This window comes from Olivibacter sp. SDN3 (assembly GCF_014334135.1).
Taxonomy (GTDB): domain Bacteria; phylum Bacteroidota; class Bacteroidia; order Sphingobacteriales; family Sphingobacteriaceae; genus Olivibacter.
Genome location: NZ_CP060497.1, coordinates 5,363,446 through 5,478,788, shown reverse-complemented (window position 1 = coordinate 5,478,788; position 115,343 = coordinate 5,363,446). Strand labels below are relative to the sequence as shown.

The window sequence follows — 115,343 nt, the reverse complement described above, 5'->3', positions numbered from 1 at the left end:
CCTTTAAAGACTTATGCAGACATCAGATGTAGTAACTATTTGGACCGAAGCAATCAACATTCCCACTTATTCTATTGGAAAACCGGAGAAAAATCCAATGTTTCTTGAAAAGAGAGTGTACCAGGGGAGTAGCGGGGTAGTTTACCCACATCCGGTAGTGGAAAAGATTTTTGATGAGAAAGAAGATAAGTCGTACCAGGCGGTATTTATCGAAAACAGTTTTCTCAAAGTCATGATTTTACCCGAGTTAGGAGGTAGGGTACAGATGGCTTATGATAAAGTCAAAAAAAGACATTTTGTGTATTATAATCAGGTCATAAAACCCGCTTTGGTGGGCTTGACGGGCCCGTGGATATCGGGAGGTATCGAATTTAACTGGCCGCAACACCATCGTCCAAGTACCTACCTTCCGGTAGAATATCATATAGAAGAACGAGCTGATGGTGCGAAGACCGTATGGATAAATGAAGTGGAGATTATGTTCCGAACGAAAGGAATGACGGGTTTTACCTTATATCCCGGCAAAGCTTATTTGGAAATAGCCGCACGTCTTTCTAACAGGACTTTGTTCCCACAAACTTTTCTATGGTGGGCGAACCCTGCGGTTAAGGTAAACGACCACTACCAGTCGATTTTTCCGCCCGACGTACATGCCGTATTCGATCATGGTAAGCGCGACGTCTCTTCCTTCCCGATCGCCAAGGGTACTTATTATAAAATGGATTATTCTCCAGGAACGGATATCTCCCGCTATAAAAATATTCCCGTACCTACCTCCTTTATGGCGGTGGGATCGCAGTATGATTTTATGGGAGGCTACGAGCATGATACCGAGGCGGGCATGTTACATGTAGCCAATCATCATACCGTACCGGGGAAAAAGCAATGGACATGGGGAAACGGTGATTTCGGACAGGCTTGGGACCGTAATTTAACCGATGAAGATGGACCCTATATTGAATTGATGACCGGGGCATATACCGATAATCAACCGGACTTCTCTTGGCTGCAACCTAATGAGAATAAATCTTTCGTGCAATATTTTATGCCCTACAGTAAAATCGGGGTGGTGAAAAATGCAAATAAAGATGTAGCCATTCATTTGGATCTGAACGGTAAACGGCTTACCATAGGAGTTTATGTTACGGGTATTTTTGAAAATGCAACGATTGAATTGAAGAAAGGCGAAGTATCTTGTTATAAGAAACAGTTGGTATTGTCTCCAGCATCGGTTTTCTTGCATGAAATAACGAACATCGATGATACGCAAGTGCATGAGTATGTGCTGTCGGTATGGGATCAGGAAGGACGTTTATTGATTGATTATCAATCCGAAGTATCTCAGGAAAAAGAGCTTCCAGCACCCGCTACATCTGCACCGGCTCCGCATGAGATAGCCAGTACAGAGGAACTTTACCTACATGGTCTGCATTTAGAGCAATACCGCCACGCTACCTTTGATCCCACGGTGTATTATGAAGAAGCCTTAAAAAGGGACAATGGCGATATTCGGAATAATAATGCATTGGGTCTATGGTGGTTAAGAAGAGGAGTTTTTGGTCAAGCAGAAACCTATTTCAGAAAGGCCTTGGAACGCCTGATTATGCGTAATACAAACCCTTATGATAGTGAGGTATTGTATAATTTGGGACTTACGCTGAAATTAAAAGGGACTATAAATGAAGCGTACGAATATTTTTACAAGGCGGTTTGGAGTGCCGCCTGGAAAGACAGTGCTTATCTAATGTTGGCAAGGATCGACATACAACGTGGGCACTACGCTTTGGGACTGGAGCATATCGAAGCGTCCCTACTGCGTAACACACAGAGCGGACAAGCTTTACATGTAAAGCTAATCCTCCTCCGAAAATTGGGAAAGTATCAAGAAGGTTTGTTACTGGCGGAAGAAATATTGCATGACGATGCTTTTAACTATGGTGTTCACTTTGAGCAATACCTCATAAAACTCGAACTAGCCGATCAGCTAGGAGCGGATGATAACAAAAGTCACTTACTCGCCTTGATTCAACATAAAATAGCTACTGGTATTGAATACGCTTTGGACTATGTGCAGGCAGGGTGTTATCAGGAAGCTGCGGCTTTGCTGAACCTTTTAAAGGATAAAGGCGATGAAAATATTACACCCTTGCTTTATTATCATTTAGGATATATTGCTGACTTAGCCGGTGAGCCGGAACTGGCGGACAACTATTTTAGTATAGCGAACAGCTGCTCATCGGATTATTGTTTTCCTAACCGGATAGAAGATATGTTGGCTTTGCAGAAAGCGGTGCAGCTCCGCACTTCGGATGCGAAAGCTCATTATTATTTGGGGAATTATTGGTATGATAAAAGAGTACATCAGCAGGCGATTACTGCATGGGAGAAATCGGTATCCTTAGACCCTGCTTTCCCTACCGTTAAACGCAATCTGGCTTTGGCCTACTATAATCAGCAAAAGGATTTTACCAAAGCGATGCAGACATTGGAAGAGGCCTTTCTCTTGGATAAAACGGATGCACGGGTGCTCATGGAGTTGGATCAGTTATATAAGCTTCAGCAGGTAACTCCCGAAAAAAGGTTCGAGCTACTCGATCAGCATCAGCATCTAGTGATAGAACGCGATGATCTTTATCTCGAAAGAATTACTCTGCTGAATCTCCAAGGTAGGTTCGCAGAGGCTTTTGAGTTATTGGCCAGACGAAAGTTCCATCCCTGGGAAGGAGGGGAAGGGAAGGTGACCAGTCAATATCTATTGGCTGGGCAGGAACTGGCTAAGCAGGCCTTATCACAGGCGGATCATTTGACGGCATTACATCTGCTTCATACCTTGGAAAGCTATCCGCACCATTTGGGAGAAGGGAAACTGCCGAATGCGCCAGAGAATGATGTACATTATCTATTAGGCCTCACTTACGAACGATTAGGGAATAACGGTAAGGCCAAACATTATTTTGAGCGAGCTACCCAAGGCGAAACCGAACCTGTACAGGCAATTTTTTATAATGATCCGCAACCAGATAAAATCTTCTATCAAGGTTTGGCTTGGTTAAAGCTCGGTGAACCCGTACATGCCAAGCAAATTTTTCAAAAGTTAAACGATTTTGGTTCCGCTCATATGGATGACATCATCAATATTGATTATATGGCAGTATCTTTGCCGGATCTGTTGGTTTTCGATCAAGATCTGTCCTGGAAAAATCGGATTCATTGCCATTATATGGTCGGATTGGCAGCATTGGGTTTAGGCAGATATGAAGAGGCTACGGATCGGTTGAAAGAGGTGTTGGCATTTAATAATAGTCACTTAGGCGCTTTTGTACACCTCCGGATGGTTCCTTTTTTGCATTCACTTGAAATCCGGTTATGAGTAAGGTCAAGCAATATCTCCTGTCGAACAAAAACGGTATGCGGGTGGGCATCAGTAATTTGGGAGCTGTCATCACCTGCATTAGTGTTGCCGATAGGAACGGCTCTTTTTCTAATGTCGTGTTGTCTTATCCGGATCTCGATAGTTATGGCAATGATAAGCATTATATCGGTGCCACTCTTGGAAGATATGCTAATCGCATAAAAAACGGGCTGTTCAGTCTTTATGATCAGCAGATTCAGGTGACTGTGAACGAATCGAAGGGGCATCATCACTTACACGGTGGCTTTTCGGGCTTTAGTAACAAAATATGGACAACAGCAGCCCATAGCAACCAAAATATTGTCTTACATTATGTTAGTCCGTCAGAAGAGGAAGGCTTTCCTGGAGAGCTTTCAGTTAACATTAGCTATACATTAAAGGATGATGACACATTATGGATTACCTACCAAGCTACCACTAATGCGGCTACCATAGTCAATCTCTCTAATCATAGTTATTTTAACCTAGCTGCCCGTGGCACAATTGACGACCACTTTTTACAGATTCATGCTGCCCAGTATACACCTACAGATGATCATTTCATTCCTACCGGAGAAATTGCTTCGGTAGAAGGTACCTTATTTGATTTAAGAAGAACAACATTGATGAAGGAAGTTATGAAAGAAATGGTTACCGCCAATTATGCTTTTGGACCACAAAGGGAATTACGTTTGATGGCCACTGTAAAGGAGCAAACGAGTGGGCGGCAACTGGAAGTGTGCGGAACACAACCAGGAATGCAAGTGTATTTCGGTAACTTTTTGGATGATGCATTTAAGCCTTTCCAAGGCATATGCTTGGAACCACAGCATTATCCAGACGCTCCCAATCATTCGGCTTTTCCTTCAACGGTATTAAACCCGAGCGAACTATATGAACAACAGATTAGTTACCGTTTTACCAATTTTTAGTGAGGCGACCATTTTTTCATTAATTTGGCTTCTTTAGGATAGATAAAGGCGCCTTGAAAATTGAATAACCAATAGAACCTGCATGAGCTACTGTTTAAAAAGGGTATGGATACAGAGGGCTCATGCAAGCTTCATTGCCCTTTAATTAAACAAATTATTCGAATGAAAATAATAAAGCACATATGAAATTTTACCAACCTAGTATGAAGAAAACTTTCTTTCTATTATTCACCGTCGTTTTCGGGTATATGTCACTGTATGCGCAGCAGCAACAATTGGAACTGAAAACAGAACAGCAGATCGTGCTGGAAACCCAACACCAGGCATTGGTATTGCAAGTGGAAGAGAATAAGGATTTTAATATGGCTTATCTCGGACCAAAGCTCCAGGACAAGCAGGAGTATCAATTGTTACAGGGTATGTACCAACAAACAGGAGATTATACGGGTATGTATGCGGCTGCTTACACCGGATCCGGAGCACGCAACCTGTTGGAACCCGCCATCAGTGTGATCCATACCGATGGCAATCAATCTTTGGATTTAAAATATGTACGGCACGAACTGCAACAAATAGACCAAAATATTACCGAACTGAAAGTCGATTTAAGAGATGCGGTATATCCCTTCGAGGTAAGGTTGTATTATCGTGTTTACGCGGCAGAAGATGTTATGGAGCAATGGGCGGTTATCCAACATCAGGAGAAAGGCCCTGTTGAGTTAACCAAGTATGCTTCTGCTAATCTCAGTTTGAAGGCGGATGATTTCTGGTTAAGACATTATCATGGCGATTGGATTACGGAGATGCAACCGGAAGAAACGAAGCTCACACATGGTATAAAGACGATCGACAGTAAACTGGGTGCCCGAACAAATCTGTTTCAACCCTCGGCCTTCATGCTTTCTTTTGGGCACCCGTCCAAAGAGAACGAGGGCACCGTTTTGTTTGGTGGGTTGGAGTGGAGCGGTAATTTTAAAATCGATTTTGAGCTCGATCCGCAAGACAATTTACGCATACTGGCAGGGATGAATAATTATGCCAGCACCTATGTGCTGAAAGCCCAAGAAGATTTTATTACGCCAAAGTTCTTGTATACGCTCTCTAATGAAGGTATGGGGAAAGCTAGTAGAAATTTACATAACTGGGCCAGAAATTATAAATTGTTAGACGGCAAGGGCGAGCGGTTGACACTGCTGAACAATTGGGAGGCCACGTACTTTGATTTTAACGAGAACAAATTGTTTGCACTATTAAAAGATACCAAGAAGTTGGGCGTTGATCTTTTTCTATTGGATGATGGTTGGTTTGGTAATAAGTATCCGCGCAATGCTGATACCTCAGCTTTAGGCGATTGGGAAGAAAATAAAGAAAAGCTGCCTAATGGATTGATCTCTTTGGTAAAGGAAGCGTCGAATAACGAAGTAAAATTTGGTATTTGGGTGGAACCCGAAATGGTTAGCCCTAAGAGCGAATTGTACGAAAAGCATCCGGATTGGGTAGTGAAGCAAGCAGAACGTCCTGAATACTATTTCAGAAACCAGTTGGTACTGGATTTATCGAATCCGGAAGTACAGAATTTCGTGTTCAAGACTCTCGACGATCTTTTTGTGAAGAACCCAGGTCTGGCTTATGTGAAATGGGATTGTAATGCCGTGATCTACAATGCGCATTCTCCTTATTTAAAAGAACAGGGTAATTTCTATGTCGATTATGTGCGTGGCTTATATAAGGTGTTGGAAAGATTCCGTGAAAAATATCCCAAAGTACCCATGATGCTTTGCTCCGGTGGAGGCGGAAGGGTGGATTATGGCTCGCTCGAATATTTCACCGAATACTGGCCGAGCGACAATACCGATCCGCTTGAACGGATATTTATGCAATACGAGTACTCTTACTTCTATCCGGCTATTGCCAGCTCCAACCATGTGACCGATTGGGGAAAGCAGTCCATGAAATTTAAAGTAGATGTGGCGATGATGGGTAAACTTGGCTTCGACATTGTAGTAAGTGAGTTGCCCGAAGAAGAATTAGCGTTTTGCCAGGAAGCGATAAAAAACTATAATGAGCTGAAACCTACCATCTGGCAGGGCGACCAGTATCGATTGGCTGATCCAAGATCGCAGGATTACGCCTCTATTTGCTATGTAAACGAAGAGAGAAGCGAAGGTGTGATGTTCAATTATCAGGTAAATTACCGACAGAATAAAGGGTCTATAGTACCGATTAAATTGCAGGGTCTAGATCCGCAAAAACAATATCGCTTAGAAGAGATCAATTTATATAAGCAATCTCAATCACCCATTAATAGCCAAGAGCTGTATTCCGGTGAATTCTTAATGAAAGTTGGCTTTAATCCGCAACTCGATAATAATCGAACCAGCGTTGTGCTGAAAATATCAGAAAGTCGATAGTCTTTCGACTGTAATAAATAGAAGTCCCATGAAGTAATGAACAATTTCTCATTACTTCATGGGACTAGCCTTTTATTTACATATAATTTCATAGAATAATCCATCTTTTCATAATTTTAATCCATTTTTTCCCTTTGGATTGTCCGTTACCTTTGCTCCGTACCAATAATAACGTGTAAATAAACTTAAAAGATTACATAACCTTTAAACCCTAAATTTAATGATGAATTCTTGTTCTGTTAAACTAATGAAGGCACTGTTCATTGTCTTCATCAGTCATTTGTTTTTGATAACAGACGTCTTTGCACAGGAAACGATAACCGTTACGGGGACGGTTCGGGATAGTGCCGGTGTTGCTATTCCCGGAGTTTCCATCCGCGTGAAAGACGCGGCGAATCTCGGAACTACAACTAATGAACAGGGAAGATACGTAATTGACGTTGCTGAAAATGCCATTTTTCAGATTTCTTATGTGGGTTATGTCTCTAGAGAGATCTTTGTAAATGGCGCTGCCACACTAAATATCACTTTACAAACGGAGGAAGGAAGTTTGGAGGAGGTGGTGGTGGTGGGGTTTGGTGTACAACGGAAAATCTCCAGTATTGGCGCGCAGTCTACGGTAAGACCTACTGAATTAAAAACACCCGTGCGTAATCTCACAACAGTTTTAGCAGGAAGAATGTCGGGGATCGTGGGCGTACAACGCAGTGGGGAGCCTGGTTATGATAATGCCAATTTATGGATCCGGGGCCGCTCCAGTTTGGGGTCCAGTAATCCCTTGGTACTGGTAGATGGGGTAGAACGCCCGATGGATGACGTTGATCCCGAAGATATCGAAAGTTTTTCCATCCTGAAAGATGCTTCCGCTACTGCGGTATACGGCGTGAGAGGTGCTAACGGCGTTATACTTATCAATACTAGAAAAGGAAAAGTGCAGGCTACCAGTATCACCGTAGGATACAATGAAGGATTAACACAACTAACAAAGATTCCGGAATTAGTAAATGCACCACAATTCATGCGATTAGCAAACGAAGCGAACACAACACGTGGCCGAAACCCAATTTATAGTGAAGATGCTATTTATCAAACTGAGAATAGATCAGACCCTGATTTGTATCCTGACGTTAATTGGAACGATGAGCTGTTCGATAATTCTGGTAGAAACAGACGGCTGAATTTAAATATGACCGGAGGGAGTGATCGTGCACAATTTTACGTTTCTGGGGCTTATTATAGCGAAGTCGGTTTACTCAAGCGGGATGATATGCAGAAGTTTGATTCAAAGATAGGAGTTGATCGATATAACTTTACCAGCAATTTATCTTTAAAAGCAACAGGTACCACAACGGTTGATTTAGGGGTGCAAGGTTTTATTTTGGACGGAACTTATCCCGGTTATGGAACAAATGAAATCTATTCAAAATCTATGGACACCCCGCCCAATCTTTTTCCACTGGTATACTCAAATGGCTATTTTGGGGATTTACGCGGGGGAAATGGTTATCTGATGTTAACGCAATCGGGTTACAATACCCGTACAAGAAGTCGCGTAAACTCTAACATACGTGCTACACAGGATTTTGGTTTTCTTACGCCGGGCTTAACGGCTTACGCCATGTTTGCTTTTGACTATTACAATCAAAACGCAGCCCTACGTCGGCGAACACCGGATACTTTTTATGCTTCTGGACGCGATGAGGACGGAAATCTTATATTCGAGCAGACAAGGGTAGGAAATCCTTACCTGGGTTTTGAAAGAGGAGAGCAGGAAAACAATCGCCGCTTTTACACGGAAGCGGCTGTGAATTATGTACGATCATTTGAGAAACATAATGTAACCGGAATGATTTTGTTTAATCAGAGCGATTACATAAACAGTCAAGCAGGTGATCTAATTGGTTCGCTGCCGTATCGCTATCGCGGCATTGCTGGACGTGCGACTTATGACTACGCCAACAGGTACCTCTTAGAATTGAATTTTGGGTTTAATGGATCCGAGAACTTTTTGCCCTCCAAACGTTATGGTTTCTTTCCCTCAGTAGGCCTTGGGTGGGTGTTCTCTGAGGAGCCTTTTTTTGAATCTTTAAAAAATGCGATACCGCTTGGAAAGATAAGGTTCTCTAGAGGGGTGGTTGGAAACGCAGATATTGGAGGTAGACGTTTCGCTTATATTGGCACCGTAGGAGATACGGATGGTTATCATTTTGGTGATCAATATAACAACGAGTACTGGGGACGTGATATTGAAGAATATGCGGTTGACGTCACTTGGGAGAAGGCACTAAAAACCAATGTGGGCATTGATCTAAACACATTAGGTGGTGCCTTGAATTTACAGTTTGACGTCTTTCATGAACGAAGAGAAGGTTCTTTCCTAAGGCGTGCAGCAATACCGGCTTACGTTGGTTTGCGTAATAATCCTTATGGTAATCTTGGAAAGACAGAAAATAAAGGTGTTGACGCGTCGCTTACCTATAACGGTCAGCTTTCAAGAGATTTTACATTGAACGTGCAAGGTACCGTTACGTTTAATCGTAATGAAGTAATCGATGATGACCTACCACCTTGGAACTATCCTTGGCGGGAGCGAAAAGGTCAGCGGATCGACCAACGGTTCGGGTATATTGCCGAAGGATTGTTTCAGTCGCAGGACGAAATTGATAGCCACGCGATGCAAATTGGTAATACCATGCCTGGCGATATTAAATACTTAGATTTAAACGGTGATGGCGTAATCGATGCTAATGATCAGGCGCCCATTGGATACGGGCAGATTCCAGAATTGGTATACGGTTTACGCATTGGATTTAATTACAAGAACTTCTCTATGGCTGCTTTTTTTCAGGGAGCAGGAAACGTAGATATCATGACCTCCGGCCAGGGCTTTACCCCTTTTACACAAGGTGTGTCCAGCGGAAACCTTTTGACCGCGATCGAAGACAGATGGACGGAAGAAAATCCCTTGCCTAACCCGCTATATCCTCGATTAACTTTCGGAGATGAAAATATGAATTATAGGGCAAGCTCTTGGTGGGTACAGGATATGAGTTATGTAAGGCTGAAAACCTTGGATATTGGCTATACTATTGATAACAGTTTTATTAACCGAATAGGATTAAAAAAAGCAACCATATTTATGCAAGGATTTAACCTGTTGACCTTTAGTAAATTCGATTTGTGGGATGTGGAAATTGAAAGCGGAAACGGTATATCATATCCACAGGTAAAAACATATAATTTAGGAATTCAAGCAAACTTTTAATAGAAGTAGAGATGAGACTTTTTAATAAAAAAATATATAGCCTGGGAGCAATGATGCTATGCTTGATTTTTACTGCTTGCCAGAAGGATTTTTTTGATCAGATACCTGACGATAGAATTACAATTGAAGATGTTTTTAACAGACGTGACGAGTCGGAAAGGTACCTTGCAAATATATACGCCCATATAAGGCAGGAAGGAAACCAGGCAAGTGGCAGCCCTTGGATCGGAGCTGCTGACGAAGGCGATATGACCTATAATTGGGATGGTCACGCATCGCATTTTATGAACATTGGTATGTGGGATGCTAATTCGAATTTAGCCGAGTTCTGGTCGGGTTATTATCGCGGCATTCGCTCGGCTTCTTATTTCATCGAGCATATAGGCCAGAATGAAGAGATACTACGGTTGCCTAACGGCCAACAGTTGATTAACCAGTACATAGCCGAAGCACGCTTTTTAAGAGCATGGTTCTATTTCTGTGTTTTGAGGCAATATGGACCAATGGTGATTGTTCGTGAAATCATCCCGCCCGATCTGCCCATGGACGAATTGCAGCTGGAAAGAAGTCCTTATGACGATTGTGTTGCTTATATCGCGCAGGAACTTGATGAAGCAGCGGGTGTATTGCCATTAAGACATGCCAATGCGAGTGCTGATATGGGAAGAGCGACCAGCGCAATGTGTTTAGCCGCAAAGGCTAGGTTGTTATTATATGCTGCCAGCCCTTTGAATAACGGTAACACCGACTATGCCAATTTCGCAAATCAAGATGGTACGGTGCTTTATAACCAATCATATGATATTGAAAAGTGGAGATTAGCCGCAGATGCGGCGAAAGCGGTGATTGATTTAAATGCTTTTTCTCTTTATAAAGAGTATAATGAAGACGGTTCTTTAAACCCGTTGCTGTCGTATCAGAATGCTTTTATAGAACCCTTTAATGTGGAACAGATCTTTATGCGCCCAAATTGGGACTATGGCTCCTGGGATGTTGCTAATACACCTCGGTTTGCGGGAGGATGGTCTGCAATGGGCGCTACGCAGCATCAGGTAGATGCTTATTTTATGGCCAACGGAAAAACAATTGATGAGGAGGGGTCTGGCTATATTGAGACAGGGTTTTCTGAAGAAAACGATCAATATACACGCTCGGGAACTTACAATATGTTTGTTAACAGGGAGCCACGATTTTATGCTTCAATCGTTTATAGTGGTTCATTGTGGATTAATAAAGAAGAAGGGGATAGGGTAATTGAAATGCACCGTTACGGTAATAATGGAATGGAAGGACAGTACAATTACTCTAAGACCGGCTATATCGTGCGTAAGTTTGTGCATCCGAATGCCAATCCACGAATAGGTAGGGAAATAAGAAGGCCTTATGTGATGATTCGTTTGGGAGAAATATACCTTAATTATGCAGAGGCATTAAATGAATATGATCCTGGAAACCCCGATATTTTGAGGTATCTGAACTTGATTAGGGAGCGTGCTGGTATTCCTGGTATTGAACCCGGATTGGGACAAGAAGAAATGCGTGAAAAAATCAGACGGGAACGACGGGTGGAACTGGCTTTTGAAACGCTACGTTACTTTGATACGAGACGGTGGAAAGTCTCGATGGAAACCGATAGGGGGCCTTTTTATGGCTTAAATGTTGAGGCAGGGAATAGCTTAACAGATACGGAGTTTTATCAACGTACCGTATTTGAAAATAGAGTCTTTCATCCCAACTACTATTTGTTTCCTATACCGCAAAGCGAGATTGATAGGGGGCGCTTGATTGTGCAGAATCCGGGCTGGTAATATCCTGGTATAGCATTGCCGATAAAAGAATGGAGCAATTCATAAGATTATCCATCCTTTTATCATATTAGTCCATTTTCAAAGGAGGATAGTAGGCCTAAATTTACCTCCATTATTAAAGACCTAATTGAACGCTAAATATTTAACCAAACGCTAAGCTATGAGGCCGAAAATTATTTATATCCTTGTGTTTTTTTTATTGGTTGTTGAGTTGCTTGGGATGCAACCGTTATGGGCACAGCAGCCATTACAGTTAAAAGGCAGGGTAACCGATAGTAGCACGGGAGAAACCATTCCGGGGGTAAGTATTACCGAAAAAGGCACCTCCAACGGTACCAGTACAGATGAAAATGGCACGTTTAACCTGTCCGTAACCGCTGGAGCGAGCATTATTTTTACTGCAGTAGGTTATGATAGCCGGGAATTTACACCAACTGAAGAGTTGGTTAATATCAGCCTATCGTCGGCATCCAACCAGCTGGATGAAATCGTTATTGTGGGTGCTAGTATTAAAAAGGGTGATCTCACGGGAGCAGTGACGAGTATTGATAGCAGGAAACTCTCGGAATTACCAGTTACAGGGGTCAACCAGGCTATGGAAGGCCGACTGCCCGGTGTGCTTATCCAAAGTAATCCGCGTCCTGGTGGCAATGCCAGCATCCGGGTGCGTGGAAATAATTCTATCCAATATGGCGGTAATCCGATCTACGTCGTAGATGGGTTGATTATAGAAGATGCCATTAATACCATCAACCCCGATGATATTTCCAGTATTGACGTACTAAGAGATGCGTCTGCAACGGCCTTGTACGGTTCGCGGGGTGCAAATGGGGTGATTGTGATCACGACCAAAAAGGGGCAAGGTGAAGGGCAGGTAAACTATAACGGCTGGTATGGTGTACAGGAATTCAGCAGAATGGTTCCTTATATGGGTGCGCAGGATATTTTCAACCTCCGTTTGGACGCTTTTGCGAATCAGTACATGGATAACAATCCAGATGCCGATCGCGAGGCCTACATCGATCAATTATTGTCTGATGATTCTGAAGCTTTTGCCGATTACGAATTCGAAACCTATCGTTCGCGGCATAGCTACAATTGGCTGGACGAAATCACCCGAACCGGAAATCAACAAAACCATAGCCTGAACTTTTCTAAAGGAAGTGAAACAGGGTCGGTTTATTTGGGGTTAAACTTTACTGACCAAGTGGGTTTAGTGAAAAACTCCAGCTATAAACGCTATGGCGGACAGGTAAACATCGATCAAGATATTAAACCGTGGCTCAAGGTAGGTACAAGCACGTCTGTGACGAGAACGGAAGAAGAACTTCTATCTGATGGCGTTTTTAATATTGCTGCCAATGCCAATCCTTTATTAGCCATTAATGATGAAATGAATTATCTGCGTTGGGCCAATGTGGAGTCGACCGATCTTTACAACCCTTTAAGGAGTTTACGCATTGACGGCAAAAACTTTTTAAACCGGGTAATGACAACTAACTATATTAGCTTGCAACCCATTGAAGGCTTGACTGTTCGCTCTAATTTATCGGTCGATCTCCGAAATCAACAAACTTATTGGTATACGCCCAAAGATATTGGCGAATCCCTGCGGAATTCTACTGAAGGGACTGCGAATCACCGTAAAGATGAGACCCTATATTGGCAATGGGATAATACGGTTACCTACGATAAAACCATCAATGAGAAGCACAATTTATCGAGTTTGCTTAGCATGAGTGCGTCAAAACAAAATTATAATTACAACCAGATAAATGCTTTAGGTTTCGCTACCGACGATTTTTCCTACAAATATTTAAGTGGTGCTTTTTTACGCGATCGTTTTGAGTTAGGTTCTGATTTTACCACTTACTCCTTATTAAGTTATATCGGTCGGGTTAACTATAATTACGCTAGCAAATATTATGCGACTTTAACGGCGAGGTATGATGGCTCATCACGATTTGGCCCGAATAATAAATGGGGTTTGTTCCCTTCGTTGGCTTTAGCTTGGAATATTGCGGAAGAGGCTTTCTTCAACAAAGGAATAGTGAATCTCCTGAAAGTACGCGCCGGATATGGTATTGCCGGTAACCAGAACATTCCCGACTTTGCTTTCCGCTCTCTATACCGACCGGTATACTCCAATAATTCCGTGACCTACGTATCCGACGGGCGCCTAGGTAATGAAGACTTAAGATGGGAAAAACAGAAGCAACTGAATATAGGCTTGGACGCCGCCATATTAAACGACCGTTTTTCATTTAGCTTTGATTATTTTCACATCAATAACGATGATTTGCTGATGCAGCGTACTTTATCTCTTACCTCTGGTTTTTCAAATACTATAGCCAATGTAGGAGCCTTACAGAATAAGGGACTGGAATTTGTAGCCAATGCAGCTATTTTGACAGAAGGAGATCTGAAATGGAATTTCAGTGCGAATATCTCTTCTTATAAAAACAGGATAACGAAGCTATACGGTGATGTGACCGCCATTTATAATCAGGGCGGCTTTACTGGTGTGGAAATCCAGAGGGAAGGCAATCTTTTCCTGGGCGAGTCGATAAACAATATATTCGTGTATCAATTCGATAAGATTGCGCAGGTGGAAGATATGGAGCGTGTAGATGGAATGGATCTAGGGGGAAGAACGGTCAGACCGGGAGATATCCTTCCACTAGACCGTGATGGTAATGGCGTGGTTGATGAAAATGATCGCTTTGTTGTAGGTAATAAAGACCCTAAATTTTACGGTGGTTTTTCTACGGATCTCACCTATAAAGGTTTGAGTGTGAACGCCGTATTCAGTTATAATTATGGTGCGAAAGCCCTGAGCTACCTTTATGAAGGATTGATGGGAGGAAGCGGTATGTATGCCTCCCATGACGATATGAATAATCGATGGACACCCGAGAATACCAACACCAATATTCCCAGAGCTTTTTTTGGCGGCGGACGTTACGGCGCCGGTGATACGGATTGGAGCGTGCAGGATGCTTCCTTTCTACGGTTGAATGCACTGACACTTTCTTATACCTTTAATTCATCACTTACGCAACGATACAAACTCAATAATCTGCGGGTCTATACCACCGCAAGTAATTTGTTTACCATAACCAAATATAAAGGCTATGATCCAACCGGTGGAGACGACTATCCGATGGCGCGGATGTTCGTTTTTGGATTAAACCTCGGATTTTAGTTCCTCACGCTTATAGAATATTAAAGAACGAAAAAATGAAAACATTCATCAAATATAATCTCTTGTTGTTGACGCTGATCGTTTCTTCGTGCAGCAACTTTTTAGAACAGGAGCCACAAACGGCTCTCACGGAAGAACAGGTTTTCAGTGAACTGGATAATATTGAACCATTGGTGTTAGGCCTTTATACAAGTTGGCGGAATACGAGGAAGGATAGAGGAGGCTTTGTTTTTTTATTGGGTACAGATGAAGCTCAGCAAGGTGCCTATCAGGTATTGACAGACGCCAGTCAGGCCGGCCTGGACCGTTATAACGGCTTCCTATCGCCAAGCAATAATGCCTTAGCTGAGCAATGGGATAGTCGGTGGCCGGTAATTGCCGCTGCAGCTAGAGTGATCTCCTCCTTGCAGTTTAACGAGCAGGACCCTGAACGGAAAAATTTTCTGCTTGGAGAAGCAAGTTTTATAAGGGCGGCGCTAACCTTTGAGATGGTGCAATATTGGGGCGATGTGCCAATTATTGATGTGGATCGATTTGATGAGCTGGGTACAGCTAGACAACCTCAGGAGGCCGTTTATGCCTACATCATTCAGGATCTGGAAAACGCAATAGCTTATTTGCCCATATCCCAAAATGATAAACGCCGGGCAACCAAAGGGGTGGCAGAGGCGCTACTTGGAAAAGTGTATCTCTATGCGCCAGAAGAGACTGGTGTAAGAAGCTATGAGAAGGCTTTGGAACATTTTGAAGCCGTGGTCAACAGTGGTACGTACAGTTTAGTGGCTGATTATGCTGAACTGTGGGATCCGGCACATTCTAATACCAGTGAATCGCTTTACGAATTTCAATTCAGTAATGTGGTGCCCGATAACAATCAATGCCAGTGGCAGATGGGGTCGAGAGCAGTGGCTTTAGTAGATCAATATGCCTATTTTGGTGGATATGATCTACTTGTGCCTACGTCTTATGCTTATCAAGATAACAGTGAGGGCGGTATTTGGGAAGAAGGAGATTTGCGGAAAGAAGAAAGTATCCGCTATGACTTCACTTATCGGGGAGTACCCACGCCTTTGCAACCTGGTTGGGGAGGCGATGAGTTGGACCCTCACGTGAAAAAGTATGAAGACCCACGAACAGACGGTACGCTCAGTTTCTGGAATTCGGGAAAAAATATATTTTACCTACGCTATGCGGATGTCTTGCTATGTTACGCCGAAGTGTTAAATGAACTCGGACAAACAGCGGAGGCGGTCAAGATCGTTAATACTACAGTACGGCAAAGAGCATGGGGCGGTACCTTGCCGGCGAGCGCGCAGTGGAATGCAGGAATGTCTCAGGCCGAGTTTCGAACAAATATCTTGGATGAACGGATGCGTGAACTATGCTTTGAAGGTTGGCGGCGTATGGACCTGAACAGAACTACTACATTGACGAGCTACGTACCGGCGCGCAACCGTTGGGCGCAGCAATCAAATACTATTCAATCATACCATCGATATTATCCTATTCCTTTACAAGAAATTAGACAAAATGAAGATATCAGCGAAGACGATCAAAATCCCGGCTATGCGAATCAATAAACATATTTTCTTATTCTTCTTTTATCAACTTTGCTGACGATCAATAACGATGCACAGATGATACTTCTTGCAAGCCCGTTGCAAGCTTCTTGTTACGTTCTTACAAGAAGCTTGCTACAACCTTGCTATAATCTTACAAGGACGACACAACAAACTTCCTGTGATCTTGCTGTACAAGAACAGGTTAAGCACTGCCTGAATACAAAAAAATGAATTGTATAATTCTAATATAACTTGACCAGCTATCAGCGTCTTTCTCTCCTGTAAGTTTGGGAGTCAGATGATTCAAACGTTTAATCCAAATGAATGCTTAAAAGCCTTCCGGATAATTCTCATTTTCCTATAAAATTACTATTTTTCCCGGAATGAGTTTTGGAATAGAAGAAGGAGCTTTGGAAGCTTATAAAGAAGCAGCCCTTGGGTTGGTTAAACGGGTGGTGGGAGAAAAATCCACCCATTTTGATATACAGATTATTGATTCAGACGCAGGAAATGATGTCTTTGAGCTGGAAAGTACTGATGGTAAAATTGTTTTGCGCGGAAACACGCCTATAGCCGTCGCGTCTTCACTGAATTGGTACCTTAAATATTATTGTAATTGCCAGATTTCCTGGAATGGTAGCAATATGGAGCTGCCGGAAGTGCTCCCCCTGGTAGAAAATCGTTTGAGAAAGCCTACTGCCTTTGCCTGTAGGGCTTATTTGAATTACTGTACTTTTAGTTACAGTATGCCTTGGTGGGATTGGGATCGCTGGGAACAGGAAATAGATTGGATGGCCATGCACGGCATCAATTTACCGTTGGCTATTACGGGGCAGGAAGCCGTTTGGATGGCGACCTTGCGGGAATTTAAACTATCGGACGATGAGATCCGCAATTTTCTGGCAAATCCCGCCTTTATGGCCTGGCAATGGATGGGTAACCTGGAGGGCTGGGGCGGCCCGCTATCACAACATTGGATAGATAGCCATCTGGAATTAGGCAAACGGATTTTGAAGCGTCAGCGGGAACTGGGGATGAAGCCTATCCTTCAGGGATTCAGTGGTCACGTCCCGGTGAAATTACTTGAAAAATTTCCGCAGGCACATATCGAAGAACGTTTGTGGCTGTTTAATTTTAAAACGGCTTTATTGGACCCCTTAGACCCGCTCTTCGAGCGCTTTGCCAAGGTGTTCTATGAAAAGCAATGGGCGCTTTTCGGCACAGACCACTTATATGCAACGGATCCTTTCCATGAAAGCTCACCAACGGGTAAAGGTGCTGAATACCTCGAACAAGCAGGTGAGGCAATTTATCAAGCGATGCAAAAGGTCGATCCTAAAGCGGTAATGGCAATACAAACCTGGACGCTACGTGAAGGTTTACTCCGCAGAATCCCGAAAGACCGGACCTTGATGTTGTCGATCACTGGTACAAACTGGAAAAAGCACCAAAGCTACTGGGAGAGACCATGGGTTGTTGGCGCCTTGCATAATTTTGGTGGTCGAACCTATATGGGTGGCGATCTGGAACATTTTGCGCAGCATGCGCTCACGCTTTTAAATAGGGAAGATACCGGTAATATTCAAGGGATTGGGGTGTTTCCGGAGGGTATAGCCCATAATCCGATTGTATATGAGCTGCTGACGGAAGTTTGTTGGCACCAACAGCCAATCGCGCTTACAACATGGATACCACAATACGTCCGTGCGCGTTACGGGCGGTTAACAGATCATGTCGCACATGCCTGGGAGATACTCGCCCATACCGTTTACCACCAGAAAAAGGTGAAAATTATTTCGATGGAGAGTCCTATCTGTGCAAGACCTGCTCTCGATATTGTAAGGGTATCATTAAATGGCGATATGATACGTGATTATGATATTCCGGCCCTATGGGATGCGTGGCATTTTCTACTGTTAGATGCCCCCGAACTGGGTGTTAGAGACGGCTATCAATATGATGTGGTGGATCTTGCCCGCCAGTGCCTGGCGGATTTAAGCCTTTTTCTGCACAAAGAGCTTTCGGAGGCTTATAAGCAGCAGAACAAACATCAGCTGATGATCCTGTGTGATCTTTTTTTGGATTTGATGAACGACGTGGATGAGCTTTTGGCCACTCGAGAGGAGTTCCTGCTGGGAAAATGGCTCGCAGATGCCCGTAAATGTGCAGCATCGGAGACAGAGGGTGATCAATATGAAGAGGCCGCGCGAAGATTGATCACTGTTTGGGGTACAACCGCCCCGAATGCCCTGCTTTTTGATTATGCGCATAAGCAGTGGTCCGGTTTATTGAAAGGCTTTTATAAAAAGCGCTGGCAGCAATTTTTTGACTACCTGCAACAACAACCAACAGAGGAAAATAAACGTTATCGCGAAAAGCGTCTGAATAAATCCTACGATCGCCCGAGTAATAGCGCAAATGATTTTTTTGCCCAACTTGCCGCATGGGAAGAAAGTTGGGTCTATGAGAAAAATTCTTATCCCGATGAGCCGACAGGAGACCCCCTGCTTATTGCACAACGACTTTATACCAAATGGCTGCCGGTGAAGAAGAGCAAGATGAGTATTCCGTTAGATAACCAATCCTCGGACAAAGTGCTTATAACCGTAAACAGGGAAGAAACAGTCTTTAAACTCTTGGAAGAGCTTCCAGAGAAAGTAGCAGAAACGAAAGCAAATGAATAACCACAATTGAAATATCGGTCATTGGAAAAGAATTAATCTAATAATTTTTTAAAACTATTATTTTTAGTATTATTGCTAATAATAATAGTTTTTATGTCAGATAGGATTAAGGAAAAACTGGAAATTTTAGCAGATGCTGCGAAATACGATGTCAGTTGTTCTTCCAGCGGGAGCAATCGTAAGAATAAAGCTAGAGGTCTGGGTGATACGGGGGCGGGAATCTGCCATACTTATACGGAAGACGGTCGCTGTGTTTCTCTGTTAAAAATACTATTGACCAATTTTTGTATTTACGATTGTGCGTATTGTGTCACGCGAAAAAGTAATGATATCAAACGGGCGGCATTTACGGTGCAGGAGGTAGTCGATCTCACCATTAACTTTTATCGTAGAAATTATATCGAGGGATTGTTTTTGAGCAGTGGTATTTTCAAAAGCGCCGATTATACCATGGAACGTTTGGTGCTGGTGGCAAAGAAATTACGTATGGAGTGTAACTTCAATGGCTATATTCACCTCAAGACCATTCCCGGTGCGAATGATGAGCTGCTATATGAAGCGGGCCTTTATGCCGATCGCCTCAGCGTTAATATTGAGATACCCACCGAATCGGGCTTGAAATTATTGGCACCAGATAAAAACAGACGGGATATGTTGCAACCGATGGGTTACCTCAAGCAGAAAATCGTTCAATTAAAGGAAGAAAAGAAAACATTGAAAAAGGTGCCACTTTTTACGCCTGCGGGCCAAAGCACACAGATGATCATCGGCGCCAGCGGTGAAACGGACGCCCAGATTATCCATACCGCACAGCATTTATATCGGAAGTTCTACTTAAAACGTGTCTATTACTCCGGCTATGTACCGATAAGTAATGACAACCGCTTGCCGGCTATAGGTGCTGCTGTGCCCCTCGTTAGGGAGAATAGGCTTTACCAAACGGATTGGCTGCTGCGCTTTTATGGTTTTGAAGCAGGAGAAATTGTGAATGAGCGCTATCCTTTGTTGGACTTGGATGTTGATCCGAAGCTGGGGTGGGCCTTAAGAAACTTAGCGGTCTTCCCAATAGATGTTAACCGCGCAGACCTGCACTTAATTTTACGCATACCCGGCATTGGCGTAGCCTCGGCCCATAAGATTATAGCCGCCCGTAAATTTACGGCACTGAATATGGAGCAGCTTCGGGAAATGGGGATAGCCGTCAATCGGGCAAAGTATTTTATTGTCTGTAAGGGGTTTAAACAGTTAAACAGTGATCGGTCTGAAGAGGTGATCAAGCAGTATATTATGCAATCTTCGCATAGCAAATACCAAAAGATACATAATAAGCAATTAATATTGTTCTCATGAGTGTATGGGTATATGATGGGTCCTGGAAGGGCTTGCTGACGCTGGTTTTTGAAGCATTCGAGTATAAAAAAAGGGTAGATGCGGTCTACAAAGAAGGTGTTGCTGTGCAGGTGGATCTTTTTGGTGATGTGCATACCGTGATCACCAATGGTGATAAAGCGCAACGGATGTGGACAGCGTTGGCAAAAAGAATTCCGTCCCGCGCTTTGGGAGATCTCTATCGTACTTACCTGTCTGAAATTCCACAAATTGAAGTAGATTTATGCTCCGCTGTAAATTATTATTTTGATGAGGTCGATCAGCCTTATCTGGCTTATGGGCGGAAAGATGTGTTGACGATTAGGCAAACGGCAAAAATGGTGGATAGAGAAAGGCACCGCATGAAGGCTTTTGTTCGTTTCAAGCGCCAACAGGGTAATTTGTACTTTGCGGTCGTAGAGCCCGATTTCAATGTGCTACCTCTCCTTCAAAAGCATTTTTCAGACCGTTATGCCGATCAGCAATGGTGTATTTACGACCTCAAGCGGGGATATGGTATCTTTTACAATTTAAAAGAGGTGCAGGAAATAACTATTGCCTTTTCAGACGAATACCGGCAAAATCAGGTGACTTTGGAACATGAGGAGGAGGCGCTGTACGAAGAACTCTGGCAGCGGTATTTTAAACATGTGAACGTCAAGGAAAGAAAAAACATGAAACTGCATGTGCAGCATGTGCCTAAACGCTATTGGAAATATCTGACAGAAAAAAGGCCAACCTGATGATTTTCAGTAGGCTGGCCGTTTGTCATGATTTACCTTAAGCCACTATTATTCTTCAGCTATCTCATAAGCAATACTTTGTGTAGATACTTTACCATAACGGTCCGTGGCTTTTACTTCTATCTGATGACTGCCAATGCTTAATTTGGCAGGAATCGGCGCTCGCCATAAATGGGTGCACTCCTCTGGATTCGATGGACGCCGACCGGATAGTAGCTTTTCGGTATGATCGTATTTATGTAAGATGGCTAAAAAATTGGGATCAGCCCCGCGGACGTAGTGCATCGCTTTCCACTCGCCACCATCTACCCGATATAAGACTTCGTCGCCCTCAGCGCCCATAAAGAAGTTGGCATAAATGCCTGCAGAGGTGTTTTTGTTAGCGGGTATGACTTTTGGAGCAAAAAGTTCCATTTGGTAATCTGCCGGTTTACCGGCAACCTTATAATCTATCGCATATTGATTTCCTTTGAAGTTTATATAAGCATAACCTTTCGGTGTGCCATCGCGCATGGTAGAACTGGGAACGCCTTGCGCATTGAACTCGCCCGAATACCAGTCGCCCGATGTTGTGCCGGCGTTGTATTCATGATGCGGTTTTTCCTGTTGCCAGCCATCTTCTTTTGCATAAAAATTTTGACGCTGTAAATGGGTATGTGCGGATAGGGATAGGGTATGAGGGTAATCTTTTAATAGTTCAAATAGTCGTTGCCGATCGGCATTCCGGAAAGCATCTTCGTTTTCGTGCAATAAGGGAATGTGAAAAGCCAACACAATAAGCTGGTCTTTACCGACATATTTTAAGTCATTTTCAATGAATTGCAATTGGTCCTCCCGAAAACCGCCCCAATAACCTTTTCCGTCCCTCGGGTCGGGGTATAAGATATCGTCCAACACAATAAAGTGAACTTTTCCATAATTGAAGGCGTAGTTGGCCGGGCCAAAATTGGCTTCATATGTTTCATCGGCCAGCGAATCCGTCTCGGCATCATAATTCATGTCATGATTGCCCATAAGGTTATACCAAGGTAGGCCTACTTTTTTAACTGCTTGTATATAGGGGCTGTGCAGGCTGAGATCATCGCCCACTAAATCTCCCAGGCTTAAACCGAAAGACACGTCATCAATACGCTCGATATCCTCAATAATCCCTTTGGAGAAATAATCGATTTCTGCCTCATTATAGGCTTGAGGATCTCCGAAGATTAAAGCTTTAAAACTATCGTTTTCGTCTTGCGGTAAAAGCGCAAAGTTTACTTCGGTAGGCATCGGACCAGTGGGAGCAACTCCTTTGTATTTAAAGTGCGCTGGGGAACCCTGGGGCTTATGGATATAATGATTTTTTGGCAAATTGTTTTCATCAAGGGGCGACTGATAACCTCTCGGCTTGATTACAAAAATTACCTGGTCTTCACGTTGCGGTAATTCGTAGTAACCTTTATTATCGGTTTGCACAACCTCTTGACCATTGCTGACCGATACACCGGATATGCCAATTTCTTTGCGGTCTTTTTTATTGTTGCCATTGGTGTCATGGTAAACAAATCCTTTAATTACGTCCTGTCCGTAGCTTAAAGTGGCTAGAAATAAAGTCACGGAACATAGGAAGCTGATTTTTTTCATCTAATCAATCGATTTTAATGTAAGTCGTATATTGAATGCAAAAGCAATAATAGCGTCATGATGTTGTTTAGGTGTTAAGTCAACTTTATGAAAAGGTTAAATGCTGAAGTATTCATCAGATACCTTGCCTTATCCTCTAGCTAACCGTCTCCTATTGCCTATATCATTCGATTTTTATAAGGTAGGATTTATAACACAATAGGCGGAATGGGAGTAAAGCTCAGGTAAAGTATAGATAAGGTATAGCCGAAGCATAAGTGAAGAACAGTCGTAAGAAAAGCGGATTTTAACGGACTTCAAGGGAGTTGAACGGACTTTAACGGACTTTTTATGAATGGATAGGGAAATAATAAGGAGTCAGTAACGTAGAAAAGAGCAATTTATAAGTTGCTGAAAAGGAACACGAATCTAATGTTTATACTGTAAAAATAAAAGGAATCTTCCAAATAAACATTTTAAAAAGCATAAGGATAAGGACTTAGGCTGTTTTTGGATTATTGCTCATTTCTATTATATTGCAGTGATCTTGAATTTAACTCCAATAAATGAATATTTTCTGGAAATACTTTAAAGAACAAAAGTGGTGGGTAACTATAGCTTTGTCGCTGGCAGCAACGGCACAGCTGCTGAATTTGGTGGATCCTATTATTTTTGGAAAAATTATTGACAACTATGCTTATAATCCTGATAACCTTTCCCAAGATGAACGGTTACGAGGGGTGCTGTATTGGCTGGGAATAGCGATTGGTGTTGCGGTAGCTGCTAGGGTAGCCAAAGCTTTTCAAGAGTTTTTTACGCGATTGGCAGTGCAAAAATTTGGTATGCAGATTTTTAATGATGGCCTGAAACAAACCTTGCGCCTTTCTTTTCAGGAGTTTGAAGAACGGCACAGTGGAGAAACCTTATCCATTTTGCAAAAAGTTAAAACGGATACGGAGAAATTTACCAACTCATTTGTCAATATTCTGTTTACTTCAGTGGTGGGGATTGGTTTTCTCATCTGGTATTCTATTACGAAGAATTGGCTATTGTTTCCGGTTTTTGTAATAGGTATTCTGTTCTTGGGGTCTTTAACCGGACTGTTAAGCAAACGGATTAAAACAGTACAGCGCTCCATTAATAGGGAAACCAATAAAATGGCCGGTGTGATTACCGAATCTTTACGTAATATAGAACTCGTAAAAAGCTTGGGTCTTACTTTTCCTGAAATCCGTAGGTTGCGTGTCCAGACACAGAAAATTTACGATCTGGAGATGATAAAAACGAAACGGGTGCGTATGCTGTCTTTCCTTCAAGGTAATGCACTTAATTTATTAAAACAGTCTATTTTATTTATTTTACTTTGGTTGATTTTTCGTGATATATTAAGTACTGGAGAGCTAATTACCATGCAATTTATTTCAACGGCTATCTTCGGTCCGCTGCAAGACTTAGGAAATATCATACTTCATTATAGAGAAGTAGAAGCATCCATACATAACTTTGATCAACTGATGCGTCAGCCTATTGAACGCAGACCCGACGAACCAAAAGAAATAGGTGATTTACAGCGTATATCTTTCAGTAATGTGGTTTTTAAGCGTAAAACAGCAAATACAAATGCCATCGATGATATTTCCTTTGAAGCGAAAGCAGGAGAAACGATAGCCTTCGTTGGCCCGTCGGGGTCCGGAAAATCTACTTTAGTGAAATTGCTGGTTGGATTGTATCGACCGGTTTCAGGCTCCATTTTCTTTAATGCAAATGCGTCCAATGAAATAAGATACAACGTACTACGTAGACAGATCGGTTTTGTAACGCAAGACACGCAGTTGTTTGCCGGTACTATTAAGGATAATCTTTTATTCGTAAAAGGAGATGCCTCCGATGAGGAAATAATGAATGCCCTACATATGGCCTCGTGTGATCATTTACTGGCACGGTCAGAAAAGGGGGTACATACTATTTTGGGAGAAAGTGGAATGAAATTATCCGGGGGTGAGAAACAGCGTATTTCAATAGCCCGAGCGTTGTTGAGAAATCCTAGATTGCTTATTTTCGACGAAGCGACTTCAGCTTTGGATTCTCTGACAGAGGACGATATTACCAATACGATCCGTGATGTTTCGATGAATAAAGATCGTATTACTGTTTTGATCGCACACAGGCTTTCAACAATTATGCATGCGGATGTGATTTACGTGCTGGAGAGGGGGAAAATTTCTGAAGCTGGCTCACATGATGAATTATTAGATCAAAAAGGACTGTATTATGCTATGTGGCGCCAACAGGTGGGTGAACGGCGATACTGATTTTTGCGTTCTTTTAATATTATACACTTATTGACAAATGACCAGAAAACCAAATGATGTTCTATCTTAAATTACTTGCTGTAACAGGCATATGTTGTTTCTTTACCTGTGAATATTTATTCGCACAATCCGCCTCTGTAGGTGAAAAAAGCCTTATAGCGCCCCAAGCCGAATTGAAGCTTATTGACGATCATTTTGCCTTTACTGAAGGACCGAGCGTGGATAAAAGGGGCAATGTCTATTTTACCGATCAACCGAATAACCGCATTTGGAAGTACGATACGTATGGTAAGTTGTCTTTATTTATGGATAATGCTGGCCGGGCAAACGGCATGTTTTTCGATAAAAAAGGCCAGCTCATTGTATGTGCAGATGAGCAAAACCAATTGTGGCGTATTAAAAAAGACAGATCTGTTGATACCTTGGTACTGCATTATCAGGATACTTTATTGAATGGACCCAATGACGTATGGGTGTCACCGAGAGATTTTATTTATTTTACCGATCCGTATTACCAACGCGATTATTGGACTCGTGAGCAACAGAATTTGCTAGTACGGGCGCTTTACTTATATACGCCTGAAGGAAAAGTAATCCGTTTGGACGGTGATTTTAAACAACCAAATGGCATCATTGGATCGGCAGACGGTAAACTACTGTATGTAGCCGATATTGGCGATAATAAAACGTATCGGTATTCCATTCAGCAAGATGGGAGCCTAACGGACAAAGCCCTTTTTGTAAATCAGGGTTCAGATGGTATGACCATCGACGAGCATGGAAATGTCTATCTGACGGGAGATGGTGTTACGGTATATGACAGGTGGGGAAAAAAGATAAACCATATACCGGTCCCGGCGAAATGGACCGCTAATGTTTGTTTCGGTGGAAAAAAAAGAGACCAGTTATTTATCACGGCAAGTGAAAGCGTTTATACGTTGAAAATGGCAGTAAAGGGCGTACAGTAGCTTTTTTAAATGCAATTTTCACCGTTACTTCCATAGCGTCTACTGCAATTTAATAGTATGTCTTGGAAAAATATTTTTTTTCTTGAAATGTTTTCCGCCTTAGATCGTCTACCTTATTAAGCGATGAAAAATGATAATGTATCTGATGGTAGAGGAAAGGCAAAGTAAAATATCCAGCTCCATAAAAGCTTATGGAAAAGCTTTGCTCAGCTTTATCCGTAAACGGGTAAAAAATGATCAGGATGCAGAGGATGTATTACAAGATGTTTGGTATCAGTTCAGCGCGGTAGTTAATTCGGAACCAATTGATCAGATCGGAGCTTGGCTGTATCGTGTTGCCCGTAATCGGATTATTGATACACAGCGTAAAAGGAAAGAGGAACCTTGGACTGCTCATGATAGCGATGAAGATACTGTACTGCATCTGAGTGATGTTTTACTCGCAAATCCGGCGACGCCGGAAACGGAGTATCTCAAAGAGATGATCTGGAATTGTCTGTATGCGGCTCTGGAAGAACTCCCACCGGAACAAAAGAAAGCTTTTGTTTGGCATGAACTCGAAGGAACTCCTTTTTCGGAAATTGCCGAAACTACGGGCATACCGATGGGAACTTGGGTGCTTAGAAAGCGCTATGCTGTACTTCATCTGAGAAAAAGGTTGCAGCATTTATATAAAGAATTTGTTAACGATTGAATTATTTTATGAAAGGCATGTTTAATAGTAGATGGAAGTTTGTCCTTATCCCGGTACTGGTTGTCGCCATACTGGCCTTGGTAGGATATGTGGTGATGTGGCTTTGGAACCATACGATAACCGAAATTTTCACTGTACAGAAAATTTCTTTTTGGCAAGCATTGGGTTTATTTATTTTATGCAAAATCCTCTTTGGTTTCGGTGGTAGAAAAGGGGGAGGGGGCTGGAAGAGGGCAGCTATGAGACGAAAATTTGCTAAGCTAAGTGATGAGGAGAAAGAAAGATTTAAAGCTTCGTTTAAGTCAAGTGTGTGTCAATGGGAGCGTGATTGGTATGAAGATGGACCTAATCGTTCGAGGGAAGACGAAAATGATGGTCAAGTGAATAAAGAATAGTATTTATGGCTTTGAATTTGATTGATGAAAACGAGAATTACAGTGCCGCAGACACGCTTTTTAACTCAATAAAAAACGAATAAAAAATACACAGATGAAACAGGTATCAGTTTTTAAAACAAGTGTTGACGCCCAGGAACATGTGCAAAAGGTTGCGGGTTTATTTCATTCTATTAAACTCATCACGCATTGGAACTTCGATTTGGATGATTGTGATCGAATCTTGCGGATCGTTTCGGGAAATGTGCCCCCACAAACAATAGAAAATTTATTGAGAACGGAAGGTATTTACTGTGAACATTTAGGGAGCATGGACTTATAAACTAATGGATAAAAGTTTTTTTGTTATGTTTGGCTTATGACAATGCATAAACTTTTAGAACCATTTCAAACACCATTTTCAAGCGTACCTTTTGAAGAGGTGAAACAGGAAGATTTTAAACCCGCCATTTTACAGGGAATAGTCAATGCAAAGAACGAGATTGAAGGCTTAGTGAACAATGTAGATACACCTACCTTTGAAAATACCATGGTAACGTTGGAGCGTGTGGGTAAACCCCTACATGTCGTGGCCGAGATGTTCTTTAATTTGAATAGTGCAGAAACAACAGATTATTTGCAGAACTTGGCGCAGGAGCTTTCCCCGCTATTGGCTGAATATGGGAATGATATAACCCTGAATGAAGCGCTCTTTGAGAAGGTGAAATATGTGGTTGATCATACCGATAAAAGCGAACTTTCTGACGAAGAGGTGCGTCTGTTAGAGAAAACTTATAAAAGTTTTACCAGAAACGGTGCGCTTTTAGCTGCGGAAGAAAAGGAAAAACTTCGGGGGATAGATAAGGAATTGGCATCCCTAAAAGCGAGGTTTTCGCAAAATGTGCTGCAAGAAACCAATACCTATCATTTGCAGATTACAAACGAAGAGGATTTGGCCGGTATACCGGCCTCTATAAAAATAAATGCTGCTGAAGAAGCCAAACGGAGGAACTTGGAGGGTTGGGTGTTTACCTTACAATTTCCGAGTTTTATGCCTTTTATGAAGTATGCAGCAAAACGAGAACTTAGAAAACAGTTACAATTGGCTGTCGGTCAACGAGGCTTTAAAGACAACGAATATAACAACGAGCCGATCGTACGGCGGATAGTGCAACTTCGGGCAGAGAGAGCTAATTTACTGGGCTTTAAGAACCATGCTGCCTTTGTTTTGCAGGAACGTATGGCTTCTTCTCCCGATGAAGTCTTATCTTTTTTAAATGAACTGAAAGCAAAAGCATTTCCTTTTGCGATAAAGGAGATTGAACAATTGAAATCTCGGGCTAAGGCAGATGGCGTCGAGGTGATGATGCCTTACGACCATGCCTATTATGCTGAAAAATTGAAGGAGGCTAAATACAACTTTTCTGAGGAAGCTTTACGGCCTTATTTCCCGTTGGCGCAAGTTACCCAGGCAGCTTTTGAAGCCGCAAATAAGTTGTATGGACTCACTTTTGTGGAACGACGTGATATTCAAAAATATCATCCGGAGGTAATCGTATACGAAGTACTCGAGGATAATAAACATAAGGCCTTACTCTATGCCGACTGGCATCCAAGGGAAGGAAAAAGAGCCGGAGCTTGGATGACTTCCTATCGGGGGCAATGGAAGGAAAATGGTTTAGATAACCGCCCGCACATCTCCATCGTGTGTAATTTCTCACGCCCAACGGGCGAAGTGCCATCGTTACTTACCTTTAACGAAGTGACAACACTTTTTCATGAATTTGGACATGCCCTGCATGGTATCATGGCCGATACGGTATTCGAAAGTTTGTCCGGCACCAGTGTATACTGGGATTTCGTCGAATTACCGTCGCAGTTTATGGAAAACTATTGTTATGAAAAGGAGTTCTTACAGACCTTTGCTAAACACTATCAAACAGGCGAAATATTGCCCGATGGAGAAATCGATAAAATCGTAGCCTCCGCGAACTTTATGGAAGGTTACCAAACAATCCGACAATTGAGCTTCGGCCTCCTGGATATGGCGTTCCATACCGGTCTGCTAAAAACGGATCAATCGATCGAAGCCTTTGAAAAGGAAACGTTAAAGGATACGCAATTGTATCCTCCGCTGGAAGACACCGCACAGAGCCCTTCTTTCTCACATATCTTCCCCGGTGGTTATTCGTCAGGCTACTATTCTTATAAATGGGCTGAAGTATTGGATGCGGATGCATTTGCCTATTTTAAGGAGACTGGTATCTTCAATAAGGATACCGCGCAGAAGTTTAAAACCTTATTGAGTAAAGGGGGTACGGAAGATCCAATGGCACTATATGTTGACTTCCGTGGACGGAAACCAGACGTGCAGGCTTTACTAAATCGAGCCGGGTTATCTTCTTGATCATTCCTTTACTATGCGAACGTTCCTCATCCTGTTAGGATTTATCCTTCACGCGAGCTTCGCGATTGCGCAAGAGGAATTGCCCGTAGGGCGGGCTTTTCAGTTGGCCTTGACTAAAGGAAGTAGAACGTTAGGTGGTCTGCCCGGCCCTAATTATTGGCAGAACGGGACGAGGTACGACCTGAAAGTGGCCTTTAATCCAAAAAACCGTTTACTAAACGGGCAGGTAGAGATAAAATATAGAAATAACAGCCCAGATACCTTGCAGCAGATTAGGTTTAAGCTCTATCCAAACCTATATAAAGCTGGTGTAGCCAGTAAGTCGAAAATTGCCAAAAAAGATCTTGGGCAGGGACTCGTGTTTGAACGTTTTAAGATAAATGGCAAAGAAAGGACTTTAGACAGTTTGCAGATCGACGGTACGAATATGATCGTTAATGTACCGTCACTGTTACCTGGTAAGGAGATGACTTTCATGGTGAACTATCACTATTTTCTCAACGAAGGATCGCATATACGAACGGGGCGAATAGATGACGGATCGTTCTTTATAGCGTATTTCTTCCCGAGGATAGCGGTATATGATGACATCGACGGGTGGAATAAGTACCCCTACACGGGGGAAGAGGAATTCTATAATGACTTCAGCGATTTTAATGTGGAGATTAGCGTTCCGAGGCATTATGCGGTTTGGGCAACCGGTGATTTAAAGAACGCCGGAAAGGTATTTGACAAGGCTATTATTGAACGGTTAGAACTGGCGGAACATCAAGATGGCGTTGTTACCATCATAACGGAACAACTGAAGGCTGCAGGGCGAGGGGTAAAAGATCGCGCATTTAACACCTTTAAATTTGAAGCAAAGAATGTAGTGGATTTTGCTTTTGCCTTAAGCGATCATTATGTTTGGAAGGCTGCTAGTGTAGTAGTGGATTCCCTATCGGGAAGGAGAACGCGTGTAGATGCCGTATTTAACTCTCAGCACCGAGATTATTATGAAGTCATAGATTTTGCCCTGAAAAGCGTTAAAGAAATGAGCCATAGCTTTCCAAAATGGCCATTTCCGTATAGCCATATGACAGTCTTCGACGGTTTGGATCAAATGGAATATCCGATGATGGCAAACGATAACCCTACCAAAACCAGGCAAGATGCCATTACACTAACGAGCCATGAAATTTTTCACACCATGTTTCCCTTTTATATGGGAACGAATGAAACCAAATATGCCTGGATGGATGAGGGTTGGGCAACATTTGGCGAATGGAAACTTACCTCCAAAATAGATCATACTTTGGTAGATGATTATGGTATACAGTCAACGGCAACCAATTCCGGTAAAAAGAATGATTCGCCCATAATGACCCCAACTTTTGATTTAACAGGTATCGCTACATTTACTAATTCTTATCCCAAGCCAGCGCTGGGGTATCTTTTTGTAGAAGAATATCTTGGGGAAGAGTTGTTTTTGAAAGCGCTTCATCATTATATACATAATTGGAACGGTAAACATCCGCAACCCTTAGATTTTTTTCATAGTATGAACGAAGGTAGCGGAAAAAATCTCAATTGGTTTTGGAAACGGTGGTTTTACGAAGACGGGGTAACTGATATGGCGATTACGGGGGTAGATAAGGTTGATAACGGTTATCATATAAACGTGCTGAATAAAAGCAGTAAACCATTACCAGTTCATTTGACTATATATTTCGAAGACGGTGCTATTGAAACAAGTAAACACACGATAGGTATCTGGGAAAGTGGAAATAATCATGCCACCGTACACTTCTTAACAGGCAAAAAAATCAAAAAGGTAGTGCTGGGAGGAACTTACATACCCGATAAATATCAAAAAGATAATACCTTTATATTAAATTAATTCTACTTCTTCGTGATGTGTCACTAAATAATTAATTATAATGTTAATTAATGTTAAAATTTTTTCTAGTTTCTTTGTAACTAATGATTTAGTTGTATTTTAGGAGCGTATATCCTAATTATTATGAAGAAACTATTCCTAATCCTGACTTTTTTAAATGGCTGCTTTTTACTTTCGTTTGGTCAGGATGACTACACCGTTAAGGGTTCTGTTGTAGATACTTCGGCTAATATTAAGTTGCATAATACTTCAGTTAGTATCTTAACAGCACAAGACTCTATGCTGTATAAATATACCAGAGCGGATAATAACGGGAATTTTTTATTCGATGGGCTTGAGAAAGGTGATTATATTCTACTAGTCACTTATCCAAAATATGCTGATTATGTAGAGCAATTCTCGCTAGACTCTGTAAAAGAAATCAACTTTGGGTCGATGAATATGATTCTTAAATCTCAACTATTAGAAGAAGTTATCATTACCGGTAGGCAAGCAATAACGATTAAGGGAGATACCACAGAGTACGACGCGGCTAGTTTTACGTTGCAGCCAAATGCTAAAGTAGAAGACCTATTGAAGCAGTTGCCCGGTATTCAGGTGGATCAAGATGGGAAAATTACCGCGCAGGGGCAAACTGTAAATAAAGTGTTGGTGGATGGCGAAGAATTTTTTGGTGATGATCCTACTTTGGTAACTAAAAACCTACGCGGCGATATGGTGGATAAAGTGCAGCTGTATGATAAACAGAATGACCAAGCCGCGTTTACCGGTGTAGATGATGGTGAGAAGGAGAAAACCATCAATATTCAGCTAAAAGAGGATAGTAAAAAAGGCTATTTCGGAAAAGTTGACGCAGGAGCTGGAACCAACGATTTCTATCAAGGGCAGGCAATGTTCAATAAATTCAAAGGAAAAGAGAAGTTTTCAGCCTACGGTACTTTAGGGAATACGGGCAAGGTGGGTTTAGGTTGGCAAGATGCGGATCGCTACGCCAATTCAGGAGGAATGGAAATGAATGAAGATGGCGATATGATGTTTTATTCGAGCGGGGGGGATGACTTTGAGTCTTTTAACGGGCAGTACAACGGACAGGGTATCCCTTCTGCTTATAATGGTGGTCTGCATTATGATAACAAATGGGATGAGGATAAGCACGGTATCAATGCCAATTATAAATTGGGATCGCTGGGAGTGGAAGGCACTAGAAATTCGATAGCACAACATAATTTGCCCAGTGGGACTCAAAATAGACGATCGGACCAATATTTTGATAATCATATTTTCAGACAAAAATTGGACGTCAGGTATGATTGGAAGATAGATTCCACAACAAACTTAAGAATCACAATAGATGGTACGTTAAGAAATAGCAGCACCGACGATGAATTTTCATCAACTACTACAAATGGTAATGATATGCTGTTGAATGAAAGTGTTCGAAAACTCACAAACGAAGGTAATGACCGGATTTTCAATGCCAACGTTTTACTGACGAAACGCCTAAAGAAACCAGGGCGTACGATCTCACTTAATTTGAGGCAGTCAATCAACGAGAGTAAAACAGAAGGCTTCTTAAACGCCGAAAATAGTTTTTACGACGGGGTGGGCGGCTTAGATAGTATACAGCAGGTCAATCAATATAAAGATAACGATATTGTTAATAATGCTTTCCAATCTAATCTGACCTATTCAGAACCCATCTTCAAAGATTTTAAGGTGGTGTTTAATTATGGGCTCAGCGTAAATAATGGTTCAGCCAACCGACAATCTTTCAACCAATCGGCCACGGGAGAGTATAACTTATTAGACAGCTTGTTTAGCAATAATTATCAGCTAAATCAACTTTCGAATCAAGTTGGAGCGGTTTTTAACTATAAAAAGAATAAGAATAACCTGACATTCGGAACTAAAATAAGTGACGTAAGATTTAAACAACTGGACTTATATAATAACGAGACCTTCACACGGAACTTTATGAACCTGAACCCGCAGGTTACCTATCAATACCGATTTTCTCAGCAGAAGACGCTGCGTTTTAACTATTTCGGAAACAATACGCAGCCAAGTATCGATCAGATTCAGCCAATTAGAATCAACAATGACCCCCTTAATATTTTTGAGGGAAACCCGGATTTAAGACCTTCATTTACCAATAGATTTAACCTGAACTATTATTCTTATAAGGTGTTAACCGATCAATATATCAGTTTCTATGGCGGATACTCCTTCACAACTAATCCAATTGTTAATAATACATTTACCGATGCAACCGGCAAAACTGTTTACCGATCGGCAAATCTGCGCGACAGGAATACAATGAATTTTAATGGTGGTATATACGGTGGACAAAAAATAAAGAAGTGGGATCTGCGTGTTGGTGGAGATTTATCGACCAATGGCAATGTTTTCTATAATCTGACAAATGATAGCCTGAACATGACCAAATCATATAGTTATTCAGCTAGGATATCTATTTCGCAGTACAAACAAAAAAAATATGATTTTGGTATTAGTGGCGGACCTACCTATAATACGAGCGTAGCATCGCTTCAGCCGGAACTGAATAATAATGGGTGGGGGTTTAATGGTGATGCCTCATTTAATATTTACCTTCCGGGAAAAATTCAGTTAGGCGCCGACGGTAACTATATGTTTACGCAAGCGACGCAATCATTTGATGAACACTTTGAACGGCTTATTGTAAACGCCCGTGTAACAAAACGCTTCCTGAAGGAAGAAAACCTGATGTTTACAGTTTCGGCTAACGATTTGTTAAATCAGAACGTTGGCTTCAACAGAAGTGCTTTCAATAATTCTATTACACAGGACAGCTATACAACTATCAGAAGATTTTTTATGTTTTCTGTAATATGGGAATTCAATAAGATGGGTGGAGCAGGTACCCAATAATAATCATATAATGAAAAGTAATCGATCAATAGGAATAATTGTCTTACTACTATTAGTAAGTAACGCTCTGTTCGGTCAGCATGTTCGTTTCGTGAACAGTGGAACAATCGAGTTTGAGAAGCGAGTGAATATGTATGCCAAACTTGCCAAACGTTTCAGTAAAAGTAATTCGAACTTTATGGAGCAGGCTTTGGACCAGTATAAGAAAACGCAACCGCAATTTAAAGTAGTGAAAACATCATTGGCTTTTTCAAAAGATGCGTCTTTATATAAGCCCGTCGACGAAGGGTCCGGTTCTTCTGGAGGTTTTTTTGGTGATGACCCTACGGTAGATATGAAGAAGATTATATTTACTGATTTTGCAAATGATAGAAGCATCAGTGAAAAAAATATTTATGAGGAAACCTTTCTTGTAGAAGATAGTGTTAGAAATATTCATTGGAAAATAACGAGTGAAACGCGGGAAATAGCAGGTTATGATTGTAGACGAGCTAACGCCTTGGTAATGGACTCCATTTATGTAGTAGCGTTTTATACCGACCAGATTCCTGTCTCTGGTGGTCCTGAATCTTTTACGGGCTTGCCGGGAATGATTTTAGGTTTAGCATTGCCTCATGATAACACCACATGGTTCGCCACCAAAGTGAATGATGTGCCGGTGCAGCAAGCAGCATTGACACCTCCTAAAAAGGGTAAAAAGGTTAATAACGAAGGATTATTGAGCGCTTTAAAATCCGGTATGAAAAATTGGGGAGACTACGCTCAGGAAATTTTTAAGGCAATGATGCTTTAACTTAAGCTAATGCTATCTGTTAATTGGTTTATTAGGCTTATCTTATTTAAGGTTATTAAAAAAAAGCGTCAAATGCTTAAAATGAAGGGCATTTTTAATCGCTTTATAAATTTGTTTACTTAATTTAGGTATCAAGATTGTTTTGACGATTAGTAGTGACGTTTGCACACTTCATTTACTAGTGAAAATTTGTTGAATATGCCTTCCGTTGATTGGTTTATAGTAGTCGAGATTATATATATTATTGTTGTGATCGTTGTATGTCTACGAATTATATATGAAACTCGCTCAAGTACCAAAACCTTAGCTTATTTATTATTTGCAATTTTTGTTCCGGTTATAGGAATCATTTTCTATTTCTCTGTAGGAATTAATTATCGTAACCGTATTATGTATAGTAAAAAGCTTATTCGAGATCAGCGCTTACAAGAACGATTACAGAAAGAGATTTATAAGTCATCATACGATGCACTGCAAGTGATGGGAGAGGACGGTATAGCTTATAAGGGACTTACTCGGATGATACTACGGGATATGATGAGCCCGTTAACAGCTAATAATAAAGTGAAGCTGTTGATCAATGGAGAACAAACATTTAAAGAAATACTGCGTGCAATAGAAGAAGCACAATATCATATACACCTGGAATACTATACTTTTGAGGATGATATAATAGGAAATGCACTGAAAGATGCTTTAATCGGAAAAGCAAAAAAAGGCGTAGAAGTCCGTTTTATTTACGATCATTTTGGGAGTAGATCCATGGAGAAGCGTATGGTAAAGGAGCTTCAAGATGCAGGTGTGGAGGTTTATCCTTTTCACAAAATCACTTTTCTATTACTTGCCAATAGGCTAAACTATCGTAACCACCGTAAAATTATAGTAATTGATGGGTACATCTCATTTGTTGGGGGAATTAATGTGGCCGATAGGTATATCAACAAGCAGGATAGCCAGGGTATCTATTGGAGAGATACACATATAAAAATTACAGGACCAGGCTCACTCTATTTACAATATATTTTTCTATGCGATTGGAACTTTTGTAGTCCGGTGAAACTGGAACTTGAGCGAAGATTTTTCCCTGATACAGCAGATGCGCACGAAGGAAGTTTAGTTCAAATAGTGTCCAGCGGGCCCGATTCAATATCACCGTCCATTCTCTATAGCTTATTGAAAGCTATTGACTCTGCCCGAGAAGAGATAATAATCACCACACCTTATTTTATCCCAGGTGAAAGTTTAATGGATGCACTAATTATTGCTTCTACGAGTGGCGTTAATGTGAAGTTATTGGTCCCTTATATTTCTGACTCGAGAGTGGTGAATGCCGCTGCACATTCTTATTATAACGATTTGCTTAAAGCCGGTGTACGGATTTTTCGCTATAAAAAGGGGTTTATACATGCCAAGACTATGGTGTGTGATAATAAGTTATCCATGGTAGGAACCGCCAATATGGATCAACGGAGTTTTGACTTAAATTTTGAAGTTATGGCATTAATATTAGATCGGGAGGTAGCTAGTCAGCTTCGTGAAGCTTTTCATATAGACTTGAAAGAAGCTGAAGAAATTAATCCCCTGCAATGGGCAAATCGGGCTAAATGGAGAAAGTTGTTGGAAAAATCAGCAAGGATGATTTCGCCTTTGTTGTAAGTGACCGACGTCGGTCTTCTGCGATGAAACGGAAAGATTAACAATAATTTCATGATTAGTTCATTTGATTAGTGTATTATAGCGCATATAAAGAACTTGTTAAGAAGTAATTAGCTATGAGAATTAAACATAATTTCAGCTTGCTGCATTTTGTAGTATGGATGTTTATTTTCTTACTACTGAAAATTAAAAATGTATTGTTAGCGCCGTTTACGTTTAAGGGGTTGAAGCATTAATACGCTTCATTTTTCTTTGGATTTCACCGATGAATCGAGCGGGAGTGTTGTGCCTGATTTCTTGTTCATTTTCATTTGTAATACGTCTACCAATAGTGAAAAGGCCATGGAAAAGTATATGTATCCTTTAGGAATGTGAAGACCTAAACCTTCCCCAACCAATGAAAAACCTATCAAAAGGAGAAACGATAACGCTAACATCTTAAACGAGGGGTGTCTATTCACAAAATTGCTGATAGTTTCTGCAGCAAACAACATTAATATTACGGTTACGATTACAGCTACATACATTATCCATATTTCCTGAACCAAACCGATGGCGGTGATAATAGAGTCGATAGAAAAAACCAGATCCATAATTAAAATCTGTACAATAACCTGAGAGAAGGTATTGGCTTTGATATCCTTTTCATCTGCTATGGTTTCACCCTCTACTTTATGGTATATTTCGCTTGTACTTTTATAAAGTAGGAAAAGACCACCTAATAAAAGTACAATGTCTTTTCCCGAAAAATCATGACCCATGACCGTAAACAGCGTACTGTCTAAGCGCATGATGACGGCGATTATTGCCAATAAACCCAATCTTAAAACACCAGCTAGAATTAAACCATATTGCCGGGCTTTCTTCTGCTGATGAGGCGGTAACTTGCCAGCTAATATGGAAATAAAAATAACGTTATCAATACCTAAAACAGCCTCTAAGGCAATTAAACTTAAGAGGGGTATAATTAGCTGTACATCCATTACTAAAAAAATACGAAACGCGTCATTTGTTTCACTCGTTATTAAACCAAAAAAAATACAATTGGTTTTATTTTGACATACAGTTTTTTTTGTTTATTCGTCTGCTCTTCCTAGAATACGGATTTCGCGTTGCGGATATGGTAAACTGATACCATGATCATCCAAGGCTTCTTTTATTTTTTGAAAATTTGTGTGATAGACAGGCCAAAAGTTTTTATTGTTAATCCAGGCGGTGACCGTTAAAGTAACTACCTGATCGCCGATAGCACTAACGTTAGCAGCAGGAGCAGGGTTTGGAAGGACAAGTTCATCACTTTTCAACACGTCAGTTACGACCTTTCTCGCCGTTTCAATGTCTGTGTCATAACGTATCGCTAATTTGTACTCCGCAAGCCTTGTAGGATTATCCGAAACGTTATTGATAACCGCGTTGGCCAAGGGACCGTTAGGAGCATAAATAGTCGTGCCATTTCCTGCTCTCAGCGTGGTATAAAGAAGGTCTATTTTTAATACGGTACCCGAAACATCATTGCTGGATGATATGAAGTGGCCGACTTTAAAAGGTCTAAACAGTAAAATGAGTACGCCACCAGCAAAATTGGAAAGGCTTCCCTGTAAAGCTAGACCTACAGCCAAACTCGCGGCACCAAGCATGGTTACGAAGGAAGTGGTTTGGATACCCAACGTTGAAGCGACGCTTAGAAACAACAGGATGTATAAAACTACCCGGATGATGCTGGCTAGAAACTCAGCCAAAGATTGATCGATCTTTCCTTTTGAGAAGCGTTTATGAACGAACCTGTTGAGTATTTTAATTAACCATATGCCGATAATTAAGGTGGCAATGGCCAGGAAGATCGATGGTAAACGGAGAATAAATGAGTCGATGAGCTGATCTAAATTTCTTTCTATTTTTTCCATTTGATAAGGTGCTGGTAGTTTATATAAACGTATAGATGAAGCTTATATTTCTGATGGGATAAAATAACTTTTTGTTTAGTTTGTTGTTGTTTTACCTTACATTATACGGTAAGACTAAAGCTTGCCTCAAAGACATGCCCCGGTGCCAGTGAAATCATTCCTTCTTTTTTATCGATGGGCACTTTATTACGCTGATTATCAGCATACCCCAGCCATGGCTCAACGCAGACAAATGGTGCGCCAGGTTTTGCCCAGACGCCGAGCGAGTTAAAATCAGAAAATGCGATCTCTATACGTTTTGTGTGGTTTTTGCTTCCTATACTAATCTTTTTGCTTTCAATAGTTTTAAAAACGAGTGCGTCGTTATCAAAAAGTCGTTGATGGAGCCATAATTTACCCCCGTCTAAGTGTAAGTCCGAGGTTTCACCGGTAAAATGCCCTGCAGAAGATAAATGGTGCGTGATTAGGGTTTCTGAATTTTCGAAAGACAAGAAATAATCTTGGTACTCTTCATTAGAGAAAAAGGGAATGTTGAATGCGGGGTGCCCACCAACGGAAAACCAAATGTCTTTTTTGTCAAGATTAATTATCTTGTACATACACCGTAGCCGAGTATGCTCCAAATGGTAAATGATTTGGTATTCAAATAAGTATGGATATTGCTGTAGCGTGTCTTCGTTATAGCGTAAAGAAAAGACTGCGTGGCTTCCGGAAGATTCTAAAACAACGAAATCGGCGTGTCTGGCGAATCCGTGCCGTGGCAATGAGTAAAATCTTCCATCTATCAGTAATTCGTTGTCGATAACCCCTCCCACAATAGGAAATAGATTGGGTGCATGCCACGGCCAGATAGACTCGTCACCCTGCCATATATATTCCAATTCCGTATCTATGTGATGTAGTGAGTAAAGTTCGGCACCTCTTTTTTTAATGCCTATCTTTAATAGATCGTTTTTAAGCTCAATCATTATTTGGTCATTTGAATGGGGTATTAAAAAAGCTACTCCTCTTAATAACAGTAAACTTAGTTAAAATTGCATGGATATACAATCCCATAATGTTTGAAGTAATATTCTACCCGGATTTAGTGTATGGCTTTTGGATAATCGAACCAGACTAATGTTCCAATACCTCGACTTACTTCCTGCCAACTTTCTATATCAAAGGTTATCAAGGCTATCGCACATGTTGGAAAATCAACATCAAATTTATCTGTAACATACTGAGTAAAGTGCGTGATCCCTGGATTGTGTCCGAATCCAGCAACGCAATCGTAACGATCATTGATGCCGTTAATTACGTGTAACCAAGTCGAGGTATCGGCTTCGTATAAATCGCTCTCCTGAATGAAAGCTTTTTGATCTTTTGCTAATATATCGGCAAATGTAAGAGCTGTTGATAACGCCCTTTGCGCTGGGCTGGTTATAACCAGTTCTGGAGTCTGAACCTGTGCTGCCAGTCTCTTTGCCATTATAGGAGCGTCTCTGATACCGCGTTTATTGAGTGGTCTTTCAAAATCAGGTAAGTTGAGGCTCCAATCAGACTTAGCGTGTCGGATGAGATAGAGCGATTTAGCCATTATTTAGTTTTTGTTGTATTTTCCTAATAATTTGTTCCGGTTTGATCAGTTCAATACAGGGTGTTTCTCCACATAGACAAGGTTTATTTCCGTAAACAGAGCTTGGCCTTGAGGGATGATCTATTTGAATGCAATCTTCCTGTAATTGACCGAAGCCTAGAAAACCTGCATAAGGATGGGTAGGGCCCCATATGGATATAACGGGGATGCCCATGAGTGACGCCAAATGCATACCAGAGGAATCCATACTCACCATTAAATCGATGTTTGCTATCAAATTTAACTCTTCTGATAAGTTAATATTCCCTATAACATTAATTACGTGATCGTATTTCTTTTCCCATCCCTGCGCAATTAGTTTTTCCTCTTCACCTCCCCCAAAAATGAAGATGTTAACCGGAAGCCCATTCAATGTGTTTATCACTTGTTCCATTAAATGTAATGGGTACATTTTATAGGTGTGCTGGGCAAATGGTGCGATGCCGACTTTGAAGTGTGTGGTATCGTTAAAATAAGTGGAAAGCTGCTGTGGAATAGATTTCTTTTTTCTCTTGAGCGACTGTTCTAAAACAAAAGACTGATAGTGAAGTGCACGAAATACATCTAGATATCTGTCAATGGTCGATTTTAGCGGTCGTAGCACTTTGTTCTCTTTCCTTGTCAGTGCTTTTTTCTCTTTTCTCCCTTTGTCAATCCTTTTGATGGGTACCGAAAGAAAACGGAAAAAAAAACACAGCACACGGCTTCTTAAATTATTGTGAAGATCGGCAACGGCATCTACTTTATATGCTTTTAGTTCTAAAAAAAGCCTGTACAATCCCATCAAACCTTTATGCTTACCTTTGGGATCAATAGGATGAAAAATCAGGTTGGAAATATCCGTAAAAAAAGGTTTAAATAAGGCTCTGCTTACAACGATGAGTTGTGTGTCTGGGTATTGTTTAACGAATTGTTCTAGCACCGGGGCTGTCATGGCTACATCCCCCATAGCCGAAAAACGGAAAACAATTATGCGTTGTTTATTAACCTTTTTGTTGGAATGCATATAATACTGGATTCAAAGCCGGATCATTGTACATCTTCATCTGTTTATACGCTTTCATGTATTTTTTTCCAGCATTTATATCTGCTAGTAACTGATCGATGCTTTTGGAAAGATCTCTTTGTTGCTCCAGTAGAATCGTCAGCTTTTCCTGACATGTATGGCGGTGTGTCGCACTTGCATCTGATCGATTTACTTCCTGTTGCATGTGAAAAATCTTTAAAGCTAATATGGATAAACGATCAATTGCCCAGGCCGGACTTTCAGTATTAATAGTAGCATCGGGTAGCGGACTAATGTGTTTAAATTTATCGAGATAGTAACTGTCAATGAATTCTACGGTATCTGTTCTATCTTGATTGGACTGGTCTATTCTGCGTTTCCAGCGAAGTCCTTCTACTGGATCTATAGTCGGATCTCTGATCTCATCTTCCATGTGCCACTGTACGGTATCGATCCAACATTTTAGATATAAAAGATGTTCCAGCGTATGTGTCTCGTAGGGATTAGTAATAGCTTGATCGATCTGGTCGTGTATATGGTAATCTTCGATAGCTTTGTTGAAAATTATGTTAGCTTGTTGTGAAATCATCTTCAAATATAATTATTTTACAGTTGTTTCTTTTGTTTAAAAAAAGCTTCTACTGTTTGTAAATCAAAGCAATTGAGACAATGCCGAGCGTCTAGCCCACCTTTCCTTCCTACCAATATACCATAATGCATGTCATGGAAGCCCTCGATGCGATGAGCATCCGGATTAATAGATAAGACAACCTCTTTACTGAGGGCATATTGATGCCAACGCCAATCGAGATCTAAACGAAGAGGATTGGCATTGATTTCTATTACAACCTTATTTGCCGCACAGGCGTCAATAACTTTTTTGAAATCAACAGGATACCCTTTTCTGCTTAATAATAATCTTCCCGTGGGGTGGCCCAAGATGGTGGTGTATGGATTTTCGATAGCTTTTATAAGACGCGCGGTTGCCCGCTCTTCATCCATTTTTAAATTGGAATGGATAGACGCGATAATAAAATCAAATCCTGCTAAAAGCTCCTCCGGATAATCTAAAGTGCCGTCGCTTAAGATATCTGATTCTATACCTTTAAATATTTTGAATGGAGCAAATTTTTGATTCAAGCGATCAATCTCTTGCCATTGCATACGTACCTCTTCTTCTTTCAATCCGTTAGCATAGACAGCTGAACGGGAATGGTCGCTGATTCCCAAGTATTGTAACTTTAGCTCATTTATGCAGTATGAAGCCATTTCTTCCAATGTATGGACACCGTCGCTCCATGTGCTGTGATTGTGTAAGCTTCCTTTGATATCTCGAAAGTCCAAAAGGTTTGGCAGTCGCCGCTGTTTCGCTTTCGCTATCTCATCTGAGCCTTCGCGGAGCTCTGCTTCAATATAATCCAGATTAGCCGACTGGTAAATTGCCTCTTCGCTGCTAAGTACAGGGATGGGGGTTTGAAGTGCCTCTTCTAGTTGCGCTACGTGAGACTCGCTACCTGTGCTCAGTAACAAACCATAGTAGAAATTATCGACTTTACTGTAGATGAATTTTATAGGTAAGCCTGTTTCGTGGACAAGGTGTAGATGTTTTTCTCGCCTTTCAAATATGCTGATATTACCCAGTTTTTCAATGGCTGTCTGTAATTCATCAACTAAAGCGGTAGTTATAATATCTAGCGTGCTGAGCACCTCTACTTTTCTTCTAAAGGCTCCCGTAAAACTCAATTTGGTAGTAGAGGGTAAATATTCTTTTAACTGTTCTAACAAAGGAAGAGCAATCTTTTCTACTTGAGCGTATAGGAAGAGACCTTCGTTTGCCATGCTGAATTCAATTGCTTTTTTTATTTCTTCCTGTGTTTTAAGTCCAAATCCTTTTGCCTCTATCAAGCGGTTCTCATTACAGGCATAATACAGCTCTCCTAAAGTTTCAATTTCGAGTGTATGCCAGATGATGGCTATCTTTTTCGGTCCTATGCCTTTAATGGTTAACATTTCTAAAATGCCTTCAGGTGTTTTAGTCAGGAGGTTGTCAAGTTCTTGGATATTGCCCGTATTGATTAATTCCCACACTTTTGCGGCTGTTCCTTTACCAATTCCCGGCACTTCACTTAATTCTTTTTCTGATTTGCTGGTAACGCTGAATGGTAGTTTATTCAACTTAAAAGCAGCACCAGCGGTAGCTTTTATTTTAAATAAATTTCCCCCATGTAACTCCATGAGCTGCGACAACAGCTTGAATTTACTTGCTATAACCTTGTTTTCCATTAAAGAAATTTCTATTTGAATGTTTACGAGTAACGTTAGTTCTATATACAGCTAACAAACTTAGATAAAATGCTCAGCATTTACGAATACCGACTATGTATAAAAAAAGCAGGATGTCTAGTTAGAAGCTAAACACCCTGCTTTTCGGTTAAATACTTTTTATTGAATAGTTATGACGTAGGGAAGTCTTGCTTGGATACCACTCTGTTCTACGATACCTTTGGCCTGCTGATAGATAACATATCCTTCTCCTAACTCCTGTTTAGCGAACCATGTTTTCATTTTATCGCTGGAGGAGCCCATCAATGATTCAAAAGGATCTTTCATTGCTGGATAACTGACTAGCTTATATTCTTCTAAGTCGGCTTTCTTCGCGGCTGATTTAATTGCGTCGTTTATCGTTCCTAAACGGTCTACTAACCCTATTTTCTGTGCTTGTGCACCTGTCCATACCCTTCCTTGACCTATACTATCTACTTTTGCCAGTGCAATTTTTCTTCCTTCGGCTACCTTTTTTGTAAAAGTGTCATAAATTCTATTCACATCTTGTTGAATCAGACTTTCTTCGTTTGGCGTTAATGGGCGGTTTACATTCATTAAACTTGCATATTCGCCTGTTTTTACCTCATCAAAGGTAATCCCTAATTTGTTATTAAGGAAATGTTGCATGTTTGGTATAACACCGAAAACGCCAATGGAACCAGTGATCGTGTTGGGTTGTGCAAAAATGGAATCTGCGGCACACGATATGTAATATCCTCCGGAAGCGGCTAAATCACCCATCGATACAACGATAGGTTTTACTTCTTTTGCAAGCGCTACCTCTCGCCAGATGACATCAGATGCTAGGGCGCTGCCTCCAGGCGAATTTACTCGGAATACTATGGCTTTTACTTTATTATCCTCTCTCGCCGTGCGTAATGCTCTTGAAATTCGCTCGGAACCTATTTGCTCATCAGACCCCTCTCCAGAGATGATTTCCCCGACAGCATAGATAACAGCTATTCTATTCTGGGTGTTTTTGGACGTTGTCTCTTTTGGTGTATAGTCTTCGATATTAACCGCCTTGATTCTACTGTCTTTCTTTATACCTAGTCGATTTTTCAGTTCTCCTAAAAGCTCATCTTTATATTTTAGTTCATCGACCAATTTACACTGAAGCGCTAAATCTGCATTTCTCCCCAGATACCGGTTGGCGATTGCACGTAAAGTGTCTACAGGGAGACTACGTGATTTCGACAAGTTACTGAGATAATAATCGTACGAAGAATTTAAATAAGAAGACACCTGCTCTTTATTGGCTGGGCTCATTTTATCTAAAATAAACGGTTCAACAGCGCTTTTATAAGTACCTACTTTTATGATTTGAGCTTCAATGCCTAACTTATCTAACGTACCTTTTAGGAACATTGTCTGAGCCGAAAAACCTCGAAAATCAACGGAACCTTCGGGATTTAAATAAACTTTATCAGCGGTAGAGGCGAGGTAATAGCCTTTCTGCGAGTATCCTTCGCTATAAGCAAGGATAAATTTTTTAGACTCCTTAAAATCTAATAAGACTTCCCTGATTTCTTGGAGAGTAGCGAGACTGGCTCCCACACCGCCGATATCAAGCACAATACCTTTTATCCGATCATCCTCTTTGGCACGTTCGATCCTAGTCAGTATCTCATCTAAACCAATTGTTTTAGTAGAGCTAAAGGAAGGAATGTTAATTTTTCCAAGAGGATTTTTATCGGTGCGTTCTTTTATGGCGTAATTCAAACTTATACGCATAATGGAATTATCACTTATTTGAACGGCCTTGTCTGAACTGGCGGCACTAATGATAGCTCCAATAATAACAATACTCAGGAACGTAAAAATTACGATGGAGAGAAAAACACCCACCATAGAGGCAAAAACAAATTTAAAAAACTGCTTCATATATGTTTAAAATATACTATCTATACGAAGATAAGACAAGTGAAGCTTTTTTTTGTTACATCTTTTTTATAAAAACTCGTTTGGCGATCTTTTTTAGCTGTTTTGCTCTTTAAGCTCGAGGATGCCTACGCTTAAACTTGTTTTTAGAAGTAACTTTATATAAGTTTGTTGATGCATGAGACTTATCTGATTTTAGGAACCAACTTGGGGGATAGAGTAATTCAATTGAAAAAAGCAATTGAATTGATTACAAAGCGAATAGGGGAAGTTTGCCGACAATCGACTATTTACGAAACAAAGCCGTGGGGAGTGCTTGAGCAGCCGAACTTTCTTAACCAGGTCTTAAAGGTTAAAACACTCCTTTCGCCAGACGATCTCTTGAAAGAAGCACTAGCTGTTGAGCAAATGCTTGGAAGAGTGAGAAATGTAAAGTGGGGCGCTCGGCTGATTGACATAGATATTTTATTCTATGATGACCGCGTTATAAATACCTCGCAGTTACAAATACCTCATCCTTTATTGCACAAACGGTCATTTGTCTTATTTCCGCTAGCTGAAATTGCGTCCAGTTTTATACACCCGGTTTTTCAAGTTAGCATTAGCCAATTAATTGAAAGCTTGTCAGATAATCTATCTGTTCAAAAATATACAGAGCATATTTAAACCGCGCTCAGGAAGGTAATCTGCTGTGTTGTATTAGCGATAAAATAATATATACAATGATTATTAGGGGAATAGCTGTTAATTGCAAAAAGGCCAATAAACATACACTTACAATCAATAATATATACCTATAACCGTTAGCTCGGAAGTTTAAGTTGTTGAACTTAAGTGATATGAGTGGAATTTCGGCAATTAGCAGGAAACTCAACGTTAGAATAAGAATTAGTAAAATTACTGGATTCTGTACATACGCGCTGACTATTGGGTTGCTGCTCATAGCGATATGCGGTAGCGAAAGTATAAACAAAGCACAAGCAGGAGTGGGTAGACCTATAAAAGTTGTGGTTTGTCTTTGATCAAGATTGAACTTAGCCAAGCGTAAAGCTGAGAAAATTGCGAGCAGAAAAGCCGTATATTTAATCCAGGAATCGTCATATTCAATAGCTGGGGCTGATTGCAGCATTTGAAAGACAATAATTGCAGGTAGTAAACCAAAGCTTACCATATCCGCAAGAGAGTCCAGCTCTTTACCCATTGGAGAAGAAACGTTGAGTATACGGGCGGCCATCCCATCCATAAAATCAAAAAAAGCAGCAACAAGTATGGCATAACCTGCATCAATCAGTTGCCCATTGAACGCTAAAACAATACCAACACAGCCGCTAAAGAGATTTAAACAAGTTATAATATTGGGTATATGCTTTTTCATCTATTGCTTATTTCTTTGAAGGACAAAACCCCCTGTTTATAGTTAAAGCAGGAGGTTTTGTCTGATTTTGCCTAATAAAAAAAACTGACTTATTTTATTGGAAACACCAATAAAAAGTCAATTAACTATTCATACTAATCAAAAATTCTTCATTTGATCGGGTGCCACGTAGCTGAGCCAATAAAAATTCCATGGCCTCAGTAGAGTTCATGTCTGCCAAATGATTCCGCAATACCCATATCCTTTGCAAGGTTTCCTTATCGTTCAATAGATCATCGCGTCGGGTACTGGATGCAGTAATGTCAATTGCCGGGAATATACGTTTGTTTGATAATTTGCGATCAAGTTGTAATTCCATGTTACCTGTTCCTTTGAACTCTTCAAATATCACTTCATCCATTTTGGATCCGGTATCCGTCAATGCAGTAGCTAAGATCGTTAAAGAACCACCATGTTCGATGTTACGGGCGGCACCGAAAAAACGTTTGGGTTTATGCAATGCATTAGCATCTACACCACCAGATAGTATTTTTCCCGAGGCTGGAGCAACAGTGTTGTAAGCCCGGGCCAATCTCGTTATGGAGTCTAATAGAATAACGACATCATGGCCGCATTCTACCATACGTTTTGCTTTTTCAAGTACAATATTTGCAATTTTAACATGGCGTTCAGCTGGTTCATCGAATGTAGAAGAAACTACTTCCGCACGCACGCTCCTCGCCATATCGGTGACTTCCTCAGGTCGTTCATCAATAAGTAAAATAATGAGATAAACTTCAGGGTGATTCTTCGCTATGGCATTTGCTACTTCCTTTAGTAAAACGGTTTTACCTGTTTTAGGTTGCGCGACAATTAAACCGCGTTGACCTTTACCAATAGGTGTGAAAAGATCCATAATCCGTGTAGAATTATTGCCAGCATCAGTATATAGTTTCAGACGCTCGGTTGGAAACAACGGTGTAAGGTAGTCAAACGGTACCCTGTCTCTAACTTCCGCAGGGACCTGACCATTAATGGCTTCGACGCGAACCAATGGAAAATACTTTTCTCCTTCTTTCGGTGGACGGATACTTCCCCGCACTGTGTCGCCCGTTTTTAATCCAAAGAGTTTAATCTGCGATTGTGAAACATATATATCGTCAGGAGAGGTTAAGTAATTGTAATCAGAAGAACGCAAAAAGCCATAGCCATCAGGCATAATTTCTAATACACCTTCATTTACGATAACGTTATCAAAATCAAGATTTGAAGCAGGGGGTAAAGGCGCTTGATTGTCGTTTTTAGCTGCGGATGCAGAACCTCCATTGGTAGCTGGACGACGCTCAACTCGCAGAGGCCTGTCTTGTGCCGGCGCTTTATCCGTTGGTATTGCCTCTTCTTTTGCCTGGCCACCTAAAGCATTTTCAGTTTTCTTTCTAATCTCAACAGGCTCTGTTTGTTTTGTTCCGGTTCTCACACGTTTACGGTGCTTTTGCTCATTGTTTTCCTCTTTCGCAGATTGCGCAGACTCTTCAGGTTTAGCCGGTCTATCGTTTTCAGTTGCAATTATCTTGTTGATTAATTCTTGCTTTCTCAACTTATCGGCATCTACAATGCCGATTAACTTTGCAATTTCACGTAGCTCGGAGACGAGCTTAGCGTTCAATTCATTAATATTCATCAAATGTCTTTATATGTAATAAGGATTTTTTATGCTTTTTTACAGAAATCTATCCACTGAAAGCTTTTGCTGAAAAGCTTATTTAACGCTTAAGGAATTTAATTGATGCTCCCCTTAAGGGCTAGGACAAATTTTGAGATTCCGCTGCAATTGTATGCATAAGAATCGATATTTCAAAAAAAAACTGAAAAAAAAGTTAAAAAGGTCTAATTATTACTGTTGTTATAAAATTTAAAATGGAGTAATCCCATCTAGGTTTATAAACAATAGTGTACAGAAATGGTTTTTAGAAAATACGCTATAGCTAAGTTTAGTAGGTCTTAGCATGAACCTGAATTGCATATACAGGCAAATTTAGCTATGTTTGCCATATTTTTTTAATTGACCGTTATTAAAAAAACTCCCTGATATGACTCGTAAGGAACTGATTAATCAAATAAAGCAAAAACGTTCTTTCTTATGTGTTGGCTTAGATACAGATCTCCAAAAGATACCAACATTTCTTTTGGATCATGAGGATCCTGTTTACGAGTTTAACAGACAAATAGTTGAAGCGACAGCCGACCTGTGTGTTGCTTTTAAACCCAATATAGCTTTTTACGAAAGTATGGGGATCGCCGGCTGGAAAAGTTTATACAAAACAAGGCAAATTATACCTGCCAATTGTTTAAGCATCGCAGATGCTAAACGTGGCGATATAGGGAATACTTCGGATATGTATGCTAAAGCCTTTCTTTCCGAGCAAGAGGATGCTTTGGGCTTTGACGCGATTACTATAGCCCCCTATATGGGCGAAGACTCTGTAACGCCTTTTTTGAAGTATTCCGGTAAATGGGCTGTTGTGTTGGCGCTAACTTCAAATAAAGGTAGTTTGGATTTTCAATTTTTTAAAGATAACCATGAAACCCGTTTGTTCGAACGAGTTATCGAAAAGGTGAACGAATGGGGAACAATAGATAATTTGATGTATGTTGTGGGAGCTACGAGAGGAGAAGCTTTTAAAGATATACGTAAGCAGGCACCTGATCATTTTTTGTTAGTACCGGGGGTTGGTGCGCAAGGAGGTAGCTTGCAGGAAGTGTGCGCGTATGGAATGAATCGAGACTGTGGTTTGTTGGTCAACGCCACTAGATCGATTATATATGCCGGTAATGGGGAGAATTTTGCGGATAAAGCTCGGGAGCAGGCGTTGTTATTGCAGGAAGAAATGGAATTGGAGTTGATGAAGGCAGGTATTATCGATTAAGAATGGGTTAAACTCGGTAGGTAAAAAATGACGGAGGTCATTTATTTACAATTAAATTATTAATGCAGTATAAAACAGGCACAAATTGCTCGAATAATTGCGCTTCAAATTGTAACTTTGCAATTTGAGAGGAGATTTTTCTGCCATTGCGTTTGACTATTGCCAACGCAGAAATTTGATAAGAAATGAGTACCAAAGACGATAATATATTAAAGGAGTTAGCTGTAGAGGAGTATAAGTACGGTTTTACGACAGATATTGAGATGGAAATCGCTAAGAAAGGTCTGTCGGAAGATACGGTACGTTTTATCTCCAATAAAAAAGCAGAACCTGAATGGCTCTTAGCCTGGAGGTTAAAGGCATTGAAACATTTTGAAAAAATGGCTGTTCCCGAATGGCAAAACTTCAATCACCCAAAGGTTGATTTTCAGGACATATCTTATTACGCAGCACCTAAGGAGAAACCGAAGGTTAGCAGCATGGAAGAGGTCGATCCTGAATTGTTGGAAACTTTTGCGAAATTGGGAATTCCATTGGATGAACAAAAGGTGTTGGCTGGAGTAGTTGCTGTAGATGCCGTGTTTGATAGCGTTTCCGTTAAAACTACTTTTAGGGAAAAGTTGAAAGAATACGGTGTTATTTTCTGCTCTTTCGGGGAGGCCGTAAAAGAACATCCTGATCTGGTAAAACAGTATTTGGGAACTGTAGTTCCTCAAACAGATAATCTTTACGCTGCGCTCAATGCAGCAGTATTCTCTGACGGTTCTTTTGTTTATATACCAAAAGGTGTGAACTGTCCAATGGAATTATCTACCTATTTCCGAATTAACGCGCAGAATACCGGGCAATTTGAAAGAACGCTGATTATTGCAGATGAAGGGAGTTATGTGAGTTATTTAGAAGGTTGTACTGCTCCTATGAGAGACGAAAATCAATTGCATGCGGCGGTAGTTGAACTTATAGCTTTGGAAAGTGCTGAGATTAAATACAGTACCGTACAAAATTGGTATCCTGGCGACAAAGAGGGAAAAGGAGGGATTTATAATTTTGTGACAAAACGGGGTATATGTAAAGGAGATAACAGTAAGATTTCATGGACACAGGTTGAAACAGGATCATCAATTACCTGGAAATATCCTAGTGTTATATTGAAAGGCGATAATTCTGTTGGAGAATTTTATTCTGTTGCTCTTACCCGTAACCATCAGATAGCCGATACAGGGAGTAAGATGTTCCATATCGGGAAAAATACGAAAAGTAAGATAGTTTCTAAGGGAATTTCTGCAGGTTTTAGCCAGAATAGTTATAGAGGATTGGTTCAAATTGGCAAGGGTGCAGAAAAGGCGAGAAACTTTACGCAGTGCGATTCGCTTTTAATTGGAGACCAATGCGGAGCACATACCTTTCCTTATATTGAAGCCAAGAATAAAACAGCTAAGTTGGAACACGAAGCTACTACTTCAAAAATAGGCGAAGATCAGATTTTTTATCTGAATCAACGAGGTATAGATCCCGAAAAAGCTGTAGGGCTTATCGTGAATGGGTATGCAAAAGAGGTATTGAATCAACTACCTATGGAATTTGCTGTAGAGGCCCAAAAGTTATTGGCTATCTCGCTGGAAGGCAGTGTAGGATAATAGAAAAGGCGACATAGCGCTTGAATAAGAACAATTGATAAATTAAACATCACAAATCTAATAGATTTGAATTATAGACATATGTTAAATATTAGAAACCTACAGGCATCTGTAGATGATAAACAAATTTTAAAGGGATTAAACTTAGAAGTTAAAGCAGGAGAGGTGCATGCTATTATGGGACCAAACGGGTCGGGTAAAAGTACATTGGCTTCTGTTCTGGCAGGTAGAGACTCATACGAAGTTACCGGCGGAGAAGTGACCTTGGAAGGGAAGGATCTATTGGATCTTGCACCAGAGGATCGAGCACGTGAGGGTTTGTTTCTTGCCTTTCAATATCCCATAGAAATACCTGGTGTATCGAATATAAACTTTTTAAAAACTGCTGTTAACGAAATCCGAGCTTACCACGGGCTACCCCCAATGGAGGCAAAAACGTTTTTGAAGCGGGTGAAGGAGAAACAAAAGTTGGTTGAATTTGATGCTAAACTAGCAAATCGATCTTTGAATGAAGGCTTTTCTGGAGGTGAGAAGAAACGTAATGAAATTTTTCAATTAGCAATGCTCGAACCTAAGTTGGCTATTTTGGATGAAACGGATTCAGGATTGGATATTGATGCTTTGCGGATAGTGGCTAATGGTGTAAACCATCTTCGTAGTAAGGATAATGCATTTGTAGTGATAACACACTATCAACGTTTATTGGAATATATAGTGCCAGATTTTGTGCATGTATTATATAAAGGACGTATTGTAAAATCTGGTACAAAAGAATTGGCTTTGGAATTGGAGGAAAAAGGATATGATTGGTTGAAGGAAAGTGTAGATGCTGAAGAAAGCGCAACTTTATAAGCTTTCTTCAGTACAACTCCGTATTTCTTAATCCATTTTTGACTATTATAACAAATGATAACACAAGTTTCGAGTTCATTATATCATCAATTAATAACTGTTTTTGAAGAAGGCTTTACTTCAAAGGGAGAGCCTGATTCATTAGCTGAGACGCGTAGGAATGCTTTTGCTCGTTTTAAGAAAACAGGGTTCCCTTCTTCTAAAATGGAAGACTGGAAATATACTAATCTTCAATCAGTACTTAACCAAAATTACCTACTACACAAAACGATATCACAGAAGAGACGGTAGATTTGGAAAAGGCTATTGTGCATGGGTTAGCTGCATATAAATTGGTGTTGGTAAATGGACGTTTCCGTGCAGACCTGTCTGACGTTATCCAAGAGGAGAATATATTTGTTGATGCCATAGAGCATGTAACCGATCACCCTTCCTTTCTGTCGCATTTTGCGAAATATGCAGATAATGCAGATAATCCGTTGGTTGCGTTGAACACCGCCTTATGTAATAGTGGTATATTTATATATGCGAAAAAAAACGCAGTATTGAATAGAAGCATTCAAGTTATCCACGTTTCCTCAACAAGCGACCCGTTGTTTAATCAAACACGTAATCTGTTCCTTTTAGAACGTGGGGCAAAACTGGAAATCGTTGAATCGTTCGTCACTGAGGGAGCAGGAGTAACATTGAACAATAATGTTAGTGAAATTGTGTTGAAAGAAAATGCACAGTTACAGCATTATTATATTCAAACTGCAAAGAAATCATCACAGTACCTCAATCATACCGAAATATATCAGGAAAAACACAGTTTATATAACAATTATAACTGTACATTCCCCGGACCATCTTTCGTGAGAAATAATATCAATGTTCGGTTAGACGATTCCTCGGTAGAAAGCCATTTATATGGTGTTACTTTAACCGCTGATGATCAGTTTGTTGACAATCATACTGTTGTGGATCATCGGAAACCCCATTGCGAAAGCTACGAATGGTACAAAAATATCACACAAGATACATCCACTGCTGTATTTAACGGTAAAATATTTGTTCGGGAAGACGCACAAAAAACTAATGCTTTCCAACAAAATAATAATATGCTGATAGGTGAAAAGTCAGCAATTTATAGCAAGCCACAGTTAGAAATCTTTGCAGACGATGTGAAATGTAGCCATGGATGCACCATGGGACAGTTTGATGACGACGCATTGTTTTATTTGCGCGCGAGAGGGATTGGTGAAGAGAAGGCGCGTGTTTTGTTGGTTCATGCGTTTGCTTTCGATGTCACGGAGAAATTTAACAGCGAGCCCGTACGAAAATATGTGGAGCATTTGATTGAACAAGGGTTGCTGGTTGACTAAAATCAATCAAGTAAAACCCTACAAGATTAACTAACATAGTATTTTGACACATTACGATATTCATAGTATAAGGACTGATTTTCCGATTTTGACCAGTATGGTCAACGGAAAACCATTGGTGTATCTAGATAATGGCGCAACTACGCAAAAACCGCAATTAGTTATAGATGCCATTGCAGATTACTATACAAAAAAAAATAGTAATATCCATCGTGGTGTTCATCATCTAAGTCAATTAGCTACTGACGCTTATGAAGTGACCCGCAAAAAACTCAAAACTTTTATAAATGCTCCCCATGAGTACGAGATAATCATGACGAGTGGCACAACTCATGGGATTAATCTTGTGGCGTCCTGTTATGGCCGAAAATTTATAAATGAAGGAGATGAGGTCATTATCTCCGCAATGGAGCATCATAGTAATATTGTCCCTTGGCAAATGTTATGTGAAGAGCGTAAGGCAAAACTTCGTATCATTCCGATTAACGACGCAGGCGAGCTGGATATGGAGGTGTATCGTTCTTTGTTAAACGAAAAGGTTAAAATAGTGGCTGTTACCTATGTCTCAAACACGTTGGGAACTATTAACCCGGTAAAAGAGATTATTGATCTGGCACATAATATCGGAGCTCCAGTGTTGATTGACGGAGCGCAGGCAATACAACACTTCTCAGTTGATGTACAGGCTCTGGATGTGGACTTTTTTGTGTTTTCGGGACATAAAATGTATGGACCCACGGGTGTCGGAGTGCTCTATGGAAAAGAGAAGTGGTTAAATCAAATGCCTCCATATCAGGGTGGTGGTGATATGATTAAGGAGGTTAAATTTGAAAAGACAACCTACAATGAGTTGCCATTTAAATTTGAGGCTGGAACACCAAATATTGAAGCGGGTATTTGCTTGGCTCAAGCGGTAGATTACATCGAGACTATTGGACTGCAAAATATAGCATTATATGAGACAGAGCTGCTTCATTATGCAACAGACGTTTTAGAGGATATTGAAAATATTCGGATAGTTGGTACAGCAAAGGAGAAATCCAGTGTAATCTCTTTTTTAGTTAATGGAACGCATCCATACGATGTTGGAGTGATTTTAGATAAACTGGGCGTTGCCGTGAGGACAGGGCATCATTGTACACAGCCTTTAATGGATCGTTTTGGTATTCCAGGTACCGTTAGAGCCTCTATCGCTATGTATAATACCAAAGAAGAAATAGACGTTTTGGCATCTGCAGTTAGGAAAGCTGTAAGTATGTTGGTATAATTGTGGAGATTTTGATGACTGTTGAGATGACTATTAACGAAATACAAGACGAACTTATTGAAGATTTCTCCTTTTTCGAGGATTGGATGGCAAAATATGAGTATATCATTCAATTAGGGAAGGAACTACCTTTGATAGATAATACCTATAAAACAGACGATTTATTGATCAAAGGATGCCAATCTCGGGTATGGTTAAAAGCAGACTACGTAGATGATAAGGTGATATTTACAGCAGATAGCGACGCAATTATCACTAAAGGACTGGTTAGCTTAATGGTTAAAGTTCTGTCGGAACAAAAGGCGGAAGATATCGTGCGTGCAGATTTATACTTCATTGATGAAATTGGACTTAAGGAACATTTATCGCCTACAAGAGCAAATGGTTTAGTCGCTATGGTAAAGCAGATGAAGCTCTACGCGATGGCTTTGAGTGCTAAGTAATAAACGGTGGACACCTCCCTGTTAGGATAATCACATAATATTTGAAATAAAATATTGTGAATTGTAAAATTTTATTTGGTTATTTGTGAACGTCAAGTTTTAAAGTTTAGCTATGCCATTTGAGCCAGATAAAATCGATCTAAAAATCATAAAACTTCTCCAAGAAAACGGAAGAATAACGAATTTACAATTGTCATCCAATATTGGGTTGTCTCCAGCTCCAACCTTGGAACGAGTTAGAAAGCTTGAAAATGCAGGGTACATAAAGAGTTATCATGCGTTGGTGGATGAGGAACTTTTGGGCTTAGGCATAAAATCATTTATACAGATTCAACTGGATTTTCATACGCATAATTCTATTCCAGAGTTTGTTGAGGCAATAAAGAATATACCTGAAGTGACAGAGTGCCATCATGTAACAGGACAGTGTGACTTCATATTAAAGGTTTATGTAAAAGATATTAAATCTTATGAGCGTCTAATTATGGAGAAGATTAGTAAGATTCCTTGTGTAAAGACCTTTCAAACGATGATGATTATGTCTACATCCAAAAAGGAGCCTATTGTACCTATGGAGTATTAGCGTTCCAGAATACTTAGACCTGCCAGTCGATTGGTGCTTTACCTTTTTCTATTAGATAAGCGTTTGTTTTAGAAAAGGGTTTACTACCAAAAAAACCATTGTGAGCCGAAAGAGGTGAAGGATGAGCGGATGTGATTATAAGGTGTTTTGAAGGATCTATAAGCAAGGCTTTTTTTCTAGCATAACTGCCCCATAATATAAAAACAATGCTTTCCCGTCTTCTGGATAGCTCTTTGATAACGGTATCTGTAAACATCTCCCATCCTTGTTTCTGATGTGACGCTGCAACATGTGCTCTTACAGTTAAAACGGCATTGAGTAAAAGCACACCCTGATCTGCCCATTTGGTTAATGTGCCGTGTGATGGTATGGAGAACCCCTCGATATCCGTAGTTAACTCCCGGTACATGTTTCGCAATGAAGGAGGGATGGCTACACCTGGTTGAACGGAAAACGATAATCCATGAGCCTGCCCTATATTATGGTAGGGATCTTGCCCTAGAATAACAACTTTCACTTCATGAAAAGGTGTGTGTTCAAAAGAACTGAAAATAAGTTTGTTAGGGGGGAATACCTGATGTTTTCTCTGTTCTTCCTTGAGAAAGGCCCGTAAATTATTCATATACGGTTTGGTAAACTCTGGAGCTAAAACCTCTTTCCAGCTCTTCTCAATAGCAATACTCATACTCAAACATAGTAATTATTTCATTCTATTTAAAAAATCTTTTAATACTTGGATAAGCAAATTTGTTTGATGCAAGATATTGGTGACTTTTTTGTCAGAAAATAACTTTTTTAGCTGTTATTTCATGTTACACGATTAAAGGAGTTGTTTAAAACCATAAATTAACAGATATTTGCAGCTGTAAAATTACATGCTAGAATAATTAATAGTTTAGAATAATCATTAGATATTGTGTTGATATGCCAAATTTCATTCGTATAATCTTAGCCTTTTTAATATTGGGAGTGGCTGTGAGCCTCTTCGTTTTTGGTTATTGGGGATGGGGAATTGTGTCACTTCTCCTGGCAATTATTGTCTTTGTTACCTTTTTCTTCAATGAAAATATGCTAATTGCCCAGTTTTATCTGCGTAAGGAGAATATGGATAATGCGAAGAAATGGTTGAATAAAATTAGAAACCATGAGAAACAACTGATCCGAGCCCAGCATGGTTATTATCATCTGTTAATTGGATTGATCGAATCGAGGACTGCACCGTTGCAGTCAGAAAAATATTTCAAGAAGGCATTGAGTTTAGGAATGCAGATGGATCACAATATCGCACTTGCTAAATTGAGTTTAGCGGGAATAGCGATGGCCAAGAGAAATAAGAGAGAGGCAACACAGCTCCTGCAGGAGGCAAAAAAAGCAGATAAAAATAAATTGCTTGCTGATCAGATCAAGATGATGAAAGATCAAATGGGGATGTTGGATAAACAGCAAATGAGGTTTAGATAGCCTCCTTTATTATTTTTAGCCGACGTTTTCTTCTTCCAATAACTGCTTTTCGTATAATTCATAATAACTACCGCGTAGAGCAAGTAGTGCTTCGTGTTTTCCTTGTTCTACGATCTCACCTTGTTCCATTACTAGAATATGATCGGCATTTTTTATCGTTGAGATTCGGTGAGCGATGAATATCGCACTTTTCTCATGCATGATTTCTCGGAGATTTTGCAGAATTAATTCTTCTGTTTTTGTGTCAATGGCAGATAGACAGTCATCAAAAATCAATATCTTCGGATCAATGGCAATCGCTCGTGCAATGGAGATGCGTTGTTTTTGTCCGCCGGATAAGGTAATGCCACGTTCACCAATGAAAGTGTCGAATCCTTTTTCAAAATTAATGATATTGTCGTAGACGGCTGCTTTCTTTGCAGCTTCTTTAACAAGAGGCATGTTCAGTTCATCCATCCCGAAAGCAATATTTTTAGCAATAGTATCTGAAAACAGAAAAACTTCCTGTGGTACGAAGCCAATCGCGCTGCGGTAACTCAGTAGATTTAATCGGTTTATCGGCGTATCATCTACTAAAATTTCACCGGATTGTGCGTCGTACATTCTCATTAACAAACGGGCGATGGTTGATTTACCCGCTCCTGTTCTGCCGATGATAGCAGTGATTTTACCCGGTGCAATATCAAAGGAAATGTCTTTTAAGGCGGTGATACCCGTGTCTGGATAGGTGAAGTTGACATTTTTGAACGAAATATTACCTGTAAACACTGTCTGAACACTCGCGGATTGTATCGTTGAAGGAGTGTTTAGAAATTCATTAATACGTTTTTGCGAAGCAGCCGCTCGTTGTACCAAAGAAGTCACCCACGCTAGTGACATGGCTGGAAATGTCAGTTGGTTAACATATACAATAAATTCCGCAATATTACCCGAGGTGATGCTTCCGCGCATAACCTCGGAACCGCCAATGTAAATCGTTATGACGGTGCTTAAACCGATGAGTAATAATATTAACGGAAAGAAGATGGCCTGCGCTCTAACCAACGATAGCGAAGCTTCTTTATAATGACCACTTTCTGCAGAAAAATTTGCCATTTTAGCATGTTCCCGATTGTATGTTTTTATGACTCTTATACCTGAAAATGTTTCTTGTACAAATGAACTCAGCGCCGAAAGTTTTTCCTGAATTCTTTCACTTCTTTTATTTATAATCTTGTTAACAAATAGTATAATGACAGATAAAATAGGGATAGGTATTAAGGCGTATAAAGCTAAACGTGTATTTACGCTGAACATCGCAGTAATAACCATAATTGAAAGTACGATAGTATTAATCGCATACATAATAGCAGGCCCCAGATAAGCGCGCACACGACTGACATCCTCGGTAACCCTGTTCATTAAATCACCTGTGTTGTTTCTTCTGAAGAAAGCCATATCCAGACGTTGATAATGCGCGTATATTTCATTTTTCAGATCATATTCTATCCTGCGGGAAGTTAAAATAATAGTTTGTCTCATTAAGAAGAGAAATAAACCTCTGATCAATGCTAAAACGAGCACAATTAATCCAAATAATAACAAACTGTATCCGAAGAGTTGATAGACAAGTTCTTGCCTTTCAAACCCGTTAAATAGCCTATATACGGAGATGTTTTCCCTTACAAGATCAAATGCAATACGAATGACTTGTGCAGGAATGACTCCAAAATAATTAGAAACGACTACGAAAACAAAACCGGGTATGAGATGCCAACGATATTTGAACAAGTATTTATTAAGATAAGCAAGATGCTTCATAGTAACCTAAATTATGATCTCTTTGTTCGACAAAATTACATATAGCCTTTGTAAATAGCTAACATAGTCAATAATATAAGACTAATATATATCGATCGACGCTAAGGTGTTTTTTTATTGGAGAAATGATTTTAAAAGAGATGAAAAGATAGCATAAAATTAGTATTTTTGCCAAGAATCGCAGATACAAAAGAATTATCATATGTCTTCCGAAACTTTACGTCCTCAAATGTTTGATCTGCTGAAGCAATTTGAACATAAAAAAATAGTTTTCTGTCAAGATAGCAGTATAGGATTAAAGGCTATCATTGCTGTACATGATACAACTTTAGGTCCAGCTATTGGCGGCGTCAGGATGTTACCTTATAAAACGGAGTTGGAAGCTATAGATGACGTACTGAGACTTTCTAGAGCGATGACCTATAAAGCGGCAATAAGCGGCGTGAATCTGGGGGGAGGAACAGCTGTTATTATTGGTGACCATAGGACGCAAAAATCAGAAGTTATACTGAGACGGTTAGGACAGTTCGTTGAGGATTTGAATGGGTCTTTTATTGCATCTTTGGATGTTGGAACTACCTCTAAGGACATGGAATTTATTCATATGGAAACCAACCATGTTGTTGGACTGCCTAAATCTATGGGAGGGAGTGGAGATACTGCTCCGTTCACGGCAAAGGGTGTGTTTCTGGGGATAAAGGCGGCAAATAAGGAATTGTACGGGACGGATAGTTTGGCTGGTAGAACAGTAGCTGTTCAAGGGACAGGCAAAGTTGGAGAACATTTGGTATCTTTATTAAGGGAAGAGAACGTGAAAGTATACGTAAGCGATATTGTAGAAGATCGCATGATACAGGTTTGTAATAAATATGGGGCGGAAGCTATTGCTCATAACAATCTCTTTGACATGGATGTTGATGTATACGCGCCCTGTGCACTTGGCGGCACTGTAAATACGTATACGATTGAAAGAATGCGCTGCAAAATTATTGCAGGCTCAGCAAATAATCAACTAGCCAATGATGTCGAACATGGTGTAAAACTTTTAGAAAAAGGTATTATATATGCTCCCGACTTTTTAATCAATGCCGGCGGACTTATAAGTTGTTACGCAGAGATAGCAGGATATAGTTTGGCGAGGAGCGCAGCTCTTACTGAAGGCATTTATGAGGCGACGCGTTCGGTAATACAAAAATCGATGAATGAGAAGATATCGACTAACTTGGCCGCACTTCAGTTGGCCCAGGAGCGTATAGCACTTATAAAGAAGATAAAGCAAAATTAATAAGATAATTGGTAATATAATTGACGGATATACCAATCAATAACACAAAATCGTTCTTTAAAATATGTTAAATAGAAGACACCTGAGAGTCAAAGTATTGCAGACAATCTATGCCTATCAACTTTCGGAAGATAGAAATATTCAAAACTTTGAAAAATCGCTATTGAAGAGTGTTGATCAAGTATACGAAATGTACATTTGGGTGTTGGCCCTACTATCGGAAGTGTCAGAGTATACGTTGACTGATGCGGAAGGGAGAGCAAATAAGTTTTTGCCTTCGGAAAATGATCTTAATACTAATATAAAGCTGGCAAACAACACGTTTATTGAACTGTTAAGGCAGAATGAACAGTTTATCGATCTATCAAAAAAGTACAAAGTAGATGCAGTATTTGATAGGGAGCTGATTCGAAGTATTTTTCATATTTTGAAGCAATCACCAGAATATATCGCCTATTTGGAAAATGACGATCGATCTTTAAAGGTTGAAAAAGATATTATTAAATTTACCTTTAAAAAAATAATATTAAAATCTCCTGCTATTGAACAGGTTTTTGAAGAGCGTTTTATAAATTGGGGAACAGACAAAGATGTTTTGCAGGCGCTTTTAGCAAAGACGTTGAAAAACTTTAACAGTGAAGACCCGGACCGGAATAAATTGGCGCAACTTTGCCCAAACTGGGACGATGATAAAGAGTTTATTATCGATCTGTTTAGATTAACAACGAGGCATGCGGAAGACTACCAGAGCTATATAGCGGGCAAGACGAAAAACTGGGAAGCGGATCGTATAGCGTTAATAGATACCTTATTAATGAGAATGGCGATTGCTGAATTAATTAATTTCTCAACGATACCAGTGAAAGTAACAATTAATGAATATATTGAAATTTCCAAAGAATTTAGTACGCCAAAGAGTAATTCATTTATTAATGGTATATTAGACAAAATTCTCATAGAATTGAAAGACGGGGGAAAAGTAAGAAAATTTGGTAGAGGACTTATTGGTTAACGATCATTTTCTTTACCGATGTCTTCTTCTATTAACCTTTATATCCAACACAAGGGATTAGACCAAAAGATAGAAATAAATATTCAAGCATATGAAAATAAAATTTTTAACATTGTATGCCGCTGTGTTTGTTTTTGCAGCATGTAACAATGAATCAAAAAAATCAGAAGAGAGTGCGGGTGAAAACATTATCGAAAGCGTAAATACAGATGATAATACGGGAGTAAATATGCAGATTCCGGATTCTGCCGATGTTGCAAATGCACCTATTATTACCTTCGATAGGGATACATATGATTTTTCTAATATTAAGGAGGGCGAAAAAGTAACCCATACCTTTGAATTTACGAATGAAGGGAAATCTCCTTTAATTATTAGTGATGTGCAGGCAGGTTGTGGTTGTACTACACCTAAGTTTGATAAAAAACCTATAAAACCTGGTGAAAATGGAAGCATTGAAGTTGGTTTTAACAGTGCAGGGCAAAAAGGGGTGCAACATAAAATTATTACCGTTTATAGTAACGCCGATCCGGCGCAGAGCATGTTGCATTTAAAAGGCGAAGTACAGTAAAATTTTTCTAATACATAACAATTTATATTATTCATGACAATAACAACAGTTATATTACAAGCAGGAGGTGGAGGAATGCAATCCTTAATTATGATGGGATTGATTGTGGTTGTATTTTATTTTTTTATGATACGGCCTCAAATGAAAAAGCAGAAGGAACATAAGAAATTCATTGAAGAGTTAAAGCTTAATGATAAGGTTGTAACAACGGCTGGAATCCATGGGCGAATTGTGGAGATCGGTGAAAACACCTTGATGATTGATGTTGGTAGTGGAACGAAAATTAAATTTGATAAGACTGCCGTATCCTTGGACGCATCGAAGGTGGTAAACGCTCCTAAACAAACGAATGCTGCCGCGGAAGAAAAGAAATAAGTAAATCTGCTTGCGGCATAATTTGCGTAGGCGTAAACCAAACTTATTTTTATGAAAACCAGCTGATAAAACGCTTAACAAAATGCCGGTCTATTGGGAAATAGGAGCTGTTTGTTAAGCGTTTTTATTTGTAGAGAAATTACTTAATGGCACTTTTTAATCTTAATAGGAAGCAACAGAAAAAATTGACTTTATTCGCAGTATGTTTGCTAGTTTCCTTTTTAGTATGGAGCCTCTTTGCGTTATCGAATAGGTACGTGTATAGTGTGAATGTGTCGCTTAAGTATGTTAATATACCGCCGAAGCGTGCATTTCATCCCTTGCAGTCTGATACTGTAAAGATGCAGGTGGAGGGTACGGGTTGGCAAGTGCTCTTTTCAAATCTGCGACTGAAGTCGCAAGATATTCAAGTGGATTTGAATGGGCTAAAGTCTCGAGATTGGGTAGTTTTCTCTAATCAAATGGGATATATTAACAGACAGTTTAGTGCCAATCAGCGTATAGTGTCTATTGCACCAGATACTTTGTATTTTAATTTTTCGGAACAAGCGGTGAAGCGCGTACCGGTGAGCTTGAACTATAACTTTGAATTTAAAAAGCAATACGATGTAGTTGGTGATGTGTTGCTAGAACCTAAGTTTGTAACGGTTACTGGCCCTCTAGAGGATTTAGTGCAGATTGATCATTGGAGCACCGATACCTTTAGTCGAAAAGATGTCGGTGAGGAAGTAGTTGCTCGATTAAGTCTTTCAAAAAGCCAGAAGGCAAATATTAATGTCCATCCATCAATGGTAGATATTAGAATACCCGTTGGAGAGGTAACTGAAAAAATTGTAGATGTACAAATAAAAGCCGAAAATACGAGAGGTTATCGACAAGTAAAAATTCTCCCTGAAAAAGTCAGAATCACTGTAATGGTGTCGTTGGCCAATTACACAGCTATAGATAAAGATTCTTTTGAGGCTGTCATTAATTTGGAAGACTGGAAGAGCAATCATATTAAAAATTTGCCTGTTATTATCACAAAGGTTCCAGATTTCGTTAAAATAGTTAAGTGTGAGCCACAGAACGTGGAGTTTTTATTGTGGAAATAAATAATATGCTACAGATAGGAATTACCGGAGGTATTGGAAGTGGAAAAACGGTTGTATGTAAAATTTTCGAAGTACTGGGTTACCCCGTGTTTTATGCAGATAAGGAGGCACAACGAGTAATGAAAGACGACGCTCAATTGGTTGAAAATATTAAAAGTACTTTTGGAGAAGCTTCGTACCTGGATAGTGGCGAAGTCAATAGAAAGTTCCTGGCAGATGTTGTTTTTCATGATCAAATAAAATTAGCGATGCTTAATCAACTTGTTCATCCAGCTACAATAAAAGCTTATGAAAACTGGGTAAAAGAGCAAAAAACGTTACTTGTATTTAAAGAAGCAGCATTGTTGTTTGAGAGTGGCAGTTATAAGCTGTCGGATATGAATGTTTTGGTAACCGCTCCACTTGATTTACGAATAAAGAGAGTAATGAAGCGAGATAATGTCTCAAAAGATGCCGTAATTTCTAGGGTAAATAAACAAATGGAAGATTTCGAAAAAGAGAAATTGGCCGACTTTGTTGTCGTAAATAATGATCAAATCGCTTTAATACCACAGGTCTTAAAATTGCATCGTTATTTTATAGATATGAGGCCTAAAGGGTAGGAGGGGATGCGTTGATTTTGTCGGATTTTTTGATAATTGATGAAAACGGTATTTTTTGCCCATATGGTAAGTTTTATTTAGATGCTAAACATGCTGTAGATACAGTGGTTGTGTCCCATGCGCATGGCGATCATGCCGTTCCCGGGTGTGGAGCAGTATATACCACAGCGCCCACCAAATATTTTATGGATCATAGATATGGAAAGAGATCTGGTAAACAATTTCATATAATTGGGGATGATGAACCGTTTATAATTAATAATGTGGTGTTGACTTTTTATCCCGCAGGCCACATGTTAGGATCCGTTAGTGTGTTAATGGTGTATCGTGGAGTAAGGTACCTGTATACTGGTGATTATAAATTGCAAGAAGACGAAACATGTGATCCCGTTCATTTTGTTCAAGCTGATGTTTTGATTACTGAAAGTACTTTTGCTAATCCCTCTATTAGGCATCCTGATCCCATTGAAGAGATAATGAAGCTAAATACGACAACTTTTCCGATACTATTGGGTACCTATGCCCTGGGCAAGGCTCAACGATTAACGGCCTTAATCAATACGTATTGTCCTCAAAAAACAGTGCTGCTTCATCATTCGATAATCCCCTTTCACAGGATTTATGAACGTTTTGGGTTTACTCGTTGGAATTATCTCGCTTATAATAGAAAGCAGATGAAAGGGTATAAAGAAGATCTGATTTATTTAGTCCCACCATTAACGTTTAATAGCTATTTCAAAGCGTCTAATCTATTAAAGGTATTTGCCTCTGGCTGGAAAAGGCTTCAAGAAAGAAACAATATTGAGTTGTTCATTTCGGATCATGTAGATTGGTACGACATTAAGGAAACAATAGCTGTTGTCAAACCTCGGGAAATTTGGACTTTACATGGAGATGGAAAATACCTGTCCGAGTTTTATGATGATAGAATAAGCGTTAAGCACTTATAAAAAAATATGTTTTTTTGATAAGTTTTTATACTATATATTAGCATGCTGATTATAAAAAAGGAGTTATGAAGATAGAAGAGGTACTGTTGACTAATAAATTCGAGAACGAATATCACAAAGCGTCACTTAATATTATGTACACAAGTAATTTTATTCAAAGTCTTTTAAAGAGACGTACGGATAAAGAACATATAACTTTACAGCAGTATAATATCTTAAGAATTTTAAGGGGGCAAAACTCCAAGCCCGCAACGATCAATCTGTTAAAGGAGCGGTTGTTAGACAGAATGTCTGATGTGAGTAGAATCGTGGATAGATTGGTTCAAAAAAAATTGGTTTCCAGACGTATGAGCAACGTTGATCGTAGAGCAGTAGATATCTTTATTACAGTGGAAGGATTGGAAGTTCTGAAAAAGTTGGATAAGGAGATGTCTATCCATGCTGTTTTGGAACAGAAATTAACGGATGATGAGTGTAAGCAATTAAACGCTCTATTAGATAAAATGAGAGGTTAAAAACACGTCGATTTATTAGTGAAATAGAAAATTAAGTGTAGAAGCGCCGATACCTAATAGTACTGCAATAACCTTCTTTCTGTTAAAATGATGATGATCCGCAGACGAAGATTCAAATAGAATAGTCGTCGAAATATGTAAAAAGATACCAATTACTATTGCCATGATTTTATCAAAGTACTGCTCGATGTCACCTATTCCTCCGTTACTTATGGTATTGCTGAGGATAAAACCCAATGGCGACATTAACGCGAAGATAAAAAGCGCAATGATCAGCGTTCTATTTTTTAATGATGTTTGGATTAATAAACTTCCCAAAGCGAACGCTGCAGGAATATGGTGAATAGCAATACCAAAAAGTAGTTCCTTCTGAGGGCCTTTAGTCAAAGGCACACCCTCTAAAAAAGCATGCACGCATAGGCTTATCATTACGCCCGTCGGGAACTTGTTGTTTTGGTGGTTGTGTTTGTGAATATGCCCGTGTTCAATACCTTCCGAAAATTGCTCAAGGAGTAATTGAAACAAAAAACCAATCAAAACATAAATACCGATATGCTCCGATGTGTCAACGCTATATACTTCCGGTATTAAATGAAGTACAGTAATCGAAAATAGATAGGCGCCACTAAATGATAATATTAATTTTAATAGATTAGTGTTGTCTCTTTTAACGAAGAATACACTTATTCCCCCGAGAAAAGCTGAAAAAAACAATACAACAATAATACCTATGGTCATCTCTAAAGAAATCAAGTGTTTTTTTGATCAGGTTGAACTCGCCAAAATATGCTAGCCATAGCATATCCTATTAATGCACCTAGCAGCGCTCCACCGAGCACATCCAATGGATAGTGCACGCCTACGTATATCTGTGCAAAACTTATGGAAAAAGCCCATAACAACCCAATCCAGAGGATGGAATGCCATCTGTTTTTAAACATCATGATCAAAAAGATTGCCATAGCAAAATGATTGCTTGCGTGGGAGGATGGAAAACTGAAACCACTCCCACATCTTATCCGGCTAATGGTTTCTCCTTGCAGGGTTATTTCGTTACAGGGCCGCACTCGTTTTAAATTGGGCTTAATGACGGAAGCAGAAACAAAATCAGCGACACCGAAACTTAAAACCAAGAAAAGCATCATGATCACCCCTCTGCGCTTATAAGTTTTAATAGAGAAAATAAGAATAAAAAGATAAAGAGGAGCCCATGTATACGGGTTTCTTAGCTGAGGCATGAGCCAATCAAATACAACATTAGTCATATCTTGATTGATCATTAAAAACAAATCAGTGTCAAATTGTAATATCGATGTTAACATACGGTTTTCTTACATATAATTAATAATCGGTCAGCCTTGTTTTGGCAGTATGGACTTAACGCATAGTCGCCAAAAATATCTATTATCCTAAAGTGACTTTTGGAAAAAAGTTCCTGAAAATCCTCTACCATAAATGCGGATACCTTTTCCATGTAACACTGTTGCCTACCATTTACATCGAACGATATAAGTTTTACAATTTTTTTGTCGATAAATTCCTTTTTAATATGGAATGTTATTCCACCTATAGTTTTAGTTTCAGATTTATGCATTGTTTTTAATACTTTAAAGGTATTAAAATAATCAATTACAAAAAGCCCATTCGCGTGTAAACTTTTGTTAAGATTTTGAAGTGTTTTGATATGTTCTCTTTTTGTGTTGAAATAGCCGAAACTTGTAAAAAGGTTAAATGCTACATCAAAATAGTTCGTATACAATAATTTTCGCATATCATGCCTATGGAAATGCAACTTCTCATTTTCATATTGTTTCGCATGAGTAATATTTGCAGGTGAGATATCTATACCTGTAACGTCAAACCCTTTCTTATTCAAGATAATGGAATGCCTACCTTTACCACAAGCTACATCCAATACTCTCGCTTGTTTCCTGAGGTTTAGATGAGCGCTTAAAGATGCTAAAAGGTGGGCTGCTTCATTGCTGTTATGTTGCTTATACAATGTATGATAATATGGTGTGTTAAACCATCGTTCAAACCACTCTTCTGCCATTTTCTAAATTCAATAGGGTTGCAAATATACGCTTTTAGGGTAAGTTTTTACGGCATTTAAACAATAAATGAAATGAAAAAACAGGATGTGAAAATTTCATTACTTCTCTGAAAGTTATTTTCTATGGTTACCAAAAGTTGATGCAAAGCATTTCACAAAAAAGAAAGGTTATTCTGATGAATAATGTTATTTTTACGACTTCTTTTTATTTAATAGCATAAAGCAAATGACATTAATTAAATCTATTTCAGGTATTAGAGGAATAATTGGAGGGCGTCCTGGCAATGGACTTACACCGGTGGATATCGTGAAATTTACTGCGGCATTCGGGAAATTCATTACAGGTATAGAGAACAATAAAAAAATGGTAGTTGGAAGAGATGCGCGAATTTCTGGCCAAATGGTTAACAATATTGTAATTGGAACCTTGCAGAGTATTGGTATTGATGTTGTTGATCTAGGTTTATCTACAACACCCACCGTAGAAATAGCTGTTCCTAAAGAACGGGCAGCAGGAGGAATTATTCTGACAGCCAGTCATAATCCAACGGAATGGAATGCGCTTAAATTATTGAACAAAAATGGTGAATTTATTAATGACGAAGAAGGAAAGCAGGTATTGGCAATGGCTGAGCACCTTGATTTCGATTTTGCCAATGTAAATGAGTTAGGGACGCTTACGCACGACGAAAGTTATCTTCAAAAGCATATAGAAGAAATATTAACATTAGAGCTAGTCGATCAGCAAGCTATAGCGGGAGCAAATTTTTCTGTTGCAGTAGATGCGGTCAACTCTTCGGGCGGTATTTTTGTCCCGGCATTATTGAAAGCACTTGGTGTAAAAACCATTTACGAGCTATATTGTGATCCAAATGGATATTTTCCTCATAACCCCGAGCCGCTACCTGCTAATCTAACAGATTTATCTGCATTAGTTGTTCGCGAGAAGGCTGATTTTGGAATAGCAGTAGATCCTGACGTTGACAGGCTATGTTTCGTAATGGAAAATGGGGAGATGTTCGGTGAAGAGTACACCTTGGTTGCTGTAGCAGATTATATTTTACAAAATAAAAAAGGAAATACTGTCTCTAATCTATCATCAACTAGAGCGTTAAAAGACGTTACAGAGAAGCATGGAGGCGTATATCATGCGGCGGCAGTAGGTGAAGTGAATGTAGTTACTAAAATGAAGGAGGTTGATGCTGTGATTGGTGGAGAAGGAAATGGTGGAGTTATTTATCCTGCTACACACTATGGAAGAGATGCACTGGCGGGAATCGCCATTTTTCTAACGCACTTAGCTAAAAGTAAAAAGAAAATTTCAGTATTAAGAAATGAATATCCTGCATATTTTATGTCTAAAAATAAAATTGTGCTTACACCCGATTTAGACATTGATAATTTGTTGACAACAATGAGGGATAAATACAAGGATACGCCACATAGTACACTTGATGGTCTGAAGATAGATTTTGAAAATGAATGGGTACATTTACGAAAATCAAATACAGAACCTATTATTAGGATCTATGCGGAGGCTCCTACTCAAGTAGAGGCCAACGCCTTAGCTGAAAGGATTATGGCAGAGATACAGTTTGTGGTATCGAAAAAATAATTGGGTAATCTACTAATTACATGTGCTTTACGGAATTAATTTAATGTAAAAAAATAACATAAAAATTCTTTTTAAAGTATTACTTGTTAATTTTGCGCATGCGTATTTATTTAGATAATGCAGCGACAACAGCAATAGACCAAGAGGTATTAAAGGAAATGCTTGTTGTAATGCAGGAAAATTATGGAAATCCGTCTTCCATTCATGCAGACGGCAGACAAGTACGGACAATTATAGAAAAGGCCCGTAAGAAAGTGGCTAATTTATTGAAAGTTTCTCCGTCTGAAATATTCTTTACTTCAGGAGGAACGGAGGCCGATAATACGGCCATTAGAAGAGGAATCGCCGATAACAATATCACGCAGGCAATCAGCTCTCCACTTGAGCATCATGCCGTACTTCATACACTACAGGAGTTGGAAAGAGAAGGTACCATCGTGTTACATTTGTTAAACGTTGATGATAAGGGGCATGTTGATTTAAATCAATTAGAGCAGCTATTAAAAAACAACACACGTGCTTTTGTTTCATTAATGCATGCGAATAATGAGCTGGGTACAATCACTGACATCTATAAAGTAGCCGAAATTTGCAATGCATACAATGCATTGTTCCACTCAGATACTGTACAAACGGTAGGGCATTTTGCGCATGACCTCAGTAAGTTGAATTTAAGTTTTCTAGCAGGAGCCGCTCATAAATTTCACGGTCCGAAAGGTGCTGGTTTCATGTATGTTAATCATAATGTGAAAATAAAACCTTTTATATATGGAGGAGCACAGGAAAGAAACATGAGGGGGGGGACAGAGAATGTATATGGTATTGTTGGATTGGCAAAAGCGCTTGAGATTGCTTATGAACAGATGGAAGAGCATCGTAGTTATATCCAAGGTTTGAAGGATTATATGATTGAGCAGCTTTCACAACATATTCCGGATGTTCGATTTAATGGTGAGTTAGATGCAGCTAAAAGTTTATATACGGTTTTAAATGTTTCATTTCCAGCCATGGACATGGCTGATATGTTATTGTTTAACCTAGATATTGCTGGTATTTCTGCCTCTGGGGGTAGCGCATGTAGTTCCGGTTCTAACATTGGCTCTCATGTACTTAGTTCGATAGGCGTTGAAGTTGATAGACCTTCTATAAGGTTTTCCTTCAGTAAATACAACAAAAAGGAAGAGATTGATTTTGTCGTATCGAAGGTCAAAGAATTGTGTTTGCAAAAAGTCTAGCTATATAATACAATTGAACCCCGACAAACAATCCATGCAGATCGTTGTTCTATTATTAATAACTAATTTTTTACAGTGTAATTGGAGGTTTGTATGACGGAAGAACTGAAAGATAGAAAAACGGACAAGCAGGTTATTGTTGAAAAAACAGGAAAGAAAAAGATTATAGAAACGAACAGTGGAAAGAGTTTCACCGAGCGGTCTCATGGTAGAAAGCATGAATCGCCAAAATTTACGGATGATAACCCTGCAGAAGATAAGACCTGATGGTTTGATTTTCTCTTTAAAACAAAAGCCCATATTGATTTTCGATCGATATGGGCTTTTTCCTTTCTTTTGCTTAATTAAGCATCTTAAGGAATGTGGCTATTTTATGTTTCATAGCCCTTCTATCCACAATAAAATCTAAAAATCCGTGTTCGAGAACAAACTCAGCAGTTTGAAATCCTTTAGGAAGATCCTTTTTGATGGTTTCTTTAATGACTCTAGGGCCAGCGAAGCCAATTAAAGCGCCCGGTTCGGCGATATTAATATCACCCAACATGGCGTATGAAGCCGTAACACCTCCGGTAGTTGGGTCGGTTAATAAAGAAATGTAAGGAAGTTTTGCCTGGCTTAAGAGTGCTAATTTGGCAGATGTTTTGGCCATTTGCATCAAAGAGAATGCAGCTTCCATCATTCTTGCACCACCTGATTTTGAAATGAGCAGGAAGGGTAGCTTGTGTTTTATGCAATAATCAATGGAACGAGCAATTTTTTCACCTACTACAGACCCCATGGAACCGCCAATAAATGTGAAATCCATACATGCAATAACTATTCCTTGTCCCTCTATTTTTCCATGACCACAACGAATGGCATCGTTTAACCCCGTTTTGGCATAGCTCTCGGCGAGACGCTCAGTATATTTTTTGGTGTCTTCAAAGTTTAGGGGATCTCCAGACCGGAGATCAATGAATAATTCGGTGAATTGATTGTCGTCAAAAAGAACTGAAAAATATTCGGTGGAGCCAATTCTCAAATGATAGCCGCAATATTGACACACATATCTGTTCTCAATTTGTTCTGATTTTAAAAGGGGCTTCTTACATGACGGGCATTTATTCCATAAACCATCTGGAGCTTCTTTTTTGTTTTCTGTAGCCGTATTAATTCCGGCGCGATCTCGTTTAAACCAAGCCATTCAAAAAATGTATTTGTTTACAAAGAAACGAAAAAAAAGGAAAAATACAGTTGTTTTTAGATTTGATCTTCATTTGTATTTTTGTTAACGAAAGATAGAAAGTGCATACGGCTTTAAGTACTAACAGCCATAGAGAATGAAAAATTTGCATTCGAAAGTCGCGTATTTTAAATAAAATACCTACTTTCGGAGATCAAAAAATTAATAACATATTACAAATGAGTTTAAAAGGTTATAAAGGTGTTGTGCATGGAGATGCTGTACAAGAATTGTTTGAGATAGCAAAAGAACATAAATTTGCACTTCCAGCAGTAAACGTAATTGGAACTAACTCCATTAATGCAGTAATGGAAACGGCAAAAGCTGTTAATTCACCTGTGATTATACAATTATCTAATGGAGGAGCACAATTTTATGCAGGAAAAACATTGGATAATGATAAGTTACAAGCCTGTGTTTTGGGAGCGGTTTCGGCCGCACACCACGTACATCTATTAGCTGAACATTACGGTGTGGCAGTTCTTTTACATACAGACCATGCTGCTAAAAAGTTATTACCGTGGATTGATGGGTTGCTTGATCATGGCGAAAAATTCTTTGCCCAATATGGTAAACCATTATTTTCTTCACATATGTTAGACTTGTCTGAGGAACCCATTGAAGAGAATATAGAAATATCCAAGAAGTACTTAGCACGCATGAAACCACTTGGTATGACTGTGGAAATCGAGTTAGGTGTAACAGGTGGTGAGGAAGATGGTGTTGATAACACGGACGTAGATAGTTCCAAGCTTTATACGCAACCCGAAGAAGTAGGCTATGCATATGAAGAACTTAGTAAGGTGAGTGATAAATTTACGGTCGCCGCTGCATTTGGTAATGTTCATGGAGTATATAAGCCAGGCAACGTTAAACTACAACCTATTATTCTGAAAAATTCACAAGACTATATTCGCGATAAGTTTAATTTAGACGCTGAAAAACCTGTTAACTTTGTTTTTCACGGTGGTTCTGGGTCTTCTCCACAAGAAATTGAAGAAGCTATTTCCTATGGTGCTATAAAGATGAATATTGATACTGATATGCAATGGGCGTTCTGGGAAGGTATTAAAGATTATTATCAAGCGAACGAAGGCTATTTACAAAGTCAGATAGGTAATCCTCAAGGAGAAGATTCACCAAACAAAAAATACTATGATCCACGTGTTTGGTTGAGGAAGGGAGAGGAAAGTTTCGTGAAGCGTTTAACTCAAGCATTTGAGGAGTTGAATTGTATCGATGCAAATAGTAAATTTTAGTAATATCTGTTATTTCAAAGATAATATGTGGGTGGTATAGCTTATACCACCTTTTTTATGCCCGAGGTATTTTGCAATAGATACACAATTTTTAAAACAAAACACCTATAAATCTCTTTATAATACTGGTAGACAGATTATATGTTATAATCTTGTTATAAAAACGTATTTAAAAAACTAATTATTACTATTATGGGGAATTTATTGTATTTAATAGCGGTTGTCTTAGTGATTATCTGGGCTATCAGCTTCTTTGGAGGTTATGTACAAGGGGGGATAATACACGCATTATTAGTGATTGCAGTGATTGCGGTGTTGCTTAGGATTATAAGAGGAGCAGCCTAGCGTTTTAGTTTAAAATTGGACGATTTTATCAATGCTTCGGCAAAGATTAAATCCTGTGCAAAAGTAATCTTTATGTTCCGGGTATCGCCATTAATTAATTGAATGGGATATCCGGCTTTCTCAACTACAGAAGCGTCGTCCGTAAATAACTTGTTGTATGGTTGCCGGTATGCATTAATTATGATATTAGCGCTGAAAAATTGCGGAGTTTGTATTAAAAATACATTATCTCTATCGACAGATTTGTAGGTGTCCTTTTGTCTTATCCTAACAGAATCCTTGCTTGTTATTGCGGTAGCAAGTGCTTGATGTGTAATCACTTCTCTATATCCACTGTCTATTATTGCCTGATCAATTAATGGCCTGACTCCATCATGTACTGCAATATAGGTGTGGTCGAGATTAAGAAAATTTTCTTTGATATATGTTAACGCATTTAATACGGAATGGAAGCGGGTTTGTCCGGCGTTAACAACGATATGAGATGTATCGAAAAGATGCTGATTACACAACTCAAGCCATTGAGCTTTGAACGAGTGGTTTAAGGCGACGACAACGATCGGCTTCGACTGGCAGGTAGCGAACGCTTGTATTGTATGCATGAGTATCGGCTGCCCGCACAGGTCCAAAAACTGTTTAGGCGTTGTACTTTGCATACGAGTACCAGAACCTCCTCCAACAATTATGACAAAGTTGTTGTTAAGCATGTGCTTTTGATAAAGGCAAGGGTAGAAATATCTACCCCTCCGGAAATAATAAAATTAGATAATTAGCATAGCATCGCCATAACTATAAAAACGATATTTCTCCTTCACAGCAATTTCATATGCATTCATAACGTTTTCGTAACCACCAAAAGCACATATCATCATAAGTAAAGTAGATTCAGGGGTGTGGAAATTAGTTATCATGCTGTTGGCTATACTAAAATCATAAGGAGGGAAAATAAACTTACTAGTCCAATCGTTAGCAGCTTTGAGTGTTTTGTTAGCGGAGACCGCAGATTCAATGGAACGCATACTGGTTGTGCCTACCGCACAAACTCGTCTTTTCTCCGCGATAGCATTATTCACAATGTCTGCATCCTTTTGTTCAATAATGAACTGCTCTGAATCCATTTTATGCTTTGTTAAATCTTCCACTTCAACCTGACGGAATGTTCCTAAGCCGACGTGTAGCGTTACCTCAGCAAATTCTATCCCCTTAAGCTCCAGACGTTTCATTAATTCACGGCTAAAATGTAAGCCAGCCGTAGGTGCAGCAACAGCGCCTTCATTCTTTGCAAAGATCGTTTGGTAACGAAATTTATCTTCCGGTGTCGGTTTACGTTTAATATATTTTGGGAGCGGTGTTTCTCCAAGTATCTCTATATTTCTTCTAAACTCTTCATCGGTGCCATCGAATAGAAAACGAATAGTACGACCTCTTGATGTTGTGTTGTCTACAACTTCCGCAACTAGAAGGTCGTTATCACCAAAATATAACTTATTGCCCACACGTATTTTTCTTGCGGGGTCAACTAATACATCCCATAAACGTAGTTCCTTATTAAGTTCTCTTAACAGAAAAACCTCAATAGTTGCACCAGTTTTCTCCTTGTTTCCATACAGTCTAGCAGGAAAGACTTTAGTATTGTTTAAGATCATCACATCATGCTCATCAAAATAGTTCAATACATCCTTGAAAATTTTGTGTTCAATAGCACCGGTTTTACGGTCTAGTACCATCAAACGAGCTTCGTCTCTGGACTCAACTGGCTCGTGGGCAACTAAGGATTCTGGTAAATTAAACTTAAATTGAGATAACTTCATGTTTTGTGAATTTTAGATGTATCTATGTGTATTGTTTAAATAGTATGGTAATGAGTAGATTAATGACCTAGCAACCATAAATAACAAAAGACGTTCTGTTGATGTCTCCTGTGTACTATTGTTTAATATTTCAGCGCGCAAATTTACGAATTTTTATCGTAAAACATCGATTATTTGTCTTAAATAAAATATGTGTGATCTGATGTCTTTATTAATGTAAAAAAAGATACTAATTGTGTAACCTTTATTGGTTTTATCGGTCTTAATATGGTATGATTTTTCTGAAACTATTTCTAGAAAGCTTTCGGTTTGCATTTACCGCGCTCCGTGAAAATAAAACACGAACCTTTTTGTCACTTTTAGGTGTAACGATAGGTATTATGACGATAATCGGTATATTTTCGGCAGTCAATACGCTTCGGGCAAACTTAGAAAGCAGCGTGGAAAAATTAGGAAGCCGTTCTATTTATATTCAAAAGTGGCCATGGGGTGGTGGGGGAGAGTATCCTTGGTGGAGATATGTTAACCGTCCGGAACCTACAATTCATGATTTTGACCAACTGCAACAACGTATGACGTTAGCTGATGGAATCGCGCTTGATGTCGGTATTCAGGAGAAGACATTGAAATACTTAAATAATAATGTCGAAAATGTATACGTTGATGCTGTCACACATGATTTTTATAAAATAAGGAATCTGGAATTTGAGGCAGGACGGTATTTTACAGATAGCGAATCTGAGCGTGGTTCACCTGTTGTTATTTTAGGTGCCGTTGTAGCTAGAGGCTTGTTTCCTAATGCGGACCCCATAGGAAAGACCATTCAATTCTTGGGCAGAAGGTTCACGGTAATAGGTGTTTTCAAAGAAGAGGGAGAGGGAATGTTAATTGATGTTTCATTAGATAATATAGCGGTGATACCACTGAATTTTGCTAGAAATGTAATTAATGTTAGGAATTTCGGCCCTTCGATTATTGTTAACGCGAAAGATGGAATACCTTTAGATGAAGTAGAAAGTGAAATTAGAGGATTGATGCGTTCTATCCATCGACTTAGCCCGAGGGAAGAAGATGATTTCGCTCTCAATCAAACTACCATTATAACTGCTCAATTGGATACAATGTTCAAGATGGTCAATACGGCTGGGTTCTGTATAGGTATATTATCAGTTTTGGTCGGTGGATTTGGCATCGCAAATATTATGTTTGTTTCGGTGAAAGAACGAACACACATTATAGGCATTCAGAAATCCTTAGGTGCCAAAAATTATTTTATTTTATCACAATTTCTTATTGAATCAGTTGCCTTGTGTATAATAGGAGGGCTAATGGGGCTTTCAGTAGTTTACGGTCTCGCTTTTCTGTTAAAAGTCTTCGCAGGCATAGGGGTGGTGGTGCATTTAGACGAGGTTGTTTTAGCGATATTCATTTCTACGACAATTGGTTTGATATCAGGGATAATCCCAGCGGTTATTGCCAGTAAATTAGATCCTGTTGAGGCAATAAGGAGTAAATAGAAAGTACTTTTTTGAAGAACCTTCGTCATATATCACAGGAAAATTACTATATCGTTTTCGTAAATAAAGCTCGTATCTTTTCAAGATATTCTCAATATTTTATTAATATTGGTAACTAATTGTAAGAATAATTGCAACTTACACCATTATTATAAATAACCTAGCTAAATATCGGCGTAAGTGATATTTGGTTTTCATGATGTCAATGGGAAAAATCAAGAAAGAAATTTATTAAATTTTACAGAAAATGAATAGAACGTTAAGTTTAATGGCTATCGGAGGAATGCTGTTTTTAAATTCGTGTAATAGCGGTAATGTTACACAAGATGATGAATGGGTAGATCTTTTTGACGGTGAAACATTGAATGGTTGGAAAACAGTTGCTGGTGACGCTGTTTACACGGTAGAAGATAGTATGATCATAGGAACTACGGTAAGAAATACCGGTAATACCTTTTTGATAACAGAGGAAGAATATGGTGATTTCATTTTGGAACTCGACGCAAAAATCGAAGGGGATCATAATAATTCAGGTATTCAAACCAGAAGTCATATAGACGAGGAAGCAAACGAAGGTAAAGGTAGAGTATATGGTAGACAGGTTGAAATTGATCCCACTGAGAGAAGCTGGACAGGTGGTATTTATGACGAGGCGAGAAGAAACTGGTTGTATCCTCTTGAGCTTAACTTGCCTGCAAAAGCCGCTTTTAACAAGGAGGCCTTTAATCACTTTCGAATAGAGTGTATAGGGAATGAAATGAAAACATGGATTAATGATGTCCCGGTTTCATATGTGATCGATACGATTGACAATACAGGATTTATAGGGCTACAGGTACACGGTATTGGGAATGATGGTGAAGAGGGAAAGAAGGTGTATTTCAAAAATATAAAGATCCAAACAAAGGACCTTTCTCCACGTAACCTTGAAAATGGGGTGTATGTAGTTAACCTGCAACCCAATACATTATCAGCTTATGAAGAAGAAGAAGGCTATTCGCTGTTATTCGATGGAAATAGTCATGAAGGTTGGGTTGGAGCTCATAAAGACAGCTTTCCCGATAAAGGGTGGGCTATAGCCAATGGAGAACTAAAAGTGCTGGGGAACGATGGTGGTGAATCTACAAACGGAGGAGATATTGTTACGCAAGAGCAATTTAGTGCTTTTGATTTATCTTTTGAATTTAAATTGACTCCAGGTGCTAATAGTGGTCTCAAATACTTTGTTACGTTAAGTGAACAAAATAAAGGTTCGGCTATTGGTTTGGAATACCAGGTGCTGGATGACGAAGAGCATCCTGATGCCAAAATGGGACGTGAAGGGAACCGAACGCTTGCCTCCCTGTATGATTTAATTAAAGCAGATAAACAGGCACGTTTTACGAAGCCGATTGGTGAGTGGAATAATGGACGGGTAGTTGTTTACCCTGATAATAAAGTGGAACACTATTTAAATGGCGTTAAAGTTTTGGAATACAATAGAGGTTCCGAAGATTTTCGGAAATTGGTTGCAATAAGTAAATTTAAGGAATTTACTAACTTTGGAGAAGCGGAGCAAGGGCATATTCTACTGCAAGATCATGGAGACGATGTGAGCTTTAGGAGTATTAAAATAAAGCGCTTGTAATTTAAAATGGATAGAAGATCTTTTTTACAAAAGGGTGGCATGTTGGGTGCCGGAATGTTTATGCTCGATGGCCTAGCGGCTAAAGCGGATAATTGGAGGAAAGAAGAACCTGTTAACATCGGAATGATAGGATGCGGGGATAGGGGGAAGGGTGTGTTGTCTGTGATCGAGTCGATGCCTGACCTGTACCGTATTCGTAGTTTTTGTGACGTGCTGGATTTTAGACTGGATGAGACTAAACAGCGACTTGGTGTTAATGCCAGGGCATTTACCGATTATCGAAAATTGCTGGATGATCGAAACTTGGATGCTGTGTTCATTGCTGTTCCTTTAAGTGCTCATTTTGAAGTCGCTAAAGCAGCTATTGAAGCAGGTAAGCATGTTTATATTGAGAAAACGATGACGTTTTCGATTGAAGAAGCTCAAGAATTGACAACATTAGTAAATAAATATCCTAAACTCACTGTACAGGTAGGCTATCAGTATCGTTATTCCCCCTTATATTTCAAGGTTAAGGAAATGATAGATAATGATTACCTCGGTAAGGTTACGCAGATTGATTGTCGATGGGATCGGAACGGAACATGGAGACGGTCGGTTCCTAGACCTGATTTGGAGCGACAAATAAACTGGCGTATGTACAAAGAGTATTCCGGAGGATTGCCCGCCGAATTACTATCTCACCAGATAGATTTCATAAATTGGGCCTTTGATACGCATCCCGACGAGATTATGGGTACAGGTGGAATCGATATTTATAATGATGGACGAGAGACCTTTGATAATGTACAGGTCATGTTTAGGTATAGTAAGGCCGGCATGATCGGTAATTTTGGAGCTACATGTGGAAACGCAAGGGACGGCTACCTCTTTAAAATTAAAGGCACCCGCGGAACGGTGTCACTCTTGACAAATACGGGAATTTATTATCCAGAGAATGAAACAAAAGAAGAGTTACAAACCGTAGATGGTGTAACAGGAGCTACTAAAATCGTTTGGAATGACGATGGTGGGACGTCTATCTTGAATGAGCCAACCAAAGATGGGACATGGTATGCCCTGGAAGAGTTTTATAAATCTGTTATTACAAATAGCATTCCTTCATCAAATGTTCAAAGAGGAGCTCGTGCAACAGTCTGCGTAGCTTTGGCAAACCAGTCGATTTACAATAACACTATTGAGCACTGGAAAGAAGCATATGATTTTTAGAAATACGGTCATTGAAAAACCAAGGGCATTTTCAATGACCGTATTTTTTCTCGAAAACTCGACTAACCTGTAAGTTTATCTAGCGCATTTTTGATACGACTTAACGCTTCGGTTAGTTGTTCGTCCGACGCAGCATACGACATGCGTATGCAATCATTATTTCCAAAGGAATCACCGCCAACCGTGGCTACATGAGCTTCATTTAATAGATATAGCGCCAAATCGGAAGAATTTGCTATGGTGTTTCCCGCGCTATCTTTTCGCCCAAAAAAGGCACTGACATCTGGAAAAAAATAAAATGCACCTTCTGGAAGATTTACTTTCACATCTTTTATGCCTTTCAAAGCACTATAAACAAGTTCTCTGCGACGTTCAAAAGCCTTCTTCATTTCAAACACACTTTCAAGTCCACCTTCATAGGCAGCGATACCAGCTCGCTGTGCAATTGAGCAGGTGCCGGACGTCGTTTGTCCTTGCAACTTATCGTTTGCAGCTGCTATTTCTTTGCTGGCTGCAAGGTACCCTAACCGCCATCCGGTCATCGCGTATGATTTAGAAAACCCATTAATAAGTATAACACGATCTTTTATACTACTAAATTGTGCAATTGATTCATGCTTGCCCTTAAAGTTTATATGCTCATAAATTTCGTCTGAAATAATATAGATTTGAGTATGTTTTTCAAAGACTTTTACTAGTGCCGCCAATTCCTCTTTACTGTACACACTACCTGTAGGGTTACATGGCGAGGAAAACATAAAGAGTCTCGTTTTTGGCGTAATTGCGGCTTCTAACTCCTCAGGAGTAATCTTGAAATCACTTGCAATATCAGTATTGATAAAAACAGATTTCCCTTCCGCCAGATTTACCATTTCAGAATAAGACACCCAATAAGGCGTTGGAATAATCACTTCATCTCCAGGGTTAATGGTGCACAATATGGCATTTGACAATGATTGTTTAGCGCCAGTAGATACTACGATTTGCGAAATGTCATATGCTAATCCATTTTCTTCCTTTAGCTTCTTTACAATTGCTTTTCTAAGATCAGGATATCCCGGTACAGGAGAGTATCTGGTATAATTGTCGTCCAGTGCCTTTTTTGCCGCTTCCTTAATGTGATCTGGGGTGTTGAAATCCGGTTCACCCACACTTAGACTTATAATATTGGCGCCCTGGGCAGCCAACTCTCTACCTAATTTCGTCATTTTTAATGTTGCCGACTCAGATAGATTATTTATTCTTTCTGATAAAATTGATGTTGTGTCCATTATCCTACAAACCTAATACAAAAATCTACTATTTTAAATTTTATGTAAATCTTTTTTGACAAAATTTTCTTTGTAAATGCGGATTGGTAGCTTTTTTGTAATGTATAGTGTTTTTGGTTGTTCGATATGTAACAAAATCAAGTAAATTTTAATTTATTTAAAATAGGAGATGTTATGGAGATAGCCAATGTTGTTTTGTAGGTAAGTTTATATAAGTTTGTGTTTCATTATAATAAAATGAAAAAACAGAAGAGGGTTATAATATATTCGTTGGTGACGGGTATCATTCTGATGCTGTCGAAATTTACTGCATTCCTGATTACAAACTCTAATGCTATTTTAACTGATGCAGTAGAAAGTATCGTGAATGTAATCGCTAGCGGATTCGCATTCTATAGTATTCACCTTTCATCGCAACCAAAAGATGCCAATCATCCTTATGGGCACGGTAAAGTAGAGTTTTTTTCTGTTTTTTTAGAGGGTGGACTAATATTTATTGCAGGTGTTTTAATAGTGGGAAAGGGCGTTTATAATATTTTTTTCCCGGATGAAATCGAGAATTTATTGGAAGGTATTGGTATTATCACTTTTACGGGAGTAATAAACTACATCCTCGGAACCTATATGATAAACAAGGGAAAAGTACTAAACTCGCTTACGATTATTGCCGATGGAAAACATTTGCAGGTAGACGCATATAGCACTGCGGGTCTTCTTTTTGGCTTATTTCTGATATATTTTACAGGTTGGCACCAGCTCGATGTCTTTTTTTCACTCGCTTTAGGGGGATATATTCTTTACAATGGTTATAGCCTTTTGAGAAAATCGATCGCTGGATTGATGGACGAATCTGACTTCGAACTTATCAATAATGTCGTTGGTATATTAGATAAACACCGTCGTGATTCCTGGATAGATGTGCATAACCTGCGTGTTCAGCGTTATGGCCACGAATTACACATAGACTGTCATGTAACGCTCCCGAATTATTTTGATTTAACCAAAGTGCATGAAGAGGTTTCAAAAATCGACCAGTTAGTGAATAAGGAAGTACACATTAGTACCGAATTGTTTATTCACGCAGATCCATGTCTGCCAGCTTGCTGTCATTATTGTCGTGTAAAAGATTGTCCAATAAGAAGTGAGAGGAAAAGAGTAGATATTGCGTGGGAGGCCGCCATTGTAACTAAAAACAAGAAACATTTCGACCGGAATTTTAGAGAAGCTGATCAGCCTTGACAGTCGGAAAATACATGGAGCCAAACTTTTTTAATTATGTTTGGTTAATTCATTTAACTGCTAATTTAATACTAAAGATTATGAATAAGTTTTTCCGAGCAATTATCGCAGGCTTCACAGCAAAAAAATTAGGTGGAGGTTGTTTATCCACCATCATCATTTTTGTCATCGTTTATTACGCTCTGGGCCAATGTAATTAGTTGATAATTAGTTTGTTTATTGTCCATTGGGAACAGTATGGCAAATAACGAATAGAAGCGTATAAATGCCTATTGATATAATTTTAAATTTTTGTCGAAAAAAAAATGTATATGCCTAAAGCTTGGTAGCTCTTTGTCTGAAAATAAATGTTGATTTTATTAAGAGATGTTGGTTAAATTTGATTTGTTGATATTTTTTTTGAAGAAATATTAGGAAATTTCAAAAAAATATCGTGATTTTTACGGCATAATCTCTAAACAAAGACAAAAAACAATAAAATCAAGACAAAAATATGTCAAACCTTAGATTTAGTGCAGTTGAAGCTGCGATTTCGCGCGATAAAAGGCCGACAGTCAAATCTGTTGGAGAAAAAGCATCAACTTATTTTGGTAAAAACGTTTTTACCATTAAGAAGATGAAGGATTACCTTCCGAAAAATGTTTACTCAAAGTTGTTAAGTACTATTGAAGCCGGTGAAGCAATTGATTTTGATTTGGCAGAGCATATATCGCAAGCCATGAAAAGCTGGGCTATTTCCAATGGCGCTAGTCATTATACACACTGGTTTCAACCACTAACTGGCGCAACAGCAGAAAAGCATGATGCTTTTTTTGAACCGGGTGGTGATGGGGTCGCAATAGAAAAATTTACTGCTGACGCATTGGTTCAGCAAGAGCCCGATGCGTCTAGCTTTCCAAATGGGGGGATCCGAAATACATTTGAAGCGCGTGGCTATACGGGGTGGGACCCTTCTTCTCCTGCATTTGTTTATGAAACTGCTGGAGGAAAGACACTATGCATTCCGACGGTGTTTTTGTCATATACAGGTGAAGCATTAGATTATAAGGCGCCTTTGTTGAAAACATTGCATGCGTTGGATAGAGCCGCTGTGGATGTTGCTCAATATTTTGATAAAAGTGTAGAAAAAGTTTTTGCTTCACTTGGAATAGAACAGGAATATTTTTTAGTTGACCTGGCATTGTTCAATGGCCGTCCCGATTTACAGTTAACTGGTAGAACGTTGTTTGGACACATGTCAGCTAAAGGACAACAGTTGGAAGACCACTATTTTGGTGCTATTCCAGAACGCGTTCTTGCCTTTATGGTAGATTTGGAGCAAGAAGCACTTAAGTTAGGTATTCCTTTGAAAACACGACACAATGAAGTTGCTCCGTCACAGTTTGAGTGTGCTCCGATGTTTGAGGAAATAAACCTTGCAATAGATCATAATCAATTATTATTGAATTTAATGGATCAAATTGCAATACGTCATAACTTTAAGGTGCTTTTACACGAGAAACCCTATGCAGATATCAACGGTTCAGGGAAACATAATAACTGGTCGCTGATTACAAATACTGGGGTGAACTTACTTGCTCCGGGAAAGACCCCTAAGAACAACTTAATGTTCCTGACATTTTTTGTGAACGTTATTCGTGCCGTGTATGAACATGCTGATTTATTGCGCGCATCCATTGCGACAGCAAGTAACGATCACCGCCTAGGTGCAAATGAGGCTCCACCCGCAATTATTTCTATTTTCTTGGGAAGTCAACTGAATGCAGTATTAGATGAGGTTGAAACAGCTCGGGTAGCTAAAAAAGTGAAAGCAGAAAGTCAATTATGGCATGGGATTCCAAAAATACCTACACTTCAATTAGATAATACGGATAGGAATCGTACATCACCATTTGCGTTCACAGGAAATAAATTTGAGTTCCGTGCAGTGGGTTCTTCAGCAAATTCGGCAAGTCCAATGACTGTTCTAAATGCAATTGTTGCCGATCAATTGGTGAAGTTCAAAGTTGAAGTGGATAAGCAGATTAAAAAAGGTACTAAAAAGGATCTTGCTTTATTGAATGTGGTGCGGAAATATATTAAAGAATCAAAAGCGATCCGTTTTGAAGGCAACGGTTACAGTAAAGAATGGGAAGACGAAGCAGCAAAACGCGGATTGTCTAATATTAAAACCACTCCGAAAGCATTAGATATTTATGTGAGCGAGAAATCGGAAAAACTGTTTGAATCGCTAGGTATCATGACCAAACGTGAAGGTGAAGCACGCCACGAGATACTATTAGAGAATTATTTCAAAAAGATTCAGATTGAAGCACGTGTTATAGGCGAGATTGTCAATAGTATGATAGTGCCTGCTGTGATCACTTACCAAAATGAATTAATTGAAAATGTAAAAGGTCTTAAAGAACTTGGTATTAAGGCGGCTGGATTTAAGTCTCAAGCTGACTTGCTAGAACGTATAAGTGAACACGTGAATGTGATTGTTGAAGAAGCTGAAGCTATGAGACAAGAACGTAAAAACGCAAATGTGTTGGAAGACGCACGAGAAAAAGCTATCGTTTACGATGAGAAGGTAAAACCTTATTTTGATAAGATCCGTTACCATATTAACAAGTTAGAACAAATTGTTGATGATCGTAAATGGCCTCTCCCGAAATTAAGAGAGTTACTTTTTGTTCGATAAATCAATATTGATAAGATACAAGAGAAAGTCCCTTGAGCCTAACCGTTCAGGGGATTTTTGTTTACTGAATTTTGCATACCAGAATTGTATTAAAAATGCTCGAAATTTCATATGTATTATTTACTTTTGCCCCAATATGTCAGATTTAAAGTATAACCAAAGAGGTGTTTCCGCAGGTAAGGAAGATGTGCATAACGCTATTAAGCATATTGATAAAGGATTGTTTCCTCAAGCATTTTGTAAGATTATACCGGATATTTTAGGAAGTGATGACCTTTGGTGTAATATCATGCATGCTGACGGAGCGGGAACAAAGTCATCCCTTGCGTATACTTATTGGAAGGAAACCGGGGACTTGACTGTTTGGAAAGGCATTGCTCAGGATGCAATTGTAATGAACCTTGATGATCTTCTGTGCGTAGGTGCTTTGGATAATATACTGCTTTCTTCCACTATTGGGAGAAATAAAAACACTATTCCGGGCGAAGTGATAGCAGAGATCATTAACGGCACGGAAGAAATACTAAGCGAGCTTAGAGACCTCGGAATTGGAATTTATTCAACCGGTGGAGAAACTGCTGACGTTGGAGATCTAGTTAGGACCATTATCGTTGATAGTACCGTAACTTGTAGAATGAAAAGAACGGATGTTATATCTAATCATAACATTCAAGCAGGGGATGTCATCGTAGGACTAGCGTCTTACGGAAAAGCAAGCTATGAGAGTGCCTATAATGGTGGGATGGGATCGAATGGTCTCACGTCTGCAAGACATGATGTTTTTAATAAAAGCATCGCAGAGAAATATAAAGAGAGTTATGATCCTTCCATTCCTTATGATCTAGTCTTTTCAGGAAGTAGGGCGCTAACAGATAACATAATAATTGATGGTGCTGAAATGACTGTTGGTAAGTTAGTGTTATCGCCTACCAGAACTTATGCGCCAATTATTAAAAAGGTACTTGATTCGTATCGTGACAAAATACATGGTATGGTACATTGTAGCGGGGGAGCACAAACAAAAGTATTACATTTTATTAACAACTTACACATAATTAAAGACAATCTATTTCCGGTACCTCCTTTGTTTAAATTAATTCAGTCGGAGTCTGATTCCGATTGGCAAGAGATGTATAAAGTCTTTAACATGGGGCATCGTATGGAACTGTATGTGCCAGAACAAATCGCAAACGATATTATTGATATCGCAAGAGAATTTGATGTAGAAGCGCAAATTGTTGGAAAAGTTGAAGCATTAGATATCAAACAGGTTACTATTGAATCTGAGTTTGGAACCTATATTTACCACTAATTTTTGCAAGTGTTGTTGAACGCTTGCACGTGATTAATTTATTAATGATAGCTAAAAAGTGTGAGCATTCATCCAAAGAATAGAAAATCTACGGGCAATAGGTCGTTAAAGACTATCGGATGGAAGGAGTCTGTTGATTTTATTGAGTTAGGTATACAGGATATTCCGGCAAAAATAGATACGGGCGCAAAAACTTCTGTTTTGCATTGTAAATATATCGAATTGGTTAAAATAGGCCGGAAGAGTTACGTGAAATTTGTTCCCTTAGACGAAAAATATGTCTCGCATAGTCAAGCTTTCACACTCCCTTTCCATAAGGAACGGAAAGTCAAAAATTCATTTGGCTCGGAAGAAAATAGATTTATAATAAAAACCAATATACGTTTATTTAATGAATCTTTTGAAATAGAAATCTCGTTACGCGACCGTTCGGATATGGAGTATCCTGTTCTTTTGGGAAGGAGTTTTTTGAGAAGGAAGTTTTTAGTTGATGTCTCTAAAGCTAACTTATCGAGAAATGATAACCATAAAAGTCCCGAGATCACTGTAAAATAGGTGTTTTTTGTATGAAATTATAGTTTTTTATCGTAATAGATATTTCAAAAAAATGCAGCACTAATCCTGAAAAATGGTAATCTATTGGGGAGTTATTGACTGTTCCTTTCGTTGAAGCGCAATTGTCAAACAAATTATCGGAAAGCTTGTTGTCGGAAGTGTTGTTGTATATATTTAAATTAATGTAATAAATATTATCGTGAGGATAGCCGTACTCTCAACTAATAAGAACCTGTATTCTACGCAAAGATTGGTAGAGGTCGCTCAGCAGCGTGGTCATGAATGTATAGTGATCGATCATAGACAGTGTTACGTGGGCATAAAACAGGGCGAACCGAGTATTCACTATAAAGGACAGGACATTTCCAATATAGATGCTGTAATTCCTAGAATAGGTGCTTCGGTAACCTTTTACGGGTCGGCCATTGTAAGACAGTTTGAAATTATGGGTGTCATCTCAGCAAATCCCAGTCAAGCGATCACGAGATCGAGAGACAAATTGAGGTGCATGCAGATATTGTCCGGCGCAAGCATAGGTATGCCTATTACCGGATTTGCCAGACAGACCAAAGATGTGGATGATCTGATCAAGATGGTAGGCGGAGCCCCTTTGGTTATTAAACTGTTAGAAGGAACGCAAGGTATCGGAGTTGTCCTTGCCGAAACAAAGAAGGCTGCGAGTTCGGTTATCGAGGCATTTTACGGCTTGGGAAATAATATACTTATTCAGGAGTATATTAAGGAATCCCGGGGAGAGGATGTTAGGGTATTTATTGTAGATGGTAAGGTGGTGGGCTCGATGAAGAGAATTGCTAAAGAAGGAGAGTTCCGTTCAAATCTCCACCGGGGCGGGATTGCAGATACGATAAGACTTACGAAAGCAGAAAAGGACACTGCGCTTAGAGCTGCTGCTGAATTGGGGCTGACAGTATGTGGAGTAGATATGTTACAATCTGATCGGGGCCCATTAGTTTTAGAGGTGAATTCGTCTCCCGGTTTAGAAGGGATCGAAAAGGCTACAGGAAAGAATATTTCAGCCAGTATTATTGAATTTCTTGAAAAAAGATATGCATTACGGAAACCGCAAAAGGAGAGGAGAAAGAAAATCAAAGTTGGGCAAACATTATGACGGCATAAAACATATACAAAGTCTTTGATAATCAAATTCTTTTTTATAATTTTGCGGACTTTAAAAGAATAAAGCAAATTAAAAAACAGTAAATGCCTACTATTCAACAATTAGTTAGAAAAGGTAGAGTAGCTCTGGTAGACAAGAGTAAGTCGCCAGCGTTGGACAGCTGTCCACAGCGAAGAGGAGTATGTACACGTGTATATACCACTACCCCTAAAAAACCAAACTCAGCAATGCGTAAAGTTGCCCGTGTTCGTTTAACCAATGGTAAAGAGGTTAATGCTTACATTCCGGGTGAAGGCCACAATTTACAAGAGCACTCTATCGTGTTAATCCGTGGAGGACGTGTAAAGGATTTGCCAGGTGTTCGTTATCACATAATCCGTGGAGCTTTAGATACATCAGGTGTTGCGGGGCGTAATCAGCGCCGGTCGAAGTATGGAACAAAACGTCCTAAACCAGGGCAAGCGGCGGCGGCACCAGCGAAGGGTAAAAAGAAATAATTAAACGGAGGAAAATAAGATGAGAAAGTCAAAACCAAAGAAGAGAATCATTTTACCTGATCCGAAGTTTAACGATGTTCAGGTTACGCGTTTTGTGAATAATATGATGTACGATGGAAAAAAATCTATTGCGTACTCCATATTTTATAATGCTGTTGATTTAGTTGAGCAGAAAACCAGTGAAAATGGTTTGGAAACATGGAAGAAAGCACTTAACAATGTAATGCCTTCTGTTGAGGTAAAATCACGTCGCGTAGGTGGAGCCAACTTTCAGGTTCCTACAGAAGTTCGTCCCGAGCGCAAAATTGCTCTGGGAATGAAATGGTTAATTAGCTATGCTCGCAGACGTGGAGAAAAAACCATGTTTGAGAAATTGGCCGGAGAAATAATTTCTGCTTCTAAGGGAGAAGGTGCTGCAGTGAAGAAGAAGGAAGATACCCATAAGATGGCAGAAGCTAACAAAGCATTCTCTCACTTTAGATTCTAAGTGATTATGATAGCACAGGTTGAATGGAGTAACACAGAGCTTTTAAGCTCACCATATGTGAGACACATTTAAATCTGTGTTATTTTTTTGGAATGCTCCCCAATTCTGGAAATAACTTTTCAGTGAGTATTTACCAACAAGAATCACTTTAAATTACGTTAGTTGTAATTAAATAAAAAAATGTCAAGAGACTTAAAATTCACAAGAAATATTGGTATTGCTGCACATATTGATGCAGGAAAAACCACTACTACCGAGCGTATACTTTATTATGCAGGAGTTAACCACAAAATAGGTGAGGTACACGAGGGTGCTTCCACTATGGACTGGATGGTTCAGGAAGCCGAACGCGGTATCACTATTACGTCAGCGGCTACTACTGTGTTTTGGAACTATAGGGGGGATAAATATCAGGTAAATGTTATTGACACGCCAGGACACGTTGACTTCACAGTTGAAGTAAACAGATCACTTCGTGTGCTCGACGGATTAGTGTTCTTATTTTCAGCAGTTGATGGTGTTGAACCTCAGTCTGAAACGAACTGGCGTTTAGCTGATAATTACAAAGTTCCACGTATAGGTTTCGTTAATAAGATGGACCGTTCTGGAGCAGACTTCTTGAAAGTTGTGAAGCAAGTAAGGGAAATGTTAGGATCAGATGCCGTTCCTTTACAATTGCCTATCGGAGCTGAGGATAATTTCAAAGGCGTTGTTGATTTAATTAACAACCGCGGTATTATTTGGAATGAGGAAGATAAAGGAATGACTTTTACTGAAGTACCTATTCCGGATGATATGTTGGATGAAGTTGCTGAATGGCGCGAGAAATTATTGGAATCAGTAGCTGGTTATGACGATTCGTTGATGGAAAAATTCTTCGATGATCCTAACTCGATTTCTGAACGTGAGATATTAGATGCGCTTCGCAAAGCAGTTCTAGATAATGCTATTGTGCCAATGGTATGTGGTTCATCCTTTAAAAATAAAGGTGTTCAAACTATGTTGGATCTAGTAATGGAATTACTTCCCTCTCCGCTGGACCAAGAAGCTGTAACAGGAATCGACCCGAAAACTGATGCTGAGATAATCCGTAAACCGTCTGTTAGTGAGCCTTTTTCGGCTTTAGCATTCAAAATCGCAACCGATCCTTTTGTAGGACGTTTATGTTTTATCCGTGTGTATTCTGGTAATTTAGATGCTGGATCTTATGTGTACAATACGCGTTCAGACAATAAAGAACGTATTTCCAGAATATTCCAAATGCACGCAAATAAGCAAAACCCCATACCTAATATAGGTGCTGGTGATATTGGCGCTGTAGTTGGCTTTAAGGATATTAAAACTGGAGACACGCTATGTGACGAAAAGAATCCTATCATCCTTGAGTCAATGGTATTTCCGGAACCAGTTATCGGTTTGGCTATCGAACCAAAGACACAGGCGGATGTTGATAAATTGGGTGTTGCTTTAGGTAAATTAGCAGAAGAGGATCCTACATTTCGTGTACAGACAGATGAGGATACCGGTCAAACGGTAATTTCTGGAATGGGCGAGCTACACTTAGATATTTTAATTGATCGCCTGAGGAGAGAATTTAAGGTAGAAGTAAATCAAGGTGCTCCTCAAGTTGCTTATAAAGAGGCGATTACTACAGAAGCGTCACATCGTGAAGTATATAAGAAACAAACCGGTGGTCGTGGTAAATTTGCTGATATTCAAGTGGTTATTTCGCCCATTGATTCAGATTATGAGAAAGGCGGTCTACAGTTTATAAATGAAATCGTAGGAGGTGCAATCCCGCGTGAATTTATACCTTCGGTACAAAAGGGTTTTGAAGCGGCGATGGTAAATGGTGTATTAGCAGGTTTCCCTGTTACCGATATGAAAGTTCGGTTGGTAGATGGTTCATTCCACGCAGTAGACTCTGATGCATTGTCATTTGAAATTGCAGCACGTACAGCTTTCCGTGAAGCATTGCCTAAGTGTCGTCCAGTTTTAATGGAGCCCATTATGAAAATAGAGGTGTTGACTCCTGAGGAAAATATGGGTGATGTAATGGGCGATTTAAACCGTCGTCGTGGACAACTACAAGGTATGGATACACGTAGTGGTTCTCAGGTAATCAAAGCATTGGTTCCACTTTCCGAGATGTTTGGTTATGTAACGCAGTTACGTACGATCACTTCGGGTCGTGCTACATCCACCATGGAATTTGATCATTACGCCGAAGCGCCTAAGAATGTTCAAGAGGAAGTCATAGCGAAAGCGAAAGGTAAAGTTAAAGCATAAATAAACAACCTCCGTTATAAATAGCTCTAACGGGGGCTTAAATAAACAAATAATGAGCCAGAGAATTAGAATTAAATTAAAATCTTACGATTACAACTTAGTTGATAAGTCGGCAGAAAAGATTGTAAAGACAGTAAAACCTACGGGTGCTGTAGTGAGCGGACCCATTCCTCTTCCTACTGAAAAGAAAATTTATACAGTTTTGCGATCACCGCACGTTAACAAAAAGGCTCGTGAGCAGTTTCAGTTGTGTTCATACAAGAGATTGTTGGACATTTATAGCTCAAACTCTAAAACAGTAGACGCGCTAATGAAGCTTGAATTGCCTAGTGGTGTTGAAGTAGAAATCAAAGTATAATAGATTTTTATTTTTTTGAAAGGCGGCTATTCTTTTGAGTAGCCGCCTTTCTTTTTTTGGAATACTTTCTTCAAATTATTACGGTACTCTTGATAAGATTTAAAAGAAAAAGACGTATTTTAGCAATTAAGGCCTATAAATTTAACTCATCTTTGAATGCAATATGGCAAATAAAATCTTAGTTATCGAGGATCAATCAAAATTGGCATCGCTTATTCAGCGTGGTTTAAGTGCAGACGGTTATAACGTCGATATCGCGCCTGATGGCGAAACGGGCTTAGATATGATATACGATAAAGAGTATGATCTTATTGTTCTAGATCTGATGCTGCCCGGTATCAGTGGGCTTGAGGTTTGCCAGTTGCTGAGAAAAGAAAATAATAAGGTGCCTATCTTAATGTTAACTGCTTTAGGTGCTACAAGTAATATCGTGGGGGGGCTTGATTCCGGAGGTGACGACTATATGGTTAAGCCATTTAAATTCGAAGAATTGAGAGCCAGAATAAGAACCTTAGTTAGGAGACTGAAAGCTACAGAGCAATCAAACGCTATTATTCAGATTGCGGATTTAGTATTGGATATGGACACGAGAACTGCATCTAGGGGAGGGAAAGCGATTAGTTTGACCGCCACAGAGTATAGATTGCTCGAATTTTTAATGAAGAATAAAAATAAGGTATTAACTAGAATAGAAATTCTAGAGCAAGTTTGGGATATTAATTTTAATATGGGGACGAATGTGGTAGATGTGTATGTGAATTACTTGCGTAAAAAAATTGATAAAGGCTTCAATATAAAGCTAATACATACCATGATTGGTATGGGATATGTTATCAAGGGGGCTTAGATTAAAAAGACATGAGAATACAAAGTAAGTTCTTGCTGTTGTTTTTTTGTTTTGGTTTAGGTTTGATCTCTATTCTGATTGGTGCTATTTTCTATTTTACCCAAAGGTATGCATTCGAGGATTTCTATAAGCGTTTGGAAGCACGCGTAAATATTGGGGGGGAAGTTTATAAACAGGAAGACGAGCAGGTTCTGGTCGATTATAGAAAGATAAGAGATCGATATCTTGAAAAATTGCCAGCAGAAAGTGATTTTTTCTTCCGGGTGGAAAATGGTGAAGTGTTGCCTAAGGTAGGGGCTCCAAAGCTCCCGAAATCATTTTTTAATGCTATTATACAAAATGGGAGTAGTAGGTATAATAATAATAATGACTTTTTCGCGGGTAGTTATTTTACATCCGATAAAGGTGATTTTATCGTGGTGGTTTATGCAAAAGATCCTTCGGGATTTAGGGAATTGGCTATGTTGCAGAAAATCCTCATTATTGGATTTTTTATTTCTATGCTTGTCGTCTACCTAATAGGTAAAGTATTTTCAAAACAGATTTTTAAACCTTTTGCCCAGATAATAAAGAAAGTTAAAGAAATAACTGCGGAAAACCTGCATTTGCGGCTGCCCGCAATGGAAGGTAAGAAAGATGAAGTAGCGGAGATGACGACTACCTTTAATGATATGTTGGATCGCTTGGAGACCGCCTTCGATACGCAGAGTAATTTTATCAGTAATGCTTCACATGAATTAAGAACTCCCATCAGTATTATTTCCGGCGAAGTAGAGTTGACCTTAAATTCAGCAGACTTAAAACCGCCCCAAACTCAATCCCTGCAGATTGTTTTATCAGAAGCAGAGAAGTTGCAGCAAATTATTAATGGGTTATTGTATTTGGCCAAAACAGCCTATGATAAAAGCAACCAACCGAAGGAATTGATAAGGGTTGACCAGTTGTTAATAACCATAAAGGGGATAATGGATCAAGTCAATCAGCAATGCAGTATATCGTTGATTTTTGATGATTTACCAGAAGACGAAGGACGTATAACGGTGCAGGGATACGAGCATTTGCTGCAGTTGGCTATTTCTAATATTATAACCAATGCTTGTAAATATTCTGATAATAAACCTGTGATGGTTAACCTTAAATCAACAAACGAGCATGTGATTGTCTGTATCTCTGATAAAGGTATTGGTATTCCGGAAAATGAAATGCAATATATTTTTGAACCTTTCTTTCGTGCTTCCAATACACATCTATATGAAGGACACGGCGTTGGCCTACCATTAGCAATGCGAATAGTTAGATTACATCGCGGAACAATAGATATCAAAACAACTGTGGATAAAGGAACTGATATTGAAGTTGTCTTACCAAATATACCTGGTAAAATCTAATCTCATTTTAATGTGTTTCTTATTTTCTTTTAATTTTCTAACACTTTATTTGTAATGTTGAATGAAAGCTGCTAAAATAAATACTTTAAGCGAGTCTTGCAAAGAATATTTGTTTTTTCAGGAGTTTTTTGAACATAAAAGATAAATGTTATGAAAAATATTCTTATTCCTACCGACTTTACTGATGAATCGGTTAGCATTTTAAGTGATTATTTAAATAGTCATCCAGATGAACAGGTAAATGTTTTGTTTTTTCACGCAATTAAGCTATCGGATTCAATAACTGATTTATTGTTGCTTTCTAGAAGAACTAAGGAGCAGGAACTGATTCCAGAAGAATTTAAAAATTATTGTAAAAACGTTCGTAAAGAGTTTGATATGATAGAAAATGTTCGTTTCCAATATTTCTACGGTCATACTATGGCTTTGTTTAGAAATTTTTTAGAAGCGAATGAAATTAATCTGATCATCTATAATCCGGCTGTAAAGCTGAAAAGAATTTCGAAGACCAGTATTGATTTAGCAGAAATAATAAATAAATCAAATTGTGAAAAATGGTTGGGAGAGACAATAACCAGACGTTTAGATGACGTGGAAAAAGAAAAGGTAGTAGAAGAGCTTCCAAGAGAAGAGTCAGCTGCTACGTATTTATAGAATAAGAGGTTTCCGTCATAGATGTGAAATTGTATTAACCATTAAAACACTTGTAGTATGTTGTTGAAAAATAATATACCTATACAATATGTATTAGGTAAAGTCAAGTATGATAGCGCTTTAGTTGCGGTTTATGCCGTAATAATTACCGTACTTCATGAATGGGGATTGTTTGTGGTTAATATTCCAATTGGTGGAGTTCCAGCTATTTTGGGTACGGTAATTTCCTTATTATTGGCCTTTCGTTCTAATCAAGCTTACGATCGTTGGTGGGAGGCTCGTATTATATGGGGTGCCATTGTTAACGATTCCCGTAGTTTTGCCAGACAGGTGCTTACTTTTATCGGTAACCTATATGAAACAGGTCCTTCAGGTGAATTGAAGGAACGGTTAATAAAAAGGCAAATAGCTTGGAACTATGCACTCAAAAGGTCTTTAAGACAACAGGACCCTTACCAAGAAATAAAAAGGCTTTTAACAGATTCTGATTTTGAGTTTATTCAAAATTACGATAATGTACCTAATGCCATTTTAAAATTACAGGGTATGGACATTCATCGTGCCGCTGCTGAAGGATTAATCAATCAGTTTCAGCAAATAGAACTTGAGCGGACTCTTATGAATCTAACAGACTCCATGGGTAAGTGTGAACGAATAAAGAGTACGGTGTTCCCGGAGACATATACGTTATACATACGGTTAGCTATTTATTTGTTTATCGCTGTGTTACCATTTAGTTTATTTGGGTTGTTTGGGTATGTTTCTATACCGCTAATTATAGCTATTGGAACATTGTTTCTTTTAATTGAAAAAATGGCTGTCCATTTACAAGATCCGTTTGAGAATAAACCAACTGACACACCCATGTCTACAATATCAGCAAAAATTGAGCGTGATTTAAATCAGATGTTATTGGATGATAAGGTAGTTACTGAAGAAAGCAATGACGCAAAAATAAAAGGAAAGATGTTTTATATACTTTAAAAGTACACTTTTGTAATAGTAAACTTTTGTAATAGTAATAAGTATTAGAATAAAAGAGAGGAGGCTGTATCATCAAATGAACAGCCTCCTTCTTATTATCAACTTAATTATACAAAAGGACCTTTATTAGTGTTTATACGCGAACACGTTTCCTAAGTCCGCACTACCTGTAAATGTTATGTCGAGATCAACCAATTTGCCGGTTGTAAGTTCAATAACCATTCCGTGAACTGCGAGGTCATCCCGCTCTTTCCACGCATTTTGTATAATAGTTGAAGTACATAAATTAAACACTTGCTCAGTAACATTAAGTTCGACTAAACGGTTAACTTTTGCTTCACTATCTTCGATGGCATCAATTTCATCTCTATATAGTCTGTATACATCTTTGATATGGCAAAGCCAGTTGTCTATTAAACCAAATTGTTTCTGGCTTAACGCAGCGGCTACACCGCCACAACCGTAATGGCCAGCCACGATGACATGTTTTACTTTTAATACATTCACTGCATAGTCCAATACACTTAACATATTCATGTCAGAATGGATACACATGTTAGCTATATTACGATGCACAAATACATCACCTGGCCTTGTGTTGGTAACCTGATTTGCGGGTACCCGGCTGTCGGCACATCCAATCCACAATATTTCAGGACTTTGGCCCTTGGCCAACTCTTTAAATAACCCTGTTTGATCGTTGGCTACTTCCTGTATCCAATGTTCATTTCCAGCAATGATTCTATCAAAAGATTCTTGTAGATTAACGTTGTTTAACTTTTTTGTTGGCATACTTTATTTTATTTATTAGTTTTTACTTATCCTTTTTATTCTTTTGAGGGCTGCCTTTTGATCTTGTCTTCATTAAATAGTTGATATTCGGCACCTGTCGTTTATCATATACATCGATGAGTTCCACAAACTTGCCGCTTCCAATAGCGTTTTGTTCGAAGTCCTTTATCACTTGAACGACATCCTTGTCGATAAACCTGCTGTTGGAACCATCAATTGTAATGTTGCGGATATCTTTTGGAAGGTTATATAAGGACTGCTGTATAGCTGCCTTGTTTAAGAACGACACTTCTTCAGAAAGATATACCTTCACCTTTTTCTCACCATTGATTTCTTGAATGTCATATTCAAATGGATTGCGCATATTATTGCGTAAAATATAAAAGATAGCGATTACCATTCCCACAGCTACACCAGTCAGCAAGTCAGTAAGTACAACGGCAATGATCGTGATGATAAACGGCATAAACTGATCTAAACCTCTTTTATACATGTTCGAGAATAATGCAACATTGGCCAATTTATATCCGGTAATCAATAAAATAGCCGCTAAACATGCTAAAGGTATCATGTTTATAATCGACGGTATGATTAATATGGCAAGCAATAACCATATACCATGAATGATAGTACTTTGTTTCGTTTTACCACCGGCATTGGCATTTGCCGAAGACCGAACAATTACCGATGTCATCGGTAATCCACCTAACATACCGCTTCCCATATTCCCAATTCCTTGCGCCACTAACTCCCGATTGGTTGGTGTGACTCTTTTGTACGGGTCAATTTTATCAATGGCTTCTATACTTAATAATGTCTCTAGACTCGCTACAATAGCAATCGTAAAGGCTGCAATCCAAACATCTTTATTAAGTACCTGGCCGAAATCGGGAAAAGTAAATAAGCCGAAAAACTCATTTAATGAGTTAACAATGGGAATTTCAACCATATGGTTTGAATTTATCTCTAATCCCGTATTCCTAAAAGCTAACACAAAAAGTACTCCCAATATCACTACTATCAATGGCGCAGGGACGATACTTACTCTTTTGATTTTCGGCCAAAATATCAATATCAATAGTGATATTACCGTGATTATCGTTGCACCTAAGTTCATGGCATTAAAAGCCGATTGCAATGCTATAAACGTATTTTCGCCTGTTAACTGCTCAAAACTTTCGTCCCCAAAAAAATCTGTATCATAACCAACGGCATGTGGTAGCTGTTTTAAGATAATCGTTATTCCGATGGCGGCTAGCATTCCTTCAATTACCGCAGAGGGAAAATAGTTACCAATAGTACCAGCTTTCACAATGCCCAATACGAGCTGTATAATACCTGCTATAACAACAGCTAATAGAAACGTATTGTAGGCACCTAAAGACTCTATGGCGCCAAATACAATAACTGTCAATCCTGCTGCAGGTCCACTTACGCTTAATTGAGATTTACTTATAAAGCCTACTACGATACCGCCTATAACCCCCGTTAATAAACCTGCAAATAAAGGGGCACCCGAGGCCATCGCAATACCTAAACAAAGAGGAAGTGCTACTAAGAACACCACTACACTCGCTGGTAGATCGTACTTTATATCACGTGCGGACATTTTAAAAAATGCTGAAAACCGTTTACTTGGCATATAAAATATATAAAAAAGTTGTGAGACGAATATTCTGTTTCATTTAATTTGTTCCAAACTGTTTCTCCGTTCTTATTGGGAACTGAAAATATTAAACTAGTCTTCCCATCTTGGGGCTAGCATCGTTTCCTTCGAAACTCAATCATTAAACAAATATTAGTTTAAAATTGTTGAATATCTCAGTGTTGTATTGATAATATTACTGAGGGTTTACTAAAATCGTATAAAATAATTGTTTGTTAATTTCAAATCACAAGACAGCTACCACTATAAGCAGGTTAAAATTTCATAGTGTTGTGTGCTTTAGTAAACTAACCGTTAGGAGGAGGGGTAGGAACCGAGGGGTAAAAGGATTTTATATCCCGTGCGTCATCAGGAATGAACTGTTTAACAGATAAATACCTGATAGGCGTCATGAAAACACCCAAATGGATATTGTTTGTAAAGTCTTTCGAGATATGCTCTGGTAGAACATCGGAACAACTTGATTTAGATGAATGATTTTCGATCTCTAATTGCATAATTGCCGCTATTACATGATCGCTATCATAGAGGTCAGCATATATTGGAGCAATAGAAATGGCCATTTTCAAACAAAAAATGAATGAAAATAAAGCACTGAATAACTTTCTTCTAAAGCCCCGCTGCATAAGTGAATCTGCTATTGTCGTTTATAATAATCCATTTGATTCCCGCTGCCACGAAAATAAATAAAAATTAGAACAAAACAAGATATAATAGACCACTACTAACAAAAAAATTACGAAAGAAAGACCAAAAAGATAAATAATATACTGTTCAGTTAAAAATTAGTGAAAAATGGTGTGCCGGACTATTTTTTATCAAAACTATTTATTGTTGATTATAGCAGAACCTTACTGTACAGCAATCTTTTTAAAAGCCCATATGTATATAAATGCATACTATATGAAAAATCAACTACTTTTAAATATTATTATTCAATAAAAAAGTCGACTTTTGCAGCAAATATTTTCTGTATGTAAGATTTTTATAAAAGGGAGTTTGTATGGAGAACAACTTGGACACTCTAGTAGAGCAAATAGAATTACTCATAGCTGAGGGGGAAAAGGAACAATTACAAGAATATTTAGATAATCTGAATATTTCGGAAGTTGAGGATTTGATTGATGAGCTCCCGGAGTACGGCGCTACTTTTATAGAAACGTTAAGTATAAATAGAGCAGTTAATGTTTTTAGAATACTGGATTTCCCAACACAGGAACGGATCATAAAAAAATTATCAGGTCCAAAAATTACCGAGTTAATCAATGAACTTCCTCCAGATGATAGAACAGCATTTTTTGGCGAACTTCATGGTGATGCCGTAAAGAAAATGATTATTTTAATGCCTCCGGAAGACCGCAAGGAGGCGTTGACATTACTGGGTTATCCTGAAGATAGTGTAGGGCGTTTGATGACGCCCGATTACGTAACCGTTCGTCAGGATTTTACGGTAGAACAAACCTTAGCACATATCAGAAAATATGGTAAGGATTCGGAAACTATCGATGTTATTTACGTCATTGACGAAAAAGGGGTTTTACTGGACGACATACGGATACGAGAGATTCTATTATCAGGACCGAAGACAAAAATTGAAGATCTGATGGATAACCGTTTGATAGCTTTAAATGCTTTTGACCCACAGGAAGAAGCTATCAATATATTTAGAATGAATAATCGAGTTGCCTTGCCAGTTACCGATAGGCAGGGTATTATGCTAGGTATAGTGACTGTTGATGATGTCCTTTGGATAGCAAATGAAGAATATACGGAAGACATTCAACGTATGGGAGGATCGGAAGCTCTTGATGAGCCTTATTTGGACGTCTCTATCTGGCAGCTGGTAAAAAAACGAGCTCCTTGGTTAATGGTGTTATTCATTGGACAATTCTTTACGGCTACCGTTATTGAAGGTTATGAAATGCAGCTCCAAGCTGCAGTGGTTTTAATGACTTTTGTACCCTTGATTACTTCCAGTGGAGGTAATACCGGATCCCAGGCTTCGGCATTAATTATACAGGCAATGGCAATAGGAGAGGTTACATTAGCCGATTGGTTTCGAGTCTTTCGGCGTGAATTGGTTTCTGGATTAATATTGGGACTTATCTTGGGTGCTTTGGGTGTATTAAGAATATTTGGATATCACCTCTTCGGTGAGTACGGAGAGGTTTGGTTTTTAATCAGCATGGTTGTAGGATGTTCGCTTGTGGGGGTCATTTTATGGGGGTCTTTGGTAGGCGCGATGTTACCCTTTATCTTAAGGAGATTGGGAGCTGATCCCGCTACTTCGTCAGCTCCGTTTGTCGCTACATTAGTCGACGTGACGGGTCTCGTTATCTATTTCTCTATTGCTACAGCTTTTTTGAAGGGCACATTGCTTTGAATATTTACTACAAAAAAGATTATTTATCTTTCTTTCTATAAGCGAGTAAAAAAAACTGTGGTAAAACCGTCAAACTTAACACCATGCATACTAGCAGTCCTCCGACAATCATAATGGCTAGTGGCTTTTGAATTTCAGAACCCATACCTTGAGATAATGCTGCCGGTAAAAGACCTAATGAACCCATAATAGCAATCATGAAAATAGGTCGGATCCTATCATATACCCCTTGAGAAACTGCTACTGTTAAAGGTTTTTTCATCATATATTGTTTCATTACAGAAATCAGTATGATACCATCAATTGTTCCGACACCAAATAATATAATGAATCCGATGCCCGCTGAAATACCAAAAATAGTCCCGGTGATCCAAAGTGAAAAAAAACCACCGATGAACGCAAATGGAATAGTCAACAATGAAATAAATGTGTCTCTCAGATTTCTGAAGTTCAAATATAGTAAGAACGTTATTAAGATTAACGCAATCGGCACAATGATACTCAATCGATCTAACGCCCGTTGTTGATTTTCAAAGTCTCCAGCCCACTCTAAGCTGTACGATGCAGGTAATTTAACAGATTCTTCTACTTTTTGTTGGGCCTCCTTTATGGCTCCGCCCAAATCTCGACCGCGAACAGAAAACCCTACTGCTATATATCGGGTATTGCCCTGACGATAAATAAATGCAGGGCCAGTATGATACCCTATATCTGCAATCTCATATAGCGGCACTTCAGAGTCATTGATGGATGGTACTAAGATATTCCGGATCTGCTCTTCCGTATCACGATAGGGCTTATCATACCTAATTGTAATGTCAAACATCCGTTCGCCTTCATAGAAGGTAGATACAGCCTTTCCCCCGATGGCCATTTCTACTACCGCCTGAGCGTCATTCATAGAAACACCGTATCTAGCCATACGTGCCTCACTTAAACGAATTCTTAGCTCAGGCAAACCGATATTTCTGAAGACCTTTAAATCTTCAATACCTTGAATATGCTTTATAGCTTCTGCAATACTGTCAGCAGTCTGTTCGAGTTCATACAGATCATCTCCATAGACTTTGGCAACCAATGAGCTTTTTACCCCAGAAACATATTCTTCTACATTGTCCATAATAGGTTGACTAAAACCAAAATCCACACCAGGATAAACATTTAACCCGTCCTCCATTTCTTGAATAATCGATTGCATATTCCTTCCGTTGGACCAATTGCTTGCGTCTTTTAATTGTACGTGAAACTCGATGTTAAAAAATCCAGTTGGGTCTGTGCCGTCATTGGGACGTCCAGTTTGCGTCAATACAAAAGAGACTTCATCAAAAGCATTTAGTTTGGATTTCATTTCTTTAGTAAGTCTAACCGATTCTTCAAGATTAACACTATTTGGTAAGGTTGCGCGGATATAAATGGCACCTTCATTCAACCTTGGAATAAATTCCGTTCCAATGCGTGTGAAACCAATAAGTGATAAAACTAATATCGAGGTAAATAGAACTAAAGTGGTCTTTAAGTTTTTACTTGCTAATATATACAGTTTGAAGATAGCATTCCTCACAGCGTTGGTAATGGGGTTCTCTCGATCTACAACATTTTTATTCAAGAGCAATTTACACATCGCAGGGACGTAGGTCAAACTCAAAATTAAAGATCCAAGCAACGCGTAACCCAAGGTAAAAGCCAACGGGGCAAACATTTTTCCCTCTACTTTCTGAAAGGTAAAAATAGGAATCAATGCGATAATTAATATGAGTTGTGCGAATAGTATCGATTTAGCAACCCCTCTGACATTCTTTCTAATTAACCCAGATTTGCTCAAACCGTTGAAGGTAGACATGCCAACAGCTTTTGCTTTGAGATCGAGGCTAACAAATACGTGTTCTACAATCACCATGGTTCCTTCCAGCAATAGTCCAAAATCGATCGCGCCAATCGATATAAGGTTTGCTGGTAAGCCCTGAATGCGAAGCATAAGTATGGCAAATAAAAATGCCAATGGGATTACAGATGCTACAATCAAAGTGGTCCGCCAATTGAAAAGAAAAATAAATACGATTAGAGAAACCAGAAATATTCCTTCAACCAAATTTCCTGTAACCGTGCTGATAGTCTTATTAACTAATTCTGTGCGATCATGGAACGCTTCGACATATATGCCTTTCGGTAAGATTCTGTTGTTTAAATCTTCGATACGCTCACCTAAACGTTCAATCACTTCACTTGGATTTTCTCCTCGCAACATTACTACAATGCCTTCAATGAGATCATCATTTTCATTTAACCCAGCCTGTCCAAGCCTAGGTTTACCGCTAACAGACACATCTGCAACATTTTTTACCAAAACGGGCACACCATCGATGTTCTTGATCAATACGTCTTCTATGTCACTTATTTTATCCAGTAAACCGATGCCTCTTACTGCATAAGCTTGCGTCCCTCGTTGAATAACATCTCCGCCAACGTTTATATTACTTTTTTCAACAGCATCATATACGTCTAAAGCAGAAAGTCCATAGTTAGCTAATTCCGACGGTTTTACCCGAATTTCAAATATTTTCTCTTCCCCTCCAAAGCTTACAACGTCTGCAATACCGTCGACCGAGAGAAGCTCTCGTTCAATGACCCAGTTTTGTAAAGCAGATAATTCTCGGATAGGAATCTTCTTTTTGCTTTTAATAACGTATCTGAAGATTTCGCCTGTTGCTCCGTATGGAGGTTCTATTTCTGTGTCGGCACCTTCTGGTAAGTCGACTGATCGCATGCGATTGGCCGTATATTGCTGTGCATAAAAATCATCGATTTCATCTCTGAAATTTACCGTTATCACCGAAAGACCAAACAACGAGATAGATTTTACGTCGGTTTTCCCGGGTATGGTATTCATCTCCCGGCTAATGGGTAATGTGACAAATTTCTCAACTTCCTCGGCACTTCTTCCTGGCCATTGCGTAATAATACGGGCTCTTGTATTTGTAACGTCGGGAAAGGCTTCGATAGGTGTCTGCTTATACGCGTATATGCCGGCGATTGCAAGTAAGAAGACCAAAAAGAAGACCATAATATGATTTCTTAGTGCAAAGCCTACAATTTTATCAATGAATGTTAACATTGGTTTTATTTTGGTGCGTGGAAATTTTAGGTTTTTATCAGGTTATTTTCCAATAAGTTTGTTGTACACTAGAAGGCTGTTCGTTTTTACTATTTCATCACCATCTCGGAGTTGGTTACTTGCCATATAAAAGAAATCATTGTCTTCGTAGATGGGGACAAACTCAACGATTTTCATTTCGCAATCACTTACATATTTAATCAAATGGTATGCATCAGCATCAAACACCACCGATTCATGCGGAATGGCCAGAGCATCAGACCTATTATCTAGATAGACATCTACCGTCACCATCATTTCTGGCTTTAATAGTAATGAACTGTTATCTAGTTCGATGATAGCCTTTAGCACCCTTTCCCTGGGGTCAATGACGTTCGAAATTCGATTGATCTTACCTTCGAAAACTTTCCCCGGATATGCGGTCGTTTCGATAGCTGCTGACTGCCCTGTTTTTATTCTTCCGATATAGCCGCTGTACACGTTCGCCTGAACCCATACTTTGCTAAGGTTCCCCAATATAAAGAGCGGATCATTACTGCTTTCAACCTGTTGTCCTTCAACTACGTGTTTTTCTACAATATATCCGTCGGATTTTGCTTTTATGGTTAATACGCCTTTTTCGATATCGCCACTATACAAGTATAAAACTTCATTGATTTTCTGTATTTCGGATTCCGCATTGCTAACCGCCACTTGCGCCTCCAATATTTCCCGATCAGAAGCAACACCATCCGCATATAGGTTTTGTGTGGCGCTTAATTGCCGCTGAGCAGTCTTTAAATGAAGTTGGGCTTCGCGCATGTTGGCGCTCATTTCGTTCAACTCTGCACTCCTAATTTCAAGCAAAGTCTGTCCTTTTCGCACAAAGTCCCCAAGCCTAAAATTTACTTTTTGGATAACTCCGTCAAGTATGGGGGAGAATCGATAAACCTGATCTTGATCGTAGCTAACGTTTCCGTTCAATTTTAATCGCTCATGTCGGTTTGGAGTTTTGATGATTTTTGCTGTCGTGATTATATTTGCAATATCTTTATTCATGCATTGTGATATATCGGTTTCCTTTTCAAGTGGTTGATTTTGGATATTTGATGGTTTACACGATAAAAATGTCATGCCTACAAACGCCATGGGAAAAATGATTGGTAATTTCATAGTTCAATACCTATTAAATAACTGAGTTCGTTTTTTTTCTGTTTTATATCCCTGAGAATCTGGTAATAAGATATTTTACTTTCTTTAAAAGACTCAAAGAAATCCAGAAATTCTAGGAGGCTTATGTTTCTGGAAAGAAAATTGCTTCCTGTTACGGCTTGCATTTTATCAAGCTCCTGCAAAAAGTCTTTGTCGAACTGATGGAAGAGTTCGAGCGACTGTCTAAGATTCTGAAACGCTTCATGAATACCGTTGCCTATTTTTAATTTTGTTTCCTGCAAAAGGCGTTCATTTTTGGCTATTTCCAGTTGTGCATAGCTGATATTCCCTTTATTGCTGTCAAATAGGGGGATGTCCATTGAAATACCTGCGCCAAAAAAGCTAAACATCGTTGATCCCTGACGGTCGTAGTTTACATTGAATGTTAGGTCTGGAACCCTTTTTGCTTTCTCGAGTGTTAACAGGGAATGACTTAGTTTGAGTGAACTACCGGCTACCTTCAACGAAGGATTTGAATTTTCCGCTAAAAGATATAACTGATTTAGTTCAAGTATTTCCAGCTTTCGGATCTCTGTTTCATTTAATTGGTCGGTAATGACAATATGTTGTGAGGGGGCCACCGCCATGAGCGTTTTCAGATGGCTTTCCAGCGCATTTAATTCTTCATTTTTGTCATTTATTTCTTTGAGTAAAGCTGTTCTTAACGTCTTTATTCTTAGGTAAGTGGCTTGTGAAATATCGCCAGATTGCAATTGTATTTGCTGTGCTTTTAGCAGTTTGTCAATCAATGACTTTTCTATCAATAAATCTTTTTTTATGTTTTGCAGGTAAACCAGCTCCGCTACCATAGTCCTGAATTCAGCTTTCAAGGAGAGAAGGATGTCAAATAACGTGTTCTCCGCATGTGCTTTACTGTCCATTTCCATAGCAATGTTTTTCTTTCTCTTTTGAGCAGTCAAGATAAGTTGTTCAAGCTGTAAGGTGAACTGTTGGTTTCTTCCGAAACTGCCAAATAAGGGAGGGATCTCTTCGGAAGTCTCATTCCTGTTGATGTTTACTTCGTCAATCGATAGGTTTGGATTGGGCCATGCCTTTGCTTGCTGTATCAGGGCGTCACCTTGCGCGATAGTTAAACGCTCAGCAATTAAAGACAGGTTGTTTTTTAGGAAGATTTCTTCTGCTTCAATACAATTTAATCGTAACGTATCTATCCCTTGCGCAAATGTCCATATCGGATGTAAGTATAGTACTAAGAAGAATAAAAATGGATTAACAGTCTTCATTATTTTCATGAGACTGCAAAACTATTCTTGTACCGGTTAGGTACCGCTTATAGATGCATTAGAGTTAGATTAGAGTGGAGGATACATACTTTAATGAGCTTTCCCTTACGATGAGTAGCGGTTCAAGTTTGATTTTTTTTGGAGAATTTTTATAGAAGTCTCCTTGTTTTAACATATTTATGAAGAGCTTAGCAATTTCTTCTCCCATACGGTTCGTCTGCTGATCGATGGTTGATAGTGTGGGTGTAACTAGGCTGCCAAAAGCCTCATTTGCAAATCCGATTACTCCAACTTGGTCAGGGACACTAATTTGTTGCTCCTTTAACTGCTGTATAACACCCATAGCTGTGTAGTCTTCTAAGGTGAAGATGGCATCAAAAGATATCTTACGCTGGGTCATTTCTTTCACGCAGGTCTTACCAAATTCGAGTGATAAATTACCTTTGAAGATCATCTCTTCCCTGATGGGGAGGTTATAATCCTTCAAAGCATCTAAATAACCATTTAGACGTTCTTTGAAAATGGTCAGATTCCTTGTTTCGGTGATATGCGCAATTTGTCGATAACCAGCTTGTATAAGGTGCTCTGTAGCCATGTACCCTCCCTTATAATCGTCAATGGTAACTGATGGAGCCTGAATACTGTCCAATGAGCGGTCGAAAAAAGCTAAAGGTATGTTTCTGGCAACGATATCTTCAAAGGTACGTGTATCTTCTCTATTGATCGCTACAGACGCGATTATTCCATCTACCCGTGAATTAAGTAATGTTTCGATTCCCTTATCTTCTTTCTTGAACGATTCCTGCGATTGGTATAACAATATAGAATAACCATTTTGGTTCATCACGGATTCAATACCATGTACAACTGAGCTAAAAAAACTAACGTCTAGTGAAGGTACCAGCACGCCTATGATATTGCTTTTACCCGATCGAAGAGACGAAGCGATCTTGTTTTTCCGATAGCCAAGTCGCTCCGCAGTTGCTTTCACTGCTTCCTTCGTGTTTTTGCTAATAGCAGGATGATCATTTAAGGCCCTTGCTACCGTCGAAAAGGTTATATCTAGCTCTTTTGCAATATCTAAGATGGTCACTTTCTTCATGTTATAGAGTTTTTCTGCGAGTTTGTTTATTTCTAATGATTGACCGGGGTGCTATGATTGAGTTAGCTGAAAATAGCACGAGAGTTAACCAAAAAATATTTTCATCAAAAATATACATTGCTATTGGAATTCTGATAGTTAAATTATATTTTTATGCCAACGTTAGCATTAACCTTTTGTTAAACTAAAAAGCGGTATATGTTATTATTAGGAATTGATATAGGAACTTCATCAATTAAAGTAGCGGTTGTGGATGCCACTACACAGAAATGTATTGCGTCATGCCATTATCCTGAGGATACGGAAACACCCATAATTGCTCCAGAAATTGGTTGGGCTGAGCAGTCTCCGGAGGCTTGGTGGCAACATGCACAGCATGCTATCGTAAAGTTAAATGGCAGCGGGGTTTATGATCCTCGTGATATCGGAGCGATAGGTATCGCCTATCAGATGCACGGATTGGTATTAGTTGATAAAGCAAAAAATGTCCTTAGAAATGCCATCATATGGTGTGATAGCCGAGCAGTGGAAATAGGGGATAGCGCTTTTGAGGCGCTGGGAAAAGACATTATACTCAAGAAACTTTTAAACTCCCCCAGCAATTTCACGGCAGCCAAACTGGCGTGGGTAAAAGCTCACGAACCGGCCATTTATGAAAAAATTTACAAGGTGATGCTTCCGGGCGACTTTATCGCGTTGAGGCTTACCGGAGAAATAACTACGAGCGTATCAGCTTTATCAGAAGGTATATTTTGGGATTTTCAGACGAATAGGATATCAGAAGTACTGATGGATCATTTTGGGTTTGACCATGATTTAATACCAACCATTAACCCACTATTTGGTATACATGGTCTTGTTAGCAACGAAATAGCTGGAGTATTAGGTTTAAAACCTGGAATTCCGGTGAGCTACAAAGCTGGTGACCAACCAAATAATGCGCTTTCTTTAAACGTATTAAATCCGGGCGAAGTAGCCGCAACAGCGGGAACTTCCGGAGTAATATATGGTGTAAGCGACAGCATGGTTTATGATGATAAATCACGTATAAATACTTTTGCCCATGTTAACTATTTGGCTGATGATCCAAGGGTAGGGGTTCTACTTTGCATTAATGGAACGGGAATTCTAAATCGATGGGTAAAGGAACAATTCGGGCAAGGTTTAGATTATCCGTCGATGAACGCTGTTGCTGCTGAAGTTGCTGTGGGCAGTGATGGTTTGAGAATTATGCCCTTTGGTAACGGGGCAGAAAGAATGCTGGAAAACAAGCTTTTGGGGGCACAGATACTCAACCTCGATTTAAACAAGCATAATCGAGCACATATGTTTAGAGCCTGTCAGGAAGGCATTGCTTTTGCTTTTCGCTACGGTTTGGATATTATGAGAGCGAACGGTATGTCTCCAAATGTAATAAGAGCAAGTAAAAGCAATTTATTCCTGAGCGAGCTATTTGTTGAAATTTTTGTCAACGTAACCGGCGTACCCATTGAGCTATACGAGAATGATGGCAGTGTCGGTGCAGCTTTGGGCGCGGGTATAGGTGCGGCCTTTTTTGGCTCTCCCAAAGAAGCCTTCGCGACAATAAAACCGCTTAAAACCGTTATACCTTCTGGGAGTATATGTTATGAGAAAATTTATCAGCAGTGGCTAGATTTGCTGAACAAACAGCTTATATAAATTTAATAGTTAACAAAAATAAAATCTACAAAACTATGTCTATAATTCTTGGAGAAAGAGAATACTTCAAAGGTATTGGGAAAATTAAATACGAGGGGCCGAAGAGTGACAACCCTTTGGCTTACCGCTGGTATGATGCTGAGCGCGTTATCGCTGGAAAAACGATGAAAGAGCACTTACGTTTTGCCGTAGCTTACTGGCATTCGTTTAATAGTACGGGTGCGGATCCTTTTGGTGGTCAAACGTTATTTTATCCTTGGGATGAAAGCAAGGACCTTATCCATCGGGCAAAAGACAAAATGGACGCTGCATTTGAGTTTTTCACGAAAATAGATCTTCCTTATTATTGCTTTCACGATGTAGATATGGTAGATTATGGTGACGATGTCTCAGAAAATGAAAAACGCTTACAAATATTGGTTGACTATGCCGTGCAAAAACAACAGTCAAGTGGTGTAAAACTTCTTTGGGGAACCGCTAACTTGTTCAGCCATAAGCGTTATATGAACGGTGCAGCTACAAATCCAGACTTTAAAGTGGTTGCTCATGCCGGGGCTCAGATAAAGGCCGCATTAGATGCAACAATTGCACTAGGAGGAGAGAACTATGTTTTTTGGGGAGGTAGAGAAGGGTATATGACTTTGCTTAACACACAGATGAAAAAGGAGCAAGATCATTTAGCAAGAATATTGCATATGGCAAAAGACTATGCCAGGGCACAAGGCTTCAAGGGAACGTTTTTTATCGAACCTAAACCTTGTGAACCTACTAAACATCAATATGACTATGATGCTGCAACCGTAATCGGTTTCTTAAGAGAACACGACCTGCTTGACGACTTTAAACTGAATCTTGAGGTTAATCATGCCACATTGGCCGGGCATACTTTTCAACATGAACTTCAGGTAGCAGTTGATGCTGGCTTGCTGGGATCTATTGACGCCAATAGGGGCGATTACCAAAACGGTTGGGATACTGATCAATTTCCGAATAACATCAATGAATTGACAGAGGCTTTATTGATAATTCTCGAAGCCGGAGGATTTGGCGGAGGTGGAATTAATTTTGACGCTAAAATTCGCCGAAATTCGACAGACCCAGTTGATTTATTTTATGCCCATATTGGTGGAGCAGACACTTTTGCGAGAGCATTAATTGCTGCCGATAATATTTTGAAGCACTCTGATTATAAAAAGGTTCGGCAAGATAGGTATGCATCCTTTAATGAAGGAGAAGGTAAAGCATTTGAAGAAGGAGCTTTGAGTCTTAATGACTTAAGGAATTTAGCCGTAACTTTTGGAGAGCCTGAAGTCATAAGCGGGAAACAGGAATTTATGGAAAATATCGTCAATCGGTATATCTAGATTTTTGATTTGCAGTGGTTAAGGAAGGGAACATTAAGTTTACCTTCCTTTTTGCATTTCGGTAAATTAGTGATATCTTAACCCATCAGTTATCAGCATATTAACAATTATATCAATAGAAAGATGAAAACAATCAAAGGTCCCGGAATATTTTTAGCACAATTTTTAGGAGACAAGCCACCGTTTAATACTTTAGATGCCATCTGTGAATGGGCCAGTGGTTTAGGTTTTAAAGGGGTTCAAATTCCCACTTGGGCAACATCTTATTTTAATTTGCAGAAAGCAGCTGAGAGTAAAACATATGCCGAGGAGGTAAAGGGTGTTGTTAATAGCCATGGTTTGGAAATTACAGAGTTGTCTACACATTTACAGGGGCAGTTGGTGGCAGTTAACCCCGCATATGATAAGCTTTTTGATGGTTTTGCACCAGAAGCTTATCATAATAACCCGAAAGCGCGCACAGAATGGGCCGTACAACAACTAAAATATGCAGCAAAAGCTTCCGAGCATCTGGGCCTTTCTGCCCATGCTACGTTCAGTGGGGCCCTGCTTTGGCATACCGTATATCCCTGGCCACAACGGCCGGCAGGCTTGGTAGAGGAGGGCTTTAAGGAACTGGCAAGTAGGTGGATGCCTATACTTCATGCATTTGATGAAGCTGGTGTTGATCTGTGTTATGAAATTCATCCCGGAGAAGATTTGCATGATGGTGTAAGTTACGAGATGTTTTTAGAGAAAGTGAATAATCATGCCAGAGCGTGTTTACTCTACGATCCTTCTCATTTTGTATTGCAATGTTTGGATTATCTAGCCTATATCGATCACTATCGCGAACGCATAAAGATGTTCCACGTTAAAGATGCAGAGTTTAATCCTACCGGCAAACAAGGTGTTTACGGAGGTTATCAGGGATGGGTGGAACGTGCCGGAAGATTTAGGTCCCTGGGCGACGGACAGGTTGATTTTAAATCTGTTTTCAGCAAACTGACAGCCTACGATTTCGATGGGTGGGCGGTGATGGAGTGGGAGTGTGCTTTGAAACACCCGGAAGATGGGGCTAAAGAGGGAGCTACCTTTATAAAAGACCATATTATTAGGGTTACAGAAAAAACATTTGATGATTTTGCTGCTACGGGAGTTGACGAACAGTTGAATCGTGAAATATTGGGTATTTAAAAAAATAGAAGCTCCAAGAATGTTTAGTTATACCTTGGAGCTTCTATTTTTTGAAGATCATTTACAGGAGATAATTTAAACTGAGGTTAAACCACCTACCTGGTAGCGGTATGGTAGATGCTTCTATATAAGTGATGTCAAAAAGATTGTTTGCGTCAAAATATACGCCGTAGCTGTTATGCTTATACCCAACTTTTATATCAGTCAAGAAATAATTCCGGTAGCTTATTCGTTCTACGAAACGCTGTGCGATACTGAAGGAGAAATGAGTCGAAGTAAATGCTAAATTGGCTATTAGCTGATGCCTTAGACTTTCAATGGCATATTTCGATAGTTGATCGTTTGTGAATTCGCTGCTGATTTCTGGTCGCAGATAGGTGTAAGCCAAGCTACCGAGCCACTTAGATGTTTCCTTATTGTTAAACCAAACGCTACCGCTGAAGGTTACTCCATGTGTTCGATTACGTAGGAAATTGTAAGGTGTCCAATTTTCATTAACAGAAGGTCTGGTCCAGTCGATGAAATCATTTATTTCTCTAAAGAAATAATTTGTCTGAAGAAACCATTTTTCGCTACTATGTTTTATTCCCGCCTCCGTGTGCCATGCATTTTCCGATGTTAATTCAGGATTCCCGATATTACCTCCTCCGTTCGTATAAAGATCGGTAAAAGAGGGAATGCGTTGCCCGGTCCCCGTATTAACATAGAGTTTCCAAGAGGAAGATAAATCGTATCCAACATCCAAACCAGGATATACCTGCCAACCGAAATCACTGTTATAATTAACGTATGCACCTAGGTTTAATGATAAATTGTTAACAATATCTGTCCTATATTCACTATATAGACCATAATTGTTCCTTTCTCTGTCACCCATATTACTGCTACGAAGGAATTCGTTTCTCATCTCTAGCCCTGCTCCAAAAACGCCTATTGTTGTTGTATAGGTAGTGTTTAGTTCAGTGTTGATTACATGGGAATTATGCAAATTCCTGAATAAATTTAGATCGTGCTGGTTATATCTATAGTCATCATGATTATATCTATAATTTAAACGTGGGTTAAACTTCCATCGATCGTTCATTTGTATTTTATAGCCAATAGCAGCTAATGCGGTCTGAACTATTTCCCTAGCTTCCTTATCGTTCGGTGGCGCATAAAAAGCATTTGCGCCAAAATCATTGAATGTATATCCGCCCATGAAATCCCAGATTCCCTTACGGCTATTTTCGATATTTCCCTGATAGAAAATTTTATTGTTGTTAAAAGGTGTATTATAACGATAGCCATTACCCGAATCATGGCTTCCATAAATAAGATGATTTGTGCTGGTATTGGCCCACCCAGCGCCTAACTGTATACCTCGACCATGGTAAATTCCCTTGTCTTCTTCGTTTGATTTAAAACTAGAAGCGCCATTAACGGTTATTTCATAGGTTGTGTTTGACGGTTTACGGGTAACGATATTGATTGCTCCTGTGAGACTGTTTATGCCGTAAATGCGAGCTGCTGGTCCTCTGATAACCTCTATTCGTTCAATGGCCCCTATGGGAATTGGAATGTTCATATTGTGGTGTGCAGTTTGGGGATCGCTTGTTTTTACACCGTTAATCAAGATCATCGTTTGTTCAAAAGTACCACCGTCAATTCCAATATCTGCTTGTCCTCCCCACGGACCCCTCTGCCTTACGTCGACTCCCGGTAGATAGGTAAGCAATTCCCCTACAGATCGCGCAGGGAGCGTTTTTATTTGTTCTCTCGTGAGGATATTGATATTACGGTTTTGTTCGGCAAAAGGTATTTGCAAGCGGTTCTCGTAAATGATAACCTCATTTAGTGGAGTAAATGCTGTGTCCAGGTCGTTGATATCTTGTTGTGTCATATCAAAACCACTGGTTGTTTGTCCAGATACGTAAATATAATTTAACAATATCCACACACAAGGGATAACGATTCTAATCATGGGTTTTATTTTCCGCAAAAGTAAACACCCATTGATGATAATGGGTGTCCGGTTTTGAATATTATAGGTAGTCCGGATTTTAATGCCATTCTTCTCTTCCTATTAGTTTTTCATTTTGCGGGACGCTGTCTTGTTTGTGTGTGGGTAAGGTTTGCTTCCTCTTTCCCGATGATATGTTGGTTAGATCAGGTTGCCCGGCGTCAACCCACGCAGAGTACCAGAAGCAGCCTATTTTGATTATCGAGTTTCTCATCTGTTGTTCCACCATGCCATTGAGCCGTTGATGATATCTTGCTGAGTATGTTTCAGCATATACTTTTTCTATGGTTCTAGCCCGTTGCTCATAGCTATATTTTTTATCTTCGGGAAATTCGGTATTGAGATCTGCTTCGATTAATAATACACTGTCAACTAAATTAAAACTGTGTTTTACCATTTTCCAGGCCGTGTCTAGAGGAGAGTCTATATAGTGGGCCGCTCCAACTAAAAAGTTGTAATTTCCGGTATAAAGCTCTGGCAATCTACTTTCCCAGAAAGCATGGATTCCAACCTGATCGGTTAATTGTCCATTGTAATTTTTCGTAGTATGTAGCGGCACATTAGCATCGGCTATGTAATGCCCTAAATCTGCAGAATGTTTTAATATAGCGGGAATTTCCTTATTGATGAATGCTTTTGTCAATTGTTTATAAGTGTGAAGAATCTGCCAGGGCACAATGCCTCTTTGAAGAAGTGTATCTGCTGTATATTTGTTAACCGCCGCAATCCATGATGCAGGGATACTATCAATAGTCGGTATATCATAGGCATCCACGTCAATATAGTGTTTTGGCGCCTCGTTGGCGCTAATATATCTTCTCTTATCGGCGTCTACCGCGTGTTCTGTAATGTAATGAATATGTCTTTTATAGAATGATCCCAAATTAGCGGGTAAAGTGAATGCAGCCATGCGGTTGATTTTTTTATGTGCGTAAAACCCCCACGATATAAAGAAGAAGCTCATAATCAATAAAATAACCGATCGTCCTAAAACTTTCATAAACTAATGTTTTTTATAGATTCATTATTTGAGCGATACAAATAACGTATTAATTATCAAAATATATCTTTTTAAATTGTTTGCAATATCCAATTCTTAACGCTATATTTGCAGTCCGAAAAACAAAAAAGGATAAAAAGGCTAAAAAATGGCAAACCATAAATCTTCAATTAAAAGAATTAGAGCTAACGCTGCGAAGCGTTTAAGAAACCGTTACCAAGCTAAAACTACACGTAACGCAATTAAGAAATTACGTACTACAACTTCAAAGGAAGAGGCGTCTACTCTATTACCTCGTGTAATCTCTATGCTTGATCGTTTGGCGAAGAAAAATGTTATCCACAAGAAAAAAGCTTCAAACAATAAATCAAAGTTGACTAAATTTGTTAACGGTTTAGCGTAATCATTATAATAAAAAAAATTAGGGTTATGGTTTTGCCATAACCCTTTTCTTGTTTTGCTATTTTTCTCGTTTCTGTATGTTTGCCAATACAGCGTTTAGCTTTTCACTGTTTTGTGCATAATCGGCTAAGTCAATAATAGCAACCTTCCTAAATTCAACTGGATGACTTTCACTCTGTAAAGAGAAGTAACCACTTGTAAGTGCTTTCCCATCTTGTTTGACCTGAGGGTCAAAGTGAATAACATTGCCACCATCTATGGTTGGCTTATTATATACCATTACTGTATCCTTGTTAATAATGTGTTTAATGACAGAGTCGCCTAATACCAGTACATCTGCTGTTACCCATTGATCACCATGATAGGTCTGCGAAGTTGAGTTGAGACAATGAGGGGTAAATGCTTCGTTTTTGTATACTACCTGCGTGCCTGGTGTACATAAGTTTCCGGTAGTACGCTCTTCTTCACCATTTCCTCCCAATAGCTGGGCTTCCAAGGATATCGGAAAATCCTGATCTTTTTGCATCGTTTCAGGAGCTTGGCCGTGTAGCATAATTCCACTATTTCTCCATGCCCAACCTTCACCTCCTTTAGCCTGTTCTCCAACAAAACGATATTCTACTCGCAAAAGGTAGTGAGAAAAAGGTTTGTTGAAAAAAATGTGGCCATATTGCTGGTCGAACTCCTCATAACCATCATAACGCACTTTTATAACACTATCTTCTACTCGAAAAGTATTGGCATAGTTATCTCCCACCTCATGTTTTGAAATTTTAACCGTCCAATCGTCGAGGTCTTTTCCGTTAAATAGATCGACCCACTCGGGCACTTCGTCTGATTTTTC

At 39.3% G+C, this 115,343-nt stretch carries 94 protein-coding genes (1 of these 94 running past the window's edge); 64 read left to right on the top strand and 30 right to left on the bottom strand.

The features are described 5' to 3' along the window. Positions 1–13 precede the first annotated feature (13 nt). The 10 genes from H8S90_RS23025 (at position 14) to H8S90_RS22980 (ending at position 21,369) form a co-directional block, all read left to right on the top strand. Complete coding sequence (locus H8S90_RS23025; RefSeq protein ID WP_187340127.1) at positions 14–3,370, top strand: DUF5107 domain-containing protein; 3,357 nt, start codon at positions 14–16, stop codon at positions 3,368–3,370. After that, the gene (locus H8S90_RS23020; protein WP_187340126.1) at positions 3,367–4,323 is read left to right on the top strand and encodes an aldose epimerase family protein; all 957 of its coding nucleotides are present in this window, start codon (positions 3,367–3,369) and stop codon (positions 4,321–4,323) included. The genes H8S90_RS23025 and H8S90_RS23020 overlap by 4 nt, the downstream gene beginning before the upstream one ends. Positions 4,324–4,526: 203 nt before the next feature. Beyond that, positions 4,527–6,734 carry an alpha-galactosidase gene (locus H8S90_RS23015; protein WP_187340125.1) on the top strand — a complete coding sequence of 736 codons (2,208 nt, stop codon included), beginning with the start codon at positions 4,527–4,529 and terminating at the stop codon, positions 6,732–6,734. A 220-nt stretch (positions 6,735–6,954) separates the two neighbouring features. Continuing rightward, on the top strand, positions 6,955–9,999 hold the full coding sequence (locus H8S90_RS23010) for a TonB-dependent receptor (RefSeq protein ID WP_187340124.1): 3,045 nt from the start codon (positions 6,955–6,957) through the stop codon (positions 9,997–9,999). Positions 10,000–10,010: 11 nt separating this feature from the next. Then, positions 10,011–11,807, top strand: coding sequence for a RagB/SusD family nutrient uptake outer membrane protein (locus H8S90_RS23005; RefSeq protein WP_187340123.1), 1,797 nt, complete (start codon positions 10,011–10,013; stop codon positions 11,805–11,807). Between the two features lie 160 nt (positions 11,808–11,967). Next, positions 11,968–15,012: a TonB-dependent receptor gene (locus H8S90_RS23000; RefSeq protein ID WP_187340122.1), complete on the top strand. Its 3,045-nt coding sequence runs from the start codon at positions 11,968–11,970 to the stop codon at positions 15,010–15,012. 35 nt (positions 15,013–15,047) lie between these two features. Next, on the top strand, positions 15,048–16,592 hold the full coding sequence (locus tag H8S90_RS22995) for a RagB/SusD family nutrient uptake outer membrane protein (RefSeq protein ID WP_187340121.1): 1,545 nt from the start codon (positions 15,048–15,050) through the stop codon (positions 16,590–16,592). Between the two features lie 365 nt (positions 16,593–16,957). Then, complete coding sequence (locus H8S90_RS22990) at positions 16,958–19,258, top strand: alpha-N-acetylglucosaminidase (protein ID WP_187340120.1); 2,301 nt, start codon at positions 16,958–16,960, stop codon at positions 19,256–19,258. A gap of 93 nt (positions 19,259–19,351) precedes the next feature. Beyond that, positions 19,352–20,608 (top strand): putative DNA modification/repair radical SAM protein, encoded by a 1,257-nt coding sequence (locus H8S90_RS22985; protein WP_187340119.1) that lies wholly within the window; start codon positions 19,352–19,354, stop codon positions 20,606–20,608. Beyond that, on the top strand, positions 20,605–21,369 hold the full coding sequence (locus H8S90_RS22980; RefSeq protein WP_187340118.1) for a TIGR03915 family putative DNA repair protein: 765 nt from the start codon (positions 20,605–20,607) through the stop codon (positions 21,367–21,369). The genes H8S90_RS22985 and H8S90_RS22980 overlap by 4 nt, the downstream gene beginning before the upstream one ends. 48 nt (positions 21,370–21,417) lie before the next feature. Here the strand turns inward: H8S90_RS22980 and H8S90_RS22975 are convergent, their stop codons facing one another. Then, positions 21,418–22,992, bottom strand: a complete 1,575-nt coding sequence (locus tag H8S90_RS22975; RefSeq protein ID WP_187340117.1) for a calcineurin-like phosphoesterase family protein — start codon at positions 22,990–22,992, stop codon at positions 21,418–21,420. A gap of 545 nt (positions 22,993–23,537) precedes the next feature. Here H8S90_RS22975 and H8S90_RS22970 point away from each other — a divergent pair. From H8S90_RS22970 to cls, 10 genes are all read left to right on the top strand, one after another. Continuing rightward, positions 23,538–25,283: an ABC transporter ATP-binding protein gene (locus H8S90_RS22970; protein WP_187340116.1), complete on the top strand. Its 1,746-nt coding sequence runs from the start codon at positions 23,538–23,540 to the stop codon at positions 25,281–25,283. Between the two features lie 53 nt (positions 25,284–25,336). Continuing rightward, on the top strand, positions 25,337–26,251 hold the full coding sequence (locus tag H8S90_RS22965; RefSeq protein ID WP_222852166.1) for an SMP-30/gluconolactonase/LRE family protein: 915 nt from the start codon (positions 25,337–25,339) through the stop codon (positions 26,249–26,251). A 130-nt stretch (positions 26,252–26,381) separates the two neighbouring features. Further along, positions 26,382–26,945, top strand: a complete 564-nt coding sequence (locus H8S90_RS22960; RefSeq protein WP_255501708.1) for an RNA polymerase sigma factor — start codon at positions 26,382–26,384, stop codon at positions 26,943–26,945. Between the two features lie 8 nt (positions 26,946–26,953). Continuing rightward, a complete protein-coding gene (locus H8S90_RS22955) occupies positions 26,954–27,340 on the top strand; it encodes a hypothetical protein (protein WP_187340115.1) in 387 nt (128 codons plus the stop codon). 94 nt (positions 27,341–27,434) lie between these two features. Next, positions 27,435–27,662 carry a hypothetical protein gene (locus H8S90_RS22950; RefSeq protein WP_187340114.1) on the top strand — a complete coding sequence of 76 codons (228 nt, stop codon included), beginning with the start codon at positions 27,435–27,437 and terminating at the stop codon, positions 27,660–27,662. Between the two features lie 42 nt (positions 27,663–27,704). Beyond that, entirely contained in the window at positions 27,705–29,726 is a 2,022-nt protein-coding gene (locus H8S90_RS22945) for a M3 family metallopeptidase (protein ID WP_187340113.1), read from the top strand. Positions 29,727–29,739: 13 nt separating this feature from the next. Then, positions 29,740–31,605 (top strand): M1 family metallopeptidase, encoded by a 1,866-nt coding sequence (locus H8S90_RS22940; RefSeq protein WP_187340112.1) that lies wholly within the window; start codon positions 29,740–29,742, stop codon positions 31,603–31,605. A gap of 123 nt (positions 31,606–31,728) precedes the next feature. Then, positions 31,729–34,515, top strand: coding sequence for an outer membrane beta-barrel family protein (locus H8S90_RS22935; protein ID WP_187340111.1), 2,787 nt, complete (start codon positions 31,729–31,731; stop codon positions 34,513–34,515). Positions 34,516–34,525: 10 nt separating this feature from the next. Then, positions 34,526–35,308, top strand: coding sequence for a GLPGLI family protein (locus tag H8S90_RS22930; RefSeq protein ID WP_187340110.1), 783 nt, complete (start codon positions 34,526–34,528; stop codon positions 35,306–35,308). A gap of 198 nt (positions 35,309–35,506) precedes the next feature. Continuing rightward, positions 35,507–36,964 carry a cardiolipin synthase gene (cls, locus tag H8S90_RS22925; protein WP_187340109.1) on the top strand — a complete coding sequence of 486 codons (1,458 nt, stop codon included), beginning with the start codon at positions 35,507–35,509 and terminating at the stop codon, positions 36,962–36,964. A gap of 242 nt (positions 36,965–37,206) precedes the next feature. On the opposite strand, the gene H8S90_RS22920 is transcribed toward cls, so the two are convergent. The 8 genes from H8S90_RS22920 to sppA all read right to left on the bottom strand — a co-directional run bounded on the left by H8S90_RS22920 (position 37,207) and on the right by sppA (position 45,701). After that, a complete protein-coding gene (locus tag H8S90_RS22920; protein ID WP_187340108.1) occupies positions 37,207–37,947 on the bottom strand; it encodes a TerC family protein in 741 nt (246 codons plus the stop codon). Between the two features lie 93 nt (positions 37,948–38,040). Continuing rightward, a complete protein-coding gene (locus tag H8S90_RS22915; RefSeq protein ID WP_187340107.1) occupies positions 38,041–38,868 on the bottom strand; it encodes a mechanosensitive ion channel family protein in 828 nt (275 codons plus the stop codon). Between the two features lie 101 nt (positions 38,869–38,969). Then, positions 38,970–39,836, bottom strand: coding sequence for an aldose 1-epimerase family protein (locus H8S90_RS22910; protein ID WP_187340106.1), 867 nt, complete (start codon positions 39,834–39,836; stop codon positions 38,970–38,972). A gap of 116 nt (positions 39,837–39,952) precedes the next feature. After that, positions 39,953–40,447, bottom strand: a complete 495-nt coding sequence (locus H8S90_RS22905) for a histidine phosphatase family protein (RefSeq protein WP_187340105.1) — start codon at positions 40,445–40,447, stop codon at positions 39,953–39,955. Further along, a complete protein-coding gene (locus tag H8S90_RS22900) occupies positions 40,440–41,492 on the bottom strand; it encodes a glycosyltransferase family 9 protein (protein WP_255501707.1) in 1,053 nt (350 codons plus the stop codon). The genes H8S90_RS22905 and H8S90_RS22900 overlap by 8 nt, the downstream gene beginning before the upstream one ends. Beyond that, entirely contained in the window at positions 41,470–42,081 is a 612-nt protein-coding gene (locus H8S90_RS22895; RefSeq protein ID WP_187340104.1) for a DUF4254 domain-containing protein, read from the bottom strand. The genes H8S90_RS22900 and H8S90_RS22895 overlap by 23 nt, the downstream gene beginning before the upstream one ends. Before the next feature lie 17 nt (positions 42,082–42,098). Continuing rightward, complete coding sequence (locus tag H8S90_RS22890; protein WP_187340103.1) at positions 42,099–43,775, bottom strand: DNA polymerase/3'-5' exonuclease PolX; 1,677 nt, start codon at positions 43,773–43,775, stop codon at positions 42,099–42,101. 159 nt (positions 43,776–43,934) lie between these two features. Next, on the bottom strand, positions 43,935–45,701 hold the full coding sequence (sppA, locus tag H8S90_RS22885; RefSeq protein ID WP_187340102.1) for a signal peptide peptidase SppA: 1,767 nt from the start codon (positions 45,699–45,701) through the stop codon (positions 43,935–43,937). A 171-nt stretch (positions 45,702–45,872) separates the two neighbouring features. Here sppA and folK point away from each other — a divergent pair, with 171 nt between their 5' ends. Beyond that, positions 45,873–46,364: a 2-amino-4-hydroxy-6-hydroxymethyldihydropteridine diphosphokinase gene (gene folK / locus H8S90_RS22880; RefSeq protein WP_187340101.1), complete on the top strand. Its 492-nt coding sequence runs from the start codon at positions 45,873–45,875 to the stop codon at positions 46,362–46,364. 7 nt (positions 46,365–46,371) lie between these two features. Here folK and pssA read toward each other — a convergent pair whose 3' ends face one another. Next, the gene (gene pssA, locus H8S90_RS22875) at positions 46,372–47,073 is read right to left on the bottom strand and encodes a CDP-diacylglycerol--serine O-phosphatidyltransferase (RefSeq protein WP_187340100.1); all 702 of its coding nucleotides are present in this window, start codon (positions 47,071–47,073) and stop codon (positions 46,372–46,374) included. Between the two features lie 121 nt (positions 47,074–47,194). Then, the gene (rho, locus tag H8S90_RS22870) at positions 47,195–48,733 is read right to left on the bottom strand and encodes a transcription termination factor Rho (RefSeq protein WP_187340099.1); all 1,539 of its coding nucleotides are present in this window, start codon (positions 48,731–48,733) and stop codon (positions 47,195–47,197) included. Between the two features lie 409 nt (positions 48,734–49,142). On the opposite strand from rho, the gene pyrF reads away from it, so the two are divergent. The 8 genes from pyrF (at position 49,143) to H8S90_RS22835 (ending at position 56,125) form a co-directional block, all read left to right on the top strand. After that, a complete protein-coding gene (gene pyrF, locus H8S90_RS22865) occupies positions 49,143–49,979 on the top strand; it encodes an orotidine-5'-phosphate decarboxylase (RefSeq protein WP_187340098.1) in 837 nt (278 codons plus the stop codon). 185 nt (positions 49,980–50,164) lie between these two features. Next, complete coding sequence (gene sufB / locus H8S90_RS22860; protein WP_187340097.1) at positions 50,165–51,616, top strand: Fe-S cluster assembly protein SufB; 1,452 nt, start codon at positions 50,165–50,167, stop codon at positions 51,614–51,616. 81 nt (positions 51,617–51,697) lie between these two features. Then, positions 51,698–52,468 carry a Fe-S cluster assembly ATPase SufC gene (sufC, locus tag H8S90_RS22855; protein ID WP_187340096.1) on the top strand — a complete coding sequence of 257 codons (771 nt, stop codon included), beginning with the start codon at positions 51,698–51,700 and terminating at the stop codon, positions 52,466–52,468. A 54-nt stretch (positions 52,469–52,522) separates the two neighbouring features. Beyond that, positions 52,523–52,759: a hypothetical protein gene (locus tag H8S90_RS26290; protein ID WP_255501706.1), complete on the top strand. Its 237-nt coding sequence runs from the start codon at positions 52,523–52,525 to the stop codon at positions 52,757–52,759. A 2-nt stretch (positions 52,760–52,761) separates the two neighbouring features. Then, a complete protein-coding gene (gene sufD, locus H8S90_RS22850) occupies positions 52,762–53,832 on the top strand; it encodes a Fe-S cluster assembly protein SufD (protein ID WP_255501705.1) in 1,071 nt (356 codons plus the stop codon). Positions 53,833–53,875: 43 nt separating this feature from the next. Then, positions 53,876–55,099, top strand: a complete 1,224-nt coding sequence (locus H8S90_RS22845; protein WP_187340095.1) for a cysteine desulfurase — start codon at positions 53,876–53,878, stop codon at positions 55,097–55,099. Positions 55,100–55,125: 26 nt separating this feature from the next. Further along, positions 55,126–55,542 carry a SufE family protein gene (locus tag H8S90_RS22840; RefSeq protein WP_187340094.1) on the top strand — a complete coding sequence of 139 codons (417 nt, stop codon included), beginning with the start codon at positions 55,126–55,128 and terminating at the stop codon, positions 55,540–55,542. 112 nt (positions 55,543–55,654) lie between these two features. Beyond that, a complete protein-coding gene (locus H8S90_RS22835; protein WP_187340093.1) occupies positions 55,655–56,125 on the top strand; it encodes an Lrp/AsnC family transcriptional regulator in 471 nt (156 codons plus the stop codon). 13 nt (positions 56,126–56,138) lie between these two features. Here H8S90_RS22835 and ung read toward each other — a convergent pair whose 3' ends face one another. Continuing rightward, the gene (ung, locus tag H8S90_RS22830) at positions 56,139–56,810 is read right to left on the bottom strand and encodes a uracil-DNA glycosylase (RefSeq protein ID WP_187340092.1); all 672 of its coding nucleotides are present in this window, start codon (positions 56,808–56,810) and stop codon (positions 56,139–56,141) included. A gap of 239 nt (positions 56,811–57,049) precedes the next feature. On the opposite strand from ung, the gene H8S90_RS22825 reads away from it, so the two are divergent. Beyond that, on the top strand, positions 57,050–57,586 hold the full coding sequence (locus tag H8S90_RS22825; RefSeq protein ID WP_187340091.1) for a DUF2892 domain-containing protein: 537 nt from the start codon (positions 57,050–57,052) through the stop codon (positions 57,584–57,586). A 15-nt stretch (positions 57,587–57,601) separates the two neighbouring features. On the opposite strand, the gene H8S90_RS22820 is transcribed toward H8S90_RS22825, so the two are convergent. Continuing rightward, entirely contained in the window at positions 57,602–59,386 is a 1,785-nt protein-coding gene (locus H8S90_RS22820) for an ABC transporter ATP-binding protein (RefSeq protein ID WP_187340090.1), read from the bottom strand. 202 nt (positions 59,387–59,588) lie between these two features. On the opposite strand from H8S90_RS22820, the gene H8S90_RS22815 reads away from it, so the two are divergent. From H8S90_RS22815 to H8S90_RS22780, 8 genes are all read left to right on the top strand, one after another. Continuing rightward, complete coding sequence (locus H8S90_RS22815; RefSeq protein ID WP_187340089.1) at positions 59,589–60,671, top strand: Glu/Leu/Phe/Val dehydrogenase; 1,083 nt, start codon at positions 59,589–59,591, stop codon at positions 60,669–60,671. Between the two features lie 64 nt (positions 60,672–60,735). Beyond that, positions 60,736–61,683, top strand: coding sequence for a transcription antitermination factor NusB (nusB, locus tag H8S90_RS22810; RefSeq protein WP_187340088.1), 948 nt, complete (start codon positions 60,736–60,738; stop codon positions 61,681–61,683). A 91-nt stretch (positions 61,684–61,774) separates the two neighbouring features. Beyond that, on the top strand, positions 61,775–62,254 hold the full coding sequence (locus H8S90_RS22805) for a DUF1573 domain-containing protein (RefSeq protein WP_187340087.1): 480 nt from the start codon (positions 61,775–61,777) through the stop codon (positions 62,252–62,254). Between the two features lie 33 nt (positions 62,255–62,287). Beyond that, entirely contained in the window at positions 62,288–62,629 is a 342-nt protein-coding gene (yajC, locus tag H8S90_RS22800; protein WP_187340086.1) for a preprotein translocase subunit YajC, read from the top strand. 146 nt (positions 62,630–62,775) lie between these two features. Next, the gene (locus tag H8S90_RS22795) at positions 62,776–63,723 is read left to right on the top strand and encodes a YbbR-like domain-containing protein (protein ID WP_187340085.1); all 948 of its coding nucleotides are present in this window, start codon (positions 62,776–62,778) and stop codon (positions 63,721–63,723) included. Positions 63,724–63,728: 5 nt separating this feature from the next. After that, the gene (gene coaE, locus H8S90_RS22790; RefSeq protein ID WP_187340084.1) at positions 63,729–64,325 is read left to right on the top strand and encodes a dephospho-CoA kinase; all 597 of its coding nucleotides are present in this window, start codon (positions 63,729–63,731) and stop codon (positions 64,323–64,325) included. Positions 64,326–64,354: 29 nt separating this feature from the next. Further along, a complete protein-coding gene (locus H8S90_RS22785) occupies positions 64,355–65,275 on the top strand; it encodes an MBL fold metallo-hydrolase (RefSeq protein ID WP_255501704.1) in 921 nt (306 codons plus the stop codon). Positions 65,276–65,340: 65 nt separating this feature from the next. Then, on the top strand, positions 65,341–65,790 hold the full coding sequence (locus tag H8S90_RS22780; RefSeq protein WP_187340082.1) for a MarR family winged helix-turn-helix transcriptional regulator: 450 nt from the start codon (positions 65,341–65,343) through the stop codon (positions 65,788–65,790). Between the two features lie 15 nt (positions 65,791–65,805). Here the strand turns inward: H8S90_RS22780 and H8S90_RS22775 are convergent, their stop codons facing one another. Genes H8S90_RS22775 through H8S90_RS22765 form a run of 3 tightly spaced genes read right to left on the bottom strand, consistent with a single transcriptional unit; the run spans position 65,806 to position 67,843 of the window. After that, positions 65,806–66,528 carry a ZIP family metal transporter gene (locus tag H8S90_RS22775; protein WP_187343155.1) on the bottom strand — a complete coding sequence of 241 codons (723 nt, stop codon included), beginning with the start codon at positions 66,526–66,528 and terminating at the stop codon, positions 65,806–65,808. Positions 66,529–66,539: 11 nt separating this feature from the next. Beyond that, a complete protein-coding gene (locus H8S90_RS22770) occupies positions 66,540–67,112 on the bottom strand; it encodes a phosphatase PAP2 family protein (protein ID WP_187340081.1) in 573 nt (190 codons plus the stop codon). Beyond that, entirely contained in the window at positions 67,106–67,843 is a 738-nt protein-coding gene (locus H8S90_RS22765; protein WP_187340080.1) for a bifunctional 2-polyprenyl-6-hydroxyphenol methylase/3-demethylubiquinol 3-O-methyltransferase UbiG, read from the bottom strand. Before H8S90_RS22765 ends, H8S90_RS22770 begins: the two co-directional genes overlap by 7 nt. Positions 67,844–68,069: 226 nt before the next feature. On the opposite strand from H8S90_RS22765, the gene glmM reads away from it, so the two are divergent. The 3 genes from glmM to H8S90_RS22750 all read left to right on the top strand — a co-directional run bounded on the left by glmM (position 68,070) and on the right by H8S90_RS22750 (position 70,960). After that, positions 68,070–69,458 carry a phosphoglucosamine mutase gene (glmM, locus tag H8S90_RS22760; protein WP_187340079.1) on the top strand — a complete coding sequence of 463 codons (1,389 nt, stop codon included), beginning with the start codon at positions 68,070–68,072 and terminating at the stop codon, positions 69,456–69,458. Positions 69,459–69,556: 98 nt separating this feature from the next. Next, positions 69,557–70,693, top strand: a complete 1,137-nt coding sequence (locus tag H8S90_RS22755) for a cysteine desulfurase family protein (protein WP_187340078.1) — start codon at positions 69,557–69,559, stop codon at positions 70,691–70,693. 93 nt (positions 70,694–70,786) lie between these two features. After that, positions 70,787–70,960: a hypothetical protein gene (locus H8S90_RS22750; protein ID WP_187340077.1), complete on the top strand. Its 174-nt coding sequence runs from the start codon at positions 70,787–70,789 to the stop codon at positions 70,958–70,960. Positions 70,961–71,033: 73 nt separating this feature from the next. Here H8S90_RS22750 and accD read toward each other — a convergent pair whose 3' ends face one another. After that, complete coding sequence (accD, locus tag H8S90_RS22745) at positions 71,034–71,876, bottom strand: acetyl-CoA carboxylase, carboxyltransferase subunit beta (RefSeq protein ID WP_187340076.1); 843 nt, start codon at positions 71,874–71,876, stop codon at positions 71,034–71,036. A 218-nt stretch (positions 71,877–72,094) separates the two neighbouring features. Between accD and fbaA the strand changes: the two genes are divergently transcribed. Next, a complete protein-coding gene (gene fbaA / locus H8S90_RS22740; RefSeq protein WP_187340075.1) occupies positions 72,095–73,174 on the top strand; it encodes a class II fructose-bisphosphate aldolase in 1,080 nt (359 codons plus the stop codon). A 192-nt stretch (positions 73,175–73,366) separates the two neighbouring features. After that, entirely contained in the window at positions 73,367–73,519 is a 153-nt protein-coding gene (locus H8S90_RS22735) for a lmo0937 family membrane protein (RefSeq protein ID WP_187340074.1), read from the top strand. Here the strand turns inward: H8S90_RS22735 and H8S90_RS22730 are convergent. Together H8S90_RS22730 and queA are read right to left on the bottom strand one after the other, a co-directional pair. Then, the gene (locus tag H8S90_RS22730; protein ID WP_187340073.1) at positions 73,516–74,226 is read right to left on the bottom strand and encodes a 2-C-methyl-D-erythritol 4-phosphate cytidylyltransferase; all 711 of its coding nucleotides are present in this window, start codon (positions 74,224–74,226) and stop codon (positions 73,516–73,518) included. The genes H8S90_RS22735 and H8S90_RS22730 overlap by 4 nt on opposite strands. Before the next feature lie 54 nt (positions 74,227–74,280). Beyond that, on the bottom strand, positions 74,281–75,330 hold the full coding sequence (gene queA / locus H8S90_RS22725; RefSeq protein ID WP_187340072.1) for a tRNA preQ1(34) S-adenosylmethionine ribosyltransferase-isomerase QueA: 1,050 nt from the start codon (positions 75,328–75,330) through the stop codon (positions 74,281–74,283). A 272-nt stretch (positions 75,331–75,602) separates the two neighbouring features. Here queA and H8S90_RS22720 point away from each other — a divergent pair, with 272 nt between their 5' ends. The 3 genes from H8S90_RS22720 (at position 75,603) to H8S90_RS22710 (ending at position 79,683) form a co-directional block, all read left to right on the top strand. After that, positions 75,603–76,847: an ABC transporter permease gene (locus H8S90_RS22720; protein WP_187340071.1), complete on the top strand. Its 1,245-nt coding sequence runs from the start codon at positions 75,603–75,605 to the stop codon at positions 76,845–76,847. A 247-nt stretch (positions 76,848–77,094) separates the two neighbouring features. Further along, positions 77,095–78,474, top strand: coding sequence for a DUF1080 domain-containing protein (locus tag H8S90_RS22715; protein ID WP_255501703.1), 1,380 nt, complete (start codon positions 77,095–77,097; stop codon positions 78,472–78,474). Between the two features lie 6 nt (positions 78,475–78,480). Further along, positions 78,481–79,683, top strand: a complete 1,203-nt coding sequence (locus tag H8S90_RS22710) for a Gfo/Idh/MocA family protein (RefSeq protein WP_187340070.1) — start codon at positions 78,481–78,483, stop codon at positions 79,681–79,683. 62 nt (positions 79,684–79,745) lie between these two features. On the opposite strand, the gene H8S90_RS22705 is transcribed toward H8S90_RS22710, so the two are convergent. After that, positions 79,746–80,891, bottom strand: coding sequence for a pyridoxal phosphate-dependent aminotransferase (locus H8S90_RS22705; protein WP_187340069.1), 1,146 nt, complete (start codon positions 80,889–80,891; stop codon positions 79,746–79,748). Between the two features lie 300 nt (positions 80,892–81,191). On the opposite strand from H8S90_RS22705, the gene H8S90_RS22700 reads away from it, so the two are divergent. The 13 genes from H8S90_RS22700 to H8S90_RS22640 all read left to right on the top strand — a co-directional run bounded on the left by H8S90_RS22700 (position 81,192) and on the right by H8S90_RS22640 (position 95,385). Beyond that, on the top strand, positions 81,192–82,193 hold the full coding sequence (locus H8S90_RS22700; protein ID WP_187340068.1) for a cation diffusion facilitator family transporter: 1,002 nt from the start codon (positions 81,192–81,194) through the stop codon (positions 82,191–82,193). A gap of 493 nt (positions 82,194–82,686) precedes the next feature. Then, entirely contained in the window at positions 82,687–84,876 is a 2,190-nt protein-coding gene (locus tag H8S90_RS22695) for a glutamine synthetase III (RefSeq protein ID WP_187340067.1), read from the top strand. 136 nt (positions 84,877–85,012) lie between these two features. Next, entirely contained in the window at positions 85,013–86,188 is a 1,176-nt protein-coding gene (locus tag H8S90_RS22690) for an AIR synthase related protein (RefSeq protein WP_187340066.1), read from the top strand. Positions 86,189–86,248: 60 nt separating this feature from the next. Next, the gene (locus tag H8S90_RS22685) at positions 86,249–86,743 is read left to right on the top strand and encodes a RimK/LysX family protein (protein ID WP_187340065.1); all 495 of its coding nucleotides are present in this window, start codon (positions 86,249–86,251) and stop codon (positions 86,741–86,743) included. A gap of 199 nt (positions 86,744–86,942) precedes the next feature. Next, a complete protein-coding gene (gene rimK / locus H8S90_RS22680) occupies positions 86,943–87,872 on the top strand; it encodes a 30S ribosomal protein S6--L-glutamate ligase (protein WP_187340064.1) in 930 nt (309 codons plus the stop codon). Between the two features lie 92 nt (positions 87,873–87,964). Then, a complete protein-coding gene (gene rpsL, locus H8S90_RS22675) occupies positions 87,965–88,378 on the top strand; it encodes a 30S ribosomal protein S12 (protein ID WP_002993550.1) in 414 nt (137 codons plus the stop codon). 19 nt (positions 88,379–88,397) lie between these two features. Then, the gene (rpsG, locus tag H8S90_RS22670) at positions 88,398–88,865 is read left to right on the top strand and encodes a 30S ribosomal protein S7 (RefSeq protein WP_187340063.1); all 468 of its coding nucleotides are present in this window, start codon (positions 88,398–88,400) and stop codon (positions 88,863–88,865) included. A gap of 180 nt (positions 88,866–89,045) precedes the next feature. Further along, the gene (fusA, locus tag H8S90_RS22665; protein ID WP_187340062.1) at positions 89,046–91,154 is read left to right on the top strand and encodes an elongation factor G; all 2,109 of its coding nucleotides are present in this window, start codon (positions 89,046–89,048) and stop codon (positions 91,152–91,154) included. A gap of 52 nt (positions 91,155–91,206) precedes the next feature. Next, on the top strand, positions 91,207–91,512 hold the full coding sequence (gene rpsJ / locus H8S90_RS22660; RefSeq protein WP_013667229.1) for a 30S ribosomal protein S10: 306 nt from the start codon (positions 91,207–91,209) through the stop codon (positions 91,510–91,512). 163 nt (positions 91,513–91,675) lie between these two features. Then, the gene (locus tag H8S90_RS22655; RefSeq protein WP_187340061.1) at positions 91,676–92,359 is read left to right on the top strand and encodes a response regulator transcription factor; all 684 of its coding nucleotides are present in this window, start codon (positions 91,676–91,678) and stop codon (positions 92,357–92,359) included. An 11-nt stretch (positions 92,360–92,370) separates the two neighbouring features. Continuing rightward, on the top strand, positions 92,371–93,747 hold the full coding sequence (locus H8S90_RS22650; RefSeq protein WP_187340060.1) for a HAMP domain-containing sensor histidine kinase: 1,377 nt from the start codon (positions 92,371–92,373) through the stop codon (positions 93,745–93,747). A gap of 150 nt (positions 93,748–93,897) precedes the next feature. After that, positions 93,898–94,401: a hypothetical protein gene (locus H8S90_RS22645; protein ID WP_187340059.1), complete on the top strand. Its 504-nt coding sequence runs from the start codon at positions 93,898–93,900 to the stop codon at positions 94,399–94,401. Between the two features lie 57 nt (positions 94,402–94,458). Beyond that, positions 94,459–95,385 carry a bestrophin family protein gene (locus H8S90_RS22640; protein ID WP_187340058.1) on the top strand — a complete coding sequence of 309 codons (927 nt, stop codon included), beginning with the start codon at positions 94,459–94,461 and terminating at the stop codon, positions 95,383–95,385. A gap of 126 nt (positions 95,386–95,511) precedes the next feature. On the opposite strand, the gene H8S90_RS22635 is transcribed toward H8S90_RS22640, so the two are convergent. The 3 genes from H8S90_RS22635 to H8S90_RS22625 form a co-directional block, all read right to left on the bottom strand. After that, entirely contained in the window at positions 95,512–96,177 is a 666-nt protein-coding gene (locus H8S90_RS22635; RefSeq protein ID WP_187340057.1) for a carbonic anhydrase, read from the bottom strand. Positions 96,178–96,199: 22 nt separating this feature from the next. After that, on the bottom strand, positions 96,200–97,819 hold the full coding sequence (locus H8S90_RS22630; protein ID WP_187340056.1) for a SulP family inorganic anion transporter: 1,620 nt from the start codon (positions 97,817–97,819) through the stop codon (positions 96,200–96,202). Positions 97,820–98,130: 311 nt separating this feature from the next. After that, positions 98,131–98,406: a hypothetical protein gene (locus H8S90_RS22625; RefSeq protein WP_187340055.1), complete on the bottom strand. Its 276-nt coding sequence runs from the start codon at positions 98,404–98,406 to the stop codon at positions 98,131–98,133. A 440-nt stretch (positions 98,407–98,846) separates the two neighbouring features. Between H8S90_RS22625 and mgtE the strand changes: the two genes are divergently transcribed. Next, a complete protein-coding gene (mgtE, locus tag H8S90_RS22620; protein WP_187340054.1) occupies positions 98,847–100,226 on the top strand; it encodes a magnesium transporter in 1,380 nt (459 codons plus the stop codon). Between the two features lie 19 nt (positions 100,227–100,245). Here the strand turns inward: mgtE and H8S90_RS22615 are convergent, their stop codons facing one another. The 4 genes from H8S90_RS22615 to H8S90_RS22600 all read right to left on the bottom strand — a co-directional run bounded on the left by H8S90_RS22615 (position 100,246) and on the right by H8S90_RS22600 (position 106,875). Next, a complete protein-coding gene (locus H8S90_RS22615; RefSeq protein WP_187340053.1) occupies positions 100,246–103,338 on the bottom strand; it encodes an efflux RND transporter permease subunit in 3,093 nt (1,030 codons plus the stop codon). A 42-nt stretch (positions 103,339–103,380) separates the two neighbouring features. Continuing rightward, complete coding sequence (locus H8S90_RS22610; protein WP_187340052.1) at positions 103,381–104,376, bottom strand: efflux RND transporter periplasmic adaptor subunit; 996 nt, start codon at positions 104,374–104,376, stop codon at positions 103,381–103,383. Between the two features lie 110 nt (positions 104,377–104,486). Further along, positions 104,487–105,773, bottom strand: coding sequence for a TolC family protein (locus H8S90_RS22605; RefSeq protein WP_187340051.1), 1,287 nt, complete (start codon positions 105,771–105,773; stop codon positions 104,487–104,489). Between the two features lie 64 nt (positions 105,774–105,837). Next, on the bottom strand, positions 105,838–106,875 hold the full coding sequence (locus H8S90_RS22600; protein ID WP_187340050.1) for a LacI family DNA-binding transcriptional regulator: 1,038 nt from the start codon (positions 106,873–106,875) through the stop codon (positions 105,838–105,840). A 198-nt stretch (positions 106,876–107,073) separates the two neighbouring features. Here H8S90_RS22600 and H8S90_RS22595 point away from each other — a divergent pair, with 198 nt between their 5' ends. From H8S90_RS22595 to H8S90_RS22585, 3 genes are all read left to right on the top strand, one after another. Next, entirely contained in the window at positions 107,074–108,555 is a 1,482-nt protein-coding gene (locus H8S90_RS22595; protein ID WP_187340049.1) for a xylulokinase, read from the top strand. Positions 108,556–108,590: 35 nt separating this feature from the next. Beyond that, complete coding sequence (xylA, locus tag H8S90_RS22590) at positions 108,591–109,919, top strand: xylose isomerase (protein ID WP_187340048.1); 1,329 nt, start codon at positions 108,591–108,593, stop codon at positions 109,917–109,919. A 123-nt stretch (positions 109,920–110,042) separates the two neighbouring features. Further along, the gene (locus H8S90_RS22585; protein WP_187340047.1) at positions 110,043–111,095 is read left to right on the top strand and encodes a sugar phosphate isomerase/epimerase; all 1,053 of its coding nucleotides are present in this window, start codon (positions 110,043–110,045) and stop codon (positions 111,093–111,095) included. A 61-nt stretch (positions 111,096–111,156) separates the two neighbouring features. Here H8S90_RS22585 and H8S90_RS22580 read toward each other — a convergent pair whose 3' ends face one another. Together H8S90_RS22580 and H8S90_RS22575 are read right to left on the bottom strand one after the other, a co-directional pair. Continuing rightward, the gene (locus H8S90_RS22580; protein WP_255501702.1) at positions 111,157–113,058 is read right to left on the bottom strand and encodes a TonB-dependent siderophore receptor; all 1,902 of its coding nucleotides are present in this window, start codon (positions 113,056–113,058) and stop codon (positions 111,157–111,159) included. Between the two features lie 79 nt (positions 113,059–113,137). Then, the gene (locus H8S90_RS22575; RefSeq protein WP_187340046.1) at positions 113,138–114,097 is read right to left on the bottom strand and encodes a zinc dependent phospholipase C family protein; all 960 of its coding nucleotides are present in this window, start codon (positions 114,095–114,097) and stop codon (positions 113,138–113,140) included. 148 nt (positions 114,098–114,245) lie between these two features. Between H8S90_RS22575 and rpsT the strand changes: the two genes are divergently transcribed. After that, the gene (gene rpsT / locus H8S90_RS22570; RefSeq protein ID WP_187340045.1) at positions 114,246–114,500 is read left to right on the top strand and encodes a 30S ribosomal protein S20; all 255 of its coding nucleotides are present in this window, start codon (positions 114,246–114,248) and stop codon (positions 114,498–114,500) included. Between the two features lie 57 nt (positions 114,501–114,557). On the opposite strand, the gene H8S90_RS22565 is transcribed toward rpsT, so the two are convergent. Beyond that, on the bottom strand, positions 114,558–115,343 hold the 3' portion of the coding sequence (locus H8S90_RS22565; protein ID WP_187340044.1) for a DUF1080 domain-containing protein. It continues 87 nt past the right edge of the window; the window shows 786 of its 873 coding nt (coding positions 88–873); the start codon falls outside the window, past its right edge; the stop codon is at positions 114,558–114,560.

What these genes read in the sequence shown, in the direction of transcription:
- H8S90_RS22955 (WP_187340115.1), top strand. Translation starts at nt 26,954, where the DNA reads ATGAAAGGCATGTTTAATAGTAGATGGAAGTTTGTCCTTATCCCGGTA.
- H8S90_RS22775 (WP_187343155.1), bottom strand. Translation starts at nt 66,528, where the DNA reads ATGACCATAGGTATTATTGTTGTATTGTTTTTTTCAGCTTTTCTCGGG.
- H8S90_RS22910 (WP_187340106.1), bottom strand. Translation starts at nt 39,836, where the DNA reads ATGATTGAGCTTAAAAACGATCTATTAAAGATAGGCATTAAAAAAAGA.
- H8S90_RS22655 (WP_187340061.1), top strand. Translation starts at nt 91,676, where the DNA reads ATGGCAAATAAAATCTTAGTTATCGAGGATCAATCAAAATTGGCATCG.
- H8S90_RS26290 (WP_255501706.1), top strand. Translation starts at nt 52,523, where the DNA reads ATGATAACACAAGTTTCGAGTTCATTATATCATCAATTAATAACTGTT.
- H8S90_RS22990 (WP_187340120.1), top strand. Translation starts at nt 16,958, where the DNA reads ATGAGTTTTGGAATAGAAGAAGGAGCTTTGGAAGCTTATAAAGAAGCA.
- H8S90_RS22715 (WP_255501703.1), top strand. Translation starts at nt 77,095, where the DNA reads ATGAATAGAACGTTAAGTTTAATGGCTATCGGAGGAATGCTGTTTTTA.
- H8S90_RS22690 (WP_187340066.1), top strand. Translation starts at nt 85,013, where the DNA reads ATGTCAGATTTAAAGTATAACCAAAGAGGTGTTTCCGCAGGTAAGGAA.
- rpsG (WP_187340063.1), top strand. Translation starts at nt 88,398, where the DNA reads ATGAGAAAGTCAAAACCAAAGAAGAGAATCATTTTACCTGATCCGAAG.
- H8S90_RS23020 (WP_187340126.1), top strand. Translation starts at nt 3,367, where the DNA reads ATGAGTAAGGTCAAGCAATATCTCCTGTCGAACAAAAACGGTATGCGG.
- H8S90_RS22640 (WP_187340058.1), top strand. Translation starts at nt 94,459, where the DNA reads ATGTTGTTGAAAAATAATATACCTATACAATATGTATTAGGTAAAGTC.
- H8S90_RS23025 (WP_187340127.1), top strand. Translation starts at nt 14, where the DNA reads ATGCAGACATCAGATGTAGTAACTATTTGGACCGAAGCAATCAACATT.
- H8S90_RS22650 (WP_187340060.1), top strand. Translation starts at nt 92,371, where the DNA reads ATGAGAATACAAAGTAAGTTCTTGCTGTTGTTTTTTTGTTTTGGTTTA.
- H8S90_RS22610 (WP_187340052.1), bottom strand. Translation starts at nt 104,376, where the DNA reads ATGAATAAAGATATTGCAAATATAATCACGACAGCAAAAATCATCAAA.
- H8S90_RS22605 (WP_187340051.1), bottom strand. Translation starts at nt 105,773, where the DNA reads ATGAAGACTGTTAATCCATTTTTATTCTTCTTAGTACTATACTTACAT.
- H8S90_RS22695 (WP_187340067.1), top strand. Translation starts at nt 82,687, where the DNA reads ATGTCAAACCTTAGATTTAGTGCAGTTGAAGCTGCGATTTCGCGCGAT.
- rpsL (WP_002993550.1), top strand. Translation starts at nt 87,965, where the DNA reads ATGCCTACTATTCAACAATTAGTTAGAAAAGGTAGAGTAGCTCTGGTA.
- H8S90_RS22720 (WP_187340071.1), top strand. Translation starts at nt 75,603, where the DNA reads ATGATTTTTCTGAAACTATTTCTAGAAAGCTTTCGGTTTGCATTTACC.
- H8S90_RS22920 (WP_187340108.1), bottom strand. Translation starts at nt 37,947, where the DNA reads ATGGATGTACAGCTAATTATACCCCTCTTAAGTTTAATTGCCTTAGAG.
- H8S90_RS22930 (WP_187340110.1), top strand. Translation starts at nt 34,526, where the DNA reads ATGAAAAGTAATCGATCAATAGGAATAATTGTCTTACTACTATTAGTA.
- H8S90_RS22735 (WP_187340074.1), top strand. Translation starts at nt 73,367, where the DNA reads ATGGGGAATTTATTGTATTTAATAGCGGTTGTCTTAGTGATTATCTGG.
- sufB (WP_187340097.1), top strand. Translation starts at nt 50,165, where the DNA reads ATGAGTACCAAAGACGATAATATATTAAAGGAGTTAGCTGTAGAGGAG.
- H8S90_RS22890 (WP_187340103.1), bottom strand. Translation starts at nt 43,775, where the DNA reads ATGGAAAACAAGGTTATAGCAAGTAAATTCAAGCTGTTGTCGCAGCTC.
- H8S90_RS23000 (WP_187340122.1), top strand. Translation starts at nt 11,968, where the DNA reads ATGAGGCCGAAAATTATTTATATCCTTGTGTTTTTTTTATTGGTTGTT.
- H8S90_RS22630 (WP_187340056.1), bottom strand. Translation starts at nt 97,819, where the DNA reads ATGCCAAGTAAACGGTTTTCAGCATTTTTTAAAATGTCCGCACGTGAT.
- yajC (WP_187340086.1), top strand. Translation starts at nt 62,288, where the DNA reads ATGACAATAACAACAGTTATATTACAAGCAGGAGGTGGAGGAATGCAA.
- H8S90_RS22595 (WP_187340049.1), top strand. Translation starts at nt 107,074, where the DNA reads ATGTTATTATTAGGAATTGATATAGGAACTTCATCAATTAAAGTAGCG.
- H8S90_RS22975 (WP_187340117.1), bottom strand. Translation starts at nt 22,992, where the DNA reads ATGAAAAAAATCAGCTTCCTATGTTCCGTGACTTTATTTCTAGCCACT.
- H8S90_RS22635 (WP_187340057.1), bottom strand. Translation starts at nt 96,177, where the DNA reads ATGCCAACAAAAAAGTTAAACAACGTTAATCTACAAGAATCTTTTGAT.
- H8S90_RS22700 (WP_187340068.1), top strand. Translation starts at nt 81,192, where the DNA reads ATGAAAAAACAGAAGAGGGTTATAATATATTCGTTGGTGACGGGTATC.
- H8S90_RS22765 (WP_187340080.1), bottom strand. Translation starts at nt 67,843, where the DNA reads ATGGCAGAAGAGTGGTTTGAACGATGGTTTAACACACCATATTATCAT.
- folK (WP_187340101.1), top strand. Translation starts at nt 45,873, where the DNA reads ATGCATGAGACTTATCTGATTTTAGGAACCAACTTGGGGGATAGAGTA.
- H8S90_RS22905 (WP_187340105.1), bottom strand. Translation starts at nt 40,447, where the DNA reads ATGGCTAAATCGCTCTATCTCATCCGACACGCTAAGTCTGATTGGAGC.
- H8S90_RS22705 (WP_187340069.1), bottom strand. Translation starts at nt 80,891, where the DNA reads ATGACGAAATTAGGTAGAGAGTTGGCTGCCCAGGGCGCCAATATTATA.
- H8S90_RS22730 (WP_187340073.1), bottom strand. Translation starts at nt 74,226, where the DNA reads ATGCTTAACAACAACTTTGTCATAATTGTTGGAGGAGGTTCTGGTACT.
- H8S90_RS22600 (WP_187340050.1), bottom strand. Translation starts at nt 106,875, where the DNA reads ATGAAGAAAGTGACCATCTTAGATATTGCAAAAGAGCTAGATATAACC.
- H8S90_RS22915 (WP_187340107.1), bottom strand. Translation starts at nt 38,868, where the DNA reads ATGGAAAAAATAGAAAGAAATTTAGATCAGCTCATCGACTCATTTATT.
- fbaA (WP_187340075.1), top strand. Translation starts at nt 72,095, where the DNA reads ATGAGTTTAAAAGGTTATAAAGGTGTTGTGCATGGAGATGCTGTACAA.
- H8S90_RS22985 (WP_187340119.1), top strand. Translation starts at nt 19,352, where the DNA reads ATGTCAGATAGGATTAAGGAAAAACTGGAAATTTTAGCAGATGCTGCG.
- H8S90_RS22835 (WP_187340093.1), top strand. Translation starts at nt 55,655, where the DNA reads ATGCCATTTGAGCCAGATAAAATCGATCTAAAAATCATAAAACTTCTC.
- coaE (WP_187340084.1), top strand. Translation starts at nt 63,729, where the DNA reads ATGCTACAGATAGGAATTACCGGAGGTATTGGAAGTGGAAAAACGGTT.
- H8S90_RS22645 (WP_187340059.1), top strand. Translation starts at nt 93,898, where the DNA reads ATGAAAAATATTCTTATTCCTACCGACTTTACTGATGAATCGGTTAGC.
- accD (WP_187340076.1), bottom strand. Translation starts at nt 71,876, where the DNA reads ATGGCTTGGTTTAAACGAGATCGCGCCGGAATTAATACGGCTACAGAA.
- H8S90_RS22895 (WP_187340104.1), bottom strand. Translation starts at nt 42,081, where the DNA reads ATGATTTCACAACAAGCTAACATAATTTTCAACAAAGCTATCGAAGAT.
- H8S90_RS22935 (WP_187340111.1), top strand. Translation starts at nt 31,729, where the DNA reads ATGAAGAAACTATTCCTAATCCTGACTTTTTTAAATGGCTGCTTTTTA.
- H8S90_RS22770 (WP_187340081.1), bottom strand. Translation starts at nt 67,112, where the DNA reads ATGTTAACATCGATATTACAATTTGACACTGATTTGTTTTTAATGATC.
- H8S90_RS22995 (WP_187340121.1), top strand. Translation starts at nt 15,048, where the DNA reads ATGAAAACATTCATCAAATATAATCTCTTGTTGTTGACGCTGATCGTT.
- H8S90_RS22750 (WP_187340077.1), top strand. Translation starts at nt 70,787, where the DNA reads ATGACGGAAGAACTGAAAGATAGAAAAACGGACAAGCAGGTTATTGTT.
- sppA (WP_187340102.1), bottom strand. Translation starts at nt 45,701, where the DNA reads ATGAAGCAGTTTTTTAAATTTGTTTTTGCCTCTATGGTGGGTGTTTTT.
- H8S90_RS22950 (WP_187340114.1), top strand. Translation starts at nt 27,435, where the DNA reads ATGAAACAGGTATCAGTTTTTAAAACAAGTGTTGACGCCCAGGAACAT.
- H8S90_RS22900 (WP_255501707.1), bottom strand. Translation starts at nt 41,492, where the DNA reads ATGCATTCCAACAAAAAGGTTAATAAACAACGCATAATTGTTTTCCGT.
- mgtE (WP_187340054.1), top strand. Translation starts at nt 98,847, where the DNA reads ATGGAGAACAACTTGGACACTCTAGTAGAGCAAATAGAATTACTCATA.
- fusA (WP_187340062.1), top strand. Translation starts at nt 89,046, where the DNA reads ATGTCAAGAGACTTAAAATTCACAAGAAATATTGGTATTGCTGCACAT.
- H8S90_RS22780 (WP_187340082.1), top strand. Translation starts at nt 65,341, where the DNA reads ATGAAGATAGAAGAGGTACTGTTGACTAATAAATTCGAGAACGAATAT.
- H8S90_RS22940 (WP_187340112.1), top strand. Translation starts at nt 29,740, where the DNA reads ATGCGAACGTTCCTCATCCTGTTAGGATTTATCCTTCACGCGAGCTTC.
- H8S90_RS22980 (WP_187340118.1), top strand. Translation starts at nt 20,605, where the DNA reads ATGAGTGTATGGGTATATGATGGGTCCTGGAAGGGCTTGCTGACGCTG.
- H8S90_RS23015 (WP_187340125.1), top strand. Translation starts at nt 4,527, where the DNA reads ATGAAGAAAACTTTCTTTCTATTATTCACCGTCGTTTTCGGGTATATG.
- H8S90_RS22815 (WP_187340089.1), top strand. Translation starts at nt 59,589, where the DNA reads ATGTCTTCCGAAACTTTACGTCCTCAAATGTTTGATCTGCTGAAGCAA.
- queA (WP_187340072.1), bottom strand. Translation starts at nt 75,330, where the DNA reads ATGAAGTTATCTCAATTTAAGTTTAATTTACCAGAATCCTTAGTTGCC.
- nusB (WP_187340088.1), top strand. Translation starts at nt 60,736, where the DNA reads ATGTTAAATAGAAGACACCTGAGAGTCAAAGTATTGCAGACAATCTAT.
- H8S90_RS22755 (WP_187340078.1), top strand. Translation starts at nt 69,557, where the DNA reads ATGCGTATTTATTTAGATAATGCAGCGACAACAGCAATAGACCAAGAG.
- pssA (WP_187340100.1), bottom strand. Translation starts at nt 47,073, where the DNA reads ATGAAAAAGCATATACCCAATATTATAACTTGTTTAAATCTCTTTAGC.
- glmM (WP_187340079.1), top strand. Translation starts at nt 68,070, where the DNA reads ATGACATTAATTAAATCTATTTCAGGTATTAGAGGAATAATTGGAGGG.
- H8S90_RS22625 (WP_187340055.1), bottom strand. Translation starts at nt 98,406, where the DNA reads ATGGCCATTTCTATTGCTCCAATATATGCTGACCTCTATGATAGCGAT.
- H8S90_RS23005 (WP_187340123.1), top strand. Translation starts at nt 10,011, where the DNA reads ATGAGACTTTTTAATAAAAAAATATATAGCCTGGGAGCAATGATGCTA.
- H8S90_RS22575 (WP_187340046.1), bottom strand. Translation starts at nt 114,097, where the DNA reads ATGAAAGTTTTAGGACGATCGGTTATTTTATTGATTATGAGCTTCTTC.
- ung (WP_187340092.1), bottom strand. Translation starts at nt 56,810, where the DNA reads ATGAGTATTGCTATTGAGAAGAGCTGGAAAGAGGTTTTAGCTCCAGAG.
- rpsJ (WP_013667229.1), top strand. Translation starts at nt 91,207, where the DNA reads ATGAGCCAGAGAATTAGAATTAAATTAAAATCTTACGATTACAACTTA.
- rho (WP_187340099.1), bottom strand. Translation starts at nt 48,733, where the DNA reads ATGAATATTAATGAATTGAACGCTAAGCTCGTCTCCGAGCTACGTGAA.
- H8S90_RS23010 (WP_187340124.1), top strand. Translation starts at nt 6,955, where the DNA reads ATGATGAATTCTTGTTCTGTTAAACTAATGAAGGCACTGTTCATTGTC.
- H8S90_RS22840 (WP_187340094.1), top strand. Translation starts at nt 55,126, where the DNA reads ATGACTATTAACGAAATACAAGACGAACTTATTGAAGATTTCTCCTTT.
- H8S90_RS22615 (WP_187340053.1), bottom strand. Translation starts at nt 103,338, where the DNA reads ATGTTAACATTCATTGATAAAATTGTAGGCTTTGCACTAAGAAATCAT.
- pyrF (WP_187340098.1), top strand. Translation starts at nt 49,143, where the DNA reads ATGACTCGTAAGGAACTGATTAATCAAATAAAGCAAAAACGTTCTTTC.
- sufC (WP_187340096.1), top strand. Translation starts at nt 51,698, where the DNA reads ATGTTAAATATTAGAAACCTACAGGCATCTGTAGATGATAAACAAATT.
- H8S90_RS22970 (WP_187340116.1), top strand. Translation starts at nt 23,538, where the DNA reads ATGAATATTTTCTGGAAATACTTTAAAGAACAAAAGTGGTGGGTAACT.
- H8S90_RS22585 (WP_187340047.1), top strand. Translation starts at nt 110,043, where the DNA reads ATGAAAACAATCAAAGGTCCCGGAATATTTTTAGCACAATTTTTAGGA.
- H8S90_RS22805 (WP_187340087.1), top strand. Translation starts at nt 61,775, where the DNA reads ATGAAAATAAAATTTTTAACATTGTATGCCGCTGTGTTTGTTTTTGCA.
- H8S90_RS22580 (WP_255501702.1), bottom strand. Translation starts at nt 113,058, where the DNA reads ATGATTAGAATCGTTATCCCTTGTGTGTGGATATTGTTAAATTATATT.
- xylA (WP_187340048.1), top strand. Translation starts at nt 108,591, where the DNA reads ATGTCTATAATTCTTGGAGAAAGAGAATACTTCAAAGGTATTGGGAAA.
- H8S90_RS22795 (WP_187340085.1), top strand. Translation starts at nt 62,776, where the DNA reads ATGGCACTTTTTAATCTTAATAGGAAGCAACAGAAAAAATTGACTTTA.
- rpsT (WP_187340045.1), top strand. Translation starts at nt 114,246, where the DNA reads ATGGCAAACCATAAATCTTCAATTAAAAGAATTAGAGCTAACGCTGCG.
- H8S90_RS22965 (WP_222852166.1), top strand. Translation starts at nt 25,337, where the DNA reads ATGATGTTCTATCTTAAATTACTTGCTGTAACAGGCATATGTTGTTTC.
- H8S90_RS22825 (WP_187340091.1), top strand. Translation starts at nt 57,050, where the DNA reads ATGCCAAATTTCATTCGTATAATCTTAGCCTTTTTAATATTGGGAGTG.
- H8S90_RS22710 (WP_187340070.1), top strand. Translation starts at nt 78,481, where the DNA reads ATGGATAGAAGATCTTTTTTACAAAAGGGTGGCATGTTGGGTGCCGGA.
- H8S90_RS22820 (WP_187340090.1), bottom strand. Translation starts at nt 59,386, where the DNA reads ATGAAGCATCTTGCTTATCTTAATAAATACTTGTTCAAATATCGTTGG.
- cls (WP_187340109.1), top strand. Translation starts at nt 35,507, where the DNA reads ATGCCTTCCGTTGATTGGTTTATAGTAGTCGAGATTATATATATTATT.
- H8S90_RS22960 (WP_255501708.1), top strand. Translation starts at nt 26,382, where the DNA reads ATGATAATGTATCTGATGGTAGAGGAAAGGCAAAGTAAAATATCCAGC.
- H8S90_RS22945 (WP_187340113.1), top strand. Translation starts at nt 27,705, where the DNA reads ATGCATAAACTTTTAGAACCATTTCAAACACCATTTTCAAGCGTACCT.